This is a genomic window from Mesorhizobium sp. M0862 (assembly GCF_040319795.1).
GTDB lineage: Bacteria > Pseudomonadota > Alphaproteobacteria > Rhizobiales > Rhizobiaceae > Mesorhizobium.
Map to the genome: position 1 here is coordinate 1 of NZ_JAMYOJ010000008.1, position 110,627 is coordinate 110,627.

Sequence of the window (110,627 nt, forward strand, 5' to 3'; positions counted from 1 at the left end):
ATACATCAACATGGACGACCTGCGCGAGCACAAGAAGCTCGCTCTGCGCCAAGCCGCATGACCAGCATCATGGCCGCCCCATTTTGCAGAACTTGACGCACACAACCGTCTGGCGCGGCATGGGGTGGGTGCCCCGCCCCTGCGGCAATGCCTTTGTCACGAAACCAGGCGGCACACAAACTCCACCCGATTTAGTCGCCAAGTCGAGCATACGAGGGGCACCAGACGCAGGACAGTTGGTACCTATAAAGTCTTTCACAACGGCACGGCAGTAACGGGTCTATCGGGGTTCGTGTGTGAATCTCGCGGCCCAGGCGACAATTCCAAAGAAGACAATGGCAGGCGCATCGAGCCCGGCACCTATCCACTGGCGACGCAGGCCGGAGGCAAATATGTGACCATCGGCTACACTGGCGGCAAGACGCCACCCAAACCTGGACTCGAACTGCTGAAGACCAACAAGCGCACCGAAATCCTGATCCATCCGGGCGTCAATTTCCTGTCCAGCGTCGGGTGCATCAATCCGACGAAGAAGGTGAGCGGTCCGCTTTCCGACATGGATTTCACGGAGAGCCGGACACGCGTAATCGCCCTCATCGACGATCTGAAAACCTTTGCCGGCGGTGGCTTCCCGAAAAGCAACGGCAAGCGAATTCCCAATGCTTCGGTGGTCGTCGAAGGCGAACCGGTGCTCTCGACCGAGAGTGTCGAGAGCGTGCTCGAAGCCGTTGCGGGCGATCCGAACAAGGGTTTGCCAGCAGCGGTCTTCCAGAAATTCGCGCCGAGACCGGCAAGCGGTTCCAAGCGAACAATCTATGACGGTTACATCGGCGCCTTTACCTCCGACAAAGGCCTCAAGACACTTGGCGATCATGGCGTGTGCAACAACTATGATCGGCTGATGCATTTCTTCGCTCAAGCGGCGATGGAAACCGGTGGCTTCACCCTCATTCGCGAATCCCTGACCTACACGACCGTGGCGGTAATCCGGAACGCATGGAGGTCGCGAGCCGCGGGCAAGACCGATCAGTGGATCGAGGACAACCTGCTGCGCAAGCCGCAAGCCCTGGGCGACTGGGCCTATGGCAGCCGCATGGGCAATGTGAAAGGAACGTTGGACGGCTTCAATTTCCGCGGCGGCGGCACGTTCCAGACCACCGGGCGCGACGCGTACACGGCCAAGGGCAAGCTCGCCAACGTTGACCTCGCCAATCATCCTGAACTGATCGAGGATCCGCAGACTTCGCTGCTCGCAGCTTGCGCCGAATGGAAAGGGTCAGGCTGCAATGCCTTTGCCGATGCCGGCCTGATCAAAAAGATCTCGCGCGCGATCAACGTCGGCAACGCCAATTCAACCACGCCGGCCAATGGCGAAGCGGATCGGATCGCCTGGCACGAAAAGATTTTCAAGGCGGTGAAGAATGCCGGACTCCTCGGCTGAGCATGCCTCGGATCACGTTCGACAACACCACGTCATCATAATTCAGAGATAACAATCTCTGTGTCGACTAGGATGGTGATGCGCGGGGCGAAACAGGAGGAGTTTCGCCATGTCCGAGTTGAGCGGTATCGTGAGTTTGTTCCTGATCGCGGCGGCGTTCCTGACGTCCTGCGATACGCAGCAGCCGCCAAGGGCGGCGACGCAGCTGTCCACGCTTCATGCAGCAGAATAATTTAGAAACTGTCGGGTTGCACTGAAAAGGCCCCCGTTTCGGAATTCGGGGCCTTTTCACGTCAGGCGTCAGCGCAGCTGATCAATGCCAATACGGCGTGACCTTGTAGTAATCATAGGAAGCATCACGCGCGGCCTCGCCATCGGCGCCGGCCAGTTCATTGATCGAATAGGCGGGTGCTGCCTTCAGCTGCTCCTTCGAGAACGGCACGACATAGCCGCCCTTGTCCTCGTCATAGTCGAGGCTCGCCCACGGAATGGCGTGATACTTCTCGCCAATGCCGAGAAATCCACCGAACCCGATCACCGCGAACATGATGCCGTTCGACGTCTTGTCGAGCATGATGTCCTCGATGCTGCCGATGCTCGTGCCCTCGGTGTTGTAGACCGACGTGCCGATGACGCGCGAAGCGGCGATGGCTTCGGTGTGGCCTGTTTGGGTGGTCATGGCTGATGCTCCTCATGTCGTTGATCTATACTTTGACAATGAGGTGCGCGGGCGAAAGTTCCCGTTTTTTCGAGCGGCGGGCGGTTACTCCGCGAGGATGAACGTCACCTTCATGTTGACGCGATAGGCCGCGATCCTGCCGTCCTCGACGACGATCTTCTGGTCCTGGATCCAGGCGCCTTCGACGTTCTTCAGGGTCTTTGAGGCGCGCTCAATCCCCTTCTCGATGGCGTCCTGAAAGCTCTTTTTCGACGACGACGTGATTTCGGTGACCCGGGCGACGGACATGGCTTCCTCCTGCCAAGACGCTCATTTGCAGCAGCGAGCCTACAGCCGGCTTATGCCTTCCACAAGCAGGGCACCGCGCGCGAGCGCCGTAGCCGAAACCATCAGCCTCGGTTCAGGTCAACAGCATTCTTGGCGATGCGGTCGAATGCCATCAGTCTTTCGAGCAGCGCCGGCATGTCCTTCAGCGGCAGCATGTTCGGCCCGTCGGAGGAGGTCGAATTGTCGGGATCCTGGTGGGTCTCTATGAACACGCCGGCGACGCCGACGGCAACGGCAGCCCGCGCCAGCGTCTCGACAAAGCGGCGCTCGCCACCGGAGGAACCGCCCTGCCCGCCCGGCTGCTGCACCGAATGGGTGGCGTCGAAAATCACCGGCGCGCCGATCTCGGCCATCACAGGCAAAGCCCGCATGTCCGACACCAGCGTGTTGTAGCCGAAAGACGCGCCGCGCTCGGTGGTCAGCACATTGAGGTTGCCCGAACCGGTGATCTTGGCCACCACGTTCTTCATATCCCAAGGCGCCAGGAACTGCCCCTTCTTGACGTTGATCACCTTGCCGGTCTTGGCGGCGGCGACCAGCATGTCGGTCTGGCGCGACAAGAAGGCCGGAATCTGCAGCACATCGACATGGGGTGCGACGATCGCGCACTGCTCCTCGGTGTGGACATCGGTCAGAATGGGAACCGAAAATTCCTTGCGCAACTCGTCGAACACCGGAAGCGCCGCGTCCATGCCGGCGCCGCGCGTTGCCGACAGCGAGGTGCGGTTGGCCTTGTCGTAGCTGGTCTTGTAGACGAGGCCGATGCCGAGCTTGCCGGTCAGTTCCTTCAGCGCGCCGGCCATGTCGAAAGCGTGCTGGCGCGATTCGAACTGGCACGGGCCGGCGATCAACGCCAAGGGCCCGCTATTGTCTAAGACGACGTTGCCGACGGTTACCGATGAATTCGGCGCCAGCGAATTGGGTCCTTGCGGCTTGCTCATGGGGTCTCCCGGAAGATAAAAGCCGCGCCCTGCCCGGATGCCGGCTGCACGACGATTTCGTTGCCCGCTATATCGTGCCCGACGGCGTTTTCTGCAAGCAGCCTAGCCGTGACACCGACGCTACCGACTGAAAAGACGATCGCGGCGAAGCGAAGGTCCGTCGGCGCACCGGCCGGAATGTCGAAGCGCGCGGTGAAAGCCGCAGGATCCAGAACGGTCAGACGCGCATTCGGCAGATCGAAGACCGCACCGCTCTGCTGCTCCGGGCCAACCACTGTCGAGATCAGGCTGATCTGTGTGGAAGGCGCGTCGCTGACCGCGACGATTTCGGCAATGCCGGTCACGCCGTTGGCATGGGCCTGCAGTGCCGTACGGTCGATTTGAGGGGCGTTGATCCGCTCGCAAGCGAACAGAAAGGCGTCCGTCGTCTCGGCGCCGGCGGCGAAAGCCAGTTTGAACGACACCATGTCGCTCTTTCCGGCCGTGTCGGTGAAGTCGCGGGAAAAGCTCAGCACGTCCCCCGCCGACAGACCGGCCGAGACATAGCGCGCATGATCCGCATCGGCATCATCTGTGGCCAGCACCACGGCGGAAAAGCCCTCATCGCCCAGGCTGGCGCGATAGAGCCGGTCGCGCGCGACAAAGACATTGCCGCCGGCGATCGCACTCGCTGCCACCTGTTCATTCCCAACCGCTAGCGGTTCGAGATAGGTGCCGTCGGCAAGGAAGACGCAGCAATTTTCGGTGCCAAAGGGATGAACGCCGGTTGGCGCGACGATGAAGCCAAGCGATGTCAGCCGCGCCCGCGCCACGGCGAGGCTCGCCGTCGGCAGCACCAGATGGTCAAGCGGATGGGTCGTGCTGGTCATGCCGGCGCGGTGTGCATCATTCCCGAAATCGGTTCAAGGCCTCTTGCCGGCCCGATCAGGCCGTCGCCACGACATCGGCCGAATAGCGCAATTCGCGCAATGGTTTGACCCGACTGGTCGTCTCGGCATAGAGCGGGTGCGCCTTGTAGGCGGCAAGCGCGGCATCATCCTCGAACTCGGCATAGACGACCACGTCGATCGCATCCGACAGCGGATCGACCTTGGTGTTGAGCGTCACCTCGAAGAGGCTTGAATGCGGGATCTTGCCCAGCGCGAGCAAGCCCGTGCGCACGGCCTCGACATCGTCCTTGCGCCGCGCGCTGAAGAAAACGATATGCCGGATCACGCCTGCCTCCACGTTCGATTTGCGGCATGTTTTGTGTGAGCGGGACCGTCGCGTCAACCGCCACGATGTCGCGCCCGGCAATGCCGGCAGGCGACTTTGCAGAGGCGCAAAAAGCTAGGCTTTGCCGGTGACGTAGCGCACGACGCGCGACATTTCCCTGACCGTCGTGTCGAGATAGCGGCCCTGATTGTAGAGGCCGTCCCAGATCAGGAAAAAGGCGATGGCGACGATGACGATGACATAACGCATGGCTGAAACTAACGTATGTGGCTGTTCGTAACCATAGCGATTTCGCCGAGGGCCGCGCTCTCCCGCAGATTCTGGCCTCAGGCCGGCAAGCTGGGCCAGCGCCGCGCGAAGCTTGCCTCTTGAAGTTTCGGCCAATGCCATGGAAGATTGTGGCGAAAATTCACGCAGGCAGCGGCATTCGCGCCTGGCGAATGAAAAGTGGAGGATGTGGGGGCCGGCAGATCTTGCGCCGCCCCGCGGAAGTCCAGGGGGGTGTGAGATGGCTGTCAGGGAATACAAAGGCATCGGCGACGCCATCAGGCTGGACGAACTCAATTTCGCCGAGATGGTCAAGGGCCTGCCGGCCAAGGCGCGCATGGTGCTGTCGGCGGCGATGAAATTGCCGCGCGGTTCGCTGAAGGTGAGGATGCCGGATGGCCGGGCGGTGCTTGTCGGCGGCAATGGACCCGGGCCGGATGCCGAACTGGTGTTGAAGAACTGGCGCCTGCCCGGCCGTGCCTTTTCCGGCGGCACCATCGGCGTTGCCGAATCCTACATGGACGGCGACTGGGAAAGCCCTGATGTAACCAGCTTCCTCGAATTGTTCGTCGTCAACTCGGCCGTTGGCGAACGCATTGCCGGCGGCGCCAGCTGGCTCATCAACACGGTCCAGCGCATCCGCCACTGGTTCAACGAAAACACCCGCACAGGCTCGAAGCGCAACATCTCGGCGCATTACGATCTCGGCAACGCCTTCTACAAGCAATGGCTCGATCCCAGCATGACCTATTCGTCGGCGCTCTATGCGACCGGCGCCAACGACCTGGAAAGCGCTCAGGCCGCCAAATACCGCGCGCTGGCCAAGGATACGGGTATCGGCAAGAAGGACCATGTGCTCGAGATCGGCTGCGGCTGGGGCGGTTTTGCCGAATTTGCCGCGCGCGAGATCGGCTGCCGCGTCACCGGCCTGACCATCAGCCGCGAACAGCACGATTTCGCCAAGGCGCGCATCCAGAAGGCGGGACTGTCTGACAAGGTCGACATCAAGCTGCAGGATTACCGAGACGAAACGGGCACTTACGACCGCATCGCCTCGATCGAGATGTTCGAGGCGGTCGGCGAAAAATATTGGCCGGTATTTTTCGGCAAGATGAAGGCATGCCTGAGGCCCGGCGGCACCGCCGGCTTGCAGATCATCACCATCAACGAGGCCGCCTACGACACCTATCGGGCGCGGCCGGATTTCATCCAGCGCTATGTCTTCCCAGGCGGCATGCTGCCGACGCCGTCGATCCTGAAGACGCTGGGCAGCGACCATGGCCTTGCCCATCTGCGCGAGCGCGTCTTTCCGGACGACTATGCCCGCACGCTTGCCGAATGGCGCAACCGCTTCTGGGCGTCGTGGGAAAAGATCGTCCCGCTCGGCTTCGACGACCGCTTCAAGAAGCTTTGGGAATTTTATCTCCACTATTGCGAAGCCGGCTTTAGAGCCAGCTACATCGACGTGCGCCAGGTGGTCTACAAAGCCTGATCCGAAGCGTGATTGAGCGGGCGTATGCCCGCTTGTTTTCCCTGTTAGCTGCACGTTGCCTCAAAGCAGGATGCGATACTTCGCAAACCCGGATTCGCCCTCGCCGGCCGGCTCGATCTTGAGCGATTTCACCCCAGATATGAAATCCTTCGCTTTGGGGCCGGTCTCGAACACGACGCTGGTGCCGGGCAGCGGCGTGAACGACCAATTGTCGTCGGCCGAGGGGTTGATCGTGCCTTCGCTGACGACGTAGCGCACGATCACGTCGCGGTTGGTGTCCGGCGCCTCGTAGATGATCTTCGAGGCATTGATGTCGGGGAAATTGCCGCCACCGCCGGCGCGGTAATTGTTGGTGGCGACGACGAATTTCGCTGCCGGATCAATAGGCTTGCCGTCGAAGCTGAGGCCGACGATGCGGTTCGAGCCGGCATTGGCGACGCCACCCTTGGCATCGTATTTTGGCGGCTGCGACAGGTCTATTCCGTAGCTGACGCCATCGATCACATCGAAATTGTAGGACGGGAATTCGGTGTCGATGAGCGCCTGGTCGGCCTTGCCCGGCTCGATCTTCCTGAAAATGCCGGCCGACATTTCCAGCCATTCCTTCACTTGCGCGCCGGTGATTTCGACGGCGCGCACCGTGTTCGGATAGAGATAGAGGTCGGCGACGTTCTTGATGGCGATGTCGCCCACCGGCACGTCGGTATAGTAGTCGGCGCCGTTGCGCCCGCCGGCCTTGAAGGGTGCTGCCGCCGACAGCAGCGGCACATCCTTCCACTGCGTGCTTTTTAATATGTCCTTGAGGTACCAGCTCTGCGCCTGGTTGACGATCTGCACCGACGGATCGTCGGCGACCAGCGCGAAATAGGAATAGAGCGGCGCCGAGGTCTTGCCGACCGGTCGGCGGACATAGGCAAGTGTCGCCTCATGGTCCGCCTTCAGCGCATCGACGACGCGCTGGTCGTCCGCCACCGTCGGCTTGTTTGCCTTGTCGACGCGCTCGTAGATCGGCCTTGCCTCAGATGTGGCCGAGGCTACGCGCCATTTCGATCCGTCCCGTTCCAGAAGCAGATCGATCAGTCCCATATGCGAGCCCCAGAAACCGCCCATCACGGCGGGCTTGCCCTGCAGCGTGCCTTTCTCGGTGTCGACGCCTTCGAGCGCCTGAAAATCCTTCTTGCCGGGGAAGACCAAATGCTGATGGCCGGTGAACACCGCATCGATGCCTTCGACGCCGGCGACGAAGAAGGAGGCGTTCTCCATGCCGTCGCCCTGCTTGATATCGATGCCGGAATGCGAGAGCGCGATGACGATGTCGGCGCCCTCCTCCTTGATCTGCGGCACCCATGCCCTGGCCGCCTCGACGATGTCGCGCGTCCTGACATTGCCTTCCAGGTTCTTCAGGTCCCAGACCATGATCTGCGGCGGCACGAAGCCGATGATGCCGATCTTGATCGGCTGCTCGACGCCCGACCCGTCCTTGATCTTCTTGTCGAGGATGACATAGGGCTTGAGGTAGAGCTTGTCGTCGCGCGGGTTGGCGGCAAGCTCGGTGCCGCGGATCAGATTGGCGCAGACGAAGGGGAAATTGGCTCCGCCCAGCACCTTGTCGAGGAACGACAGGCCGTAATTGAACTCGTGATTGCCGAGCGTCGAGCATTCATAGCCCAGCAGGTTCATGCCCTTCATGATCGGATGCAGATCGCCTTCCTTGAGGCCCTTCTCATAGGCGATGTAATCGCCCATCGGATTGCCCTGCAAAAGATCGCCATTGTCGATCAGCATCGCATTGGTGGCTTCCTTGCGCACCGCCGCGATCAGTGAGGCCGTCCGCGACAGGCCCATCGTGTCGTTGGCTTTGTCTGCGTAGTAGTCGTAAGGCAGCACATTCACATGGATGTCGGTGGTCTCCATGATCCTCAGATGCGCCTGATTGGCCTGCGCGCGGGCGGAAAACGGATGGAGCATGATCAGCGCCCCGCTGGCGGCCGTACCGGCAAGAAAACTACGGCGGGAGACGGGGTAATTGAGATGCGGCATTGGTTTTCCTTCCCAGCGACGTGACAAGATCCCAGCCCCGAGCGGAAGCTTCGCGCCGAAAACCGGCCATGTCCATCGGGAAGTCAGTCGATCAGCTAAAGGTGACGGCTGGATGAATATCCTTGGCCGCGGTTGAGAACCTCAGCCCTTGTTATCATCGCCCTGGGTGATCAGCCGCGCGCTGCGCTGGCCGGTGAAATAGATCCATAGCCAGCTAAGCGACACCGAGAGCCGGTTGCGAAAACCGATCAGGAAGTAGATATGCGCCACGCCCCACAGCCACCAGGCAAGCCATCCCGTGAGCTTGATCGAGCCGAAATCGATCGCGGCTGCCCACTTGCCGATCGTCGCCAGGTCGCCGGCATGTTTGTAGCGGAAAGGGCGCGGCGCGCTATCGCCGGCCAGCCGCGCCCTGATCGTCGCGGCAACATGCTTGCCCTCCTGCTTGGCCGAGGGCGCCACGCCGGGCACCGGTTTGCCGTCCGGCCGCAAGACATGCGCGGTGTCTCCGATGACGAAGATTTCAGGACTGTTCGGCACGGTCAGATCGGGCTCGACCATTGCCCTGCCCGCCCGGTCCACCGGCGCGCCCAGCCACTCTCCCGCGGGTGAAGCCGCCACGCCGGCGGCCCACAGGATGGTTCGCGCCGGCAGATGCGTATCGCCAAAGACGACGCCTTCGGCATCGAGGCGCGTGACGGCGCGGCCAAGCTCGACCGTGACGCCCCGCCGCTCCAGCGCCTTGCGCGCATAGTCGGACAGCTTTGGCGCGAAATTGGCTAGGATCCTGTCTCCGGCCTCGACCAGCACCACACGCGCCTCACGCGTGTCGATGTTGCGGAATTCGCCGCGCAGCGTTTCATGCGCGAGTTCGACAATGGTGCCGGCAAGCTCCACGCCGGTCGGGCCGCCGCCGACGATGACCAGTGTCAGCAGTGCCTGGCGCTTGGCCGGATCGGTCTCGCGCTCGGCCTGCTCGAAGGCGAGCAGGATGCGCCGCCGAATGGTGGTTGCGTCTTCAAGCGTCTTCAGCCCGGGCGCGAAAGGCTCCCATTCGTCGTGGCCGAAATAAGCATGACGCGCGCCGGTGGCGAGCACCAGCGTGTCGTAGGGAACAGAACTGCCGTCCTCAAGCAGCACGCGTTTGCCTGGACGGTCGACGCCGGTGACGTTGCCGAGCAGGGTCGTCACGTCCTCGCGCTTGCGCAGCAGATGACGGATCGGCCAGGCAACTTCCGAGGTCGCCAGCGAGGTGGTCGCCACCTGGTAAAGCAGCGGCTGGAAAAGGTGATGGTTGCGCTTGTCGATCATGGTGATGCGCACGGGTGCGCCGGCCAGCGCCCGGGTGAGTTCGAGACCGCCGAACCCTGCGCCGACGACAACGACATGATGGCTGGTTTCACTCATCGCATTCACCCCTGTTTGTCTCTCTTTATCTAGTGATTTTTGTGCACCGCAACAATGTCGCGGCGCGCTAGACTGCCGCGCGTAAGGCTGCCCAGGACTCGTCGCCGGATGTCGCGAATGCCTATGTCGGCAAGCCTGGACGGGTATAGCCTTGCAGGGGCTGGAACCACGGGAGTGAAGCATGGCCAACGACGATGACAAAGATCGCAAAGGGCGGGCGCAATATTCTTCGCCGCCTTGCTTCATGCACGAACTCGATCCGGAATTTCGCGCGCCATTGACCGACTGGACCGATGTGCGCCGTTGGCGCAAGGCCGAGCGCGAGCGTCTGATCGCGGCACGGTTGGCGGTTTCCGCCGATGCGCGGGTGGCGATGTCGCGGGCTATCGCCGAAGGGCTCGACGCGACCATCGGCGACATTGCCGGCCGCATGGTCAGCCTCTATTGGCCGTTTCGCGGCGAGCCGGACCTGCGGCCGTGGATGGCGTCGATCAACGAACGCGGCGGCCGCACGGCGCTGCCCATCGTGATCGAGAAGGGCCAGCCGCTGATCTTCCGCGCTTATGTGCCTGGCGACCGGCTGGAAAAAGGCGTCTGGAACATCCCTATCCCCGCCGAAGGCGACCCGGTGCTGCCCGACATCGTCATCTCGCCGATCGTCGGCATCGACCCGCGAAACTACCGCCTGGGCTATGGCGGTGGCTTCTTCGACCGCACGCTGGCTGCCATGCCGTTCAAGCCATTGGTCATCGGAGTCGGCTACGAACTGCAGCGCATAGCCACCATCTACCCGCAGCCGCACGACATCCCAATGGATAGGCTGGTGACCGAGACTGCTCAGGGCTAGGCCAGTTCCGGCTTCATGCCCATCGCCGTGCGATCGACGATCTCGCGCAGGGCAAACGACGAATTGATCTTGGTCACGTGCGGCATCGCCGACAGCCATTCCTTGTGGATGCGCTCATAGTCGACCAGGTCCTTGGCGGCGATGCGCAGGATATAGTCATATTCGCCCGACATCAGGTGGCAGGACAGCACATTGGGGCAGCGCTTGATCGCCGCCTCGAAATCCGACAGCGTCTTTTCGAATTGTCCCGACAGCGATATGTGCACGATCGCCGTCATCTGGTGGCCGAGCGCTGCATTCGAAAGCCGGGCGTGATAGCCGCGGATGGTGCCGGATTTCTCCAGATTGTCGAGCCGGCGCGAACAGGCCGACTGCGACAGGCCGACCCTTTCGGCGAGCGCCGCATTGGGTATGCGGCCATCCTTCTGCAGTGCCTCGAGAATGGCGATATCGATCCTGTCGAGCGGCATTTCTCGTGATTCCTGCGAAATTTCCTTGATTTCGCGCAACGATTATCGAAACGCGTGACCCCGCGCAAGCGCATTCGCAAACACCTGCGCAACGATTCGTGGTTCACTCGGTTGATACAGGGAACGAGCCCGAAGGGCCGGATCAGGAGAAGACTATGCGCGTCGGTTGCCCCAAGGAAATCAAGAACCACGAATACCGCGTCGGCCTGACGCCGGGCTCCGTCCGCGAATATGTCGCGCATGGCCATGAAGTGCTGGTCGAAAGCGGCGCTGGCGCCGGCATCGGCGCCGATGACAATGCCTACCGCGCCGCCGGCGCCACCATCGCCAGGACCGCCGCCGACGTGTTCGCCAAGTCGGACATGATCGTCAAGGTCAAGGAGCCGCAGCCCAACGAATGGGCGCAGCTGCGCGACGGCCAGATCCTCTACACCTATCTGCACCTGGCCCCGGATCCGGAGCAGACCAAGGGCCTGCTCGCGTCCGGCGTCACCGCAATCGCCTATGAGACCGTAACCGACGACCGCGGCGGCCTGCCGCTCTTGGCGCCGATGTCGGAAGTTGCCGGCCGCCTGTCGATCCAAGCCGGCGCGACCGCGCTGCAGAAGGCCAATGGTGGCCGCGGCGTGCTGCTCGGCGGCGTGCCCGGCGTACTGCCCGGCAAGGTCACCGTGCTCGGCGGCGGCGTCGTCGGCCTGCATGCAGCCCGCATGGCGGTCGGCCTCGGCGCCGACGTCACCATCATCGACCGCTCGATCCCGCGCCTGCGCCAGCTGGACGACCTCTTTACCGGCCGCGTCCACACCCGCTACTCCACAGTCGAGGCGCTTGAGGAAGAATGCTTCTCGGCCGACATCGTCGTCGGCGCCGTGCTCATCCCGGGTGCTGCTGCACCCAAGCTGGTGACTCGCGAAATGCTGTCGGGCATGAAGAAGGGCTCGGTGCTGGTCGACGTCGCCATCGACCAGGGCGGCTGTTTCGAGACCTCGCACGCCACCACCCACGCCGAGCCGACCTATGAGGTCGATGGCGTGATCCACTACTGCGTCGCCAACATGCCGGGCGCCGTGCCGGTGACCTCGGCCCACGCGCTCAACAACGCGACGCTGCATTATGGTCTGCAGCTGGCCGATAAGGGCCTGAAGGCGCTGGTCGACGACCACCATTTGCGCAACGGCGTCAATGTCCACAGGGGCAAGATCACCAATCGCGCCGTCGCCGAAGCACTCGGCTATGAGCTGGTCGAACCGAAAGTGGTTCTGGCTGCCTGACCCCACCTAAATCCTGATCTCACCTAAATTGGGAAGACTTGCTCCCGTCAGCCCGCCGGCTCATCCCGGTGGGTTTTTTCTTGCGGGCAAAACGCCGGCAACAAAAAAGCGGAGCCAAAGCCCCGCTTCCTCGATATCGAGATCCCCGCCGGTTCATCCGCGGTCGGCAATCCATCGACACTCACCTTTTAACGTATGAATGCGACGGCAGTACGACAGTTCGCCGCCAGTCGGCGCGCCACCGTGTGCCGGCGATAGTCGCGGGCGCTGTGTGAAGCGTTTCACATCAGCCATCCGAAAAACCTGCACAGACAGGGGTGCCAACTTGACGGATCGAGCCGTCACACGGTTCCCAACTGCCCGCCAGACCAACGGCGGGCATTTTTTTGTCAGGCACGTTCGATTCGGCACTGATATCAATTGTTGCGTGCCGAGCGGACATGGACGTAGGCGATATCGTCGCGTTCGAGCAGGGTTTCGGCCCGCGCCGTGATTGCTGAGGTCAGGATGACGCCGCCACTGCCGTAGACGATGCGATTATCCCCGTCATAGCCACGCACGATGTAGTCGGGGCTTTCGAGCACCTCTGGCAGCTGCTCGGTCTCGGGGGCGCGTTCGCATTCTTCCGCATGCAGGAAGATCGGACCAGTTTCAGCGTAAGGCTGCAGATCCGGGAATGGGCGATAGGCCAGAACGAGATAGACGTCGCCCGCGGCGATGTTCTTCAGACAGTGCCGGCAAGGGATGCCGTCGCCGTCGGAAATCTTTCGCTCGGGCGTGTGGCCGTAGGCATCCGGGCCTCCAAACTGCAAGGCTCTGACCTCCTGGGTTGGCAGGGCTTTGAACTGAATGGTCATGGCAGAAATCTCCGGTGTCGTTGACCAGAAATCATGCATCCAAGCCGATGCTTCCCACCCGATTCCTGCCAAGTATCGAAGCGTCAATTGGGTATCATCAGCCGGTGCTATCGAAATCTCGATGAATCTGCGATGGCGGTCGGTCTCGCAAACAAGCCGGCTAATTAGGATGTCATGGCCTCATGACGCTGGCCGAGCGCTCGGAGAACGACAGCGGATGCACGATCTCCTTCTTTTGCGCCACCGGCGCAAAACCGAGCTTCTGGTAGAGCGGCAAGGCCGCCGGATGGTCGAGCGTGCAGGTCTGCACCGTCACCCGCTTCGGCTGATACGACCAGGCGGCGGCGATCGCCGCGCCCAGGAACCAGCGGCCGATGCCTAGCCCGGTCGCATGCTCCATCATGCCGAAATAAGCGAGCTCGACCTCTTCCGGCAGATGCGGCTTGAGGTCGAAGAACCCGGCCGGCGCGCCGTCAAGATAAAGCACCCGGATGTCGCGGTCCTCGCGGTGAATGCCGGCCGCAAGCTCTTCATCGTGCAACCGCAGCACATTGACCCAATGCCATTTGCGCCCCACCCGATCCATCAGATAGCGGTAGAAATGCAGCGGAATGTCCTTGGTCTTCAACAGCGCGATCTGCCTGTTGTAGGGCAGCGGCGGTGAATAGGCCGGCGGCACATGCATTTCCAGAAACGTCACCGTGACTTCGATGTCTTCCAGCACACCGTTTTCCATCGCCGTCATTCCTTGCCCGTTGCAACGGGCGTATCTGATAGCCCGCCCCATTCCGTCCATGAGCCGTCATAGAGCCGGTTGTCGGTGTGACCGAGCGTCTCCAGCGCCAGCGTGATGACCGCCGCCGTCACGCCGGAACCGCACGAGGTCACGATCGGTTTCGACAGATCGATGCCGGCATCTTCAATGGCCTTGCGCAACTGGTCCTTCGACAGCAGCGCGCCGTCCTGCGACAGCGCCGAATAAGGCAGGTTGCGCGCACCAGGCATGTGACCGGAGCGAACGCCGGCGCGAGGCTCAGGCTCGGTGCCGGCGAAACGGCCGGCGCCACGGGCGTCGGCAATCTGGCTTTCTTTCGTTTCGACGATGCGACGCATGTCGGCTAGGCTGGCGAGGCGGGCGGCGTCGAAATCTGCGTGGAACACGTTTGGCGCGATCTTGGTCGGCTCCGCCGTCACCGGCCGGCCGGCCGCCTTCCAGCGGTCGAAGCCGCCATCCAGCACATAGGCCTGGAACACGCCCATGACACGGAACATCCACCAGGCGCGCGGCGCCGAGAAGAAGCCCGGACCGTCATAGACGACGATGGTGTCGTCGGCCGAAATACCCATGGCGCCGACATATTGCGCGAAATGCTGCGGCGAAGGCAGCGTGTGCGGCAGCTTGGCATCTGGGTCCGAGGCCGCATCCTGGTCGAAGAAGCGCGCACCCGGAATATGCGCTGCCTCATATTCGGCGCGTGCATCGCGCTTCTGCGCCGGCAGGTACCAGGACGCATCGACGATCGTCAGGCCGGGCTCGCCAAGACGGCTCTGCAACCAGTCCGCATCGACTGTGAAAGGGCTGTCATCGGCCATCGTTGTTCTCCTGCCTTGTTGGCCGACTACTATATTTTGGCGGCCATTCGGTTCCGGATCCTGTTTGGCCCGACAATCTGAATGCGCAGCGAGCGCACGACGTAGTCAGCCGCAGCAGGTGTGTTGATTCTGATTGTTTTCGTGTTTCGTGGCGAGTACGGAGTGATGGTTATGATCTGGGATGGGCGGGGTCAATAAAATCTCGACATGAGCAATCTCTTGTTTTCCCGAACTCCGAGCAATCCGGCTTCGCTCGGGCTTGTTTGCAATTTTCTTGCACACTATCCGCCTTTCGATGGTTACGAGTTCGGCTTGATGGTGAAGACGCTACGCTATCAAATGGATCAGCAGACACATATGATCGGCTCGATCGACGACGTTATCGTGGCCTACGTTGGATGGATCCAGACCAGTCGCGAGATAGCGGAGGCATGGGCGAAGAATGGCGGTCCGCTCAATCCTTTTCCCGGCGGCGACGCTACCGCCGTCACGGTGCTGGCGACGCGGTCTTCGTCCCATATCCTGCCACTTATCAAGAACGCCAAGCTCATAAACCTTGACAAGTCGGTGTTCTGGAAACGCGACTTCATTGACAACCGCGGCTCGGTCAAGCGTGCCGTCCGCAAGCGCGACATCTGATGAGTTCGGCCAAGCCTGCCGAGGCACTGACGCAAGAAATACTTATCCGGCTGGATGACCGGTATGCCGCAATGTTCGTGCGCATCTGGCGGCCAGCCGGCACGCCTCACGCCACAGTTTTCTGCCTTCACGGCTTCACCGGCAATGGTGCCGATTTTAACTACCTCGCCACATTCTTGTGCCGCAATGGTTTCCTGGTTGTCTGCCCAGACCTGTTGGGGCGCGGGCGTAGCGCCTATCTGGGCTCCGGCTACGACATCAACGTCTATTCCAAGTGCCTGCGCGCGCTTGGCGAGTTCGCCGGCACGGAGAACCACTTCATCGGCACTTCGTGGGGCGGCACGATCTTGCTGTTGTTTCTGCACATGACTCGCTCCAAGGCCACGAAAATCGTTCTCAACGACGTTCCAATGCTCGGCGGGCCTAAGGTCGACGCTATGAGAGACGTCGTCATGAAGGAAAGTGCGCTTAAATTTGAGAGCCGTGCGGCTGCCAAGGACTATCTGGCCACCACCAGATCCCTCATGGGGCCGGTCGAGGACGCAGTGTTCAATCGCTATGTGGAGAACCGGATCGCAGCCGGTCCCGAGGGCTTCCGGCTCGCCTATGACCCCGCAACGACGGGAAATTTTGGCGCACTGACCGGCCGCCAATACGATCTTTTCCCAATCGCTGCCAAGATCGACGCCCGCGTTCTGTTGATGTACGGCCGCGACAGCCAATTCGTCGACCGGCAGGCCATCGAGCGCACACGGCTCGCACGGCCTGATCTGTGGCTTGTCGACAACATCGATGCTGGCGATCCGCCATCGCTGATGACGCTGGACCAGGCTCTGCTCATCCTGGGGTTCCTGTCTGCGGCCTAAATCTGGCGTGTGATTGTGGGTTGGTTCCGGATATGCATTTCGACGATTTGTACAGTGAATACATCTCGGCGACCTATGATCGCCAAAGCTCAACCGAAAATCCCGCCAAGATCCTGATTTGCACCACTCCGCGAACGGCCGGGCATTCCTATTGCCAAACCTTGCAACAGTTCGGCTTGGGAATCCCAACCGAGTATTTTCAGTGGCAGTATGCCTTGCCGCTGATGATACGCTGGTCGGCCGACAACACAATTGATCTTGAAAAACTCAACGAGCGGGCAATGGCCTATGGTCGCCAGCTCCTGGCGAAAAGGACTGAGAACGGTGTGTTCGCCGCCAAGATTTTTTTTGAAAACCTGCCATTCGCACGCAATTCAATCGGCAACGACGACGGCAACTCGTTCTATGTCTTCCTCTCAAGAAGAAACAAGGTGGATCAAACCATAAGCCTGCTTTCGATGCTCCATACTGGCCAGCCGTTCGACAGTCGGGAGACGCTGCCTGGAATCCCCAAGGTGACAATTTTGACCGAGAGGGTTGCCAGGGATACCGCCCAACATATTTTCGACAGCGAAATCAGGTGGAAAAATTACCTGAACACCCTTGATCAGAGCAGAGTGGCTGAGGTCTGCTACGAGGACTTCATCGCCAACCAGCAGGAAAACGTTTCCGCCACGATGAGCAACTGGTTCCCAGGTTTCGAGTTGAAATCAAAAGCCGTATCGACGGGTGCGCGCTATGCGCATGATGCCGAACTCAAGGCGATGATCAAAAGGCAATTTGGGGACTATGTCGCTCGGTTTTGGCAGGACCATGCCTGACCCTGCGTTTCATCGACGCGAAACACTGACGGAGGCACCCTGCGCCGGGCGCAGTGCCAGCGCATAGTCGAACCGGATGACATCGTCGGCCCGGCTAAAAGCAAACTGGCGCACAATGGCAAGGACTGCCTCCCGAACTTCCAGCCGGCCGAGACGTGCGCCACCGCACATGCGCGGTCCGGTGAGGAAAGGAATGAAGGCCCTCCGATCAAAGCTGTTGTCGAGGAACTCCTTCCGGCTGGCATTGAAGACACGCGGGTTTGACCAGAAAGCCGGGTTCTGGTGCACGCCGACGATCGACACCATGATCAATTGTCCGGCGTAGAGACGCCGACCTTCGAGAACCGTATCGGCACCGACTTCCCGGGTCAGGAACGGAATCGGAGGGAAAAAGCGCATCGTCTCGTTGATCATGCAATCGGTATACGGCGTCTGCGCATCGCCCGAGAGAACCTCGGCATGGATACGGTCTTGCACCTGCTGGTTTGCCCCCAGTCGATCGATCACCCAAAGTGCGGTCGTCACCGATGTCTCGACGCCTGCGAAGAAGTTCATGACAAACTCCTCCACCGGCGAGAAGCCTTCGATATCTGTGGCTTCGCTTCTAAAGCGGTCCATCTCCGCAGCGGCGCGGGGATCCGCCATCAGCAGCGATGCGAAATCGGCGACCACCGCGCGAGCGTCCTGGATAGCGTTCCCACGTTCGGCGGTCGTCGGCGTCACCCAGGAATAATATTGGAGACGCCTCAGAACGTCGCGGACCCTGTCGAGCAGCAACAGCGTCGCCGCCATATCGGGAACAAGGCCGAAAGCCCTGTAAAATATGGTCATCGACGCGGCGAACAACGATTGCTGGATGGCTGGTAGCGTGGCGTCGCTACTGGACAGACAGGTGGCGAAGATTTCCGCAACGGGGTGCTGCTGCGCCGGCTTGGCGGCCGCCAAATAGACGTCCTGGGTGATGGTACGCCGGACCGACCAATCCTGATCGTTCGTGTTGAAACGGCTGAAACCGAGCGCCGAGATCAGGGAGAAGTTCTTCCGAAAGAGCTCCGGCGCCTTGACGATTGTGTCGACGGCTTCCGGATTGTCAAAGACAACCATGTTGCCGAAGTCGCTGGGCCGACCACTCGTTTCCGCCTGCCCGCCATGAGCAAAAAGCGCATAGACGAGGTTGTTGAGAACGCTTTCGATTTGTATCCGGTCGTCCATCGATGCCCCCCCGCGCAGCCGTAGACACCAGGCGGCCAGCGCCGACATCTCGACCAGAAACTCCTACGCTATCACATTCGATTCGCAGAGATAAAACGGGTTCTGTGGCAAACGCGTAACACTGCCCGATAAATGATTATGGCAGCTATGACGAAAGGTGCCGCTGCGGTAGTGTGCGAGTGGGCTAATATCAATTCAGATCGATTCCAGGCGGGGAAAAATGCGAAATCAGGTTTCAAGTAAGCTTCTTGCTACGGTTGCAGCGTCTGCCGCTTCGGTGACATCAGTTGGTGTGGTCGCGGCTCATGCCGCCGATGCACAGGTAACCGATCCTGCAGTGGTCGATTCCCGCATCAAGATTGCCTTCGAAGGCGCGGTCTATCAATCCAACGTCGACAAGCTTGGCGATACCAGCGACAAGCTCGGCAGTGGCAATGATTTCGGCGATCTCTACGGATCAGTGGCGCTCACCAAAGCGATTTCTTCGGATGTGGACTGGAGGCTCGCTGGTACTTTTCACGCCGGCCAGGACAACGACTTTAGTCTGAATGTCCCGCAAAGTGGCGGCGTCATCGGCCTGTCGTTCGGCAACAGCTACAATTTCCAGACGCTCGACTTCGATATCGGCAAGCATGTCGAGGCGCAGGGCGCCGACATCCGGTTCTTCGGCGGTCTGCGCTTGCTGCACTCCAAGGAGAAGCTGAATTTCAATGTGAGCGCCACTCCCAATGATCCGGCCGACAAGGGCGGCAACGCTGACAAGCTTGGCTCATCCGAGTTCTACGGCATCGGTCCGCGCCTCGGCGCCGAAGTCTACTATCCGCTGGGTGAGACGTGGGGTCTTACCGGTGCGGTTTCGGGCTCGGCTATGTGGGGCCGACGGACGGACAAGTTTAGCCTCCACGAACATGAGAGCGATCCAAGCGATCCTACTCCTGATCCAGATATCAACGTCAGCGAAAGCCAGCATTCCAACAAGGTTGTTACCAGCATAGACCTTTCCGGTGGCGTGACTTTCAAACCGTGGGAAGATACCACGTTCACCGCAGGCTATCGGGTCGAACAGTGGCACAATCTGCTTGAGATGGCGGACAAGAGCACCCAGACATTCAACGGCCCGTTCCTGCGCCTCGAAGTCAAGATGTAGGCCGGCGGTTCGAGCCTCCCAACTCGGTCTACTGCTTCGAATGGATTGCAATTGACGGAACAGGAAGTGGCGTTTGAATCTAGGGTTGCCGTCAATGGCAACGTCAAACTGCACTACACAGCGGCGGGCTCAGGCCCGCCGATTGTGTTTCTGCATGGCATTCCGGATCACGGAATGGGCTGGCGCCGGCAGATGCAAGCGCTCTGCGACCGATATCGGGTGATCGCGCCGGACCTGAGGGGCTTCGGACAAAGCGATGGACCACAAGGCCATGGCAACTATGCGCTGACCCACCTGGTCAACGACGTGCTGGCTGTTCTTGCAGCGGAAAAGCTGACCCAGGCCGCTATTGTCGGCCATGACTGGGGTGGCATCATCGCATGGTGGCTGGCCGTACGCGTGCCGCAGGTCGTGCGCCATCTCATCCTGCTGTCGGCACCGCACCCCCGCAACTATCTGCGTGCGGTCGCCGATCCGGCCAATGCCGAGATCATCGGATATGTACGTGGCTTCCAGGTCCCGGGCGCCACCCAGATGCTGGACATCGACAAACTCGCCACCTGGGTCGCCGATCCGCAGGACAGGCAGGCCCTGACAGATTCGCTCAGGCGATCCGATCCGGAAGCGATGCTGGGCTACTACAGGGCCAACATACCGCTTGGCAGGGTGCCGGATCTGGGCCAGCTGCCTTTGGTCAAGGCGCCGACCCTTGTGCTGTTTGGCTCCGACGATCCCTATGTGCCGTCAAGCGCTTTTGACGGGACCTTCCGAGAAGTCGACAACGTTACCGCCGTGATTGCTTTGCCCGGGGCTGGCCACTTCATCCACCATCAAGCAGCCAAGTTTGTCACCGAGCAGATCGAAGCATGGGTTGAGCGATCACCGTCCAGTTTCCGACACCTTGGTTAAGCCAAGGTGTCTCAGACCGGCTGAGCAACATAGAGGCCACGTGCTATTTGACCCTAATTCGCCGGCATTGGTCCGAAGCGAATGCGAAAACGCCGGTTTTCGCGGCCCTTCTTCTCGATCTTGCCGATATGGATTTCACCGACTTCGCCGGTGCTTTTGACATGGGTGCCGCCGCAGGGCTGGCTGTCGATCGAAGCGTTGTCGCCGATGCAGACCAGGCGGATCTTGCCGGTGCCGGCGGGCGGCCGGACAGTCTTGGATTTCACCAGGCCAGGATTGGCTGCCAGTTCCTCGTCGGTGATCAGCCTGACGAAGATCGGATGATCGGCCCGCACCAGCTCCATCAGCCCGGCGGTGACGTCTTCCCTGGTGAAGCCGGCATCGGGAGCGTCGAAGTCGACGCGGCTGTCATCTTCGGAAACCGCAGCACCGGTAATCGGAAACGGACAGACGACGGTGAGCAAATGGCAAGCTGCGTGCATGCGCATCAGGAGATGCCGCCGCTCCCAGTCGATGGCGAGTTTCACCCGCTCGCCCACCTCGGGTGCCGGCTGCTCCGGCGCCGGCACATGGATGATCTCGTCCTTGGTCTCGCCGGTGATGGTGGCGGCAATGGCGATGCGGCTGCCGTCCGCGCGCTCTAATGTGCCGGTATCGCCAGGCTGGCCGCCCGATGTGGCATAGAAGATGGTCCGGTCGAGAATGATGCCGCCGCGCTCGTTGATGGCGACAACGGTGGCGTCAGCCTCTCTGAGATAGGCGTCGTCGCGAAACAGCGCTTCTGTTCTGTGCGCCATCAGGCGACCTTCTCATACGGCACCGAAATTGTGCTGCGCTCATCCATCCAGCCCGGCACCGGCAGGTTCTTCTCACGCAGGAATTCCGGGTTGAACAGCTTCGACTGGTAGCGCGTGCCATAGTCGGCAAGGATGGTCACGATGGTGTGGCCGGGGCCAAGCTCGCGCGCCAGCCGGATCGCGCCGGCAATGTTGATGCCGGTCGAACCGCCGACGCACAGGCCTTCTTCCTGGATCAGGTCGAAGACGATCGGCAGCGCCTCTTCGTCCGGCACCTGGAACGAGAAGTCCGGCGTGAACCCATCGAGATTTGCCGTGATGCGCCCCTGCCCTATCCCTTCGGTGATCGAGCTGCCGTCGGACTTCAATTCGCCACTGGTGTAGAAGGAATAGAGCGCCGCACCCAGCGGATCGGCGAGCGCGATCTTGACGTTGCTGCTCTTGGCCTTCAGCCCGAAGGCGACGCCGGCCAGCGTTCCGCCCGAACCCACCGCCGAGACGAAACCGTCGACCTTGCCGCCGGTCTGCATCCAGATTTCTTCCGCCGTGGTGCGGATATGGCCGTCGCGATTGGCAACGTTGTCGAACTGGTTGGCCCAGATCGCGCCGTTCGGCTCCGACCTCGCCATCTGCTCGGCCAACCGCCCCGACAGTTTCACGTAATTGTTGGGGTTCTTGTAAGGCACCGCCGGCACTTCGATCAGCTCGGCACCAAGCAGCTTGATCGTGTCCTTCTTTTCCTGGCTCTGGGTGTCGGGAATAACGATCACTGTGCGATAGCCCAGCGCCTTGGCAACCAGCGTCAGGCCAATGCCGGTATTGCCTGCCGTGCCTTCGACGATGACCCCGCCCGGCTTCAACAGCCCGCGCTGTTCGGCGTCGCGGATGATGAACAGGCCGGCGCGATCCTTGACCGACTGGCCGGGGTTCATGAACTCGGCCTTGCCCAGGATCTCGCAGCCGGTCTGCTCCGAGGCCTTGTTGAGGCGGATCAGGGGCGTGTTGCCGATCGCTTCGATCACAGAACGGGGCATCCGGGATTCCTTATGTAGCTGCGGCGAGACCCTAGAAACCCGAAGCTTGCGTTTCAAGGCAAGAATTCGCCTGGTCCAGTCGCATTTCGGGCACTGCAATCTCCCGCGGCCGGACAACGCGCGATGACGATCATTTCAACCAGTACGGAAAAGCGCTCTTTTCATTCGATTTTTTCACCGCTAGAGCACTAATGACAGATCGGCAGGGCGCAGAATGACACTTTACCGGGCCAACCCGAAGCACGGCGTCGCCTGGATAACCGGCGGCAGCAGCGGCATCGGCCGTGCGCTGGCCAAGGACCTCGCGGCAAAGGGCTTTGTCGTCGCGGTCACCGCACTCGACGGCGACCCACTCGACGCGCTCATCGTCGAGACGGCGCAGATGCCGGGACGTGTCGTCGCCTACCCTTGCGACGTCACCGATGAGCCGCGCATGGCAAGCACGGTGGCGGCGATTGAAAAGGAGCTCGGGCCGATCGTGCTCGCCGTCTTCAACGCCGGCAACTACATCGCCACGCCCGGCGAAGACCTCAGGGTCCGCGACTTTCGCCAGACCTTCGAGGTCAACTATTTCGGTATCATCAATGGCCTCGTCCCGCTCATGGAGCGCATGCGCATCCGTGCGCGCGGCCATATTGTGCTTGTCGGATCGGTTACCGCCTATTTCGGCTGGCCGACCACGGCGGCCTATGGCGGCTCGAAGGCGGCGATCAACATCTTGGCCGAGTCGCTGAAATACGATTTCGACAAGATGAATGTCCGGATCCAGGTGATGAATCCGGGCTTCATCGACACGCCGCTGACCGAAAAGAACATGCTGCCGATGCCGGGACTGATGCCGGTCAACCGCGCCTCGCGCCGCATGCTGCGCGGCATCGAGCATGGCGGCTTCGAGGTTACCTTCCCTCACCGGCTGAGCTGGGGGCTGAAGGTGCTGGCACTGCTGCCAAGGCCAGTCTGCCGGTGGTTCATCAGCACGGCGACCCGCTGGACAGGGCGGCCGCTGAATTTCGACCGCAAGCCGCCGAACCAATAGCTGTCCACAGTCCGGCTGTTGCCTGACTGCACCGGCCGCCATAGGCTTTAGAATTGTTGTGGAGTCTGAGATGGGGCGACGGATCGTGCTTGCGGTGCTGGGCGTCGTCATCATCCTTGTCTTGGCCCTCCTGCTTGGTCCGCGCGTTCCCGTCGACACAACAATCAGCTTCGACCCCAAAGTGATCGGCGACGATCCGCAAGCGTATATTGCGCGCGAAGAGGCTGCCGTGCCCAACGTTCGCGACGGGCTCGAGAAAGAAATCATCTGGGCCGATCCGATGGTTCACGCCAGGACGCCATTGGCGATCGTCTATATCCATGGCTTTTCGGCATCGAAGGGCGAGGTTCGCCCGCTGGCCGACGAGGTCGCCGACCAACTCGACGCCAACCTTTTCTACACCCGCCTCACCGGTCATGGGCAGGACGGCGCTGCTATGGCGCAAGGCAGCGTCAATGCCTGGATCAACGACTATGAGGAGGCGCTCGCCATCGGCCGAGCCATCGGCGACAAGGTGATCGTCATCGGCACCTCGACCGGTGGATCGCTGGCGGCATGGGCGGCGACTGAGCCTGGCGCATCGGACGGCGTCGCTGCAATCGCATTCATCTCGCCGAATTTTGGCATCAGGGCTTCAGGCGCCGAGCTGCTGACCATGCCCTGGGGCAGGCAGATCGCCGATTTCGTCGGCGGCAAGGAGCGCAGCTTTCCGACCCGCAACGCGCTGCACGAGAAACTCTGGACGCACACATATCCAATGGCAGCTGTGCTACCGATGGCGGCGCTGACCAACCTTGCCTACGCAGCGCCTGTGGAGAAGGCAATCATACCGGCGCTGTTCATCTTCTCGGATTCCGACAAGGTGGTGCGCCAGGATCGCACCCGCGAAATCGCCGGCCGCTGGGGCGCACCGCATGAACTGGTGCCCGTCGACGACAATGGCGATCCCGACGACCACGTCATTGCCGGCGACGCGCTGTCGCCCTCGACCACGGCTTTCCTGGCGCAGCGGATCGTCGTGTGGGTGAAGGCAATTACCGGGCAGCCCTAAACGAAAAGGACGGCCGAAGCATTGCCCCGGCCGTCCTCATATTCAATCGTCAGCAATCAAGCCAGGCTCGACGAGCCTGACCGGTTCGTCTGATCAGGCAGCCCGCGCAGCGGGCCGCTTGCCGCCGAAGCGGCGCTTGTTGTTGCCCTTGAAGGCCTTGGCGCCTTCCGGCTTGCGCTCGCTTGCACCCGCAAAGGCCGGCTTGTCACCAAAACGCTTCTTGGCGAAGCCGTTGTTCTGGCCACCGGGCCGCCTGCCGTCGCGACGGCCATTGCGGTCGTTGCGATCATTGGCGGGCTCGAAGCGCTCGTTCTTTTCGGCCGGATTGCGCACCGGATCCGGGCTGCCGAGATGGTCGGCAACGATCGGCAGCTTGCTGCGGATGATGCGCTCGACCTGACGCAGCTTGCTGTTTTCGGAAGGATCGCAAAGCGTGATGGCGATGCCGTCCATGCCGTTACGGCCGGTACGGCCGATGCGGTGGACATAGCTTTCGGCCTCATCCGGCAGATCGAAATTCACCACATGGCTGATGCCGGGGACGTCGATGCCGCGCGCCGCGATGTCGGTAGCCACGAGAATGCGCACCGAGCCCTCGCGGAAATCGTTGAGCGCCTTCTGGCGGGCGTTCTGCGACTTGTTGCCGTGGATGACGGCGGCCTTGAAGCCGTCGCGTTCGAGGTCCTTGGTCACCCGGTCGGCGCCATGTTTGGTGCGCGAAAAGATGATGACGGACTTCATCGCTTCGTCGGCGAGCATCGTCGACAGCACCTGGCGCTTCTGCTTTGTGCGGGCAAAGACAACGCCCTGCACGATTTCGGCAGCAGCGGTGCTCTGCGGCGCGACTTCGACGCGGATCGGGTTCTTCAACAGGCCCTTCGCCAGCTCGGCGATTTCGTTGGGCATGGTGGCCGAGAACAGCACCGTCTGACGGTCGGGCGCGGTCGCCTTGGCGATCCGCTTGACGTCGTTGATGAAGCCCATATCGAGCATGCGGTCGCCCTCGTCCAGCACCAGCCATTTGGTGTCGGAGAGAATCAAGTCGCCCTCGCGCACCAGGTCGGTCAGGCGGCCGGGCGTGGCGATCAGGATGTCGACGCCGGGAGCGACCTTCTTCACCTGGCTGAAGCGCGAGACGCCGCCAAGCACGAGAGCGGTCGAGACATGCGCGCCCTTGGCGAGGATCTTGATGGTGTCCTCGATCTGGACGGCGAGTTCGCGCGTCGGCGCCAGGATCAGCGCACGAGTGGTCTTGGCTCGGCGCTTGGTGCCGAGCGCGATGATCTTCGACAGGATCGGCAGCGCGAAGGCAGCGGTCTTGCCGGAGCCGGTCTGGGCGATGCCGAAGATATCACGGCCTTCCATCTGCGGCGGGATCGCCTGCGTCTGGATCGGCTTCGGCTCGGTGAAGCCGGCGCCATGCGTCGCCTTGAGCAGCGCGCCCGTAATTCCAAGGGCTGCGAAACCGGTGAGCTCCGCAGTGTTGCCGGTCGAGATAGCGTTACCGGCTGAGGTGTTTTCGTTGGTCAAAATAGTCTTCTTTCACGCGGTCTTGGCCGCAAATATCGATGGCGGCAGGGCGCAACCTGCCGTCGAAAATTTGATATGAAACGACAAGGCGGGCGGACGGAAACGTCCACTCGGCTGCGCTGTCGTGCCCGCAGGCGTCATGCCACGGGACTCTTTCGCCACTTCGTGATGTATCGGAAAGAGGGGCCGATATACCGGAAAGAGGGAAAACAGACGCAACCAGTCTCATTTGTCGAGAAGGCCGGAATCTCCGGCCCAAGCGCCTATGGGCTGCATATGGCTGAGTTCGCTCCGGAATACAAGGGGCCACATGTTGCAGCGCAATAATCGAGGCCGAAAGCGGCGCTTGCACACGCCTGCAGGCATCATTACCACAAATGCAGCTTCCATTTCTGGAGACCGAGCGATGAAGGATGTGCTGAAGGAACTCGAGCGCCGCCGCGAGATCGCCCGCATGGGCGGCGGCCAGACCCGCATCGACGCCCAGCACAAGAAGGGCAAGCTGACGGCGCGCGAACGTATCGAGGTCTTTCTCGACGAAGGCTCGTTCGAGGAGTTCGACATGTATGTCGAGCATCGCTCGACCGATTTCGGCATGGAGAAGACCAAGATCGCAGGCGATGGCGTCGTCACCGGCTGGGGCACGGTCAATGGCCGTCCGGTCTATCTCTTCGCCAAGGACTTTACCGTCTTCGGCGGCTCGCTGTCGGAGGCGCATGCCGAAAAGGTCATCAAGGTGCAAGAGATGGCGTTGCGCAATCGCGCGCCGATCATCGGTCTCTACGATGCCGGAGGCGCCCGCATCCAGGAAGGCGTGGCGGCGCTTGGCGGCTATGCCGAGATCTTTCAGCGCAACGTGCTGGCCTCCGGCGTCATACCGCAGATTTCCGTGATCATGGGGCCGTGCGCCGGCGGCGACGTCTATTCGCCTGCGATGACCGACTTCATCTTCATGGTGCGCGACACCTCTTATATGTTCGTCACCGGGCCGGATGTGGTGAAGACCGTAACCAACGAGACGGTGACGGCCGAGAGCCTTGGCGGCGCGTCCGTCCACACGACCAAATCCTCGATCGCCGATGGCGCCTACGACAATGACGTCGAGGCGCTGTTGCAGATGCGCCGGCTGGTCGATCTGCTGCCGGCGTCCAACACGTCGGAGCTTCCGGAGGTCGAATGCTATCAGTCGGTCACCGACCATGATCTGTCGCTCGACCGGCTGATCCCGGACAACGCCAACAAGCCCTATGATATCAAGGAGTTGATCCTCAAAGTTGCCGACGAAGGCGACTTCTTCGAGATCCAGCAGAACTTCGCCAAGAACATCGTCACCGGGTTTGGCCGCGTCGAGGGCCGTACCGTCGGCTTCGTCGCCAACCAGCCGATGGTGCTGGCCGGCGTGCTCGATTCCGACGCAAGCCGCAAGGCGGCGCGCTTCGTGCGCTTCTGCGACTGTTTTTCCATTCCCATCGTCACCTTCGTCGACGTGCCGGGCTTCCTGCCCGGCACCGCGCAGGAATATGGCGGCCTGATCAAGCATGGCGCGAAACTCCTGTTTGCCTACGCCGAGGCGACCGTGCCGAAAATCACGGTCATCACCCGCAAAGCCTATGGCGGCGCCTATGACGTGATGGCCTCAAAGCACCTGCGTGGCGACATGAACTATGCCTGGCCGACGGCGCAGATCGCGGTGATGGGGGCGAGAGGCGCGGTCGAGATCATCTACCGTAAGGATATCGGCGACGCCGAAAAGATCGCAGCCCACACAAAGTCTTACGAAGACCGCTTCCTGTCGCCCTTCGTCGCCGCCGAACGCGGCTATGTCGACGAGGTGATCATGCCGCATTCGACCCGCCGCCGCATCGCGCGGGCGCTGCGCATGCTGCGCAACAAGGACATGCAGAATCCCTGGAAGAAGCACGACAACATCCCGTTGTAACATCCAATGTCGCGACTGATCATCAGCGCCGGTCGGCGGTTTGGCAGGTTCACGGTCCTGTTTTTCGTTGTTCCCGCTCTCATCATCTTCTGCGTCTGGATGTCCCTGCTCGACAACCATCCAATCTGGTTTATCGCCAGCGGCTTCGTCGTCATGCCGATCGCCACCACGGCCTTGGCATTTCTGTTCGGCACATTGTTTGCGGGCTTCCGACGCAGCAAGATCAAAGGCGTCAGTGAAGCAGAAGCGCCCGGCCTGTGGGCGCTGTGGCGGAGCGTCGCCGGACCGCGCCGTGCTGCGCGCACGGTTGTCATACTAGAGGGCAACCTGAACGCCAGCGTGCGCGAAGAGCGCACGCTTCTCGGCCTTCTCGGCAATCGGCTGTTTCTAACCATTGGCATCCCTCTCCTCGCAGTGACCGATGAAAGAGCGCTTGCCGCGATCCTTGCCCATGAGGACGCGCATGTGCGCAACAAGGATACCAATGGCAGCCTCAATCTCGCTGAGTTCGAAAACGGTTTCGGATTTGTCTTCGAGTATGCCCCGCCCGGAACCACGATCACAGGCAGCCTGCTCCACGCCGCTATCGGCTGGCTGTCGCAATCGTTCGAGCGGGAAGAAATCCGGCTTTCGCGCGAAGCGGAGATCAAGGCAGATCGACACACGGCATCCTCCGGCGACGCCGAGCACGCCGCACGCGCGCTGTTGCTTCTTGCCACGGCAGACGTGCATTTCACGGAGACGGTCTATGACCCTTTGCAGCATGAATTGCGAGGTGCTTTGCGTCCGCCGCGACCGCCGCTCGAGCGCATGCTGGAAGCTGCCGGCCAGCTGCGAGAACCCATTTGCCTCGATGTTTGCGCCCGCAAGGCGTGGGCAAGCCCGGATGATGCAAAGTCCACCCATCCATCATGGGCTCAACGGCTGGCGGCGCTTGGCTACACGGAGCCGCCCGACCTGGACCCGATCGCCGTGACCGCGCTCTCGACGCTGCTGAACTCGAGCGTAGCACAGCGCCACATTTCGGAATTCGACACCAAATGGACTGCGCGGATGGAAGACTATCTCCAGCGCTGAACTGGTGGTCGCCCAACTCGCAGGCTCACTCCTCTTCCGCCGCCCCGAACCCCGCATCCCTGGGGGCGCTGGTCGCGCTCGCCCAGGGCGTCGCGTGATTATCGATGCGCATCTGGAAGATGAAATAAGTCGGCGAGCAGTAGCCGATGCCTTTCACCTTGGCGGCGCCCGGCGTGTCCGGCGGCAGCGACTGGCACATATAATCCTCGCGGCAGAAATGATCGGCCGAACATGCGGGACGGTTGCCGCGGTTGACCGCGCCGCCGAGGCACTGGTCGAAATTGTTGGTGGCGACGCAGGTGTCGAATTTCTTGCCGCCGACCATGCCGCAAATTTCCGATGGCATCGGCTTGCCCGTCTTGAAGGCGGCGAAGCTGCGGTCCTTGTCGTCGCAACCGCGATAAGCGATGCCTGCCGGTACGCCGATTTTCGGTGGCCGGCAGGTGTAGGCGGTCCGCGAAAAGGTCGGCGCAAAAGCAGCGAACTGGCCGGTGATCTTGTAGCGGTCGTTGAACGGCTGAGACGGGTTGCTGGAGATCGACCCGGTCAGGCAGGGATGGCCCGAAAACATCTTTGGACTGTCCTTGGGCAACAGACATTGCGCCAGCGTGGTGCGCACGCCTGAGGCCGTCGCCAGCGGCGTGCAGACGGTGCCGCCACCGCATTGCCAAGTCGCGCCGAAGCGTTTTGCATCATCCGGCATCAGGCACGGCATCGCGATCTCGGCCGGGGCGTAGTCGACATCGCCGGCATCGGTCCATGTCGCCGGCGGCGCGAAGGACAGCGGCCGGTAGCGGTTCGGCTCCTTGCCTTCTTCCGTCGCGCGCAGCCAGGCCTCACGTCGCGGAATCTCGGCATGGAGATGCGGCGAGATGCCGACCTCGATCCGGTTGAGAGGCGACGTCGTTTTGTCGTCGAGGCCGATGAAGTGAAAGCCGGCCGTCGAGCCTGCCTGGTGGCAGCCCTGGCAGGCGCCATTGTCCAGCCGCTCGACCAGCGCCTCCGGTGTCCGCACCAGTTTCAGCGCCGCATAGTCCAGGCCGGCGAAATCCGCTGGCTGGAACAGCGGCGTGAACGGATGGTTGGCCTGTCTCGCGCTGCCGAAGGTCGACCACGAAATGATTTTCTTCGCCAGGAATTCGTTGGGGATTTCGTAGACGCCGAGATCGACCGCCGCGACATTGGCGCTAACATAGTCGGCAAGCCTTTTCTTCAGCGCCGCATCGTCCGAGAGCCGTGCTGTGTCAGGCGTGTTTTCCAGCGGATTCTCGCTGACGGTAGCGCCATCGATGCCGAAGATCCGCATCAGATAGGCCGCCTGCCCGCCGAACTCGGTCTCCTGGCCCGAGGGAAAGCGCACCACTTGCGCGTTGAGTTCGAGCTGTTTGAAAGTCAGTTCCTCCGGTTCCAGCGGCCCGCCGGCCAGCCAGCCGGCATCGACGTTCTCGTCGATCTGCGGTGTCCAGCGCCCGGCAACGCCGACGCAGCCGCCATCGGCATCCGGCGCCACGCTGTAGACGGCGTTGAAGTTGAACGGCAGGCGCGAAGCGAGAAGTTTGCCGTTCTTGCGGAAACTGTAGGCCAGGCGATAGATGAAGCGCACCTCGCCGCAGCTCTTGTCACCTTGGAGCGCGGTGAAGTCGCGCCGGTCCAGCCGGTTGACGACGCCGACCAGGCGGAAGCGCGCGGCCTCGGTCTTCAGCCAGCGCATATCGATGACGCGGCCGACATTGCCGTCGGTCACCTCGTAGAGCGTGCGCCCGCCAGCCTTTATCTCGGCCCGCAGCGCGGCAATGTCGGCCGCCACCATGTCGACGATTGCACGATAGGCCGGCGCCTCGCTGTAGAGCGACTTCAAATCGTCCTCGCCATCGACGGCGAAAACCCCGGCGAAACCAAAGCCCTTGGCATCAAGGGCGGCGAGCACCGCCGGATCGTCGACAATGGTGACCGGTTGCTCGGCGCGCACGGCATGCGATGCGAACAGCGCCATGATGGCCGCAACGACGAACGCGAAATGCTTCATCTGATCGCCACCTTCTGCCGTGCATCGACCAGTTCACGCAGCACCGGCACCAGGGCCAGCGGCAGATCCTCCGCGATCAATCCAGCACCGAAGCGGCTGCCGGCCTCGGCATGGATCCAGACAGCGGCGCAAGCTGCTTCGAAGGGCAACATGCCTTGCGCCAGCAGCGCGGCAATTATGCCGGCAAGCACGTCCCCTGACCCGGCGGTGGCCAGCCATGGCGCGCCATTGGCGTTGATCGCGGCGCGGCCGTCGGAAGCCGCGATGACGGTGTCGGCGCCCTTGTAGATGACAGTGGCGTTGGCGCGCGCCGCAGCCACGCGAGCCTTGGCGAGCTTGGACAGACTTTTGTCGTCGGCGATGTCGGGAAACAGTCGGCCGAACTCGCCCTCATGCGGCGTCATGACCAATGCTGGCGCATCCGGCCTGCCGGCCGCCTCGAACAGCGTTGAGACCGCGTTGCGGAAGGACGTGATGCCGTCTGCATCGAGCACCAACCCTTCGGCACCGCCCTCCCTCTGTTTCCTGCCGAGCACGGCGAGGGCGAAATCGCGCGCCTTGTCACCAACACCAAAGCCCGGGCCGAGGACAAAGCTCGACGACCGGCGATCGCCGAGAAAGTCTTGCACGTCCTCGATAGCGTCGGCCTTGCGCAGCATGATCGCGGTCAGATGCGTGGCGTTCACCTGCATGGCATTGGCAGGAGACAGCACGGTCACTGCCCCTGCCCCGCTTCTTGCAGCGGCAAGTGCGGCCAACCGCGCCGCACCCGTCGCCGACGGTCCGCCGGAGAAGACGCCGACATGACCGCGTTTGTATTTGTGTGCATCGACCGCCGGCACCGGCAGTGCCTCAAGCCAGAACGCCGGCTTGTTTTGAAACGTGCGCGACGCGACCTGCGCGATGATGTCGTCGCCAATGCCGATATCGGCGACGACGATCTCGCCGCATCGGTCCCGGCCGGGCAACAGCAGATGCCCCGGTTTCTTGCGCGCGAAGGTGACGCTGATGTCGGCACGAAATGCCGTGCCGAGAATGTTGCCGCTGTCACCTGAGACCCCTGAAGGCAAATCGACGGCGACAACAGACTGGCGGGCGGCACTGTCCACCGCGCGTGCGGCATCGCCCGAAAGGTCCTTGGACAGCCCCGCGCCATAGAGAGCATCGACAATCAACGAGCCTGGCTCGGCGGCAAAAGCCGCTAGCGGCTTGCGTTCCAGCAGGCATTGGGTCGCGGCGATCGCGGCATCGCTGCCTGCCCTCGGTTCGCCTGACGTCCACAGCGCGACATCGACACCCGTCTCCGCCAGCAACCGCGCCACGACATAGCCGTCGCCGCCATTATTGCCGGGGCCGCACAGCACATGCACGCGGCTCGCGGCGGGGTAGCGCGCCAACACCACAGCAGCGACCGCTTCGCCGGCGCGCTTCATCAGGCCATAGCCGTCCAGTGGACCGGCCGCGATTGCCAACCGGTCGGTCTCCGCCATCTCGATCGGCGACAGCAGTTCCAATTTGGCGCCGGCTGGCAAACCCATCGCTGGTACGTCCTTCGGTTCATCCGCCTTGCGTGGCAGCGTCGGGAGCTCGGCCGGACACGAGGCCGGGATCGAGCTTTGAGGCATAGATCGCCGATTCCATGACGATGGTGAGACCCAGCTTCGGGTCGAGCAAATCCTTGGCCTGGCCGAGAATCAATGCCGCCACATTGGCGGTGATGGCCGGCCAATTGGTCACATCGGCCTCGCCATAGACAATTGTCGCATTCGGCAGACGGCCGGTCAGACACGTCACCGGCACCGGCCATGCAAATCCAAGCAGCTTCCTGACCGGGAAATGCGGATGATGATTTTTGCCGACCGACGGCAGCCCCTCCAGTGGGCCGCCCAGCGTCTGCGAGACATGGGCGAACATGGCCTCGAGCGAAGGCATACCATTCGGCGGCAGGCCGTTGTTGATCGCCGTTCCGGCAGCGAGGTTCCAGAGCCGCTCCGGAGGTTTCTTGTCGTCGCGGGCAAAGAGCATCTCGTTCAGCGGCTCGCCGAACAGGAAACGCGACCCGTCCTTGGTCGTCACGATGTCTAGCTCGGGTGTGCGGCCGCTGAGCAGAGCGCACTGCGCGGCAAAGCCGGCAATCGCTCCCGCAGCCGAAACGATGGTCTCGGCATGGATGCGTCCATTCACCGCCAAAAGCTGCGGAAGATTGTCGCGCAAATGTCCGAATGCAAAGTTGCAGGCGGCGCTGTCAGATTTGTCGCGCCATGGAAAATCCACGGCCCGCGGTGGTCCGCCACCAGTCGAACCGCCACCGGAGCCGGCAGAGCCACGTGAAGACTGCCCGCGCCCAAATACACCCTTCATTCGTCCACCTTTCACTGCGTCGTTGACGCGGATATGCCCACACCGGGAATGATGGGTCAAATCTGCCAGGCCGCCCAAACTGCACGGATCCGCGCGGGCCTGCAAAATGCGCAATCTGCCTAATTATCGTGCAGACGCCCGAAGCGGCAATGTGTAGGCTTCGGGCAGCTTTGCCGCAGCCGAAGCAGAGGATGACGCGAATGTGCATCCCGGCGCGGCGCGGCATTGGAATTGCGCGAAACCGCTTCGCGTGGGCTGAAATTGGCACAGTTCGTGCTTGATGGAGGCGCAAGCGGGGCGCACAACCCGTTTTTTTGGCAGTGGAGGCCACTTTTTACATGAAAAAGATCGAAGCGATCATCAAGCCGTTCAAGCTAGACGAAGTGAAGGAAGCGCTTCAGGAGGCCGGTCTGCAAGGCATTACCGTGACCGAGGCTAAGGGCTTTGGCCGCCAGAAAGGCCATACCGAACTCTATCGCGGCGCCGAATATGTCGTCGACTTCCTGCCCAAGGTGAAGATCGAAGTCGTGCTGGGCGACGACGCCGTCGAAGGCGCCATCGAAGCCATCCGCAAAGCGGCGCAGACCGGCCGCATCGGCGACGGCAAGATCTTCGTCTCCAACATCGAGGAGGTCGTTCGCATCCGTACCGGCGAAACGGGGATGGACGCCGTCTGAGCTTTCTGATTTCAGATTAACGTCTCCTCGAAACGTCATCACACAGGGAAGAAACGACATGACGACAGCCAAAGACATCATGAAGCAGATCAAGGACAACGACGTGAAATTCGTCGACCTGCGCTTCACCGATCCGAAGGGCAAGCTGCAACACGTGACGATGGATGTCATCGAGGTCGAGGAAGACATGTTCGCCGACGGCGTCATGTTCGACGGCTCCTCGATCGCCGGCTGGAAGGCGATCAACGAGTCCGACATGGTGCTGATGCCCGATGCGGACACCGTCCATATGGATCCGTTCTTCGCCCAGTCGACCATGGTCATCCTGTGCGACATTCTCGATCCGGTCTCCGGCGAATCCTACAACCGCGACCCGCGCGGCACCGCCAAGAAGGCCGAGGCCTACATGAAGGCCGAAGGCATCGGCGACACCATCTATGTCGGCCCCGAAGCCGAGTTCTTCGTCTTCGACGACGTCAAGTACAAGGCCGATCCCTACAACACCGGGTTCAAGCTGGACTCGACCGAACTGCCGTCCAACGACGACACCGACTACGAGACCGGCAATCTCGGCCACCGCCCGCGCGTCAAGGGCGGCTACTTCCCTGTGCCGCCGATCGACAGCGCGCAGGACATGCGCTCCGAAATGCTGACCGTGCTCGCCGAAATGGGCGTGCGCGTCGAAAAGCACCATCACGAGGTTGCCGCTGCCCAGCACGAGCTCGGCATCAAGTTCGACACGCTGGTCCGCAACGCCGACAAGATGCTGATCTACAAATATGTCGTGCACCAGGTCGCCAACGCCTATGGCAAGACGGCCACCTTCATGCCGAAGCCGATTTTCGGCGACAACGGCTCGGGCATGCACGTCCACCAGTCGATCTGGAAGAACGGCAAGCCGACCTTCGCCGGCAATGAATATGCCGGCCTGTCGGAGTCGTGCCTGTTCTACATCGGCGGCATCATCAAGCACGCCAAGGCCATCAACGCCTTCACCAACCCGCTGACCAACTCCTACAAGCGCCTTGTGCCTGGCTATGAAGCACCGGTTCTGCTCGCCTACTCCGCGCGCAACCGTTCGGCCTCCTGCCGCATTCCGTTCGGCTCGTCGCCGAAGGCCAAGCGCGTCGAGGTCCGCTTCCCCGATCCGGGCGCGAACCCCTACCTCGCTTTCGCCGCCATGCTCATGGCCGGCCTCGACGGCATCAAGAACAAGATCCACCCGGGACAGCCGATGGACAAGGATCTTTACGACCTGCCGCCGAAGGAACTGAAGAAGATTCCGACCGTCTGCGGTTCGCTGCGCGAAGCGCTGCAAAGCTTGGACAAGGACCGCGGCTTCCTGAAGGCCGGCGGCGTCTTCGACGACGACCAGATCGACTCTTACATCGAGCTCAAGATGGCCGAAGTGATGCGCTTCGAAATGACCCCGCATCCGGTCGAATACGACATGTACTATTCGGTCTGAACGATAAGCCTCAGCGACAAGGAAAAATCCCGGCGTCAGTTCAGACGCCGGGGTTTTTGTTTGACCAATAGCAGACCGTAGACGTGATAGCAGCAGGCTACGGCGCAGGCTTATGAAGCCTGCGCCGCTATAGATGCTTAGGCGGCCGCCGAAACCTGGGCGCTGGTCGAAACCTCCGCGATGGTCTTCAGGATCTGCGAAGCGATCTGGTAGGGGTCGCCCTGCGAGTTCGGGCGGCGGTCTTCCAGGTAGCCCTTGTAGTCATTGTTGACGAAGGAATGCGGCACGCGGATCGAGGCGCCACGGTCGGCGATGCCGTAGCTGAAGCGGTTCCACGGCGCGGTCTCATGCTTGCCGGTCAGGCGCTTGTCGTTGTCCGGGCCGTAGACGGCGATGTGGTCCATCAGGTTCTTGTCGAATTGAGCCATCAGCGCTTCGAAATAGGCCTTGCCGCCGACTTCGCGCATATAGGCGGTCGAGAAGTTGGCGTGCATGCCCGAGCCGTTCCAGTCGGTGTCGCCGAGCGGCTTGCAGTGATACTCGATGTCGATCTCGTATTTTTCGGTCAGGCGCTGCAAGAGATAGCGGGCCATCCACATCTGGTCGGCGGCCTTCTTGGAGCCCTTGCCGAAAATCTGGAATTCCCACTGGCCCTTGGCCACTTCGGCGTTGATGCCTTCATGGTTGATGCCTGCTGCGAGGCAGAGGTCGAGATGCTCCTCGACGATCTGGCGCGCGATCGGGCCGACATTCGAATAGCCGACGCCGGTGTAGTACGGGCCCTGCGGCGCCGGATAGCCGCTCTCGGGGAAGCCGAGCGGACGGCCGTCCTTGTAGAAGAAATACTCCTGCTCGAAGCCGAACCAGGCGCCCTCGTCGTCGAGGATGGTGGCGCGCTTGTTGGACACATGCGGCGTCACGCCATCGGGCATCATCACTTCGCACATCACCAGCACGCCATTGCTGCGGGCCGGGTCCGGGAATACGGCGACCGGCTTCAGCACGCAGTCGGAGCTGTGGCCTTCGGCCTGCTGCGTCGAAGAACCGTCGAAGCCCCACAGCGGCAGCTGCTCGAGCGTCGGGAACTCGGCGAACTCCTTGATCTGGGTCTTGCCGCGAAGATTGGGGACCGGCGTGTAACCATCGAGCCAGATATACTCGAGCTTGTATTTCGTCATTCTAGAGCCTCTCGTTGCTTGATCACCGAACCTGGATGACGCCGGCGCGCCGAGCCATCCAGCAGCCCAGCTGCCGGTCGATAAAATGCAAATCGTGTGCCACTTCAGTTGGTCAGGGTGCGGCAAAAATGCCCTTTCATCCCGCCGGTGATGGCAAGCCGCCTAAGCAATGCGCCCGGATCAATCAAAGGCGGAATTTGCTTAAATAACAGGCAAATGCCGATCTTTCTTTAGGCATCTTGCCTAAAAGGATTGCAGGACCTACCTTGATGGAAGATGAATCGAAGAGCCTCTCCAGAAGAAAGGAGACCGACCATGGAAATCACCTCAGCCCGTCCGTCGGCCAAAATCCTGATGTTCCCGGCGGCATCGCGTGTAACTGCCTCAAATTTAGGCGTAAAGGCCAAGTTTGCGGCAGAGCTTGCTTCGCTGCGCGATCAGCCGCTTGACCATGGCGAGGCTTGGTATCATGAGGCCGCCATTGCGGACGCCGAACAGCCTCGCAAGAGCTAGGCGTCTTCCGCGCTGATAGATCGAACAGGCCCACAAATGAAAAACCCGGCGCGATCGCTCGCGCCGGGTTTTTTGTATGACACAGAGCTGTCGGCTACTGCTTGGTATGCAGGTCGGTGCCGAGCGTATCCCTGACGAAGATCATGCCGATGATCAGCGACATTGCCGCGATCACCACCGGATACCAGAGCCCGTAGTAGATATCGCCCTTGTAGGCACTGAGCGCGAACACGATCGCCGGGAGGAAGCCGCCGAACCAGCCATTGCCGATGTGGTAGGGCAGCGACATGCCGGTGTAGCGGATGCGGGTCGGGAACATCTCAACCAGGATCGCCGCGATCGGCCCGTAGACCATGGTCACGTAGAGGACCAGGATGAACAGGATGCCGATGACCTTGGCCCAGTTGACCTGTGCCGGGTCGGCAAACATCGCAAACGCACCCGCTGCCGGAATGCTGTAGACGGTCACCTCGGTGGCGCCGGCTGCCTCATCCTTGGTCAGCACCTTGTCCTTGATCGCCTGCTCGGTCGGGACTGCGGTCTTTTCGCCTGCGCGGATGGCTGCCGCGTCGAGCTTCAGTTCGGGGTTGGCCGCGACAAAGGCGTCGAGCTTCTGGTCGGCAACCTTGGCGGCAGCGCGCTTCAGCGGATAACCACCATCCTGCAAGGCAATATTGATTGCCTTGCCGAAGGCTGCCTCTTTGGCCTTCAATTGATCGCCAGCCGCGACCGCGTCATAGGATTCAGCTGTCTCGTTGCCGATCTTGACTGTAGCAGGCGTTCCAGCCGCTGCCGTCGTCACGACGTCATAAGGCACCGAGTTCTTGCTGAGAAAGGCGGTCGCGATATCGCATGACGTCGTGTATTTGAAAGTGCCCGTGGGGTTGAACTGGAATTTGCAGTCGCCAGGCGCGGCGGTCACAGTCGCACGCGTTGTCTGTTGTGCCGTTGCCAGAGCTGGATTAGCCGCCCAGGTCAGCGCCTTAAACAGCGGGAAAGTGGTGACGATCGCCAGCGCAAGACCGGCCATGATAATCGGCTTGCGGCCGATCTTGTCGGAAAGCCAACCGAACACGACGAAGAAGATCGCGCCTACCGCCAGCGCGATGGCGACCATGATGTTGACCGACTGCGCGTCCACCTTGAGCACATTGGTGAGGAAGAACAGTGCGTAGAACTGGCCGTTGTACCAGACCACGGCCTGGCCGGCGGTGAGGCCGAAAAGCGCCAGCAGCGCAATTTTTGCATTCTTCCATTGGCCGAAGGCTTCCGACAAAGGCGCCTTGGAGCCCTTGCCCTCTTCCTTCATACGGACGAAGGCCGGCGATTCCGAAAGCGTCAGGCGAATCCAGACCGATATTGCGAGCAGGATGGCCGAGAGTAGGAATGGAATGCGCCAGCCCCAGGCCGCGAAATCCTCCTTGCTCAACGAATTCTGCACGGCCAGGATGATGATCAGCGACAGGAACAGGCCAAGCGTCGCTGTCGTCTGAATCCACGACGTATAGAAGCCACGGCGATCGTCGGGTGCATGTTCGGCGACATAGGTCGCGGCACCGCCATACTCACCGCCGAGCGCCAGGCCCTGCAGCATGCGCAGCCCAACCAGGATGATGGGCGCCGCGATGCCCCAGCTCGCCGAACCGGGAAGCAGGCCGACCAGGAAGGTCGACAGGCCCATGATCGTGATGGTGACGAGGAATGTGTATTTGCGGCCGACGAGATCGCCGATACGGCCGAACACCAGCGCGCCGAACGGCCGCACGAGGAAGCCGGCAGCGAAAACCAGCAGCGTGAAGATGTTGCGCGTCCCCTCCGGATAAGAGGCGAAGAATGTGGTGCCGATTGCGGCCGCCAATGCGCCGTAGAGATAGAAATCATACCATTCGAAAACCGTGCCGAGCGAGGAAGCGAAGATGACTTTCTTCTCCTCCCGCGTCATGCCGCGGCTGCTTCCGCCGGCGGTCGATGCCAATGCCATTGAACTGTCCTCCCGTGAAATCCGTCTGCTTTCGATTCTGGCCGTCATCGTCGACGTTCCCTCCGAACGCGACCCGAACCAGCCATCGGCATAAAAAATGACAGAAAGCGACCGCCGGAGGCAGACAGACCTTGGATTTATGACTTTGGTATTAGGTGCAGTGCGGCAAAGGCCGAGGATCAGGTCTTCAGCGCATCGAGCAGGCCGACGGCCGCCATCATGTCGCGTTTGCGAGCCGAGCGGCGTGCGACAGCCTCGGCATCCTGGCCCCAATGCTCGATCTGCCAGTCCTCGTCGACATGGCCGGCGGCCCAAGCCGCATCGCCATCGAGCGCACCGTAATCGACCGCCAGCGCCAGCAGCGCCGACCCGGTCAGCGAAGTCATGACATGGATTGCAGCCAGCCGCAGCGGCTCGGCACGCTGGGCAAGATGGGCGCCGAGGACGGCGAGGCTTTCGCGCGGCTGCTCGACATGGATGATGCCCTCGGCGAGGTTGAACCGAGCCCCTAATGTCGCCCTCGCCCAGTCGATCACCGGATCCCAATGCTGGTTCTGCCGCTCGACCAGCCCCTGCGGCGCGTCGGCGCGGTAGCAGGTCAGATCGGACGAGGCGAAGCGCAAGACGTCCTCCAGCACCGCCTGCGGGTCGCTGGCGACGCCGTCGATGGCGGTGTTGACCAGACGCAGCACCGGCATCGTGACCGGGTCGATGGTCTCGCCCTGTGCAGCGAACTCATTGGCGACCAGGGCGGCGGCGTTTTCGGTCGGCAGCGCCAGCTGCGCCTTGCCCGGCGTGCGCACCGGCTTGCCATCGAGGTGGACGGCAAAACCGTCCTCCACAGCTACGACCGACACGTCCTTGTAGAAGCGCTTCGGCAGGTGCGTCTTCATCTGGATCTGCGCGCGGCGAACCGGATCCGGATCGGACAGATGCTTTCCCGCTTCGAGGTCGTTGAGGATGTCACGCATGGTCGAACTTTCTATCCAGGTACCTGCTTGCGCGCCGGCCGGTTGACGATGATCAGGCCGACAGCGATCAGCCCAAGCGCCACAAAGATCCTGGTCGTCGGCGCCTCGCCCAGAATGATAGCGCCGCAGAGGACGCCGAACACCGGCGACAGGAAAGCGAAGCTCGACAGGGCCGATGCCGGATAGCGCCTGAGCAGCCAGAACCACAGCACATAGGTGAAGGCAACTATATAGAGCGACTGGAACAGCAGCGCCAATGCCGGCAAGGCACTGACCGCGCGGATCGGCGGGCCGGCGAAAGGCATCACCAGGACACCGACAATGGCCGCACCGGCCAACTGATAAAGCAGCAATTTCTCGGCACTGGTCTCGACCAGTTTCGAACGCTTGATGACGATGCTGGTCGCCGCCCACAGGATACCGGAGCCGAGGCTGAGCAGATCGCCCATCAAGGTCATCTCGGTGCCGCCGGCAATCCCGTCGGAAAACACCGCCACCAGGCCGCAGAAGGCGAGAACGAGCCCGCCAAGCTTGCGCGCGTTGATACGCTCACCGAGCAGGAAATGGCCGCCGATCAGGACCCAGAACGGCATGGTGTTGACCAGCAGTGTGTTGCGAGCAACGGTCGTGTATTCCAGCCCGATATAGAGGCACAGGAACTCGACGCCGAACAGCACGCCGACAATGATGCCGGCGACAAGCGACCCGTCGGCCTTAAACAACCTGATGCCGCGCAGCCAGCACCAGCCGAGCACACAGAGCCCGCCAATGATCGAACGTGCGATCGAGACGAAAACCGGATCGAAGCCGGCATAGGAGATCTTGGCGGCGACGTAGTTCAGCCCCCAGGAAAAGGTCAGCCCGACCATGATGGAAGCAGCCGCCAGATCGACCGCATCGCGGCGATCCAATGCCGAGGCAACGGCCAATGTCAGTCCTCCGCGCTGGCGTCGTCGAAGCCGATCAGGTTCCAGCTCTGGCGCATATGCGGCGGCATCGGCGCGGTGACGTCGATGACGCCCTTGTCCGGGTGCGGAATGACGATGCGGCGCGCATGCAGATGCAGGCGGTTCTGAATGCCGCCCGGAAAGTCCCAGTTGGTGTCGGCCTCGAAATATTTGGGGTCGCCGAGGATCGGGCAGCCGATATAGGCGGCATGAACGCGCAGCTGGTGGGTGCGGCCGGTATAAGGCTCCATTTCCAGCCAAGTCATCGTCTGAGCCGCCTGCTCGATGATGCGATAGTAGGACACGGCGTGGTCGGCGCCCTTTTCGCCATGGGCTGCCACGCGCACGCGGTCGCCGTCCTCGGTCGGCTCCTTGATCAGCCAGGTCGAGATCTTGTCCTCACGCTTGGGCGGGACGCCCTTGACCAGCGCCCAATAGGTCTTCTTGGTCTCGCGCGCCCGGAATGACTCGGAAAGCTTCATCGCCGCAAGCCTGGTGCGGGCAACCACCAGCACGCCCGACGTGTCGCGGTCGAGCCGGTGCACCAGGCGCGGCTTCTCGCCCTTCTGGCTGCGCCAAGCCTCCAGCATGTCGTCGACATTGCGGGTGACGCCCGAGCCGCCTTGCACCGCCAGGCCGGCCGGCTTGTTGAAGACGAAGACTTTTGGATCTTCGTGGATCAGCATCTTGGCCAGGACATCCGCGTCGCCCTGGTTGCGGATCGAGTAACCCGTAAGCGCACTCTCGCCCTTCTTGTCGACCTCGAGCGGCGGCACACGCACCACCTGCCCGGGCTCGACACGGCTGTCGGCCTTGACCCGGCCGCCATCGACGCGGATCTGGCCCGAGCGCAGCAACTTCTGCAGATGGCCAAAGCCGAGGCCGGGGAAATGGGTCTTGAACCAGCGATCGAGCCGCATGCCCGCCTCGCCGGCCTCCACCGTGATCTGTTCTACGCCTGCCATGATTTTCGCTTTATCCGTTTCTAACGCGTGACCCCGAAAATCTACTCCGGCTTTCGGAAAGGATCATGCGCAAGATCAAAGTTTCTGCAGCGCGTCCAGAGGATGCGGCGTGCTCCAGGTCGGGGCAATAACACTATGAAACGGTTCTTGCGAGCCAAAGTCCCAGAAACAGGGCGATAATGGCGCCAACGACGCTGGCCAGCGCATATCCCAACGCCGGCAGCGTCGCTCCGCGCTCCCATAGGGTCGCGAAATCGAGCGAAAAGGCGGAGAAGGTGGTGAAGCCGCCAAGGATGCCGGTGGCGACGAACAGCCGGAGCTCATTGGAACCGCCGCGCCGCATCAGCGCGGCGACGAACAGCCCCATGGCAAAGGAGCCGACGATGTTGATCGCCATCGTCCCCCAGGGATAGTTGGGGCCGACGAGGCGCAAGGCGCCGATGTTGGTCAGGTGGCGGATGCCGGCGCCGATGCCGCCGCCGACCACAACAAGAAGCAGATTGAACATGCCCGTTTACTGCCCGGCCAAGGCAGTGCGGTCAATCCCTTCAGGCCAACGCCTCAGGTCGTCTCGACCTTCTTTGCCTTGCTCGAGCCGATCATCTTCCAGTTCTTGTAGAACATGGAATTGATGCGCTCGACGGTGACCGAAACGATGGCCAGAAGTCCGGCGATGAAGCCGGGAAACGGCGACGGGCGGATTATGTCCATGAACACGCAGTAGCGGCGTCCGTCATACTCGTTGACCGAGCGGTGCAGCAGCGTGTCGTCGAAAATATAGAGCGGGTTGTCGTGCCAGTAATTCCTGGCGCCGTTGCATTCGACGAAAACCTCTGCCTTCACCGGCAAGAGATTGTAGAGGATGCGCAGGCTGAGCCGCAGCGGTCCGAAATGCCAGGAAGTCGATTCCTTGCCTCTGAAGACAGACACGGCAATGGTCTTGATGTATTTGAAATCCTTGTTGAATTCCGCGACATTGTCGATCCGGTGCTTGCCGTACCACTGATAGACATACATGCCGCGACGACCGGTGCCGAAATTGGCGTCGATATCGGCGATGATCTCGTCCTTGCGCGCCTTGAAGACGTCAAGAACCTCGTTGACCTCGCGCTGATAATCGGCGGGAAACTGCTCCAGCTTCCACACGCCCGGGTTCCTGTAGCAAACGAGGTCCACCAGCAGATTGAAGGGCGACAGCAGCCAGGTGAAGATGCCATTGCCGAGGAAATAGCCGCGCAACAGCGACAGATCCTTGTTGGCGTTGCGCAGCACATCGATCAGGCCGCAGACGATCCAAATCGTGGTCAGGATCGGAATGAAATAGAAGCCGAGCACGAGCAGCGGGACAGCAATCACAGCCTGGCGAAGCGTTTTGCGAAGGGATTTTGTCATTTCTGTTCGCGCCGCGCGCTGTCCCCGTTCCGAATTATCGCCCGTCCTGGCAGCCTCCCGGCCGAGTCATCCGACGTGATAGGGCTTTTTGTCATGCGGTACAATCACACTGCTGTGACTGGCGGGGACAGAATTTCAGTTCATCGCGGGCAGGCCGAGTTCGTCCCGTTTGTCCCGCGCACCTATTTTTCCCGCTCGCTGCGCAGCTTTGCCCAATAGTCCAGCCGTTTCTTGATATCGCGCTCGAAGCCGCGTTCGGGCGGATCATAAAAGGTCTGCCGGCCCATCTTTTCGGGGAAATAGTCCTGGCCGGAAAAAGCATCGGGCTGGTCGTGATCGTAGCGGTAGCCGGCGCCGTAATCCTCCTCTTTCATCAGCTTGGTCGGCGCGTTGAGGATGTGCTTGGGCGGCAGCAGCGAACCGAACTCCTTCGCCGCCCGCGTGGCTGCCTTGAAGGCGGTATAGACGGCGTTGGATTTGGGCGCGGTGGCGAGATAGACGGTGGCCTCGGCGAAGGCCAGTTCGCCTTCGGGCGAGCCGAGATAGTCGTAGGCGTCCTTGGCGGCGTTGGCGATAACCAGCGCCTGCGGGTCGGCCAGCCCGATATCCTCCATCGCCATGCGCACCAGCCGGCGGCCGAGATAGAGCGGATCCTCGCCGGCGTCGAACATGCGGGCAAGATAATAAAGCGCCGCGTCCGGGTCGGACCCACGCACCGATTTGTGCAGCGCCGAGATCAGATTGTAGTGACCGTCCTGGCCCTTGTCATAGATCGGCGCGCGGCGCTGGACGATGCGCTGCAGCCCTTCGGGATCGAAAACCTCGCCGGGTTTGGCGGCGCGCCAGACTTCCTCGGCCAGCGTCAGCGAGGCCCGGCCGTCGCCATCGCTCATGCGGATGAGCATCGCCCGCGCCTCGTCGTCGAGCGGCAGCGCCCTGCCCTCCGTCTCCTCCGCGCGCGTCATCAGCTTGGCAATGCTGTCCTCGCCCAGCGAGTGAAACACCAGCACCCGCGCGCGCGACAGAAGCGCGGCGTTCAGCTCGAAGGACGGATTTTCGGTCGTGGCGCCAACCAGCACGACGGTGCCGTCCTCCATGACCGGGAGAAACGAATCCTGCTGGGCGCGGTTGAAGCGATGGATCTCGTCGACGAACAGCAGCGTCTGGCGGCCATTGGTGCGACGCAGCTTCGCCGCCTCGAACACTTTCTTCAAATCGGCAACGCCGGAAAACACCGCTGAGATCTGCTCGAAGGCAAGGCTGGTCTCGCCGGCCAGCAGCCGCGCCACCGTGGTCTTGCCGGTGCCGGGTGGCCCCCAGAAAATCATCGAGCCGAGCGAACCGGAGTTGATCAACCTCGTCAGCGCGCCGTCCGGCCCGGTCAAATGCTCCTGGCCGACAACCTCGCCGAGGTTTTTCGGACGCAGCCGATCGGCCAAAGGCCGGCCGGGCGGCGCTCTTTCCGGTTCATCGACGCTGAACAGATCGGCCATCTAGGTCTTCTGGTTGGAGCACGATCCTCAGAAATGGGAAGATCGCCTCAGTAACGCAACACCTGGCGCAGTATCTGCCCGCCGCGCTCGACGGTAAAGCGCCACCAGCGTGTATCCTGCTGGGCAAGCTGCGCCAGTGTCGCCGCCGTATCGACCGTCGTGCCGTTCACCTCGCGCACGATGTCGCCCGGCTGGAAGCCGAAATCGGCGGCCGGCGAATCGCGGTTGATGTCGACCACGGTGACCCCCTTGAGGTCGGTGCGCAGGCCGAGCCGCTGGGCGAGCCTGGGCGACAGTTCCGCGACCTTGGCCCCGGAGAACGGGCTGCGGCCATGCAGGGTCACTTCCGACGCCTTGCCGCCTTCCGGCGCGCGCTCCAGTGCAATCTCCATCGTCGCCTGCTGGCCCTTGCTCAGGATGGCGAAGCTCGCCTTGGTGCCGATCGACAGGGTCGCCATGCGGTAGTCCAGCGCCTCGATGCCTTCGACGGTCGTGCCATTGAGCTGCAGCACGACGTCGCCGGGCTTCAGCCCTGCCTTGGCCGCCGGTCCGGCTTCCTCGACCGACGACACCAGCGCGCCGGTCGGCTTCTCCATGCCAAGCGATTCGGCGATCTGAGGTGTGACCGCTTCGAACTCGGCGCCTATATAGGGCCGCTCGAAGAAATCGAGCCCGGCCTTGGCCGCATCGGCGAAGGCGCGCACCATGTTGGCCGGGATGGCAAAGCCGATGCCGATCGAGCCGCCGCTGCGGCTGTAGATAGCAGTGTTGATGCCGACCAGCTGGCCGCCCATGTTGATCAGCGCGCCGCCGGAATTGCCGGGATTGATGGCGGCGTCGGTCTGGATGAAATAGCCCGAATCCGAAACGCCGATATGGCTGCGGGCAAGCGCCGAAACGATGCCGCTGGTGGTGGTCTGGCCGACGCCGAACGGATTGCCGATGGCCAGCACCAGGTCGCCGACCTCGAGGGCGTCGGAATCGCCGATGGCGATCACCGGAAACGGCTTGTCGGAGGTGATCTTGAGCACGGCGAGGTCGAGCGTCTCGTCCTTGAGCATGACCTTCGAGGTGAATTCGCGCCCGTCCGCGGTCGCGACCTTGACCTCGTCGGCATCCTTGATCACGTGGAAATTGGTGACGACGACGCCGCTCGGGTCGACCAACACGCCCGAGCCGAGCGAGGATTGCGCGCGCGGCTGTGCGCGGCCGAAGAATTCCTCGAAGAAAGGATCGCCGTCAAAGGGCGACGTGACCTTCGCCGTCTGCGAGGCATAGACATTGACCACGGCCGGCGCCGTCTGCTTGACCAGGGGGGCAAACGACAGCTGCACCTCTTCACGGCCGAACGGCACGCGCTTGTCGGGACCGGAGGTGCCGTTCTCGCCCTCGACGCCATGCAAGAGATCGGTCAGCACATCGGAGAGCCCCGGATCGGCTGGCTTGGCGGCGTCCTCGGCCAGCGCCTGCCTGACTGTCGGCGCGGCTGCGAACGCCATCATAGCGAAGAGCAGAACAAGAGACAGTCGGTTGGCGCGCATTCGCGAATCCTCCAAGGCAAGTTCGGGGGCATTGTCCCGACGATTGTGCAAAATGAAAGGCTAATGCACTGAAATGCGGCGATTGTCGTGCAAAAGCACTTGGCCGGCAGGCAAAAAAAGCCCGGCGAAGCATGCCCTTGCGACAATGCAAAAAGGGGCCCGAAGGCCCCTTGAAAGTCATTTGCGAAAACCGAGCCTTATGCGGCAGTGGCTTCCTCGTTGGCGCCTTCGGCTTCGAGGCGGGCGCGGTCGCCGGCGCCCTTGGCGTCGGTGTCGCGGTCGACGAACTCGATGACCGCCATGGCGGCATTGTCGCCGTGGCGGAAGCCCGCCTTCATGATGCGCAGATAGCCGCCGTTGCGGTCGGCGTAGCGCGGCGCAATCGTGTCGAACAAACGCTTGACGACGCCTTCATTGCCGATCTGGGCAATGACCTGGCGGCGCGCATGCAAGTCGCCGCGCTTGCCGAGCGTCACCAGCTTCTCGACGATTGGACGCAAATCCTTCGCCTTCGGCAGGGTGGTGACGATCTGCTCATGTTCGAGCAGCGACACGGCGAGGTTGGCGAACATCGACTTGCGATGGCTAATGCTTCGGGCGAAGCGGCGGCCTTTAAAACCGTGGCGCATGGCTCTTTTCCTTCAGTTGTTCAAGAGGCCACGGCCTCTGATGGTTTTCCGCATGACCGTCGGATCGAGCGGCCCACGCCGCCGATCCTTGGAAATTCATGCTCAATATTGGTCTTCGTAACGCTTGGCGAGGTCTTCGATGTTTTCCGGCGGCCAGTCCGGCACTTCCATGCCGAGGTGCAGGCCCATCGCCGCGAGCACTTCCTTGATCTCGTTCAGCGACTTGCGGCCGAAGTTCGGGGTGCGCAGCATCTCGGCTTCGGTTTTCTGGATAAGATCGCCGATATAGACGATGTTGTCGTTCTTCAGGCAGTTGGCCGAACGCACCGAAAGCTCGAGTTCGTCCACCTTCTTGAGCAGCGCCGGGTTGAAGGCGAGCTCGGTGACGGCCTCGGTGGCGACTTCCTTCTGCGGCTCGTCGAAATTGACGAACAGGCCAAGCTGGTCCTGCAGGATGCGGGCAGCGAAAGCCACCGCGTCCTCCCCCGAGATCGAACCGTCGGTCTCGATAGTCATGGTCAGCTTGTCATAGTCGAGAACCTGGCCCTCGCGGGTGTTCTCGACCTTGTAGGAGACCTTCTTGACCGGCGAATACAGGCTGTCGACCGGGATCAGGCCGATCGGCGCGTCTTCGGCGCGGTTGCGGTCGGCCGGCACGTAACCCTTGCCGGTGTCGACGGTGAATTCCATGCGGATTTCAGCGCCCTCGTCCAGCGTGCAGATGACGTGGTCGGGGTTGAGGATCTCGACGTCGCCAACCGTCTGGATGTCGCCAGCCAGAACCGCACCCGGGCCCTGCTTGCGAACGACCATGCGCTTGGGACCATCGCCTTCCATGCGGATGGCGATTTCCTTGATGTTGAGGACGATGTCGGTCACGTCCTCACGCACCCCGGCAATCGACGAGAATTCATGCAGAACGCCGTCGATCTGCACGGCGGTGACAGCCGCACCGCGCAGCGAAGACAAAAGCACGCGGCGCAGCGCGTTGCCGAGCGTCAGGCCGAAGCCACGCTCGAGCGGCTCGGCGACCAGCGTGGTCAGCGTCTTCTTCTTCGACGAGAACTCGATCTTGTTCGGCTTGATCAGTTCCTGCCAATTTTTCTGGATCATGATGCTTTCCTTCCGTTGACCCGCCACCATCCAATCGTGGCGGGCGACCTGGAGTGCCGTGGAGGAGCGCCTTGAGGCGCTCACGCGGCGTTCGGTAATGTCTTAGACGCGGCGCTTCTTGCGCGGGCGGCAGCCATTGTGCGGGATCGGCGTCACATCACGGATCGAGGTGATGGTGAAGCCGGCCGCCTGCAGGGCGCGAAGCGCCGATTCACGACCGGAGCCGGGTCCGCAGACCTCGACTTCGAGCATGCGCATGCCGTGTTCCTGGGCCTTCTTGGCGACGTCTTCGGCAGCCATCTGGGCGGCGAACGGGGTCGACTTGCGCGAACCCTTGAAGCCCTGGGCACCGGCCGACGACCAGGCAATGGAATTGCCCTGCGCGTCGGTGATGGTGATCATCGTGTTGTTGAAGGTCGAATTGACGTGGGCAACGCCCGACGAGATGTTCTTGCGTTCGCGACGGCGAACACGAGCGGCTTCCTTGGCCATGATAGTCCTTTCAGTTGATCTCTACACCGCCGTAATGCCAGCGGCTCCACCTTTGAAAGCGAGTAGTGAGCAGGGACCAGCGAATAGGGAACCCCTACTCGCTAATGGCTACTCGCTATTCGCTCACTTACTTCTTCTTGCCTGCAATCGACTTGGCCGGGCCCTTGCGGGTGCGTGCATTGGTGTGCGTGCGCTGGCCGCGAACCGGCAGCGAACGGCGGTGACGCAGACCGCGGTAGCAGCCGAGGTCCATGAGACGCTTGATGTTCATCGACACTTCGCGGCGCAGGTCGCCTTCGACCTGGTAGTCGCGGTCGATGGTCTCGCGGATCTGCAGCACTTCCGCGTCGGTCAGCTGGTTGACGCGGCGCTCGGCCGGGATGCCGACCTTGTCGACGATCTCCTGGGCGAACTTCTTGCCAATGCCGTGAATGTACTGAAGCGCAATGACGACGCGCTTGTTGGTCGGAATGTTGACGCCGGCTATACGAGCCATATTCTTCTCTTCTCCATGTGGGACCGGCCGGCCTTCAAAAAAAGGGGCATGCGCGGCGCTGTTCAAATTACCCGCGTCCGGTGGAGGCCGGCCCTTGCGGGAGTTCCCTAGTTTCAATGCGGCTGCCTTGCCCTTGCGGACAAGCAAGCCTCATGCCTGATAGGAAGACGGGCCGCCATAACCCAGCGAACCGTTCCAGTCAAGCGCAATCTTTACTTTACCGTAACGGTCTCCCGCGTCACCGCCGCGAGCAGCGCTTCAATCTCCGCCGTCACGGTGTCGACAGGGGCCATGCCGTCGACACTCCTAAGCGAGCGTTTGGCATAATAATAGCCGATCAGAGGCGCGGTCTTCTTGTAATATTCCCGCAGGCGCTCTTCGAACACCACCGGATTGTCGTCCTTGCGCACCGGCTGTCCGGCGGCCTTGGCGTCGTCGGCGCGCTTGACGATGCGGCCGACCAGCGCTTTGTCGTCGACGACGAACTCGATCACGGCATCGAGGCCAATGCCGCGCTCGGCGAGCATCGATTCAACCGCATCAGCCTGCACCAGCGTGCGCGGATAGCCGTCGAGAATGAAACCGTTGGTGCAATCGGGCTGATCGATGCGCTCGGCCACGATGGCGTTGACGATGGCGTCGGAAACCAGCTCGCCGGCATCCATCACCGCCTTGGCGCGCTTGCCGACTTCGGTGCCGGCCTGCACGGCCGCCCGCAGCATGTCACCCGTCGACAGCTGCGGTATGCCGTATTTTTCTACCAGTCTTTGTGCTTGCGTCCCCTTGCCCGCTCCTGGCGGCCCAAGCAATATCAATCTCATCTGGCCTTCTTCCCCCCGCGCAGCTTCGACTTCTTGATCAGGCCCTCATACTGGTGCGCGATCAGGTGACCCTGGATCTGCGCCACCGTATCGAGGGTTACACTGACCACGATCAGAAGCGATGTGCCACCGAGGTAGAATGGTACGCCAGTCGCCGAAATCAGGAACTCGGGCAGCAGGCACACCAGCACCAGATAGATGGCGCCGACGACGGTGATGCGCGTCAGGACATAGTCGATGTAATCGGCGGTGCGCTCACCCGGACGGTAGCCCGGAATGAAGCCGGAATGCTTCTTGAGCTGGTCGGCGGTGTCCTTCGGATTGAACACGATGGCCGTGTAGAAGAAGGCGAAGAACACGATCATTGCCGCATAGAACAGCATGTAGAGCGGCTGGCCGTGGCCGAGCGAGGCGAGCACGGTGCTTGCCCAGGCCGGCAGGTTTGTCGTCTGCGAGAAGCCGGCGACCGTTGCCGGCAGCAAAAGCAGCGACGACGCGAAGATCGGCGGAATGACGCCCGACGTGTTGAGCTTCAGCGGCAGATGCGAGGTATCGCCCTGGAACATGCGGTTGCCGACCTGGCGCTTCGGATACTGGATCAGCAGGCGGCGCTGCGCGCGCTCGAAGAACACGATCAGCGCGATGACGATGATAGCCAGCACGATGATCGCGAGTATCAGCCCGGTCGATAGGGCGCCGGTGCGGCCGAGCTCCAGCGTGCCGGAGATGGCGCGCGGCAGGCCGGCGACGATGCCGGAAAAGATGATCAGCGAAATGCCGTTGCCGATGCCGCGGGCGGTGATCTGCTCGCCCAGCCACATCAGGAACATGGTTCCGCCAACCAGCGTGACGACGGTCGAGATGCGGAAGAACATGCCGGGATCATTGACGATGCCGTTGCCGCCTTCCAGGCCCACCGAAATGCCGTAGGCCTGCACCAGCGCCAGGAGTACCGTGCCGTAGCGCGTGTACTGGTTGATGACCTTGCGGCCCTGCTCGCCTTCCTTTTTCAGCGCTTCCAGCGACGGAATGACCGAGGTCATCAGCTGCATGATGATGGAGGCTGAGATGTAAGGCATGATGCCGAGCGCGAAGATCGCCATGCGCTGCACGGCGCCGCCGGCGAACATGTTGAACATGCCGAGCACGCCCTTGGCCTGCGAAGAGAAGGCCTGCGCGAATGCATCCGGATTGATGCCGGGCAGCGGGATATAGGTGCCGAGGCGATAGACGAGCAGCGCGCCGACGGTGAACCAGATTCGCTTCTTCAGGTCCTCCGCCTTGGCGAAAGCCGCAAAATTCAGATTCGAGGCTAGTTGTTCAGCAGCCGAAGCCATGCCTGATTCTCCGCTAGAGCATGATGCCGAAAAGTGTGAAGCGGTTTTCGGACAACGTCATGCGCTACTTCTTTGATTTGTATGTCACGCTCGATGCCCGCAGCTCAGGCGGCGCGTGGCACCGAAGCTCACGAGATAAGCTCCGGGCTCTAAACATGCAAGCGGCCGCGTTGACGCGGCCGCCTAATTGATTGGATCAAAGCGCAATCGTGAACAAAAACGGATACCGTTCCTGCCGGCCGCGCTTCAAATTGCCGTTACTCCGCTGCCGCTTCCGGCAGCTTGACCGAACCGCCGGCCTTTTCGATCTTCTCGATCGCGGCCTTGGAGGCGCCCGCGACGTCGAAGGCAAGCTTTGCCTTGAGCTCGCCGTCCGAGAGGATGCGCACGCCGTCCTTGACGCGGCGGATGACGCCGGCGGCAACGAGCGCCTCGGCCGTCACGGTCGCCTTGGCGTCAAGCTTCTTGGCATCGAGCGCCGTCTGGATACGAGCCAGCGACACGACGACAAAGCTCTTGGCGAAGATGTTATTGAAGCCACGCTTCGGCAGGCGCCGATAGAGCGGCATCTGGCCGCCCTCGAAGCCGTTGATGGCAACGCCGGAGCGCGCCTTCTGGCCCTTGACGCCGCGACCGCCGGTCTTGCCCGAGCCGGAGCCGATGCCACGGCCGAGACGCTTCTTGGAGTGCGTCGCGCCGTCCTTGTCACGCAGATCGTTGAGTTTCATCTGGGTTCTCCTGCGCTTTTGCTCAGCCCTCGTCCACGACGCGGACGAGATGCTGGACGGCAGCGATCATGCCGCGCACCGAGGGAGTGTCCTCCAGAGTGCGCTGCTTGTGCATCTTGTTGAGGCCGAGGCCGACCAGCGTCGCGCGCTGTTCCTTCGGGCGGCGGATCGGCGAACCGATCTGCTCAACGGTGATGGTCTTGGTTGCTTTCTTGGCCATGGTCAAAATCCCTGGTCAGATCGACTATTCTTCAGCCGCAACGGCGGTGCCGCGGCGGGCCTGAAGGGTCGAATACTTGATGCCGCGTGCAGCAGCCACATCCTTGGGATGCATCTGGCTCTTCAGCGCGTCGAATGTGGCACGAACCATGTTGTAGGGGTTCGACGAACCCATCGACTTGGCGACCACGTCATGCATGCCGAGCGTCTCGAAGACAGCGCGCATCGGGCCGCCGGCGATGATGCCGGTACCCTGCTTGGCAGCGCGCAGCAGCACGCGTCCGGCGCCCCAGCGTCCTTCGACGTCGTGGTGCAGCGTGCGGCCCGAGCGCAGCGGCACGAAAATCATGTCGCGCTTGGCCGACTCAGTTGCCTTGCGGATCGCTTCCGGCACTTCGCGCGCCTTGCCGTGACCGAAGCCGACGCGGCCCTTCTGGTCGCCGACGACGACGAGTGCTGCAAAACCGAAGCGACGGCCGCCCTTGACGACCTTGGCGACACGGTTGATGTGGACGAGCTTGTCCACCATGCCGTCATCGCGTTCTTCACGATCGCGGCCGCGGCCGCCATCCCTACGTTCCTGTGCCATATCCTGTTCCTTGTTTTTTTCCGGAAGCACGGTTGCTGATAAGATCCGGTGCGCCTCTTTGGGTCACCGGGGGCGAATTATTTTTCCTTGCATGATCTTGTCCGAAAAGTCTGCAACTTTTTGCTGCGCTGACCTTCGGTTCGGGATCAGGCAATTAGAAGCTCAGACCGCCTTCACGGGCAGCCTCGGCCAGCGCCTTGACGCGGCCGTGATAGATATAGGCGCCGCGGTCAAAGACGACTTCCTTGACGCCGGCCTTCGAAGCACGCTCGGCGATCAGCTTGCCAACAGCGGCTGCTGCCTCGGTGTCGGCGCCGGTCTTGAGCGAACCCTTGAGGTCCTTCTCGAGTGTCGATGCAGCCGCGATGGTATGGCCCTTGGCATCGTCGATGACCTGCACGTAGATGTTCTTCGACGTGCGGTGAACCGAGAGACGCGGACGTTCGCCGGCGACCTTCTTGATCTGGCGGCGGACGCGCTGCGCGCGGCGCTGGATGGATTCCTTGGTAGCCATGATAGTCTTCCTTGCCTTCAAAAAACGGGGGCCGCCATGTGCGGTAGGCGAAAGCGCCTCCCGCGACCGCTCCCCGCGGCGTTGCACTTCTTTGGCTTGGCCTTTTCCGAAAAGTCTGCAACTTTTCGGGGCCAGGCCTACTACTTCTTCTTGCCTTCCTTGCGGACGATCTTCTCGCCGGCATAGCGGACACCCTTGCCCTTGTAGGGCTCGGGACCGCGATACTCGCGGATCTCGGCTGCAACCTGGCCGACCTGCTGCTTGTCGATGCCGGTCACGGTGATTTCCGTCGGCTTCGGCACGGTGATCGTGATGCCGGCCGGCGTCTCGTAAACGACGTCGTGGCTGAAGCCAAGCGCCAGCTGCAGGTTCTTGCCCTGGAGTGCCGCGCGATAGCCGACGCCGGTGATCTCGAGCTTCTTCTCGAAACCGTCCTTGACGCCCTGCAGGATGTTGACGATCTGCGTGCGCGACATGCCCCACTTGGAGCGGGCGGTCTTGGTCTGGTCACGCGGCTGGACAGCGATTTCGCTGCCTTCCATCTTGACCAGCACTTCGTCGTTCACCACGAACTTCAGCTCGCCCTTGGGGCCCTTCGCCGTCACGGTCTGGCCGTTGACGGTCGCGGTCACGCCCTGCGGCAGCGAAACGGGTTTCTTTCCAATACGAGACATTTGGTTGTCCTCGTCACTTCTCTTGTTTCAGGTCTGCCGAATTAGAAAATCTGGCAGAGGATTTCGCCGCCGACATTCTGTTCGCGTGCTTCGTGATCGGCCATCACGCCCTTCGGCGTCGAAAGGATGGCGATGCCGAGGCCGTTGGCGACGTGCGGGATCGACTTGGCCGAAACGTAAACGCGGCGGCCAGGCTTCGAGACGCGGGCGATTTCGCGCACGACCGGAGCACCGTCGAAATACTTCAGCTCGATTTCGATTTCGGACTTGCCGTTGTCGAAGTCGGTCTGGCTGTAGTCGCGGATATAGCCTTCAGCCTTCAGCACGTCGAGGACGCGGGTACGCAGGCGCGACGCCGGCGTCGAAACGCTCGACTTCTTACGGCCATACGCGTTGCGGATGCGGGTCAGCATATCGCCGAGAGGATCGCTCAATGACATGTTATGTCCTCCTTACCAGCTCGACTTGACCAGGCCCGGGATCTGGCCGTTATTGCCGAGATCACGAAGCGCGATGCGCGATACTTTGAGCTTGCGATAATAGGCGCGCGGACGGCCGGTAACTTCGCAGCGGTTGCGGATGCGGATCTTGGCCGAGTTGCGCGGCAGGGCAGCAAGCTTCAGCTGAGCGCGGAAACGCTCTTCCATCGGCTTGGACTGGTCCATGATGATCGCCTTGAGCGCTGCGCGCTTGGGACCGTACTGGTCGGCAAGCTTGCGGCGCCTGTTGTTCTTCTCGACTGAGCTGGTCTTTGCCATTTCAGATTTTTCCTTTTCTCGCTGCCGTTACTGGCGGAAGGGGAAGTTGAAGGCCTTGAGCAATGCCCTGGCTTCGTCGTCCGTCTTCGCAGTCGTACAAACGATGACGTCCATGCCCCAGATCTGATCAACCTTGTCGTAGTTGATCTCCGGGAACACGATGTGTTCCTTGATGCCCATGGCGTAGTTGCCACGGCCATCGAAGCTCTTCGGATTCAGTCCGCGAAAGTCGCGGACGCGCGGCAGTGCGATGTTCACGAGACGGTCGAGGAACTCGTACATGCGTTCCTTGCGCAGCGTGACCTTGGCGCCGATCGGCATCTTCTCGCGGACCTTGAAGCCGGCGATCGAATTACGGGCGCGGGTGACGACGGCCTTCTGGCCGGCGATCATCGCCAGGTCTTCGGCCGCGATCGAAGGCTTCTTCGAATCCGCGGTCGCTTCGCCGACGCCCATGTTCAGCACGATCTTGTCGATGCGCGGAACCTGCATCTCGTTCTCGTAGCCGAACTGCTCCTGCAGCGCCTTGCGGATGGTCTCGTTGTAGACCTGCTTGAGGCGCGGCGTGTTCTGGGCCTTGGACTGTTTGCTTTCAGCCTTGGGCTTCGTGGTTTGAGCCTTAGCCATTGATGACTTCTCCCGAGCGCTTGGCGACGCGCACCTTCTTGCCGTCCTTCTGGAAGATGAAGCCGACGCGGGTCGGCCTGCCATCCTTGGGGTCGGCGAGCGCGATGTTCGACAGCTGGATCGGCGCTTCCTTGGTGATGATCCCGCCCTCTTGGGACTGGGACTGCTTCTGGTGACGACGGATCATGTTGACGCCGCGCACCAGCGCGGTGTCTTCCTTCGGCTGAACCGAGAGGACTTCGCCCGAACGGCCCTTGTCCTTGCCGGCCAGCACGACGACCTTGTCGCCTTTTCTAATCTTTTGCATTGGTCCGGCTCCTTACAGCACTTCAGGCGCGAGCGAGATGATCTTCATGTGGTTCTTGGCGCGGAGTTCGCGCGGAACCGGTCCGAAGATACGCGTGCCGATCGGCTCTTTCTTGTTGTCGACGAGAACGGCCGCGTTCTTGTCGAAACGGATCACGCTGCCGTCCGGGCGGCGGATGTCCTTGGCCGTGCGAACCACGACCGCCTTCATCACATCGCCCTTCTTAACGCGGCCGCGCGGAATGGCTTCCTTGATCGACACCACGATGATGTCGCCTACGGAAGCGTATTTCCGCTTCGAGCCGCCCAGCACCTTGATGCACATGACACGACGGGCGCCGGAATTATCCGCGACGTCGAGGTTTGTTTGCATCTGAATCATGACTGGCCGCCTTCTTCTCTTCTAACGGGACGGGCTCAAAGCCCCTCCCCGGTCTGTCCAAAATTCGGTTTGTTACGCCTGGTCCGAAGACACGACGATCCAGCGCTTGTCCTTGGAAATCGGCTTCGATTCCTGGATGAACACCTGATCGCCGACCTTGTGGGCGTTGTTCTCGTCGTGCGCCTTGTACTTCTTGGTCATGCGCACGGTCTTCTTCATCACGGGATGCGTGAAGCGCCGTTCGACCTTGACGACTACCGTCTTCTCGTTCTTGTCGCTGACGACAGTGCCCTGCAGAATGCGCTTTGGCATGATTTTCGTCCTTAAGCCTTCTTGGCCGCGGACTTTTCCGCAGCGATGGTCTTGATACGCGCAATGTCCTTGCGAACCTGCCGCACGCGCGCGGTCTTCTCGAGCTGGCCGGTGGCCTTCTGGAAGCGCAGGTTGAACTGCTCCTTCTTCAGGCTGGCCAGATCGTCGGTCAGCTGGTCCTGGGTCTTGGTCCGGATGTCTTCGGCTTTCATGATCAGCCCGTCCTTATTCTGCGATGCGCTGTACGAAGCGCGTCCTGACCGAGAGCTTGGCCGCGCCGAGACGCAGCGCCTCACGGGCGGTTTCTTCGTTGACGCCGTCGATCTCGAACATGATGCGGCCCGGCTTTACGCGCGCCGCCCAGTAATCGACAGCGCCCTTGCCCTTGCCCATGCGCACTTCAGTCGGCTTCGACGTCACCGGCACATCAGGGAAAATACGGATCCACACGCGGCCGGCACGCTTCATCTCACGAGTGATCGCGCGGCGGGCCGCCTCGATCTCACGCGCGGTGACGCGGTTCGGCTCAAGCGCCTTCAGCCCGAAACCACCGAAATCCAGGTTGGTGCCGCCCTTTGCGGTACCATGGATACGGCCCTTGAACTGCTTGCGGAACTTTGTGCGCTTTGGCTGCAGCATCGTTCTAACTCCAAATTCCTAAATAATCAGGCGTTTTCGCGACGACGACCGCGTTCGCGATCACCACCACCGCCATGCGCAGCATCACCCTCGGTCGCGCGACGCTCCGAAGCCATCGGATCGTGCTCGAGGATTTCGCCCTTGAACACCCAGACCTTGACGCCGCAGATGCCGTAAGCCGTATGCGCTTCGGCCGTGCCATAGTCGACATCGGCGCGCAGCGTATGCAGCGGCACGCGGCCTTCGCGGTACCATTCCATGCGTGCAATCTCTGCGCCGCCGAGACGGCCGGCGCAGTTGATGCGGATGCCTTCGGCGCCCAGGCGCATCGCCGACTGAACGGCGCGCTTCATGGCGCGGCGGAACGCGATACGACGCTCGAGCTGCTGGGCGATCGACTGGGCGACCAGGGTTGCGTCGATTTCCGGCTTGCGCACTTCAACGATGTTCAAGTGCGTCTCGGACTTCGTCATCTCCATCAGCTTCTTGCGAAGCTTTTCGATGTCGGCGCCCTTCTTGCCGATGATCAGGCCCGGGCGCGCCGCATGGATGGTGACGCGGCACTTCTTGTGCGGGCGCTCGATCACGACCTTGGAAATCGCAGCCTGCTTGAGTTCCTTTTCAAGATATTTGCGGATCTTGATGTCCTCATGCAGCAGCTTGCCGTACTCGCCGGTGTTCGCGAACCAGCGCGAATCCCAGGTGCGGTTGATGCCGAGGCGCAGACCGATCGGATTGACTTTCTGACCCATTATGCGGCCTCCCCTTTTTCTTCGACTTCACGAACGACGATCGTGAGGTGCGAGAACGGCTTTTCTATACGGCTGGCGCGACCGCGGCCACGAGCATGGAACCGCTTCATGACGATCGACTTGCCGACATAGGCTTCCGCCACGATCAGTGCATCGACGTCGAGGTCGTGGTTGTTTTCCGCGTTGGCGATCGCCGATTCCAGCGTCTTCTTGACCGTGCCGGAAATCCGCTTGGCCGAGAATTCGAGATCGGAAAGCGCTGTCGCGACCTTCTTGCCGCGGATCAGCGCGGCAACCAGGTTCAGCTTCTGCGGGCTGATACGGATCGTGCGCAGAACGGCGCGCGCTTCGTTGTCAGCAAGCCTGCGCGGAGCTTTGGCCTTGCCCATGATTATTTCCTCTTCGCCTTCTTATCCGCGCCGTGACCGTAATAGGTCCGGGTCGGAGCGAATTCACCGAACTTGTGACCGACCATGTCCTCGTTCACCGAGACGGGAACATGCTTCTGGCCGTTGTAGACACCGAAGGTGAAGCCGACGAACTGCGGCAGGATGGTGGAGCGACGGCTCCACATCTTGATCACCTCATTGCGACCACCTTCACGAACCTTGTCCACCTTCTTGAGAAGGTAGCCGTCGATGAAGGGGCCTTTCCAAATAGAACGAGTCACTTGGCGTTACCTCTTCTTAGCTCTTGCGCTGATGGCGCGAGCGCAGGATGAACTTGTCGGTCGCCTTGTTGGACCGCGTCTTCTTGCCCTTGGTCGGCTTTCCCCACGGGCTGACCGGATGACGGCCACCGGAGGTGCGGCCTTCACCACCGCCATGCGGATGGTCGACCGGGTTCATGGTCACGCCGCGATTGTGCGGGCGCTTGCCGCGCCAGACCGTGCGGCCGGCCTTGCCGTCGTTGATGTTGCCGTGGTCGGGGTTCGACACGGCGCCGACGGTGGCCATGCAGGAGCCGTGAACGACCCGCTGCTCGCCCGAGTTGAGGCGCAGGATCGCCATGCCCTGGTCGCGACCGACCAGCTGTCCGTAGCCACCTGCCGAGCGGGCAACCTGGGCGCCCTTGCCCGGCTTCAGCTCGATGTTATGGACGATCGTGCCGACCGGCATCGAGGCCAGCGGCATCGCATTGCCTGGCTTCACGTCGACCGATTCACCGGCCACGATCTTGTCGCCGGCGGCAAGGCGCTGCGGAGCGATGATGTAGGACAGCTCGCCATCGTCATACTTGATCAGCGCGATGAAGGCGGTGCGGTTCGGATCGTATTCAATGCGCTCGACCGTGCCGACGACGTCGAACTTGCGGCGCTTGAAGTCGATGATGCGGTACGAACGCTTATGACCGCCGCCGATGAAGCGGGCCGTGATGCGGCCGTGATTGTTGCGGCCGCCCGACTTGGTCAGGCCTTCGGTCAGTCCCTTGACGGGCTTGCCCTTGTAGAGGCCCGAGCGGTCGACGATGACCAACTGGCGGGTGCTCGGCGTTACCGGGTTGAATTTTTTAAGTGCCATGTTTGTTGTCCTCGCGGCCTAGCTCAGAGACCCGTCGCGACGTCGATCGACTGGCCGTCGGCCAGTGTCACAATCGCCTTCTTGACGTCGCTCTGGCGGCCGATCGTGCCGCGGAAGCGCTTGATCTTGCCCTTGCGGACAAGCGTGTTCACGGCCGTAACCTTGACGCCAAACAGCGCTTCGACAGCGGCCTTGATTTCCGGCTTCGACGCCTTCTTGGCGACGTTGAAAACAACCTGGTTGTTCTCGGAAGCCATGGTCGACTTTTCCGTGATCGCCGGCGAGACGATCACGTCGTAATGACGGAGGTCGGTCATTTAAAGCGCTCCTCGAGAGCCTCGACGGCGGCCTTCGAAAGGACCAGCGTGCCGCGGCGCAGAATGTCGTAGACGTTGATGCCCTGGATGGGCAGCACGTCGATGTTCGGGATGTTGGTCGCCGCCAGCTTGAAGTTCTGGTCAAGCTCGGCACCGCCGATCACCAAGGCGTTGGTCAGGCCCAGTGTCGCGAAATTCGCGATCAGCGCCTTCGTCTTGGCCTCGGTCAGCTTCAGCTCGTCGATGATGATGATCGACGCGCTCTTGGCCTTGGCCGAGAGAGCATGCCGCAAGCCCAGAGCGCGCACCTTCTTCGGCAGATCGTGCTCGTGGCTGCGAACGACCGGGCCGTGGGCCTTGCCGCCGCCGCGGAACTGCGGAGCGCGTGCCGAATGGTGACGGGCGCGGCCCGTACCCTTCTGCTTGTACATCTTGGCGCCGGTGCGCGCGATTTCGGCGCGGCCCTTGGCCTTGTGCGTGCCCTGCTGCCGTTTGGCCAGCTGCCAGCGCACGACGCGCTGCAGGATGTCCTCGCGCGGATCAAGGCCGAAAATCTCCTCGGAGAGTTTCACCTTGCCGGCGTCCTTGCCGCCAAGCGTTGTGATCTTGAGATCCATTATTCTGCTCCCTCTGCGGCCGGAGCCTCGTTCTTGGCGCCACTCTCGGCGGCAACGGCGCGGATCGCGGCAGGCTTCGGCGCGTTGGCCGGCAGTGCCACCTTGGCCGCATCGCGGACCAGGATCCAGGCGCCCTTCGATCCGGGAACCGCACCGCGGATCAGGATCAGGCCGCGGTCGGCGTCGGTCGAAACGATCTCGACATTCTGTGTGGTGACGCGGGTGTCGCCCATGTGGCCAGCCATATGCTTGCCCTTGAACACTTTGCCCGGGTCCTGACGCTGGCCGGTCGAACCGTGCGTACGGTGCGAAACCGAGTTACCGTGCGTCGCGCGGCCACCACCCATGTGATGGCGCTTGATGACGCCCTGGAAACCCTTGCCGATCGTCGTGCCCGTCACATCGACCTTCTGGCCGGCGACGAAGTGCTCGACGGTGATCTCGGCGCCGACATCGATCATGTTGTCGGCGGAGACGCGGAACTCGGCGACCTTCGCCTTCGGCTCGACGGAAGCGGTCGCGAAATGGCCGCGCATCGCCTTCGACGTGTTCTTCACCTTGGCAAGGCCAACGCCGAGCTGGACGGCGGTATAGCCGTTCTTCTCCTGCGTGCGCTGAGCCACGACCTGGCAGTTCTCCATCTGGAGAACGGTGACGGGAACATGTTCCCCGGCATCATTATAGATGCGGGTCATTCCCACCTTCTTTGCAATCACACCTGAACGCATCGGTTCAATTCCTTTAGAGTTCCGGGCCAGGGGCACCGCCCCTTACCGCGCTCTCATTCCCTTAGAGCTTGATCTCGACGTCGACACCGGCGGCCAGATCGAGCTTCATCAAAGCATCGACCGTCTGCGGGGTCGGATCGACGATGTCGAGCAGACGCTTGTGCGTGCGCATCTCGAACTGCTCGCGGCTCTTCTTGTCGACGTGAGGCGACCGGTTGACCGTGAACTTTTCGATCCGCGTCGGCAGCGGAATGGGGCCGCGGACGTTTGCTCCGGTGCGCTTGGCCGTCGACACGATTTCTTTCGTCGAGGCGTCAAGCACGCGGTGATCAAACGCCTTCAGGCGGATGCGGATATTCTGTCCGTTCATGCGTCACTTCCTTGTTCTGGCGCGGCGCGGGCAAATCCTGCGCCCGCGACAGATCGGTTTAAGTCCAAATTACTCTTTGATGGTGACGACGATGCCGGCACCGACGGTACGGCCGCCTTCACGGATGGCGAAGCGCAGCTTCTCTTCCATGGCGATCGGCACGATCAGCTCGACATCGACCGTGATGTTGTCGCCGGGCATAACCATTTCCGTGCCTTCCGGCAGCGACACGATGCCGGTCACGTCGGTCGTGCGGAAGTAGAACTGCGGACGGTAGTTGGTGAAGAACGGCGTGTGACGGCCACCTTCGTCCTTGGTCAGGATGTAGGCTTCGGCCACGAACTTCTTGTGCGGCTTCACCGTACCGGGCTTGGCCAGAACCTGGCCGCGCTCGACGCCTTCACGATCAACGCCGCGCAGCAGCGCGCCGATGTTGTCGCCGGCCTGGCCCTGATCGAGCAGCTTGCGGAACATCTCGACGCCCGTGCAGGTCGTCTTGGTCGTCGGACGGATGCCGATGATTTCCAGTTCCTCGCCGACCTTGACGATGCCGCGCTCGACGCGGCCGGTCACGACCGTGCCACGGCCCGAGATCGAGAACACGTCTTCGATCGGCATCAGGAACGGCTTGTCCAGCGGACGAACAGGCGTCGGGATATAGGCATCGACCGCAGCCATCAACTCGCGGATCGCATCTTCGCCGATGGTCTTGTTGGAATCTTCCAGAGCAGCCAGCGCCGAACCCTTGACGATCGGAATGTCGTCGCCGGGGAACTCGTTCTTCGACAGAAGCTCGCGAACCTCGAGCTCGACCAGTTCGAGCAGCTCGGCATCGTCGACCTGGTCGACCTTGTTCAGGAACACCACGATCGACGGCACGCCGACCTGACGGGCAAGCAGGATGTGCTCGCGGGTCTGCGGCATCGGGCCGTCGGCGGCCGACACCACCAGGATCGCGCCGTCCATCTGCGCAGCGCCCGTGATCATGTTCTTCACATAGTCGGCGTGGCCGGGGCAGTCGACATGGGCGTAGTGGCGCGCTGCCGTCTCGTATTCGACGTGCGCCGTCGAAATCGTGATGCCGCGGGCCTTCTCTTCGGGCGCCGCATCGATCTGGTCGTAGCGCTTGTACTCGCCAAAATACTTCGTGATCGCCGCCGTCAGCGACGTCTTGCCATGATCGACGTGGCCAATCGTGCCAATGTTCACATGAGGCTTGTTACGCTCGAATTTACCTTTTGCCATGTGATGTCTCCAATCTGCTCGCCCGTACGGGCCTTGAATTAAGTTACCGATGCAACCCGTTCAGGTTACGCGTATTTCTTCTGGACTTCCTGGGCGACCGCGGTCGGCACAGGCTCATAGTGATCGAACTGCATCGTGTAGGCCGCGCGGCCCTGGCTCATCGAGCGCAGGTTGTCGACGTACTTGAACATGTTGGCCAGCGGCACCATCGCGTTGATGACGACAGCCACGCCACGCGCTTCCTGGCCCTGGATCTGGCCGCGACGGCCGTTCAGGTCGCCGATGACGCTGCCGACATAGTCTTCCGGGGTCACGACTTCGACCTTCATGATCGGCTCGAGCAGCTGCACGCCAAGCTTGGGTGCGGCTTCACGGAAGCAGGCGCGGCCGGCGATTTCGAAGGCCAGAACGCTGGAGTCCACATCGTGGTAAGCGCCGTCGATAAGCGTCGCCTTGACGCCGATCATCGGGAAGCCCGCGAACGGACCCGACGACATGACGCTGTTGATGCCCTTTTCGACACCCGGGATGTATTCCTTGGGAACCGCACCGCCGACGATCTTGGTCTCGAACTCGAACTCCGAGCTTTCCGGGTTCGGTTCGAACACGATCTTGACGCGGGCGAACTGACCGGTACCGCCGGTCTGCTTCTTGTGGGTGTAGTCCTGCTCGTGCCTGCGGGTGATGGTCTCGCGGTAAGCCACCTGCGGCGCGCCGACATTGGCCTCGACCTTGAACTCGCGACGCATGCGGTCGACGATGATGTCGAGGTGAAGTTCGCCCATGCCCGAAATGATGGTCTGGCCGCTTTCCTCGTCCGTCTTGACACGGAAGGACGGATCCTCGGCAGCCAGGCGGTGAAGGGCGAGGCCCATCTTTTCCTGGTCGTTCTTGGTCTTCGGCTCGATGGCGATCTGGATGACCGGATCGGGGAATTCCATGCGCTCGAGGATGACCGGGTGCACCGGATCGCTGAGCGTGTCGCCGGTGGTCGTGTCCTTGAGGCCAGCCAGAGCAACGATGTCGCCGGCAAAGGCTTCTTCGACGTCGGCGCGCGAATTCGCATGCATCTGCAGCATGCGGCCGATGCGCTCTTTCTTGCCCTTGACGGTGTTATCGACCGAGATGCCCTTGGTCAGCTTGCCCGAATAGATGCGGGCAAAGGTCAGCGAACCGACGAACGGGTCGTTCATGATCTTGAAGGCCAGCATCGACAGCGGCTCGTTGTCGTCGGCATGACGCTCGATCTCGGCGTCGGTCTTGGCGTCGACGCCCTTGATGGCGGGAACATCGGCCGGCGACGGCAGGTATTCGACGACGGCGTCGAGCAGCGGCTGCACGCCCTTGTTCTTGAAGGCCGAGCCACAGAACATCGGGTAGAACTTGACGGCGATGGTGCCCTTGCGGATCAGCGCGCGGATCTCGTCATTCGACGGCATCTTGCCTTCGAGGTAATTCTCGAGTGCCGTCTCGTCCATTTCGACAGCGGCTTCGATCATCTTCTCGCGGTATTCTTCGGCACGGGCCTGGAGATCGGTCGGGATCTCGACGACGTCCCAGGCTGCGCCCAGCGTCTCGTCGCGCCAGACCAGCGCGTTCATCTCGACGAGATCGACAACGCCCTTGAATTCAGTCTCAGCGCCGATCGGCAGCTGCATGACGACGGCATGCGCACCAAGACGCGAGCCGATCATCTCGACCGAGCGGTAGAAGTCGGCGCCGATCTTGTCCATCTTGTTGCAGAAGATCATGCGCGGAACTTTGTACTTGTCGGCCTGGCGCCAGACAGTCTCGGTCTGCGGCTCGACACCGGCATTGGCATCGAGCAGCGCAATGGCGCCGTCGAGCACGCGCAGCGAACGCTCGACTTCGATGGTGAAGTCGACGTGTCCGGGAGTGTCGATGATGTTGAAGCGGTACATCTTGCCGCTGCGACCCTTCCAGAAGGTCGTGGTGGCGGCGGACGTGATGGTGATGCCGCGCTCCTGCTCCTGCTCCATCCAATCCATGGTGGCAGCGCCGTCGTGGACTTCGCCGATCTTGTGCGACTTGCCCGTGTAATAGAGGACGCGCTCGGTGGTCGTCGTCTTGCCGGCGTCAATATGCGCCATGATACCGAAATTGCGGTAGTCTTCGATTTTGTATTCGCGGGCCATCTTGGATGCCTTCTCAGTCTCGTTCGCGCTTTACCAGCGGTAGTGTGCGAAAGCGCGGTTGGCTTCAGCCATCTTGTGGGTGTCTTCACGCTTCTTCACGGCGGTGCCGCGGTTGTTGGCTGCGTCCATCAGCTCGCCGGAGAGGCGGTCGACCATGGTGGTCTCGTTGCGGTTGCGGGCCGCGGCGATCAGCCAGCGGATCGCCAGGGCCTGGCGGCGCTCGGGGCGCACATCGACCGGAACCTGGTAGGTAGCGCCGCCGACGCGGCGCGACCGGACTTCCACATGCGGCGCGACATTGTCGAGCGCCTGATGGAAGACGGTGACCGGCTCCTGCTTGGTCTTCGACTGAACCTGGTCGAGCGCACCGTAGACGATGGTCTCGGCAACCGACTTCTTGCCGTCATACATGACGGCGTTCATGAACTTGGTGACGATCAGATCGCCGAACTTCGGGTCCGGATTGATCTCACGCTTTTCTGCACTGTGACGACGCGACATGGCTTTTGTCTCTCAATCTCGTAGCCCGACGCATTCAAGCAGCGCCAGGGCCGGAAAATCTTACTTCGGACGCTTGGCGCCGTACTTCGAACGGCGCTGCTTGCGGTTCTTCACGCCCTGCGTGTCGAGCACGCCGCGGATGATGTGGTAGCGCACGCCCGGAAGATCCTTTACGCGGCCGCCGCGGATCATGACCACGGAGTGTTCCTGAAGGTTGTGGCCTTCGCCGGGGATGTAGCCGATCACTTCAAAGCCGTTGGTCAGGCGGATCTTGGCCACCTTGCGCAGTGCCGAGTTCGGCTTCTTCGGCGTCGTTGTATAGACGCGCGTGCAGACGCCCCGCTTCTGCGGGTTCTGCTGCATGGCCGGGACCTTGTTGCGCTTCACCGGCGCAATGCGCGGCTTGCGGATCAGCTGGTTGACGGTAGGCATTAAACCCTCTTGTCTCTCAATTCCGTGTCTCGCCCGGTCAGGGCCGCTCAAAGCGCCAATTCCATACGCAAATTCGGGCCATAAACCGCGCCTCGCGGTCCTGCCCGAACAAAATGCAGAGGAAGCGGGAACCGCTTCATGCGCGCCGGAAATGTCTTTTCGCTCGTAAAACGAACCCTGTTTGAGGCAAACTCCAAAGCGTGTCGCTTCGGAAGGGAGAGCCTCACATCGGTTCTGACTGGGCGGCTTCTACTCGCAAGACCGTGAACCGTCAACCCCGGCACGCCAAATATTGCGCGCTGACGACGGCTTGGCAGCCATGCGAAAAACGCATGTAATTTTCTTTCTTCGTTTTGCAAGGCAGAGGAAGAAAGTGACCGGGGCAGACAAGAAAGTGACCGGCTTTTGGCTGTCATGCGCGGGTTCTTCATGGCAAAAGGCGCCATGGACAGCCCAAAACCCCTCGCCCGCCCCCGTCTCAAGAGGAATCAGCCCGTGAACGACAATGAGGAACGCCCGGTCACCATCGTCACCGGCCGGGTCTGGAAAAAGAAGGGCGGCAAGCCGGAAGGCGTCCATGTGATGCTGGTTGCGCCCGACGACGATTCGGCCGTGCGCCGGGTGCTCGAATCGCTTGCGGCCGAAGGCTATGCCGAGGTCGAGCTCGACCAGATCGGCGATATGGACGGCGAACCCGACGAGGAGCCGCATCTGTCAGCCTTTCAGGGTGCGCTCGAAGGCGAAGTGTCGATCGTTACGTTCGAGGTTCCGCTCTGAGCGTGGCCGGCTGCTTGCGCCTGTCACCGCGCCGGCTTGCCCGGCACCGGTTCTCTGCTAAGAACCGAGCGACTTAACCAGCCAAATTCGAATCCGCGGAGTTCCCATGCCCTCGAACAATGGTCCCATCAAGCTCGGCATCGTCGGCGTCGGCAAGATCGTGCGCGACCAGCATCTGCCGGCAGTGGCCAAGGATGCGGACTACCGCCTCATCGCCGCCGCCAGCCGGCACGGCAAGGTGGACGGCATCCCGAATTTTCCGACCATTGAGGCGATGCTCGACGCGGTGCCGGAACTCGAGGCGGTGTCGCTGTGCATGCCGCCGCAGTTCCGCTACGACGCGGCACGCACGGCGCTGATTGCGAAGAAGCATGTTTTCCTGGAGAAGCCGCCGGGCGCCACTGTCAGTGAGGTCGAGGACCTGAAGCGGCTGGCGGCAGCCAATGGCGTCTCACTGTTCGCCAGCTGGCATTCGCGCTACGCGCCGGCGGTGGAAGCCGCGCGTGCCTTCCTGGCGTCGGCCAAGGTCAACTCGGCCGCCATCCTCTGGAAGGAAGATGTCCGCCGCTGGCATCCGAACCAGGATTGGATCTGGGCGCCGGGCGGCTTCGGTGTCTTCGATCCCGGCATCAACGCACTGTCGATCGCAACCCACATCCTGCCGGCGATGTTCATCACCTCGGCCGTCCTCGACTTCCCGGAAAACCGCGCCTCGCCTGTGGCGGCCCACGTGACCTTCCGTACCTCGGATGGGTTGCCGGTGACCATGGAGCTCGACTGGCTGCAGACGGGACCACAGAGCTGGGACATCCTGGCCGACACCGACAAGGGCAAGATGGTGCTGTCCGGCGGCGGCACCAAGCTCGCCATCGACGGCAAGGTGGTTCACGACGAGCCGGAAGCCGAATATCCCCAGCTTTACCGGCGCTTCGCTGAAATCGTACCCGCCGGCGTCTCCGATGTCGATTTGGCACCCCTGCAGCACGTGGCCGACGCCTTCATGCTCGGCAAGCGCAATGTGGTGGAAGCGTTCTTCGATTGAGCGATGAGTTCTGCCGGACCGCAGTCCGGACACTCATCATGCAGCCTTACTCGACGATCGCAATCGCAAACCCGTCATAGCCTTTGGCGCCGACGGTCTGGATGGCGGTGCCGTCCAGGCGCTTGTCGCCGCCGATGAAGGAAAACGCACCGCGTGCGCCTTCGACATACGCGTCACGGCCATCGTCGTTGAGCACGGTGCCGTCGCGGATGACGTTGTCGCAGATGATGACCGTCCCCGGCCGCGACAGGCGCATGGCCCATGACAGATAATTCGGGTTGTTCGGCTTGTCCGCGTCGATGAAGATCAGATCGAACGGACCGGCATTTTCGGCAGCCAGCGTCTCAAGCGACTGAAGCGCGGGGCCGATCCTGAGCTCGACCTTGTCCGGCACCCCTGCCCGCTCGAGATTCGAGTGCGCGACTTTTGCATGATGCGGCTCGAGTTCGAGCGTCACGATCTTGCCGCCGACGGGCAATCCCCTTGCCATCCAGATGGTCGAGTAGCCGCCAAGCGTGCCGATCTCCAGCACCTTCCTGGCGCCGCTGATGCGGACCAGCAGCGACAGCAGCTTGCCCTGCGCCGGCGATACGTCGATGGCCGGCAGGCCCTGGTCGCGGTTGGCCGCAAGCACCGCTTCGAGGATGGGATCTGCTTCGAAGAGAGAGGAAACGATGTAGTCGTCGACGTCAGTCCAAACCTTCTTGCTCATGTTTTCCTCGATTCGATTGGGGGTCAAAACGCGAAAAGGGGCCACTGGGGCCCCCTTCCTTCTTCTCGTCCTACCGCGCTTACTGCGCGGCGTTGACCATGTCGGTCAGCATCGGCTCGGCGACCTCGACACCGGAGGCCTTGCGGCGCTCGTCGATGATCAGTTCGTCGCGCGAGGTGGCGATGCGCCGGATCTGGCTCATCGTGCCGCCGGTACCGGCCGGGATCAGCCGGCCGACGATGACGTTTTCCTTCAGGCCCTGCAGCATGTCGGTCTTGCCGGCAACCGCAGCTTCGGTCAGCACCCTGGTCGTCTCCTGGAAGGAGGCGGCCGAGATGAAGGAAGGCGTCTGCAGCGAGGCCTTGGTTATGCCCAGCAGCACTGGCTGGCCTTCGGCCGGCTTCTTGCCGTCCTCGACCAGGCGCTCGTTGACCTCTTCCAGTTCGATCACGTCGACGTGGTCGCCCGGAATGTAGGTCGAGTCGCCCTGCACCGTGATCTCGACCTTCTGCAGCATCTGGCGAACGATCACCTCGATGTGCTTGTCGTTGATCGACACGCCCTGCAGACGGTAGACTTCCTGGATTTCGTTCACGAGGTAGGAAGCAAGTGCTTCCACGCCCTTGATCGCCAGGATGTCGTGTGGCGCCGGATTGCCGTCGAGGATGTAGTCGCCCTTCTCGATGACGTCGCCGTCCTGGAGATGGAACGGCTTGCCCTTCGGGATCAGGTATTCGACCGGCTCAAGCGTCGAGTCATGCGGCTCGATGATGATGCGGCGCTTGTTCTTGTAGTCGCGGCCGAAGCGGATCGTGCCATCGATCTCGGCGATGATGGCGTGATCCTTCGGACGACGTGCCTCGAACAGCTCGGCAACACGCGGCAGACCGCCGGTGATGTCCTTGGTCTTGGCGCTTTCCATCGGGATACGCGCCAAAACGTCGCCGGGGCGAACCTGCGAACCCGGCTCGACCGAAAGAATGGCCTCGACCGAGAGCAGGAAGCGGGCGTCGCCGCCCTTCGACAGCTTGCCGACCTTGCCCTTCGGGTCAAGGATGGCGATCGCCGGCTTGAGGTCGTTGCCGCGTGGCGTCGAGCGCCAGTCGATGACCTCGCGCTTGGTGATGCCGGTCGATTCGTCGGCCGTTTCCTGAACGGAAATGCCGTCGACCAGATCCTCGTACGACACCTTGCCCTCGATTTCGGTAAGGACCGGGCGGGTATAGGGATCCCATTCGGCGATACGCTGGCCGCGCTTCACCTTGTCGCCATCGTCCACGAAGATGCGCGAACCATAGGTAAGGCGATGCGAGGCACGCTCCTTGCCGGCTTCGTCGAGGATCAGCACCGCCATGTTGCGGCCCATGACCATCTGCTGGCCGTCCGAGTTGCGCACCACGTTGCGGTTGCGGATCTCGACCTTGCCCTCATACGAGGCTTCAAGGAACGAGCTGTCCACCACCTGCGCCGTACCGCCCATGTGGAAGGTACGCATGGTGAGCTGGGTGCCCGGCTCGCCGATCGACTGCGCCGCGATGACGCCGACGGCTTCGCCCTGGTTGACCGGGGTGCCGCGGGCAAGATCGCGTCCGTAGCAGACCGCACAGACGCCGATCCTGACCTCGCAGGTCAGTGCCGAGCGAATGCGGACCGACTGCACGCCGGCCTTTTCGATCTTTTCCACGTCACGCTCGTCCATCAGCGTTCCGGCCTTGACCAGAACCTCGCCCGAAACCGGGTGCGTGATGTCATCGAGCGAGGTGCGGCCCAGCACGCGCTGACCGACCGAAGCAACGACCTGACCGGCATCGACGATCGGCTGCATGGTGAGGCCCTTGTCGGTGCCGCAATCCACGGAGTTGACGATGCAGTCCTGCGCCACGTCGACCAGACGACGGGTGAGGTAACCCGAGTTCGCCGTCTTCAAGGCGGTGTCGGCCAGACCCTTGCGGGCGCCGTGGGTCGAGTTGAAGTACTCGAGCACGGTCAGGCCTTCCTTGAAGTTCGAGATGATCGGCGTCTCGATGATTTCACCCGAGGGCTTTGCCATCAGGCCGCGCATGCCAGCGAGCTGACGCATCTGGGTGGGCGAACCACGCGCACCCGAATGCGACATCATGTAGATCGAGTTCATCGGCTTTTGACGGCCACTGTCCTCGAACTCGACGGCCTTGATGCGGGCCATCATCTCGTCGGCGACCTTCTCCGAGCACTTGGCCCAGGCGTCGACGACCTTGTTGTACTTCTCGCCCTGAGTGATCAGGCCGTCATTGTACTGCTGCTCGTATTCCTTGGCCAAAGCCTCGGTGTCGGAAACCAGCTTGATCTTGGCGTCCGGGATCAGCATGTCGTCCTTGCCGAACGAAATGCCGGCGCGGCAGGCGTGGCTGAAGCCGAGGGCCATGATGCGGTCGCAGAAAATGACCGTCTCCTTCTGACCGCAGTGGCGGTAGACGGTGTCGATCATCTTGGAGATGTTCTTCTTGGTCATCTCCTGGTTGGCGGTCTCGTAAGGCACGTTGACGTTCTTCGGCAGCAGCTCGCCGATGATCATGCGGCCAGGCGTGGTGTCGTAGATTTTCGACACGACCTTGCCTTCGGCGTCGACCGTGCGGAAACGACCCTTGATCTTGGAGTGCAGCGTCACCGCCTTGGTCTCGAGCGCATGCTGGAGTTCGCCCATGTCGGCAAACACCATGCCTTCGCCCGGCTCGTTCTGATTGACGATCGAGAGATAGTAGAGACCCAGGACCATGTCCTGCGAAGGCACGATGATCGGCGCGCCGGAAGCCGGGTGCAGGATGTTGTTGGTCGACATCATCAGCACGCGGGCTTCAAGCTGCGCTTCCAACGACAGCGGCACGTGAACGGCCATCTGGTCGCCGTCGAAGTCGGCGTTGAAGGCCGTGCAGACCAACGGATGCAGCTGGATCGCCTTGCCTTCGATCAGGATCGGCTCGAACGCCTGGATGCCGAGGCGGTGCAGCGTCGGTGCACGGTTCAAGAGCACCGGATGCTCGCGGATGACCTCGTCGAGGATATCCCAGACTTCCGGACGCTCCTTCTCGACCAGCTTCTTGGCCTGCTTGACGGTCGAGGAGAACCCCTTGGCGTCGAGGCGGGCGTAGATGAACGGCTTGAACAGTTCGAGCGCCATCTTCTTCGGCAGGCCGCACTGGTGCAGCTTGAGCTCCGGACCGGTGACGATGACCGAACGGCCCGAATAGTCGACGCGCTTGCCGAGCAGATTCTGGCGGAACCGGCCCTGCTTGCCCTTCAACATGTCGGACAGCGACTTCAGCGGACGCTTGTTGGCGCCGGTGATGACGCGGCCGCGACGGCCGTTGTCGAACAGCGCATCGACGGCTTCCTGCAGCATGCGCTTTTCATTGCGCACGATGATGCCGGGGGCGCGCAGCTCGATCAGCCGCTTCAGACGGTTGTTGCGGTTGATGACGCGGCGATAGAGATCGTTCAGGTCGGACGTCGCGAAACGTCCACCATCCAGAGGAACCAGCGGGCGCAGGTCCGGTGGGATCACCGGAACCACCTTCATGATCATCCATTCCGGACGGTTGCCGGACTCCATGAAGTTCTCGACGACCTTGAGCCGCTTCAGATACTTCTTCTGCTTCAGCTCGGACGTGGTCGAAGCCAGTTCCGAACGCAGATCGCCGGCGATCTTCTCCAGGTCCATGCCGGCCAGAAGGTCATGAATGGCCTCGGCGCCGATCATGGCGGTGAACGAATCCTCGCCATACTCGTCGACGGCGATCATGTACTCTTCCTCGCTGAGCAGCTGGTGCTCCTTCAGCGCGGTTAGGCCAGGCTCGGTGACGATGTAGTTCTCGAAGTAGAGGACGCGCTCGATGTCCTTCAGGGTCATGTCGAGCAGCGTGCCGATGCGCGACGGCAGCGACTTCAGGAACCAGATGTGAGCGACAGGTGCCGCCAGCTCGATGTGGCCCATGCGCTCGCGGCGAACGCGCGACAGCGTGACTTCGACGCCGCACTTTTCGCAGATGACGCCCTTGTACTTCATGCGCTTGTACTTGCCGCACAGGCATTCATAGTCCTTGATCGGGCCAAAAATGCGCGCGCAGAACAGACCGTCACGCTCCGGCTTGAAGGTGCGGTAGTTGATGGTCTCCGGCTTCTTGATCTCGCCGAACGACCAGGACAGAATCTTCTCAGGGCTGGCGAGCGATATCCGGATGGAATCGAACACCTGCGCCGGCGCCTGCGGATTGAAGAGATTCATGACCTCTTGGTTCATGCCGTTCTCCTTTTCGGGGTCCTCGAAAACCCCTTGCATCTAACGCGGGCCAAATGCCCGCTGAGTGGTCGGCCCACTGGCCGTAGAATTTGTTGCATCCGGTCGCGGCGTTCCGCGACCGGATGTCTTGCTTACTCGGCCGCGCCCCTATTCGGCAGCATCTGGCAGCCGGACAGGGTTGTCGTCGAGCTTGGTGTTCTCCAGCTCGACATTGAGGCCGAGAGACCGCATTTCCTTGACGAGCACGTTGAAGCTCTCGGGAATGCCGGCCTCGAACGTGTCGTCGCCGCGCACGATCGCCTCGTAGACCTTGGTGCGGCCGGCGACATCGTCCGACTTCACCGTCAGCATTTCCTGCAGCGTGTAGGCGGCGCCATAGGCTTCCAGCGCCCAGACCTCCATTTCGCCGAAGCGCTGGCCACCGAACTGCGCCTTGCCGCCCAGCGGCTGCTGGGTAACGAGCGAGTACGGACCGATCGAACGCGCGTGGATCTTGTCGTCCACCAGGTGGTGAAGCTTGAGCATATAGATATAGCCCATCGTCACCTTGCGATCGAACGGCTCGCCTGTGCGTCCGTCATAGAGCTGCGACTGACCGCTGGTGTGCAGGCCCGCCTGCTCCAGCATGATGTTGATGTCGACTTCATGCGCGCCGTCGAACACCGGTGTCGCGATAGAGACGCCGCGGCGCATCTGCTCGCTGAGGCGAACGATGCTCTCGTCGTCATATTCGCGGACCGGCTCGTTGCGGTCGTTGGCTGGGATGAAGCTCTCGAGCGTCTTGCGCAACGGCTTGATGTCTCCAGCCGTCTTGTACGCGTCGATCAGCTCGCCGATCTTCTTGCCCATGCCCGCGCATGCCCAGCCCAGATGCGTTTCCAGGATCTGGCCGACATTCATGCGGCTCGGCACACCCAGCGGGTTGAGCACGATATCGGCATGCGTGCCGTCCTCGAGGAAAGGCATGTCCTCGACCGGAACGATCCGCGACACGACACCCTTGTTGCCGTGACGTCCGGCCATCTTGTCGCCCGGCTGCATCTTGCGCTTCACGGCCACGAAGACCTTGACCATCTTCATGACGCCCGGAGGCATTTCGTCGCCGCGCTGGACCTTCTCGACCTTGTCCATGAAGCGCTGCTCGAGCGCCTTCTTGGAATCGTCGTACTGGCCACGCAGGGCTTCCAGTTCGCTCTGGAGCTTTTCGTTCTCCACCGCAAACTGCCACCACTGCGAACGCGGATACTCGTCCAGCGTGTCCTTCGACAGCTTCGAGCCCTTCTTGAAGCCCTTCGGCCCGGCAATGGCTTCCTTGCCGACGAGAACGTCGGAAAGGCGCGAATAGACGTTGCGGTCGAGGATCGCCTGCTCGTCGTCGCGGTCCTTGGCGAGGCGTTCGATCTCCTCGCGTTCGATCGCCATGGCGCGCTCGTCCTTCTCGACGCCGTGGCGGTTGAAGACGCGCACTTCGACGACTGTGCCGAAGGTGCCCGGAGGCATGCGCATCGAGGTGTCGCGAACGTCGGACGCCTTTTCACCGAAGATGGCGCGCAGGAGCTTTTCTTCCGGCGTCATCGGGCTTTCGCCCTTCGGCGTGATCTTGCCGACCAGGATGTCGCCCGGCTGCACTTCCGCGCCGATATAGACGATGCCGGCTTCGTCGAGGTTCTTCAGCGCTTCTTCCGAAACGTTCGGAATGTCGCGCGTGATTTCCTCCGGTCCAAGCTTGGTGTCGCGGGCCATGACCTCGAATTCCTCGATGTGGATCGAGGTGAAGACGTCGTCGGCCACGATGCGCTCGGAGAGCAGGATCGAGTCCTCGTAGTTGTAGCCGTTCCACGGCATGAACGCGACCAGCACGTTGCGGCCGAGCGCCAGATCGCCGAGCTCGGTCGACGGACCGTCGGCGATGATGTCGCCCTTGTTGACGCGGTCGCCCATGCGCACCAGCGGACGCTGGTTGATGCAGGTGTTCTGGTTCGAACGCTGGAACTTCATCAGCCGGTAGATGTCGACGCCCGACTTGCCGGGATCGAGATCTTCCGTGGCGCGGATGACGATACGCGTCGCGTCCACCTGGTCGACGATGCCGCCGCGGCGGGCGCCGATGGCGGCACCCGAGTCACGGGCAACGATCGGCTCCATGCCGGTGCCTACGAACGGCGCTTCGGCGCGCACCAGCGGCACGGCCTGACGCTGCATGTTGGAGCCCATTAGCGCGCGGTTGGCGTCGTCGTTCTCGAGGAACGGGATCAGCGCCGCGGCCACGGACACCATCTGCTTGGGCGACACGTCCATGAGATCGACGTTTTCGCGCGGCGCCATCATCACTTCGCCGGCGCTGCGGCAAATGACGAATTCGTCGACGAAACCACCATTCTTGTCGAGCTCGGCATTGGCCTGCGCAACGTGGTGCTTGGACTCTTCCATAGCGGAGAGATAGACGACCTCATTGGTCAGCTTGCCGTTGACGATCTTGCGGTACGGGCTTTCGATGAAGCCGTACTTGTTGACGCGCGCGAAGGTCGCCAGCGAGTTGATCAGACCGATGTTCGGGCCTTCCGGCGTCTCGATCGGGCAGATGCGGCCGTAATGCGTCGGGTGCACGTCGCGCACTTCGAAGCCGGCGCGCTCGCGGGTCAGACCGCCCGGGCCAAGTGCCGACAGGCGGCGCTTGTGGGTGATCTCCGACAGCGGGTTGGTCTGATCCATGAACTGCGACAGCTGCGAGGAACCGAAGAACTCGCGCACGGCGGCAGCCGCCGGCTTGGCGTTGATCAGGTCCTGCGGCATCACCGTATCGATCTCGATCGAGGACATACGTTCCTTGATCGCGCGCTCCATGCGCAGCAGGCCAACGCGGTATTGGTTCTCCATCAGCTCGCCGACAGAACGCACGCGGCGGTTGCCGAGATTGTCGATGTCGTCGATCTCGCCCTTGCCGTCGCGCAGCTCGACCAGCGTCTTGACCACGGCCAGGATGTCGTCCTTGCGCAGCACGCGCACGGTATCCTCAGCCTTGAGCTCGAGGCGCATGTTCATCTTGACGCGGCCGACGGCCGACAGGTCGTAGCGCTCCGAGTCGAAGAACAGCGAGTTGAACATGGCTTCGGCGGTTTCAAGCGTCGGCGGCTCGCCCGGGCGCATGACACGGTAGATGTCGAACAGTGCGTCCTGGCGGCTCTCGTTCTTGTCGACGTTGAGCGTATTGCGGATGTAGGCGCCGACATTGACGTGGTCGATGTCGAGAACCTTGATCTCGCTTTCGCCCGTGCCGAGCAGCACCTTCAGCGTCTTTTCGTCGATCTCGTCGCCGGCTTCGAGGAAAATCTCCCCGGTGCCGTAGTTGACGATGTCCTCGGCCAGGTAATTGCCGAGCAGATCCTCGTCGGTCGCCTTGATCGCCTTCAGACCCTTTTCGCCAAGCCCTCTTGCCTGGCGGGCGGTGATCTTCTTGCCGGCCTCGACGACAACTTCGCCGGTGTCGGCATCGACGAGGTCGCCAACGGCCTTCAGGCCGCGGAAACGCTCGACGTTGAACGGGATGCGCCAGTGGTCGCCGGCGCGCTTGTAGGTGATCTTGTTGTAGAAGGTCGACAGGATTTCTTCGCCGTCCATGCCGAGCGCCATCAAGAGCGACGTCACCGGAATCTTGCGGCGGCGGTCGATGCGGGCGTGCACGACGTCCTTGGAATCGAACTCGATGTCGAGCCACGAACCGCGATAGGGAATGACGCGCGCCGCAAACAAAAGCTTGCCCGAGGAGTGCGACTTGCCCTTGTCATGGTCGAAGAAGACGCCCGGCGAACGGTGCATCTGCGAGACGATGACGCGCTCCGTGCCATTGACGATGAAGGTGCCGTTGAGCGTCATGAGCGGCATGTCGCCCATATAGACGTCCTGCTCCTTGATGTCCTTGATCGACTTTGCGCCGGTATCCTCGTCGATATCGAACACGATGAGGCGCAGCGTCACCTTGAGTGGCGCGGCATAGGTCAGGTCGCGCTGACGGCATTCGTCAACGTCGAATTTCGGTCCTTCAAACTCGTACTTCACGAACTCCAGCATCGAGGAGCCGGAGAAATCGGAGATCGGGAAAACCGACTTGAAAACGGCCTGCAGTCCCTCGTCCGGACGCCCACCCTTGGGCTCCGCCACCATCAGGAACTGGTCATAGGATGCTTTTTGAACCTCGATCAGGTTCGGCATCTCCGCAACTTCCGGAATCTTTCCGAAGAACTTGCGTACGCGTCTGCGGCCATTGAAAGTCTGGGTCTGGGCCATCGTCGCTCCTTAGCTATAAACTCGGGGCGAGCCTCGCCGCGGCTCACCTTGCATGCGCGGCCACCTCGGCGGCGGCCCCTGATCTGTTTCCCGCCGCCTGGCGGCGACGGCTAAAACGGGTGAAAACCCGTTTCCTGAAGGCCGGTTTCGGCCCTCAGGAAAGAGGTTCTCGTACATCTCGCGCTACGCATCCTCCCCTCTGATGAAGGGAGTGGCGGACGGCGCGAGGCCGCCCGCCGCTTTTACGCTTACTTCAGGTCGACCTTGGCGCCGGCTGCTTCCAGCTGGGCCTTGAACTTCTCAGCGTCAGCCTTGGAAACGGCTTCCTTGACCGGCTTCGGAGCTGCTTCGACCAGATCCTTGGCTTCCTTGAGGCCCAGGCCGGTGATGGCGCGGACTTCCTTGATGACGTTGATCTTCTGAGCGCCTGCCTCGGTGAGGACGACGTCGAATTCCGTCTTTTCCTCAGCCGGAGCAGCAGCAGCGGCAGCGCCGCCGGCAGCGGCAACCGCCACCGGAGCAGCAGCCGAAACGCCCCACTTTTCTTCCAGAAGCTTCGACAACTCGGCCGCCTCGAGGACGGTCAGCTTCGAAAGGTCGTCTACGATCTTTGCCAGATCAGCCATTGTTGTATTCCTTCATCAGGTTCGAACGTGTGTTTGTGATAGCGAGGAACGGCCTCATGCCGCCTCGTCCTTCCGGGCGTAAGCGCCGATGACGCGCGCGACCGAAGCCGCTGGCGCATTGACGATCTGGGCGATCCGGGTTGCCGGCGTGGCGATCATGCCAACCAGCCTGGCGCGCAGCTCATCGAGCGACGGAAGTGTGGCGAGTGCCTTCACACCGTCGGCGTTGAGCGAGGTGGTGCCCATTGCGCCGCCGAGAATGACCAACTTGTCATTTCCCTTGGCGAAATCGGACGCGACCTTCGGCGCCGCAATCGGATCCTCCGAATAAGCGATCAGCGTCTGTCCCTTGAACAGGTCGATGATCGATGCGGAGTCCGTGCCCTGAAGAGCGATTTTGGCGAGACGGTTCTTCGCGACTTTGACGGTGCCACCGGCAGCGCGCATTTTCGACCGAAGGTCGTTCATTTGCGCGACGGTGATACCGGCGTAGTGGGCCACGACGACTGAACCAGCGCCTGCAAAAGCACCATTCAGGCCCGTGACGAGTTCGCGTTTTTCCGCTCTGTCCACTGCCTATCTCCAGTTGACCCCTGCCCCGCTAGTGGGACAGGCGTCGGGTTGCCTTTTTGCCGGCCGGGCCATCCATTACAGATCTCCCGAACGACGCTCGAGGATCCTGCCCCCTTTCGCCACATCGACGGCAAGCCGGAGATGCGCAGACAAAAGGCAAACACGGTTCGAACCTTTCATTGGAGCTTGTCGCTCCGTTGTCCGGTTTTCACCCGTCTCATGCAGGCCCAATTCAATTAAGGCTTCTGGGCCGCCTGCAATCTCGGACAGGATGTCCGGAAGCCTCTCGACTTCCGGTACCGGGCCGCCGACAAGTCAGAGGCCCGGAATTCACTTGCGGATCAGCGCCTTGGCAGCCGATCCAGATGTTCGTATCAAGACGCTGCGAGCGTCGAGACGTCGAGCTTGAGGCCCGGGCCCATCGTCGAGGTGACCGACACCTTCTTGACGTAGTTGCCCTTGGCGCCAGCCGGCTTTGCCTTGGTCACGGCATCGGCGAAGGCGCGGACGTTTTCTTCCAGCGCCTTGACGTCGAACGAGACCTTGCCGACGCCGGCATGAACGATGCCGGCCTTCTCGACGCGGAACTCGACAGCGCCGCCCTTCGATGCCTTGACGGCGGCGGCGACGTCGGTGGTGACGGTGCCGACCTTCGGGTTCGGCATCATGCCGCGCGGGCCCAGCACCTTGCCCAGACGGCCGACCAGCGGCATCATGTCCGGCGTGGCGATGCAGCGATCGAAGTCGATCGTGCCCTTCTGGACGATGTCGACCAGATCCTCGGCACCGACGATGTCGGCGCCGGCGGCGCGAGCCTCATCGGCCTTGCCGCCACGTGCGAACACGGCGACGCGGACAGAGCGGCCGGTGCCGTTCGGCAGGTTGACCACGCCGCGGACCATCTGGTCGGCATGGCGCGGGTCGACGCCGAGGTTCATCGCAACTTCGATGGTCTCGTCGAACTTCACCGTCGAACGGTCCTTGAGCAGCTTCAGCGCCTCACCAAGGGCATAGGCCTTGTTGGGGTCGATGCCGTCACGGGACTTCGATACACGCTTTGCAATCTTTGCCATGATCTCAGCCCACCACTTCCAGACCCATCGAGCGGGCGGAGCCCTCGACCATGCGCATGGCCGCCTCGACGTCGTTTGCGTTCAGATCCTTCATCTTCTGTTCGGCAATGGCGCGCACCTTGTCGCGACCGATCGTGCCGGCCTTGATCTTGCCCGGCTCTTTCGAACCCGAAGTCAAGTTCGCCGCCTTTTTCAGGAAGTAGCTCACCGGCGGCGTCTTCATGACGAAGGTGAAGGACTTGTCCTGGTAATAGGTGATGACGACCGGGATCGGCGATCCCTTTTCCATTTCCTGGGTCTGCGCGTTGAACGCCTTGCAGAATTCCATGATGTTGATGCCGCGCTGACCAAGTGCCGGGCCGATCGGCGGAGACGGCGTAGCCGATCCCGCTTTGACCTGGAGCTTGAGCTGGCCTGCAATTTTCTTAGCCATCTCTTTCCTGCCTTTATCTCATGCCGGCCCCAGTATCGGGAACACCGGCGGTTGCAGTCTGGTGGTGCGGTCCGCGCGGCCGGCTAAAGCCGCATTCGCCTCCCACCCGTTCATGGCCGCGCGCTTTCCGCGCCGCCTCCCCTTGCCGGCGAACCGGCGCAGGGTTTTCGGATCAGCCCTTTTCGACCTGTCCGAATTCCAGATCGACCGGCACGGCGCGCCCGAAGATCGAAACTTCCACCTTGAGCCGCGCCCGCTCCTCGTCCACTTCCTGGACGAAACCGTTGAACGAGGCGAACGGACCATCCGAAACGCGGATCGCCTCGCCGATCTCGAAAGTGACCGAGGGCTTCGGCCGCTCGACGCCTTCCTGAACCTGGTTCAGGATGCGCTGCGCCTCGGCTTCGGTGATCGGCACCGGCTTGGAGTCACCGAGGAAGCCGGTGACCTTCGGCGTGTTCTTGACCAGCGAGAACACCGCATCGGTCAGATTGGCCTTGAGCAGCACATAGCCCGGAAAGAACTTGCGCTCGGCATCGACCTTGCGGCCGCGGCGGATTTCGACGACCTTCTCGGTCGGCACCACGATCTGCTCGATATCGGCGGACAGGCCCTTCTGCTTGGCCTTGTTCTCAATGTCCTCGGCGACCTTCTTTTCGAAGTTCGAATAGGCGTGGACGATGTACCAGCGCGCGGTCATTTCAAGACTTCTCCGTAATCGCCGGACTTAATGGCCGAGGCTCAGTAACCGCTCGATCGCGTAGCCCATGGCCACGTCGGCGGTGAAGAAAAAGATCATCGCGATGACCGCGAATACGAGCACCATCACCGTCGAGATCATCGTCTCCCGGCGCGACGGCCAAGTCACCTTGGCGGTCTCCGCGCGGACCTGCTGGAGAAAGACGAAAGGATTTGTGGTTTTCGAAGCCATATGCCGCTCTGTCTTCAAGACCCGTTGGCCGGGTCTCCTGGATGATCCCGCTGGCCGGGACGTGCCGCCTGGGTTCAACTCGGCGCCGAATCAGCGCCATTTCGCCCATGCAAATCGGACGCGTAAAGCCGGCTTCCCAGCTCCACGCGTCGCGTGTCTGTTGTGTCTACATAAAACCGATTCTTGATCCACGCAAGTGGCAAGTGTCCGCTTTATGACCAAACGCCGCCTCGGAACCATCCAGTCGTCCCGTCCCGGCTATCGGCGCCTTATGCCTCAGTTTGCCCAATATGGCAAGCCACCTGCCGTTTTTCAATGCCGGACCCGAATTCCGGAGGTGCATCCGGAAATCAGGCACGTGACTACAAGTTCGAGGAAATGGCGTTGAGGACGAACCTGCGACCTGCTGTTTTGGAAAGCAAATGAAGCACCCAAGGTTGGAATCCAGCTGCCCCTGGCGAGGCAGCTGGATCAACCCAGGGTTAGTTCAGGCACAGGCGAGTTCGACCCCGGCCACTGCGCCGATTCCGCGTGGTGGGCGTGGGCGCGGCGCGATCACTGCCGGGCACGAGGGCGGGTCGTCGTCATCGTCGGGGCCGAAAGAACGGCCACGACGCCGCCAAGCCTTGAGAGCGCTGCGGCGCGAGGAGGGTCGCCAAGGCAGCACTCGGCCTGAAGTCTCTTTCCCCAGCGTGGGTTTCTCATCGAGAGCCTTCAACGCCCTCAGAATCTGGTCGACAGGGATTACCGTGCCGTTGTCCAGGCGGCGCAAGGCAGGCTGGTTTTCCACCGCGCAGGCATCGGACGCCCACGAGGAAAGCAGTGCCCGCTTTTCTCCACGGCTGAGGCGTGGATGGTTGATGACGTCGTCTGGATTGTCGAGCAGGCACAAAGAAGTTTCAATTTTGCCCGAGCGTGCCGCAGAAAGTGTTGGTGTCTCGTAGAAGTTGTCCATCTCCATTCTCCGCAATCTGGGCCTCCCGGCCGAAGCCGGGAGGCGGACCGCAGGGATAACTGAATCGATACGATCAGGCCGCTTTGCGGGTGCGTTCCGTATCCTGGGCGATCTGCTTGCCGCCCACCTGAGCGTCGCCGGCCCCGATGCTGATGCGGCGCGGCTTCAGCTCTTCGGGAATCTCACGGACGATGTCGATGGTCAGGAGACCCTTCTCAAGGTTTGCTGCCTTGATCTTCATGTGGTCGGCAAGCTTGAACGTCTGCCTGAAACTGCGGTAGGCGATGCCCTGGTGCAGCAGCTGGCGTCCGCTCTGATCATCAGCCTTCTGGCCTACCACGACCAGTTCGGGTCCATGCTGGGTCAGCTCAACCTCATCCTGGCTGAAGCCTGCGATGGCCATCGAGATACGGTAGCCGTTCTCGTCGACCTTCTCGATGTTATAGGGCGGCCAGTCCGGACGCGTGCCGCTGTCGAGCATGTCGAAAAGCCGGTCGAAACCGACGGTGGTCCGATAGAGAGTATCAAAGGTTCTCATAGCCACATCCTCCTTTGAAGCAACATGGGTACAAGGGCGCCGCCCAGCAGCGCCGTCTTTTGCCAAGCCAATCGGCCTCGGCGCGAAACGAATTAGGAAGGGCCGAAAACGGGTTCAAGAGCCCTGTTCAGAAAATTTCAGAAGCCAGGCCAGCATCCCGCTTCCAATAATTCGCAGCCGCTGAAAAGCAGCCGGCGGCAGCAAAATATGCCTATTCTGAATTGTGAACGCAAATGGCAATTGGCTCGCCAATGGCAGTTGGATCAAGGAAATCGGTTCGTGGAAATACGCCGACTTCGGCATTGCGCATCAGCGCTCTCGCTCTGCGATGCCTTCGGAACGTCGCTCGTCGAGTACGCCGCTTCAGCCCAACCAAACGAGGAGCCAAAACAAGGCGTTTCTAAAATGCCGGATTCCAACGAGGAAAATGGCACGGGCAGCAGGGCTCGAACCTACGACCTGCGGTTTTGGAGACCGCCGCTCTACCAACTGAGCTATGCCCGTACGCGCGTTTCAGCGCAGGCGCTTCCTAAAAGCTTCCGGGCGCGCTGTAAAGAGTTGTCTGACGCGCTTTCAGATCCTTTGCCGGAAATCCGGATAGGTGATGACCAGCCCGTCCCTGCCTATCTCGATTTTCGCCTGCCTGAAGCCGCATGCCGGCGCTCAGCCCCCGGCCGGCGGCTTGTACGGCCCGCCCGGCACGCCCCAGCCCCAGGCCGGCATCGGTTCGGTCTGCGGGTCGCAAGTCTCGCCGAGGGCAGAGTTCATCTTGGCCAGCCGCGATCCCCATTCGACATAGCCGATGAAGGCGGAGCGGAATTCGGGATCGTCCGGCAACCCGACCGCATCGGCGGCATCGGCAAGCAGGCTGATCCAGCGGCGGCGCTGTTCCTCCGTCAAATGCTTGCCGAGATGATGCATGACCATCTCGCGGTGACCGCCAAATTTCTCGCTGTAGGTCTTCGGCCCGCCAAAAACCTCGCCGATAAAGGCCGCGACATGCGCGGGATGATCCGGCGACATGTGTTTGAACATTGGGCCGACCACCGGGTCGCGGGACACCATGTCGTAAAAGGTTTCCGTCAGCCGATTGAGGGCTTCGATGCCGCCGGCCCATTCGTAGAGTGTCGGGATATCCTGGCTCATTCTCGATCCTCCCCCGGGCGACGCCTGCCACGACGATAGCGGAGAAATCGGGCATGGCTCAACCTGCCTCGATGGCCAGTTTCTGCGATGCCTACAGTTTGGCGGGCGACTCGGCCTTGGCTGTCGGCGGAAGCAAACAGTTGTCGGGCTTGGGTGAGGTTTTGCAAATAGCGGGGCCAGTTAGCGCCTCCACCGACTCCGGCCCGGTTGTCAGCCCGACTTTGAGCATCATGTCGGGCTCGAGCTGACGCTCGACCGAGCCTATCGCGGCGAACAGAGCTGGGTCCATCTCCATCTCCATCTCCTCCAGGTAGGCTTTAACCAACTGCGTCTGTCCCCTCGAGGACATGCTGAGCCTCGCCTTGGGATCGACCAGCCTTTTGGCGCCGGCGGCAAGCATGAGCGCGCAGGCCGAATCGCACTCCACTCCAAAATCGCTAATCAGCCCGACATAGGCACCGTTATCGGCCAAGCAGCCTGCCTCGGGCGGGTCGCAGCCGACGATAGTGGTGCGAGCGACGGCGACGTCGAGCTTCCGTTCATGGATAAGCCTTCCCGCGGCCAGAGCGCTGAACAGGCTGCCCCCCTGTGAGCTGATCACCACCGGCAGCCGCCGGTTGCCAAGGGTGTCGAGCAACTGGCGCAACTTTTGCGGGGTCTGAGGCGTCATCGCGCCTTCCGCCGAGATCCATTCCGGGCTATCGGGATTGCAGAGCGAGTCTCTGCCGCGAACGACAACGAAGCGCATATCTGGCGTCGAATTCCCTGGCGCTGCCTGCAACGGCTTGGGAGCTGGAGCCTTGGCCGCCTGAGAAAGTGGGGGGCCGGTCTTTGCCTTGATCGCAGCCACCACGGCCGGCTTGGCCACGGGCGTTTGTCCGCCGGCTGGCTTGTTTCCCGGTATTTCCCGGCAGTTCGGAGCCGGCGGGTCGAACATGCACAGACTTGCTCTGGTAAACAGGTCCAGAGTGTCCGTGCTGGTCGCCAGTTTCATCGTCAGCATATCGTGGAGGCCGATCTGCCTGATGTCGCTCGCCGGCGTCGCCTTCATCAAGTCCAGCACGCCCTGCCCGATACCCATCTCTCGGAGATAGGCCGAGATCTTTCTCGCGTACCCCTTGCTCATCTCATAGGTCTTGTAGCTTTCACCTTGAGTGACCGTTTGCGTGGTGACCCGATATTTTTTGCCCCGTTTGACGCGATATGTGGTCCGGTAGTGCGTGGTGGAGGGGAACCAGGTGGTCGTGATCTGGTGAACACCCAGATAGTTCCAGCCGCCGGCCACGCGGCGGACGCCACCGGCAAACATCAGCGGACAGGCGGAGTTGCAGCTGGCGCCATCAGACGCCCGGCCGAGATAGGCGGAACCTTTGCCGTAACTAAAACCACAACCATCCGTCCCGGGCCAACAGTCGGAAAACTCGGTCTTGCCTACGGCGATATCGAGCTTGTTCTTGCGGATTATCCGGCCAAGTTCGAGCGCTGCATTGACGTTGCCGCCAAAGGAATTGACGATAATCGGCAGTTTGCGACCGCCTAGCTTCTTCAAGGTGCGCTTGAGCAGGGCTGGCGTGCCGGCTGCGATGTCGCCTTCGGCGGAGATCCACTCCGGACAATTGGGCTCGCAGCCCGGTGCGTTGCTGCGCGCGACGACAAACTTCATCTCCGAGCGATCCTCGGACCATATCGTCGGATCATTCGTCGGATAGGGCACTCCCTGCAGAGGGAGCAATGTCTGCCATGTCCGGGGGGCGGCATCCTCGGCCTTCGCGGCGAAGGCAGCCATCGCCATCGCGGCCACCGTCGCCAGCCGAACCAGCCCGCGCCGCCACCTTGCAGCATTGTCTGAACGGTGTCCCCAAACCACGCCCGGCAAACCCCTCAATGCAATCCATAATAGTTGCGGCGACGGTGCTTGCAATAGCTTTGACCAACCGTGCAATACTTGTGCCGCGCAACGCCGGAAACAAAAAGGCAGCCCCAAAGACCGCCCTCTCCTGGTCGATCCGGCTGATATCAGTTCGACTATTTCTCGATGGTGACGACGATGCCGGCAGCGACGGTGCGGGGCCCTTCACGGAACGCGAAGCAAGGCGTCTCTTTCATGCGATAGGCACGATCAGCCATTGGACGACGGCACCACGCGGCAATTCTCAGGTTTCGGCGCCGATCTGCAGATGCTGGACCCCGTCAGCGCATCCACCGACTGGCGCCCGGTCGTCAGGCCGACCTCCAGCATCATGTCGGGTTCGAGCTGACGCTCGACCGAACTGCCCTGGAGCGCCCGGAACAAAGCGGGGCTGATCGCCATCTCGTCGAGGTAGGATTTGACCGCCTGCTTCTGCCCCATCAGATAGAGGCTGAGCCGCGCCTGGGAACCGACAAGCCGCCTGGCGCCACCGGCCAGCATGAGCGCGCAGGCCGAATCGCAGTCGCCGTCGCCATCGACGCTCAGCCCGGCATAGGCGCCTTCCCTGGCCAGGCAATTCCACTCTGCCGGGTCGCAGCCGACGAAATCGGTGCGGGCAACGGCAACGTCGAGCTTCTTTTCATGGATGATCCGGCCCGCCGCCAGGGCGCCGGAGAGGTCGCCGCCTCGCGAGCTGATCACCACCGGCAGCCGCCGGTTGCCAAGCGTGGCGAGCAATTGGCTGAGTTTCTGCGGCGTCTGGGGCGTAATCGCGCCTTGCGCTGCAATCCATTCCGGGCAGTCGGGATTGCAGAGCGGGTTGCTGCCACGAACCACGACAAAGCGCATGCCGTCATCGTGCGGCGCGCTCTCCGGCTTCAGCGGCAGCGGCGCAGCCTTTGCCACGTCCGGCAGGCCGCCGGCTGGCTTGTTCGCCGGTATTTCCCGGCAATTCGGAGCCGGAAGGTTCAGCCTGCACAGGCTTGCGCTGGTCAGCAAATCTGCAGCGTCGTCGCTGGTGACCAGCTTCATTGTCAGCATGTCGCTGAGGTCGATCTGCTGGATGTCGCTGGCCGGCGTGCTCTTCATCGTCTCGATGATGCTGAGGTCGACACCCATCTCCTTGAAATAGGCGGACAGCTTGCGCTCCACCCCCTTGCTCATCTCGTAGGTCTTGTAGCTGCCGGTGTTCTTGCGGCTGACGACCTTCTTGCTGATGACCCGCTTCTTGCCTTTCACGATCCGGTAGCGGACCTGATATTGCACGTTCATCTGCACGATCGTCGTGGTGATCTGGTGGACGCCGAGATAGGCCAGCGGCCCGACCAGGCGCCTGGTGCCGCCGGCCAGCATCATTGGACAAGCGGATGCGCAATAGCTGCCGAGCACATAGGGGCTGCCGATATAGTGCGCGCCTCTGGCGTCGTTCTCCTTGCAGTTTTTCACCCCTGGCTCGCAGCCGACGAACCAGGTCCTGCCGACCGCGATGTCGAGCTTGTTCTTGCGTATCATCCGGCCCATGGCGATGGCTGCATCGACATCGCCGCCGGGAGAGTTGATGACGATCGGCAATTTGCGGCCGCCGAGCGTTTTCAGGGCAGCCTTGAGCAGCGCCGGCGACTTGGCCGATATCGCACCCTCGGCCGATATCCATTCCGGACAGCTCGGCTCACAGCCCGCCGCGTCGCTGCGCACGACGACGAACCGCATCGGCGGATCCGGATCCGGCTCTGAATTTTTTGTCTCGGCCGCCAAGGCGGCAGTGCCCATGGCAAACATCGACACCAGGCAGATCAGCCCCAGTGCCCACCATGACCGACTATGCAAACGGTGCTGTGGAACCATCCGACCAAGCCCTCAATCAATCTATACTGTAGAGGCTCACAGACTTGCAACAGAGATTGGGACCCCAAAACAGGCACATCTGGCCAACGAAAAAGGGCGGCCCGAGGGCCGCCCCTATCCGTTTCGATCCGGCGATGCCGGGCTCGATTACTCTTTGATGGTGACGACGATGCCGGCACCGACGGTGCGGCCGCCTTCACGGATGGCGAAGCGCAGCTTCTCTTCCATGGCGATCGGCACGATCAGCTCGACATCGACGGTGATGTTGTCGCCGGGCATAACCATTTCCGTGCCTTCCGGCAGCGACACGATGCCGGTCACGTCGGTCGTGCGGAAGTAGAACTGCGGACGGTAGTTGGTGAAGAACGGCGTGTGACGGCCACCTTCGTCCTTGGTCAGGATGTAGGCTTCGGCCACGAACTTCTTGTGCGGCTTCACCGTACCGGGCTTGGCCAGAACCTGGCCGCGCTCGACACCTTCACGATCAACGCCGCGCAGCAGCGCGCCGATGTTGTCGCCGGCCTGGCCCTGATCGAGCAGCTTGCGGAACATCTCGACGCCCGTGCAGGTCGTCTTGGTCGTCGGACGGATGCCGATGATTTCCAGTTCCTCGCCGACCTTGACGATGCCGCGCTCGACGCGGCCGGTCACGACCGTGCCACGGCCCGAGATCGAGAACACGTCTTCGATCGGCATCAGGAACGGCTTGTCCAGCGGACGAACCGGCGTCGGGATGTAAGCATCGACCGCAGCCATCAACTCGCGGATCGCATCTTCGCCGATGGTCTTGTTGGAATCTTCCAGAGCAGCCAGCGCCGAACCCTTGACGATCGGAATGTCGTCGCCGGGGAACTCGTTCTTCGACAGAAGCTCGCGAACCTCGAGCTCGACCAGTTCGAGCAGCTCGGCATCGTCGACCTGGTCGACCTTGTTCAGGAACACCACGATCGACGGCACGCCGACCTGACGGGCAAGCAGGATGTGCTCGCGGGTCTGCGGCATCGGGCCGTCGGCGGCCGACACGACCAGGATCGCGCCGTCCATCTGCGCAGCGCCCGTGATCATGTTCTTCACATAGTCGGCGTGGCCGGGGCAGTCGACATGGGCGTAGTGGCGCGCTGCCGTCTCGTATTCGACGTGCGCCGTCGAAATCGTGATGCCGCGGGCCTTCTCTTCGGGCGCCGCATCGATCTGGTCGTAGCGCTTGTACTCGCCAAAATACTTCGTGATCGCCGCCGTCAGCGACGTCTTGCCATGATCGACATGGCCAATCGTGCCAATGTTCACATGAGGCTTGTTACGCTCGAATTTACCTTTTGCCATAGTCTCTTTCCTTGGACGGCCTTGACCTTCAGTTCAGTCGAATGCGGGGCGATTAGCGACTACGGCCGAAAAACACAAGTGCCTTGTGGCCGGGTGCGCTGTCCACTCGGTCTCAACCGATGATCCGATTGCGGGATGTGGCGCTGATATAGGAACGCGCGAGCGGAAATGAAATGGGGGCTGCGGGCTCCAGCACCTGTTTGCTATTCCCGCCCATGTCCTGTCCCGCCCATGTCCTGGCCTTTGCCTGCCGGATGTGCAGCCGGCGCCTGGCCCATTGCCGCTACGGCGGCGGTCTGATTTGGTTGCCCCATGCAATTCATACCGACCTCCATACGCGGCCCGCTGTTCATGATCGTTTCGACGGGGTCGTACCTCGTCAACGACACGATGATGAAACTCGCGACCGCGGGCTTGCCGTCCTATGAAGTGCTGTTCCTGCGCGGGGTCGCGGCCACGCTATGGGGCATGCCGCTGCTGTTCCTGCTGGGCTATGGCAGGCAGATTCCATTGATCTTCGACAAACGCGTGCTGCGCCGCAACCTGCTCGAGCTGGCGGCCATCCTTTGCTACGTCGTGGCGCTGGCCAACATGCAGATCGCCGATTCGACCGCGCTCGGGCAGATCACCCCGCTTTTGATGCTGGTCGGCTCCTCCATCCTGTTCGGCGAACGGATCGGCGGCGTGCGCATGGCGCTGATCGGGCTCGGCTTCATCGGTGCGCTTATGGTGGCCCAGCCGACCATGCAGGGCATCTCGGTCTATGCGTTGCTGGCGCTCGGCAACGCGGCATTGGCGGCGGCGCGCGATCTTGCCGGCAGGCGGGTCGCGGCCGAGGTGCCGGGCATGATCGTCGCCATTTCCGCCGTTGTGGTGGTGCTGATCGGCGCGGGCGCCGCGCATCTCGTTTCCGAGCGCTGGGTCATGCCGGAAGCCCGGCACCTGCTGCTCATGGCCGGCGCCGGATTCTTCCTGATCTTCGGCCATTTCTTCATCTTCATGGCCTATCGCGTCGGTCCGACCGGCGTGGTGGCGCCGTTCTACTACTGCTTCACCGTCTGGGCGGTCATCTCAGGCGTTCTGGTGTTCGGCCAGTTCCCGAATGCCCTGGCGGTCTGCGGCATCCTGCTGGTGGTCGCGAGCGGGCTGACCATCGTCTCGCTTGATGAACGCAAGCGCAGGCTGACCGTCGTCGCCTGACCTTCAAGTCAACGCGTCGAAGCAGGTTTGGCCGACCTGCGGTCGGCCAGTCGGCAGACTGGCGCCTAAAGCGTTCGCTTGCCGGAGAACTGGTGATAGGCCCACAGCACGACCACCGCGCCGATGATGGCGACGATCAGGCTCCAGATGTTGAGGCCGGTCACACCCGTGGCGCCAAAGGCGCTGAAGATCAGCCCTCCGACGATGGCGCCGACAATGCCGAGCACGATATCCATGATCAGGCCCTGGCCGGTCTTGTTGACGATCTTGCTGCCGATAAAGCCGGCGATGACGCCGAGGATGATCCAGCTGATAATGCCCATTTTTCCTCTCCATTCCCCGCCCGCCGATCATGGTCACATGATTGTCAAAAGCTCAAGCCAACTTGAAATTCCGCCCGCATGGTCCATTGTAGCCGGCGGGACGGGCTTGGTCGTTATGGAGGATTGACCTATGGGACTTTTTGACAACGCCGTGCCCGGCGGCAACATCACCAAACCGCTGATGATCGCGCTCGGCGCGCTGCTGGTGGGAAAGATGCTGAGCGGCAGAAGCGCCGAACAGACGAGTGCCGAAGAGACGGGCGAGCCCGCCCAGCCTCAAACGCCAGCCCCCACCGGAACCACGGCCTCAGGCGACGGCGGCCTGCTTGGCGGACTGGGCGGACTGCTCGACAAGCTCAAGAATGCCGGCCAAGGCAATGTTGCTGACTCATGGGTCGGCACCGGGCAGAACCAGCCGATCAACGCCAATGATCTGGGCAAGGCGATCGGCCCGCAGGTCATTCGAGAGATCGCGCAAAGGACCGGACTGGACGAGCAGGAGTTGCTCAAGCAATTGTCCACAGCCCTGCCCGGCATTGTCGACAGACTGACGCCGAACGGACAGGTGCCGCAGCAACACCAGGTCGCGTCCGCTTTCAACAGCTAGACTTCTGCGCCTGCATCACGCGCAAACACGCCCGGCACCGCCTTGCGGCTGTCGGGCGTTGCTCCGACCAGCGCGGCGAACCGCCTGGCAGTCGACGCATCGACCGGCGTGTAGACGGAAACCGAGAAATCACTGTCGCGGCCGCCCGGCTGCAGCGTGGCGAAATCGAAGGACATCGCGCCGGCGACAGGGTGCCGGATGGATTTCCGCCAGATCGGTGGCTCGGCGATGTCGCGGCTGTTCCAGCACGTGGCGAACGCTTCGCTTGCCGCTTCCAGTGACGAAACCAGCGCAGCCAGCACCGGATCGCGAGTCATGGCGACAGTGGCAAGCCGGAACTGCGCCGCCGCCGAGCGCGAAACCTCCGGCCAGTCGACAAAGCGCTGCCGCCATTCCAGGTCGAGAAACAGCCGGGCGAGCAGGCTGCCGGACCACTCATCATCCGTCTCGAAATCCCCAAGCAGCACCGCCGCCGGATGGTTACAGGCGACGACCTGCCAGTAGCGATTGACGACATATGCCGGGTGCGGCGCCAGCCCGTCGAGCAGGCTGAGCAACGGCGCGCTGGGCAGGCCTTGCGCGCCGAGCCGGTTTCGCCAATCGAGATCGGGCCGCGCCAATTGGAAAAGATAGGCCTGCTCCGACCGGCTCAGTCTCAGCACCCGCGCCAGCGAGCGAAGCACCTGCGGCGACGCGTTCACCTCCCGTCCCTGCTCGAGCCAGGTGTACCAGGTGGTGCTGATCCCCGCCTCGGCGGCGACCTCTTCGCGCCTGAGGCCCGGCGCCCGGCGGCGGCCATTGGCGCCATCGATCCGCGGCAAGCGGTCCCGCCGCTCGCGCAGGAAGCGGGCAAGCTCATCGTGCCGTGGGCCGTCGTATGGCATGCAGTCACCTCCGATACCAGTATAAGCTATAGTCTTGTACTACTTTAAAGGAAAGCTAGGTTGCGGGCGATCGAACATCAGCCCACGGGACTTCGACAATGAATGCGCTCAATGAAATCCGTCAGATCGACTACACCGTCATCTTCGCCCGCGACATGGCCGCCATGCGGCACTTCTACGGGGATGTGATGGAATTTGATCTGCAGCGCGAACTCGGCGACAGGTGGATCGAATATCGGGTCGGCCCGAACACGCTGGCCTTGACCAGCCTCGGCATGATGTTCAACGACACGCCGCAGCAGCGGGATGCGCTGTCGCTTCAGCTGGCATTCCGGGTGGCGCCGGAGATGGTCGCTGCTTGCGCCGAGGCGCTCCAGGCCAAGGGCGTGCAGCCGGTCCTGCCGCTCACCGACCAGGAATGGGGCCACAGGACAGTGTTCTTCCGCGATCCGGACGGCAACGTTGTTGAGATATTCGCTGAGATCTGATGCGGAGTGGGGAGTTTGGAGCGGGTAGCGGGAATCGAACCCGCATATTCAGCTTGGAAGGCTGCTGCTCTACCACTGAGCTATACCCGCATCGTCCTCAAGGTTCGCGGGCTGGCAGTGGTGGAGAGGGTTGGATTCGAACCAACGTAAGCTAAGCTAACGGATTTACAGTCCGTCCCCTTTAACCACTCGGGCACCTCTCCAGCCTGCCGTCGAAGCCTTGCAACGAGGCATTCTCGCCGATCAGGTCGAAACCAGGGTTTTGTCCGAAATCAGCGAAGCGCCTTATGGCGGCAAGGCCAGTGGGTGTCAACCGCACCCCAAGGCAAAATGCGCTGATTTTGACAGCTCACCCGGCAAGCCGGCTTTCTGCCTGTATCCATGGCCCGGCGACGCGGCTATAGAAGCCGGCCATGAGCAATGACAACACGCCCAAGACCGCCAAAGACACCCACTACGCCAAGCTGCGCCGCGCCCATCGCGACGAGAAGGCCGGCGGCGCGCCTGCCTTCCGGCCGCGCCAGCCGGTGCCGCCGGGCGAGAACGCCGCCGACGGGCTGGTGCGGCTTTATGGCCTGCACACGGTGCGCGCGGCGCTCGACAATCCGCGGCGGAAGATCCGTAACATGCTGGTGACGCGCAATGCCGCCGAGCGGCTGGCGATCGCCGACCTCGCCGCTTTGCCGTTCAAGGCCGAACTCGTCGAGCCCAAGGAGATCGACAAGATCACCGGTTCGGATGCCGTGCATCAGGGCGTGCTGATCGAAGCCGAACCGTTGAAGCCGAAACGCCTCGACACGCTCGGCGACACGAAACTGGTGCTGGTACTCGACCAGGTCACCGACCCGCACAATGTCGGCGCCATATTGCGCTCGGCGGTCGCCTTCGGCGCCGGCGCACTGATCACCACGGCCCGCCACAGCCCGCAGGAATCCGGCGTGCTGGCCAAATCCGCCTCCGGCGCACTGGAGCATATCGACCAGATCGAGGTGAAGAACCTGGCCGACGCGCTGGGACAGCTGCACGATGCCGGCTTCCAGACCATCGGCCTCGATTCGGACGGGCCGGCCGAACTCGAAACGGGTTTTTCAGGCGAGAAGATCGCGCTGGTGCTTGGCGCCGAAGGCAAGGGCCTGCGCCAGAAGACGCGCGAGACGGTGACCACGCTCGCCCGCCTCGACATGCCCGGCGCCATCCGCTCGCTCAACGTGTCGAATGCGGCGGCGGTGAGCCTTTATGCGGCACGGAAATTCCTTGGAGGGTGAATGGTGAAATAGTGAATGGAAAAGCGTTCTTACCGCAACTATTCACCATTCACTATTCACCCACTTCATGCCCCGCCATCCGCTCCAGCGCACGAACCAGCGCTGAGTGATCCTCTTTTGCCCCGCCATTCGCCGAGCATGAGTTGAACAGCTGCTGCGTCGTCGACGTATTGGGCAGCGAGACACCGAGTGCCTTGGCGCCTTCCAGCGCCAGATTGAGATCCTTCTGGTGCAGTTCGATGCGGAAGCCCGGCGCGAAGGTGCGCTTTATCATGCGCTCGCCATGCACCTCGAGGATGCGCGATGCCGCCAGCCCGCCCATCAGCGCCTGCCGGACCTTGGCGGGGTCGGCGCCGGCTTTTGCGGCAAAGACCAGCGCCTCGGCGACCGCCTCGATGGTCAGGGCTACGACGATCTGGTTGGCAACCTTGGTGGTCTGGCCGACGCCGTTCGGGCCGACAAGCGTGACGTTCTTGCCCATCTTTTCGAACACGGGCTTGGCGCGCTCGAACGCCTTGTCCTCGCCGCCGACCATGATGGTCAGGGACGCCGCCTTTGCGCCGACCTCGCCGCCCGACACCGGCGCGTCAAGATAGTCGCAGCCGAGATCGTTGATCTTTTTGGCAAAGGTCTTGGTCTCGATCGGCGAGATCGAGCTCATGTCGATGACGAGCTTGCCCTTGCTCAGGCCGGATGCAACACCATTGTCGCCGAACAGCACCTCGGCAACCTGCGGGGTGTCAGGAACCATGGTGATGACGATATCGGCGGCTTTCGCCACTGCCGCGTGGCCGGTGATGCTTCTCAAGCCCTTGGCGACGAGATCGGCCGGCGGCTTCGAGCGGTGGTCGCTGGCAATGACGGTGTAGCCGGCATCCAGGAGATGCCCGGCCATCGGCGCGCCCATAATGCCAAGGCCGATGAAGCCGATGGTTTCCATTGTTTTCTCCTTTGTTGAGGCTGAGTTCCTTCGCGCCCCCTCTGGCCTGCCGGCCATCTCCCCCACTTGTGGGGAGATTGGCAGTTTCGGCGCCTCGCTCACCCTGCAATGTTGGGGATTGGCGAAAAGCCGGGATGACGTCCGATCTCCCCACCTGTGGGGGAGATGGCCGGCAGGCCAGAGGGGGGCGCGAAGGAACGCGACTTCAATCGTAACAGCTAAGCCGCGGCACTCCCCTGCCCGTTAAGCTCCCGAAACCACCCCAGCCCAGCCTCCGTCCCCGCCTTCGGTTTGTATTCCGCTCCGACCCAGCCGGAATAGCCGATCCTGTCGATATGCTCGTAGAGGAAGGGATAATTGATCTCGCCCGTCCCCGGCTCGTGACGGCCGGGATTGTCCGCAAGCTGGATATGCGCGATGCGGCCGAGGTTGGCCTCGATGGTACGGGCGAGATCCCCCTCCATGATCTGCATGTGATAGATGTCGTATTGCAGGAACAGGTTCTTCGAACCGACGCGCTCGATCAGCGCCAGCGCCTGCTCCGAATAGTTCAGGAAAAAACCCGGTATGTCGCGCGTGTTGATCGGCTCGATCAAAAGCCGGATGCCGGCCTGCTCCAGTTTCTCGGCTGCAAACGCGAGGTTCTCGGCTAAAGTATTTTCCAGCACCGAACGATCCACGCCCTGCGGCGCGATGCCGGCGAGGCAATTGACCTGCTCGCAGCCGAGCGCATGGGCATAGCTGATCGCCTTGGCGATGCCTTGCCGGAATTCCGGCGCGCGGTCGGGCAAAACCGCGATGCCGCGCTCGCCGTTGCCCCAGTCGCCGGCCGGGAGGTTGAACAGCACCTGTGTCAGGCCGTTCTTCTTCAGCCGGGCCGCGACCACGTCAGGCGTATGATCATAGGGGCCGATATATTCGACGCCCTTGAAGCCGGCGCGGGCTGCGGCATCGAAGCGATCGAGGAACTCATGCTCGCCAAAGAGCATCGACAGATTGGCTGAAAAACGCGGCATTCTTTTTCTCCTTCTTCTGCTTGGCCCTAGGCGTGTTGAGATTCAGGTCGGGCAGAGTCGAAAACGGTGACTTTCGAAAACCGGAGCGGAACGTACTTTCTGTACGTGAGCACCGGAAGCGCAGGAAGGCGCCGTTTGCAGGCCTGTCTCACCTGAATATCGGCGCGCCTAATCGAGCAACACAATCGCCGTTGGCGCATCCTCATGGCTTTCGGCAAGGTCCTCGAATTCGGTGATCTTGTCGATTTCCGTGCCCATGGAAATGTTGGTGACGCGCTCGAGGATGAATTCGAGCACCACCGGCACCTGGTATTCCTTCATCAGCCGCTGCGCTTCCTTGAACGCGCCGGCGAACTCTTCCGGTTTGCGCACCCGGACCGCCTTGCAGCCCATCGCTTCTGCGACCGCGACATGATCGACGCCGTAGCCGGCCTCCGGATCGTTGGCGCGGTTGACGTTCTCGAAGGCCAGGCTCACCTCGAAATCCATCGCAAAACCGCGCTGCGCCTGGCGGATCAGGCCGAGATAGGCATTGTTCACGACGACATGGATATACGGCAGTTTGTGCTGTGCGCCGGCCGCCAGTTCCTCGATCATGAACTGGAAGTCGTAGTCGCCCGACAGCGCCACGATGGTGCGATCCGGATCGGCGGCGCGCACGCCAAGCGCTGCCGGCAGCGTCCAGCCGAGCGGGCCGGCCTGGCCGCAATTGATCCAGTTGCGCGGCTTGTAGACATGCAGGAACTGCGCCCCGGCGATCTGCGAGAGGCCGATCGTGGTGACGTAGGTGGTGTCACGGCCGAACGACTTGTTCATCTCCTCATAGACGCGCTGCGGCTTCAGCGGCACCTGCTCGAAATGCGTCTTGCGCTTCATCGTCTTCTTGCGGGTCTGGCATTCCTTCGCCCAGCCCGACCAGTCGCGCAGCTTTCCTGCCGTCTTCCATTCGGTGGCGACGTCGAGCAGCATCTTTAGTGCCGCACCGGCGTCCGAGACGACGCCGAGATCCGGCGCGAACACCCGGCCGATCTGGGTCGGTTCGATGTCGACATGGATGAATTTCTTGCCCTTGGTGTAGACATCGACCGAACCGGTGTGGCGGTTGGCCCAGCGATTGCCGATGCCAAAGACGAAATCGGCTTCCAACATCGTCGCATTGCCGTAGCGATGCGAGGTCTGCAGCCCGCACATGCCGGCCATCAGCCGGTGGTCGTCGGGGATCGCGCCCCAGCCCATTAGCGTCGGGATGACCGGCACGCCCGTTATCTCGGCAAATTCGATCAACAGATCCGACGCATCGGCGTTGACGATGCCGCCGCCGGCGACGATCAGCGGCTTTTCCGCGGCATTGAGCATCGCCAAGGCCTTTTCGGCCTGGGCGCGCGACATTGCCGGCTTGAACGGGACCAGCGGTTCATAGGCATCGATATCGAATTCGATCTCGGCCAATTGCACGTCGACCGGCAGGTCGATGAGCACCGGGCCCGGTCGCGACGAGCGCATCAGGTGAAATGCCTTCTGCAGCGCCATCGGCACGAGATAGGGCTCCATGACCGTGACCGCCCATTTGGCGACGGGTGCGGCTATGGCGGCGATATCGACCGCCTGGAAATCCTCCTTGTTGAGCCGTGCCCGCGGCGCCTGACCAGTGATGCACAGGATCGGGATGGAGTCCGCCGCCGCCGAATAGAGCCCGGTGACCATGTCGGTGCCGGCCGGGCCCGACGTGCCGATGCACAGCCCGATATTGCCTGATTTAGCTCTCGTGTAGCCCTCGGCCATATGCGAGGCCGCCTCGACATGGCGCGCCAGGATGTGGCGGATCGAGCCCCTCGCCTTCAGCGCCGAATAGAACGGATTGATCGCCGCGCCCGGCACGCCGAAGCCGCAGGAAACGCCTTCCTTTTCGAGAACGAGAACCGCTGCATCTACAGCGCGCATCCTGGCCATGTCCAGCCTCCGCAAATTGTTGGTCGACCAACAATGCCAGTATGGTTTTCATTTTTCAATTTTTTCAGAATAATTTTTCATTTCTAGAAAACGGCTCCTGTCCACTGATTTCGCTGGCTTTTCCGTTTTTCATGAATCCGGGCACCAGAATCTGTGAAAAAGTTTTTCATTGCGATTTCGGCGAAACCGGCGACAATGCCGCCATGGAAACCAGCGAAAAACGCCAGCGCAGCCGGCCGCACGCTTTCAACTGTCCGTCCGAGCCCGGTTCTTTACAGTCGCTGGACCGGGCCTTGCGCATCCTGGCCATCGTCGCTGAAGGCAGTGGCCTGTCGCTGAGCGAGATTTCGGCGCGTAGCGAGCTCGCGGCGTCCACCGCCTACCGCATGCTGACGACGCTGCAGAACCACGGCATGGTCGAGTTCGATACATCGGACCAGCTGTGGTCGATCGGCGTCGAGACCTACCGCATGGGTGCCGCCTTCCTGCGCCGCCGCAAGCTTGTCGACCGGGCCCGCGTGGTCATGCAGGAATTGATGGAGAAGACCGGTGAAACCGCCAATCTCGGCGTCGCCGAGGACGATTGCGTCGTTTTCGTCAGCCAGGTCGAGACCCATCAGGCGATCCGCGCCTTCTTCCGCCCGGGCACGCGCAGCTCTTTCCATGCCTCGGGCATCGGCAAGGCGGTGCTGGCGCAGCTCGAGCCGGAACGCGTCGCCGCCATCCTGCGCAAGTCGGGCCTGCAGCGCTTCACCGACAAGACGCTGTCCGACATTTCGGCGCTGGCCCATGACCTGGCTGTCATCAAGCACCGTGGCTGGTCGGTCGACGACGAGGAGCGGCATCCCGGCATGCGCTGCGTGGCCGCCGCCATTTTCAACGAGTTCGGCGAGCCGATCGGCGGTGTCTCGGTCTCCGGACCGACGGTGCGGGTGACGATGGAGCGGCTGGACGAGATCGGGCCGCTGGTGCGCGACGCCGCCGCTGAGGTGACGAGGATGATCGGCGGGTTCCGATTATAATGCGGAGAACGCTTCAGCTTTTGCTCGCCGCTTCACTGTGCGGATGCGTGGCGACGGCGCCCGAACCCGCCCCTGTCTCCCAGCAAGTCAGCGAGATTCCGATCTCGCTCGCTTTGGAGGAGACAATCACGATCGGCATTCGCCAGCATTTGCAGGATCCTGTATCCGCCAAATTCGGGACGATGCGCGCCGGCGAGCGGACGCTCAACGGCCGCCGGGAAATCGTGGTCTGCGGCCATGTCGCCGCGAAGTCATCGTCCGGTGGTCATACAACAGACCAACCGTTCGCCGCCAAGATCTATCCGGATGAAGGAAGCAGCTTCGAACTCATCGCCATGGGCGATCAATCGCTGAATGCGAGCGGTGGTGTTGTCGGCACCTGCCATGCAGCCGGATTACCGATCTCCAAACCGTAGCTGACACTGCCACGCGCTCAAATGTAGGAAAGAGGGGCTGTGTACAGCCCCTCCTTCTTGTGGGGAGCCTCCTCTTAGAGGCGGCAATAGTGGCGGTAGCCGTCATAGCCGACATAGGTGTCGGAGTACGGATCGTAGCTGGCGTAGCGGTTGGCGCAGCGGCGGACGTGCCAGGAACCACCCTCGTCGTCGACATAGACGGTGCGGGGCTGCTGGTTGAGCAGGCTGCCGAGCACGAAGCCGCCGACGCCGGCGGCGATGCCGATGCCGATTTCGCGGTTGTGGTGATGGCTGTGGGCGGCCGAGGGCTGGACGGTGCCGACCAGCGAGGTGGCGGCGACGGTGCTGGCGATGAGGGCAGAAGCGATTTTGCGCGTGAACATGACGATCTCCTTGTTTCGTTGCGAGAGGCGATCCATCCGCCTCTTGATCATCTGTCGTTTCGGCGCGGAAAAAGGTTCGAAAGAATTTGGGATTTTCTTGAAGGCCGGAAATCAGCCGATGGAAACCAAGATCTGATCGATCGAGCGCTCAACGCAAAAAAGGGCGGCCGAAGCCGCCCTTCCGCGAGGCAGGTCGTCTCGCTCAAAGGAAGATGATCACCTTGCCGTGGTGATGATGATGCTTGTGGTGATGGTGCTTGTGTTGATGGTTCCACCACCAAGAGGGCTTGTCGTGGTGCTTGTGATGGTGGTGATGATGGCTGTGAGCGGAGGACGACTGCACGGTACCGGCGAGCGCGCCGGTGGCGACGAAGATGGCGACCAGGCCCGAAGTAAGACTGCGCTTCAACATGATGATCTCCTTGATCGAGGCGACCATTCGCCTCTGGAGATCAGTCGCGGTGACGTGGTGAAAGGTTCGAGGTTTTGAGCGAGTAGTGAGTAGTCAATGGTCCGAAAGGCGTTCGCCCATTCACCATTCACCATTCATCCCCATCCCAGTCACATGCCGCAGCCAAAACGCCATCGCGATAAAACCGACGATGGCGGCGATGCCGGTCCAGTCGACATTGGCGCTCTTCACGTCCCTGATGAGCTTTACCGCAAGCAGCCAGGCAATGACGACAAGCGGCAGGATGATGACAAGTCTGATCATGCGACACCCCGTTCGATGCGTTTGCACCTGAGAGATATGTAGGGATCGCATTGGCGGTTTTCAGCATGGCGGCCCGCCCACCTCGGCGGGGTCCATTAGCGATCGAAAACGGAGTTTTGTCTTTACTGGCGCACGAAATATGCTAACCGGAGCGCCGTGCCCTTGTAGCTCAGCTGGTAGAGCAGCGGTTTTGTAAACCGAAGGTCGGCGGTTCGATTCCGTCCGGGGGCACCACCCTTCGCTCTTCGAGCTTCGGGTGGCAGGCCACTCGAAGCTCGTTAGTCGAAGGAGGACTGCCGACGGTTCTATTCGGCGGAGCTGGCAGCACGACATCAGGCCAACTCGCAGCCGTCGGACCTTCTAGGAAAATGTGGCAGCCTGTATGGCTGCCGTATCGCCGAACGTGTTCCTCACCCTAACCGACCTGTAGACGTAGGCGGCCCAGATCCCTGTGACTATGAAGGATGCCAAAGGTGTAACCAGAGCTCCTCCGGCAAGCAAACGGTTTACCGGGACACCCAGAACAGTCGATATCCAAACTGTGTCCAGTACGAATAAGAGAGGGATCGCGAACCACAGACATATGAACAGCTGCGGAAAGCGGTGGCTTCGCCGCAGCATCGAAACAAGCACGACCAGCTGAAGCACCAGAAATGCCAGATTGAGGGCTGCCTCGCCATAGATGGCCAAGGCCCCGTTGGGCACTGTAACAAGCTGTTGGTAGGTTTTGACCAGACTGGCCATATCGACAAGTGTGCGCAACGGCGAAAGGGACAGGCTGATCGCCAGCAGGATCAGCCAGCCGCCGAACCCCACGAGGTCATCTGGGCTCTGTGAGGATTTGCGCGACGACCGGACGGCGAAGAAAACCGGCACGCCAATCAGCAACAGAAGTATCGCCCAATGCCACATTTACCCACCCTCGAATGCATCCCTGGGTTGTTTAGCTCGCACCTCTGGATTGTGCAAGCGTTTTTACAGAGATCAAGGCATCGTAGAGATTTTCGGGTTTAGGTTTGCAGAGGACGCTTTCGTCGCTCGCAATGGCCGCATCTCACCCCAAGTCAAAATGCCGCGGAAAGGCCTGGTGCAGCAGGAGCAGCATGGTCTTGCGCAGCACGTCGGTGTCGCGGCTGGACGGGTTGAGATGGTCCCAATACCAGGCGCCGTGAACCAGATAATTCAGGCTCTCCGACAGCGTGTCTATGTCGACGCCGGTGTAACCGCCGCTGCGCGAAATCTCGATCAGCAGTTCGCGCGCTTCGGCCGTGTAGGCGAGATCGCTGGGCAGGCCTATCTCGTTGTAGAGCTGCATGCTCTTGCGGTCGCTGGAGAACACGACGAAGACCGACACCCAATTCGGATGCTGGCGGGCAAAGCGTTGCGCGCAATCGACCGCGCCCAAGACCCGCTCGACCGGCGACAGGCCGGGCGCCCGCACCAGCGTCAGCCACAGCGCGTCATATTGGTCGCTGAGATATTGCAGGACGGCTCGGAACAGGTTCTCCTTGCTGCGAAAATGAAAGACCACCAGTGCGTTGGACGAGCCGACATGCTCGGCGATGCGCTGCATGGTGACGCTGGCCAGCCCCTCCTCCGCGATGAGCTCGATTGTGGCGTCGATGATGCGCTGGATGCTCGCTTCGCCGCGCTCGCGCCGGCGGTCCTTGGGCGCAGCGTCGTTCGCCGCACCCTTGGCCGCCTTGCTTTTTCCCGCATCCGGAGTGGCTATGCGTTGCGCCATTGTCGTCAGGCCTTTCCCCGGCGGCCGAAACATCCCGCCGCTGCCTTGGGATGCCGGCGCCCTGCGGACTCACAGCGCCGGGCGTGTCCCGGCATTCGTGTACCACTGACCACGAGCCGTCTCATAGGCCATACCCGCCCGGAACACGTCGGCGTCGCTATAGGTGCGGCCGACAATCTGGATGCCGGTGGGCACGCCGTTGGCGGCGCGGCCCGACGGCACGGACAGAACCGGGCAGCGGCTCAGCATGTTGAACGGCGTCGTCATCACCCAGCCCAGCGACGGGTTCACCTCTCGTCCATTGATCTCGACCTTGCCTTTGGTCTGATCGAATTCCGCCGGCACTGCGGGAAGCGCATTGGTCGGGCAGATCAGCACATCGTGTTTTTCCAGCAACGGCCCCAGCGTCAGATACATCCTGGCCGCCACGTCCAAGGTCGCGACGAAGTCCGTGGCCTTCGACTTCTGCCCGTCGTTGGCAAACTGCCTGGCATAGCTGGTCATGTCCTTGCCGTGCTTGGCGAGCAGCGGCGACAGCGAGGCGCCGAAGAGATGTTCGAGATAGGCCATGCCGGCCTTGAGCACCTCGTCGCCCCAGCCGAGGTCCACCTCCTCGACGGTGGCGCCGAGCGAGCGGAACACATCGCAGGCAGCGAGCGTGTTCTTGCGCACGTCCGCATCCACCTCGAAGGACCCGAGATCCATGGAGAATGCGATCTTCCAACCCTTGATCGGCTTGTAGTCGAGCGGCAGGCGCAGTTTCGGGCGCAGCGTGGCGATGTCGAGCGGGCTCGGCCCGGCCATGACGTTCTGCAGCAGGATCGCATCCCCGACGTTTCGGGCCAAGGGCCCGGTGTGGCAGTAGAAATCGAGATAGAACGGCGCCTCATCGGGATTGCGGCCGTAAGGCGGCTTGAAACCGACCAGGCCGCAGGCCGAGGCAGGGATGCGGATTGAGCCCGCTATGTCCGAGCCGGTTGCGATCGACGACGTGCCGGAGGCCAGCGTTGCCGCCGAACCGCCCGACGAACCGCCCGGCGTGAAATCCGGGTTCCAGGGGTTGCGCGTGACGCCCCAGCGCTTCGACCAGGTATAACCGGCGCAGCTGAATTCGGGCGTCGCGGTGCGGGCGTGGACGATGCCGCCGGCCTTCATGACACGCTCGTTCATGGTCGAGGTATGGCCGCCAATGGCGTCCCCGGACAGCAGCGAGCCATGCGAGGTCGGCTTGCCCTTGATGTAGCTCTCATCCTTGATGCCGATCGGCAGGCCCTCGAGCGCGCCGGTCCTTGCGCCTCTGGCGTATTTCGCCTCGGCTTTTCTGGCGAGATCCATCGCCTCGTCGAAATGCGTGAAGGTGAGGCAGTTGATCGTCGCCTTGGTTGCCTCGGCGCGGCGGATGGTGGCCTGCATCAGTTCCACAGGCGACAGTTTCTTCGCCTTGAACAGCCGCAACGCCTCGCTGGCCGGCATGTAGCAAAGGTCGAGATCGGACATAAAAAATCTCCCGCGGCGGCTTTACGGCATCTGGCATTGGGGATGGCCGAGCCGCGATGCGCGGCCCGATGTTGGTCAGCTTCGGCCGGCGGCGCTGCTATTTCTGCAGATCGGTCCAGATCCTGGTGTAGAGCGCCTGGACGTCGGCGGGACAGGCCGACATGAATTGGCCCTTGTCGGCAAATTCGGCCGGAACATCCACTTCGGGCGCGCCCTTCATATCGGCCGGCAGGAAGGGCTCGGAGCCCTTGATGCCATTGGCGTAGTGCGCGAAGGCCGAGATCATCGCTGCATTCCTGGGGTCCATGATGAAATTCTGGAAGAGCTTGGCGTTCTCGACGTTCTTGGCATCCTTGAGCACCGCGACACTGTCCATCCAGATTGGAAAGCCCTCCTTGGGATAGCCGTAGACGATCTTGTCGTTCTCCAGCCGCTCGCGCAGCGATATGCCGTTCCAGTTGACGCCGGCGGCAATGTCACCCCTGCCGAGACCGTCGACGGCCGCATAGTCGAGCGACAGCCATTTCGCTTTCGCCTCGATGAGCTTGTCATGCACCTTTTTCAAAAGCACCTTGTCGTCGGTGCAGTACTTACCGCCCTCATAGGCAATGGCGAGGAACATGATGTCTCCCATTTCGGGCACGACATTGATCTTGCCCACGAGTTCCGGCGGCGGATCGAGGAAAATCGCCGAGGTGTTCGGATCGCCCGCATAGACCGATTTGTTGACCGAGATGCCGGTCGTGCCCCATTGCCACGGCACCGAATAATTGCGGCCGGGGTCGAACGGCACGTCGACCCATCTCGGATCGACGTTTCTAAAGTTCTCCATCGTGTTGGGATCGGTTTCCAAGAGCAGGCCTTCGCTGATCCAGATCGGCATCACGCTGGCCGATGGAACGACGATGTCATAGCCGGAAGCGCCCTGGCGGACCTTGGCCAGAGCCGTATCGTTGGAGTCGTAGTCGGTGACGGTAACCTTGACCTTGTAGGTTTCCTCGAACTTCTTGATCAGGTCCGGGCTGGTGTAGTTGCCCCAATTGTAGATTTGGAGTTCGCCCTCGGCGCGGGCAATGCCGGTCATCGCCAGCAGCGACAGGCCGAGCGCCGTGGCGGTCGATTTCAACTGCATGCTTGTGTCTCCCATTGTTCGGACCGGCGGGATTGCGCCTCGAGTCCCTAAGTTCCCTTCGTCCTGGTGATCATTCACCGGCGAATGCCGGCTGACCAACTCGGTATCTCGGCAACGGTATTAATTACTAAACATACAGTCAATATCTTTTGCGACACAACTGCATGATCGGCACCGGCAGTGCGCCGGCGAAGCCGACATGATATGGTCAAGGTTGGGCCATTGATGAATTGGGGCAAGCCGTGGCGTGAGCGCCGCAGCCCGCAGGGCTTGGATCACGGTCATGCGCCTTTTTCTGGCGGTCGTGCTGCTGATGACCATGGCGCTCTTCTCCGCTGCGCGCGGCGAAGCGCGGATAGCGCTGGTTGTCGCCAATCCGGCCTCTGAGGGCTCACCGGCAATCGCCAACGCCGACCTCAGTGCCGAACTCGTTGCAGCGACACTACGATCGCTTAGCTTCACCGTCCGGCAGGTGTCGGATGGCGACCGCGCCGATGTCGCGCGCGCCATGCATGATTTCGCCCAATCCCTGGCCAATCCGGACTCCGTCGGCATCTTCTACTATGTCGGCCACACCGCGCAGGCCAACGGCAGGAACTATTTACTGACGCGCGGCACCCGGATCGATTCAAAGGAAACGGTCGACCAGACGGCATTGCCCCTCGATCTGTTCATGCAGGCGCTCGAGGCAACCCCGACATTGAAGGTGGTTCTGCTCGACAATCCCGGCGATGGCCACAACCCTACTTCCGGCGTGATGCAGGGTCTGGCGGCGGCTCGATCCCCTCACCCACGCCATCGTCGCTCTGTCGGCCAAACCCGGAACCGTTGCACTGGACGAAGCCCGCCCCGTCACCGTATTTGCCGATGCGCTCACCGCTGCGCCGGTCAAGCGCGGCGCGGACATAGCCATCATCCTCGCCTCGGTCAGGCAAACCACTATCGACAAAACGTCAGGCGCCCAGTGGCCATGGATGGCATATGGCCGCTCGGCAGACGCTGCCTTTGTGCTGACGCCGGACCAGGTGGCCGGCGCGGCACCGGCGCTGCCGCTTGTGCCGGAACCGGCACCGCCGGCGATGGCGAGCGGCGGCTACATCTCCGGGAGTGGCGGTTGGGAGCCTGATGGCAGCGACTACGCCGATGGCAGCGGTCAGGAGCCCTACCCCATGGACGTTGCACCGGGCTCCGGCAGTCCCGATGCCGCGATGGGCGACAGCGCCAAGGAGGCGGCGCTCTACGAGGAATACAAACGCCAGGAACAGCAGCGCCAATTGCAGGAAGAGCAGGCTCGGCAACGATACGAAGAGGAAAAGCAACGTCTTGAAGACGCAGCTGCGGCCGCTGCCCAGAACAATCTCGGCGGGACCTATCCGCAGGATGGCGGAGCCACCGGCGCCGAACCGCCCCCCGATAAGGCAGGGATCCCCCCTGAGGACGGCATGACATCGGCCCCGCCACCCGCGACCGGCGCCGAAAGTCCGCCGGAGGCGCAGGCGCCACCGAAACCAGCGCCGCCGCCCATCGACCAGGCGCAAAGCCCTCCTTCCGGCGGCGCCCTTCCACAACCCGAGACGGGCGCTGTCGAGGTGGTGCGCCATCCAATCATCGATGCGCCGGATGAGATTGTCGCCGGCGAGACGGTGACCGTTTCGATCGCCCTTACCGAAGAGCAATTCACGCCCGAAGTGAAGGTGAAGGCAGCGCCGGGCTCGTCGGTGACGGAAGATGGCGCCCTGGCCATGGCGATGCCGGCGGGAACCGAGCAATGGCCGATCGATATCGATCTGTTCGCCTCCGGCTTCGATCTCGCTGACGGCGGCAAATGGAGCCGACGGACGACGCTCTACCGCCAGGGCGACAGCGACTTCGTCCGCTTCGACGTCAAGGCGCGGCCGATCGCCAAGGACAGCAAGCCGGCCCAGTTCATCGCGCGCATCTACAGCGCCGGGAGGTTCCTGGGATCGGCATCGCGGTCGGTTATCATTCGCCGCACCGCGCCTGTCGAGGCAGCCGCTCTGAGCGCCACAGCCGAACGCTCCGCAGCACCTGCCATGCTGATGCTGGCCGCAGCGGCGCCGCAGCCGGCGGTAACTGGCAATGTGACGCTCGGCGGCGCAGCCGGCGATGACGTCCCCGATCTCGACGTGACCATCCTCTATGACGATCCGAGCGGGCTGGGTTCGGGGCAGATCATCATCCATTCGCCGCATCTGGCCGGTCCGGTGACAGATACGTTCTCGACGCCACCTGAGATGGCGGCATGGCTGGACTCCGAATACCGCCGCCTGCTGCAGCTCGGATTGAGCCTGCGCGGCGCCGTTTCGCTGCAGCAGCCTGCCGCAAGCAGCGATACGGGGGCGCAAAAGCGCTTTGTCACGCTCGCCGCCGAAGGTTTTGGCGATGCGCTCTACCGCGACTATGTGCCGAAACCGTTCAAGGACGTGTTCTGGGCGCTGCGCGGCAAAGGCGAACTCCATTCGATCCAGATCACCTCGAACAGCCCGACGCTGCCCTGGGAATTGATCCGCCCGCGCAGCGCCGACGGCGCCATCGCCGACGGTTTTCTCGGCATGGGCTACCGGCTGGCGCGCTGGGCTCCGCGCAGCAGTGCCTCACAGGTCGACAACCCGCTCGACCGCATGACCTTCACCGGCGTCGCGGCTGTCGCGCCCTCCTATGTCGACAAACGCTCGCTGCGCTTCCAACAGGACGAGATCGCGGCGCTGAGCAAGCTTTACGGCTACCGCCGCTTCGATGGCGATTTCACCTCTTTCGAGAAACTGGTCGGTGAAGTCTCGACCGGTTTCATTCATTTCTCCGGTCATGGCGAGGTCAACCAGCCGAGCAGTGGCCGGCCGGTCTTTGCCCTCGATCTCGTCGACCAGTCGCTCGACCCGGATACATGGGCTGCGCTGGTCGCCACCGCGCATGGCAAGGGCAATCCGTTCTACTTCTTCAACGCCTGCGACACAGGCCGTTCCCAGATGCTCGGCGGCTTCGTGCAGGGCTGGGGTCCGGCGGTGCTGGCGGGCGGCGCTTCCGGCTTCATCGGCGGCATGTGGCCACTGACCGACCGCGCGGCAGCGGCCTTCTCTACCGATTTCTATGGCGGCATCAGTACGCGGATCAAGGACGGGCCGGTCTATCTGGCCGAGATCCTGCAGGATGTCCGCAGAGAACTCTACCGGACCGGCGATCCGACCTATCTCGCCTACACATTCTACGGCAACGCCAATCTGAGGATTGTCGGGCAGTAGGCGACGGATCGTCGTTGGCGGATTGGCTTCGCCTACAATGCGTTTTGCGGGCATGGCACGCCGGCGCCGCCGCAGCGTGAGGCCATCGGCCTGGAGCTCATGTCTTCGGACTGCCGCACAAGCTCCGCAAAGAGAAGGGCGAAACTTCCCATCACAAGGAAGACGATAATCAGGCGTGTCACCGGCAATAGACAGGTCTCGACTGGCTAGCCCCCCAGCCACCCATCCTCTGTCGGCTAACATGATCGATCAGGCTTTACGAGTGCTTAAGCTCGCACTTAACCATCACATTCGCCGTTCCGGCGACATGAAGCGCGAGCCGCCGATTTCGTTTCGCCGCGGCCGCAACTGGCCCGGACGATGCCTCCCTTTGCAGATGCGCTTGCCCATGCTACCCCACGCAACCGCCGCCGACCGCCATCGGCCGACCGCCATCGGAATGTCATGAGCAAAGCCAATCTCGCCTTCGTCTCCTCCGACACTGCCGATGCCAAGGCGGCGATGGAGAGCCTGTCGGCCCGCTATGGCCAGGCATCCTTCGACGACGCCCAGGTGGTGGTGGCACTGGGTGGCGACGGCTTCCTGCTGCAGACCTTGCGCGACACGATGAGCACGGGAAAGAAGGTCTACGGCATGAACCGTGGCACCATCGGCTTCCTGATGAACGAGTACCGCGTCGGGGGCCTCACCGAGCGCATCGCGGCCGCCGTCGCCGAAACGATCCGCCCGCTGGAAATGCTGGCGTTGACGCATGAGGGCGAGACGGTTTCGGCACTCGCCATCAACGAGGTGGCGCTGTGGCGTCAGTCCTACCAGACGGCAAAGATCCGCATCACCGTCGACGAGCAGGTCCGCATCGAGGAACTGAACTGCGACGGCGTGATGATCGCGACGCCGGCCGGCTCCACCGCGTACAATCTTTCGGCGCACGGGCCGATCCTGCCGCTGGATGCGCCGTTGCTCGCGCTGACCCCGGTCAGCCCGTTCCGGCCGCGCCGTTGGCGGGGTGCCTTGTTGTCAAACAAGGCGACCGTACGCTTCGATATTCTGGAGTCGGAAAAGCGCCCGGTGAACACCGCCGCCGATCACACCGAGGTCAAGGCGGTGGCTTCCGTAACGGTCCGCGAATCGCCGACTGCGACGGCAACGCTGCTGTTTGATCCCAACCATTCGTGGAACGAACGCATTCTCGCCGAGCAGTTTCGCTATTGAGCCGGCGCAAAGAGTGACTACCTAATTAAGCATCGCGATTAAGCTTACGTTTTCACAATCGTGCCAATCCCGCCCGTTTCTGTTGACAAATCGCGGGCTTGCGCCTAATCGCAATACCAATCTTGCAGGCACGCTGTGCTTGCCGCGACGGATGCCGTTGCGCTTCCCCGAACCAGCCAAAGACAGCAACTCTTGTCCTCAGACACCACGACCGCTCTAGAAGCGTTGACCTTTTCAGACCTCGGCCTGTCGCCCAAGGTCCTTTCCGCAGTCACCGATGCGGGCTACACCGTGCCGACGCCGATCCAGGCTGGCGCGATCCCGCATGCCTTGCTCGGCAAGGATATTCTGGGCATAGCACAGACCGGCACCGGCAAGACGGCTTCCTTCGTGCTGCCGATGCTGACCCGCCTCGAAAAAGGCAGGGCCCGTGCCCGCATGCCGCGCACGCTGATCCTCGAGCCGACGCGCGAGCTCGCCGCGCAGGTCGAAGAGAATTTCATCAGATACGGCAAGAACCACAAGCTCAACATCGCGCTGCTGATCGGCGGCGTCTCCTTCGACGAGCAGGACAAGAAGCTGGAGCGCGGCGCCGACGTGCTGATCGCCACGCCCGGCCGTCTGCTCGATCACCGCGAGCGCGGCAAGCTGTTGCTCAACGGCGTCGAGATCCTCGTCATCGACGAGGCCGACCGCATGCTGGACATGGGCTTCATCCCCGACATCGAGCGCATCTGCGAGATGATCCCGTTCACCAGGCAGACGCTGTTCTTCTCAGCGACCATGCCGCCGGAGATCACCAAGCTCACCGAGAAATTCCTGCATGCGCCGGTGCGCGTCGAGGTGTCCAAGGCGGCATCCGCTGCCACCAACATCATCCAGCGCCTGGTCAAGTCCGGCTCCAAGCCGTGGGACAAGCGCGAGACGCTACGCAATCTGATAAAGGCCGAAGACGCCGAGCTGAAGAACGCTATCATTTTCTGCAACCGCAAGGTCGAAGTCGCGGAGCTGTTCCGCTCGCTGCTGAAGTATGATTTCGACGCCGGCGCCCTGCATGGCGACATGGACCAGCGCGCCCGCATGCAGATGCTGGCCAATTTCCGCGATGGCAAATTGCGCTATCTCGTGGCGTCCGACGTCGCCGCGCGCGGCCTCGACATTCCCGACGTCAGCCACGTCTTCAACTACGACGTGCCGATCCACGCCGAAGACTATGTGCACCGCATCGGCCGCACCGGCCGCGCCGGACGCTCGGGCAAATCCTTCACCATCGCCACCAAGTCCGACACCAAATACATCGACGCCATCGAGCGGCTGATCGGCAACAAGATCGAGTGGCATGACGGCGACCTGTCGACCGTGGTCGCCAGCGAAGGCGGCGAGGACGAAGCGCCCCGCCGTGGCCGTGGCGCTCCGCGCCGCGCCGGCCGCAAGGACGAGGACCGCAAGCCCCATGATCGCAAGGACGGTGGCGAGCGCAAGCCGCGCGAACGCCATGCCAAGCGCAGCGACGACGCGCCGGCGGCAGATGCCGCGCGCGAGGAACAGCCGGTGGTAGCCGAGGCCGCGGTCGCCGACATCGGCGAACGGCATCAGCGCAAGGAAGCGATCCGCTCCGAAAACAGCGACCGCAAGGTCTCCGATCGCAACAACGAGAACCGCGCCCCGGAACGCGGCGACACAAGGCCGCAGCGCGCCAGCAACAGCCGCCCTGCCCGCGGCAACAACCGCGGTGAAGACAATGACGGCACCGTCGGCTTCGGCGACGACATGCCGGCCTTCATGAAGATCGTCGCCAAGGTCTGATCCCATGAGCCGCGGCGTCCCGAGGACGCGCGGCTTGCCTGGACGCGACGGGGATGTGAGATCTGGAGCCCGCTCCAGGATCAGTCGGCGCCATGCGCGGTAATCGCAAGACAGGCTCGATCTACCCGATCGCTTCCGGCCTGGAGGGCTTAAATAGCCCGTCGATGCTACAGGCTTTTCAGTTCCAGGCGGGATGCCAATAAATCCAAAAATGCCCGAACCTTGGCCGAAGATGACCGGCCTTCCTGCCACAAGGCATGGATCGGCACCGGTGCCGGCTCGAATTCCGTCAAAACCAGTTCGACGAGACCGTCGTCGACCAAATGTCTTATCTGCCACAGAGGCGAGAAGCCCAAACCCAGTCCGTGGATTGCGGCGGCATAGACCGAGGTCATCAGATTGGAGCGAAAAGCGCCTGCGACCTTCACGGTCCGGGGTTTCCCGTCGATCTGAAACGTCCATTCACCTGGACGCTCGTTAGCTGTTCTGATGATGCAACTGTGCTCACTCAGCTGGAAGGGATGGGCCGGCCGGGTGCACCGCGCGAAATAGGAAGGCGCGCCGAACACAACGCGCCGCAACGCTCCCAGGCGTTTGGCTTTCAAGTTGGAATCCGGCAAATCGCCGATGCG

At 62.1% G+C, this 110,627-nt stretch carries 116 protein-coding genes and 4 tRNA genes (1 of these 120 running past the window's edge); 30 read left to right on the forward strand and 90 right to left on the reverse strand.

Going from position 1 to position 110,627, the window contains the following annotated elements; genetic code table 11:
- Window positions 1-292 precede the first annotated feature (292 nt).
- Both NKI15_RS13970 and NKI15_RS13975 read left to right on the forward strand, forming a co-directional pair.
- Window positions 293-1,441 carry a glycoside hydrolase family 19 protein gene (locus NKI15_RS13970; protein WP_352515184.1) on the forward strand — a complete coding sequence of 383 codons (1,149 nt, stop codon included), beginning with the start codon at window positions 293-295 and terminating at the stop codon, window positions 1,439-1,441.
- A gap of 109 nt (window positions 1,442-1,550) precedes the next feature.
- Entirely contained in the window at window positions 1,551-1,673 is a 123-nt protein-coding gene (locus tag NKI15_RS13975) for a hypothetical protein (RefSeq protein WP_023682563.1), read from the forward strand.
- 81 nt (window positions 1,674-1,754) lie between these two features.
- Here NKI15_RS13975 and NKI15_RS13980 read toward each other — a convergent pair whose 3' ends face one another.
- The 6 genes from NKI15_RS13980 to NKI15_RS14005 form a co-directional block, all read right to left on the reverse strand.
- Window positions 1,755-2,120 carry a PRC-barrel domain-containing protein gene (locus NKI15_RS13980; protein ID WP_023668909.1) on the reverse strand — a complete coding sequence of 122 codons (366 nt, stop codon included), beginning with the start codon at window positions 2,118-2,120 and terminating at the stop codon, window positions 1,755-1,757.
- A gap of 84 nt (window positions 2,121-2,204) precedes the next feature.
- On the reverse strand, window positions 2,205-2,408 hold the full coding sequence (locus NKI15_RS13985) for a dodecin family protein (RefSeq protein WP_023668908.1): 204 nt from the start codon (window positions 2,406-2,408) through the stop codon (window positions 2,205-2,207).
- A gap of 101 nt (window positions 2,409-2,509) precedes the next feature.
- The gene (gene kdsA / locus NKI15_RS13990) at window positions 2,510-3,388 is read right to left on the reverse strand and encodes a 3-deoxy-8-phosphooctulonate synthase (protein WP_352515186.1); all 879 of its coding nucleotides are present in this window, start codon (window positions 3,386-3,388) and stop codon (window positions 2,510-2,512) included.
- Complete coding sequence (locus tag NKI15_RS13995) at window positions 3,385-4,257, reverse strand: VOC family protein (protein ID WP_352515187.1); 873 nt, start codon at window positions 4,255-4,257, stop codon at window positions 3,385-3,387. Before NKI15_RS13995 ends, kdsA begins: the two co-directional genes overlap by 4 nt.
- A gap of 55 nt (window positions 4,258-4,312) precedes the next feature.
- A complete protein-coding gene (locus tag NKI15_RS14000) occupies window positions 4,313-4,603 on the reverse strand; it encodes a Dabb family protein (protein WP_352515188.1) in 291 nt (96 codons plus the stop codon).
- 114 nt (window positions 4,604-4,717) lie between these two features.
- Complete coding sequence (locus tag NKI15_RS14005; protein WP_023688440.1) at window positions 4,718-4,852, reverse strand: hypothetical protein; 135 nt, start codon at window positions 4,850-4,852, stop codon at window positions 4,718-4,720.
- A 259-nt stretch (window positions 4,853-5,111) separates the two neighbouring features.
- Between NKI15_RS14005 and NKI15_RS14010 the strand changes: the two genes are divergently transcribed.
- Window positions 5,112-6,362 carry an SAM-dependent methyltransferase gene (locus tag NKI15_RS14010; protein WP_023743028.1) on the forward strand — a complete coding sequence of 417 codons (1,251 nt, stop codon included), beginning with the start codon at window positions 5,112-5,114 and terminating at the stop codon, window positions 6,360-6,362.
- A gap of 60 nt (window positions 6,363-6,422) precedes the next feature.
- On the opposite strand, the gene NKI15_RS14015 is transcribed toward NKI15_RS14010, so the two are convergent.
- Both NKI15_RS14015 and NKI15_RS14020 read right to left on the reverse strand, forming a co-directional pair.
- Window positions 6,423-8,402: a bifunctional 2',3'-cyclic-nucleotide 2'-phosphodiesterase/3'-nucleotidase gene (locus NKI15_RS14015; RefSeq protein ID WP_023743029.1), complete on the reverse strand. Its 1,980-nt coding sequence runs from the start codon at window positions 8,400-8,402 to the stop codon at window positions 6,423-6,425.
- Window positions 8,403-8,543: 141 nt separating this feature from the next.
- Complete coding sequence (locus tag NKI15_RS14020) at window positions 8,544-9,809, reverse strand: NAD(P)/FAD-dependent oxidoreductase (RefSeq protein WP_352515189.1); 1,266 nt, start codon at window positions 9,807-9,809, stop codon at window positions 8,544-8,546.
- A gap of 181 nt (window positions 9,810-9,990) precedes the next feature.
- Between NKI15_RS14020 and NKI15_RS14025 the strand changes: the two genes are divergently transcribed.
- Window positions 9,991-10,656 carry a 5-formyltetrahydrofolate cyclo-ligase gene (locus NKI15_RS14025; protein WP_023706536.1) on the forward strand — a complete coding sequence of 222 codons (666 nt, stop codon included), beginning with the start codon at window positions 9,991-9,993 and terminating at the stop codon, window positions 10,654-10,656.
- Here the strand turns inward: NKI15_RS14025 and NKI15_RS14030 are convergent.
- Window positions 10,653-11,126, reverse strand: a complete 474-nt coding sequence (locus NKI15_RS14030) for an Lrp/AsnC family transcriptional regulator (protein WP_023668897.1) — start codon at window positions 11,124-11,126, stop codon at window positions 10,653-10,655. The two genes, NKI15_RS14025 and NKI15_RS14030, sit on opposite strands and share 4 nt — an antisense overlap.
- Window positions 11,127-11,281: 155 nt before the next feature.
- On the opposite strand from NKI15_RS14030, the gene ald reads away from it, so the two are divergent.
- The gene (ald, locus tag NKI15_RS14035; protein WP_023709343.1) at window positions 11,282-12,397 is read left to right on the forward strand and encodes an alanine dehydrogenase; all 1,116 of its coding nucleotides are present in this window, start codon (window positions 11,282-11,284) and stop codon (window positions 12,395-12,397) included.
- A gap of 416 nt (window positions 12,398-12,813) precedes the next feature.
- Here ald and NKI15_RS14040 read toward each other — a convergent pair whose 3' ends face one another.
- The 3 genes from NKI15_RS14040 to sseA all read right to left on the reverse strand — a co-directional run bounded on the left by NKI15_RS14040 (window position 12,814) and on the right by sseA (window position 14,847).
- Window positions 12,814-13,254, reverse strand: coding sequence for a DUF1203 domain-containing protein (locus NKI15_RS14040; RefSeq protein ID WP_352515191.1), 441 nt, complete (start codon window positions 13,252-13,254; stop codon window positions 12,814-12,816).
- A gap of 172 nt (window positions 13,255-13,426) precedes the next feature.
- Window positions 13,427-13,990: a GNAT family N-acetyltransferase gene (locus tag NKI15_RS14045; protein ID WP_023708492.1), complete on the reverse strand. Its 564-nt coding sequence runs from the start codon at window positions 13,988-13,990 to the stop codon at window positions 13,427-13,429.
- Between the two features lie 5 nt (window positions 13,991-13,995).
- The gene (gene sseA, locus NKI15_RS14050) at window positions 13,996-14,847 is read right to left on the reverse strand and encodes a 3-mercaptopyruvate sulfurtransferase (RefSeq protein ID WP_023706531.1); all 852 of its coding nucleotides are present in this window, start codon (window positions 14,845-14,847) and stop codon (window positions 13,996-13,998) included.
- A gap of 207 nt (window positions 14,848-15,054) precedes the next feature.
- Here sseA and NKI15_RS14055 point away from each other — a divergent pair, with 207 nt between their 5' ends.
- From NKI15_RS14055 to NKI15_RS14065, 3 genes are read left to right on the forward strand one after another with little or no spacing between them, the layout of a single operon-like run.
- The gene (locus NKI15_RS14055) at window positions 15,055-15,486 is read left to right on the forward strand and encodes a hypothetical protein (protein ID WP_023672793.1); all 432 of its coding nucleotides are present in this window, start codon (window positions 15,055-15,057) and stop codon (window positions 15,484-15,486) included.
- Window positions 15,486-16,352 carry an alpha/beta hydrolase gene (locus NKI15_RS14060; RefSeq protein WP_352515192.1) on the forward strand — a complete coding sequence of 289 codons (867 nt, stop codon included), beginning with the start codon at window positions 15,486-15,488 and terminating at the stop codon, window positions 16,350-16,352. The genes NKI15_RS14055 and NKI15_RS14060 overlap by 1 nt, the downstream gene beginning before the upstream one ends.
- A 32-nt stretch (window positions 16,353-16,384) precedes the next feature.
- Window positions 16,385-17,173, forward strand: coding sequence for a Stf0 family sulfotransferase (locus tag NKI15_RS14065; RefSeq protein ID WP_023706529.1), 789 nt, complete (start codon window positions 16,385-16,387; stop codon window positions 17,171-17,173).
- 9 nt (window positions 17,174-17,182) lie between these two features.
- On the opposite strand, the gene NKI15_RS14070 is transcribed toward NKI15_RS14065, so the two are convergent.
- Window positions 17,183-18,433, reverse strand: a complete 1,251-nt coding sequence (locus NKI15_RS14070) for a cytochrome P450 (protein ID WP_352515193.1) — start codon at window positions 18,431-18,433, stop codon at window positions 17,183-17,185.
- Window positions 18,434-18,605: 172 nt separating this feature from the next.
- On the opposite strand from NKI15_RS14070, the gene NKI15_RS14075 reads away from it, so the two are divergent.
- Window positions 18,606-19,532, forward strand: a complete 927-nt coding sequence (locus tag NKI15_RS14075; protein WP_156932460.1) for an Lpg1974 family pore-forming outer membrane protein — start codon at window positions 18,606-18,608, stop codon at window positions 19,530-19,532.
- A 51-nt stretch (window positions 19,533-19,583) separates the two neighbouring features.
- A complete protein-coding gene (locus NKI15_RS14080) occupies window positions 19,584-20,441 on the forward strand; it encodes an alpha/beta fold hydrolase (protein WP_023708490.1) in 858 nt (285 codons plus the stop codon).
- A gap of 53 nt (window positions 20,442-20,494) precedes the next feature.
- Here NKI15_RS14080 and NKI15_RS14085 read toward each other — a convergent pair whose 3' ends face one another.
- Together NKI15_RS14085 and NKI15_RS14090 are read right to left on the reverse strand one after the other, a co-directional pair.
- Window positions 20,495-21,238 (reverse strand): alanyl-tRNA editing protein, encoded by a 744-nt coding sequence (locus NKI15_RS14085; protein ID WP_352515194.1) that lies wholly within the window; start codon window positions 21,236-21,238, stop codon window positions 20,495-20,497.
- Window positions 21,238-22,272, reverse strand: a complete 1,035-nt coding sequence (locus tag NKI15_RS14090; RefSeq protein ID WP_023816020.1) for a cysteine synthase A — start codon at window positions 22,270-22,272, stop codon at window positions 21,238-21,240. The genes NKI15_RS14085 and NKI15_RS14090 overlap by 1 nt, the downstream gene beginning before the upstream one ends.
- A gap of 214 nt (window positions 22,273-22,486) precedes the next feature.
- Here NKI15_RS14090 and NKI15_RS14095 point away from each other — a divergent pair, with 214 nt between their 5' ends.
- Both NKI15_RS14095 and NKI15_RS14100 read left to right on the forward strand, forming a co-directional pair.
- On the forward strand, window positions 22,487-23,308 hold the full coding sequence (locus tag NKI15_RS14095) for an SDR family oxidoreductase (protein ID WP_023698793.1): 822 nt from the start codon (window positions 22,487-22,489) through the stop codon (window positions 23,306-23,308).
- A gap of 70 nt (window positions 23,309-23,378) precedes the next feature.
- Complete coding sequence (locus NKI15_RS14100; RefSeq protein ID WP_352886241.1) at window positions 23,379-24,359, forward strand: alpha/beta hydrolase; 981 nt, start codon at window positions 23,379-23,381, stop codon at window positions 24,357-24,359.
- A 93-nt stretch (window positions 24,360-24,452) separates the two neighbouring features.
- Here NKI15_RS14100 and NKI15_RS14105 read toward each other — a convergent pair whose 3' ends face one another.
- Window positions 24,453-25,889: a DEAD/DEAH box helicase gene (locus NKI15_RS14105; RefSeq protein ID WP_031246530.1), complete on the reverse strand. Its 1,437-nt coding sequence runs from the start codon at window positions 25,887-25,889 to the stop codon at window positions 24,453-24,455.
- Window positions 25,890-26,295: 406 nt separating this feature from the next.
- On the opposite strand from NKI15_RS14105, the gene NKI15_RS14110 reads away from it, so the two are divergent.
- The gene (locus tag NKI15_RS14110) at window positions 26,296-27,828 is read left to right on the forward strand and encodes an acyl-CoA carboxylase subunit beta (RefSeq protein WP_023743038.1); all 1,533 of its coding nucleotides are present in this window, start codon (window positions 26,296-26,298) and stop codon (window positions 27,826-27,828) included.
- Window positions 27,829-27,981: 153 nt separating this feature from the next.
- The gene (locus tag NKI15_RS14115; RefSeq protein WP_198021014.1) at window positions 27,982-28,905 is read left to right on the forward strand and encodes a M48 family metallopeptidase; all 924 of its coding nucleotides are present in this window, start codon (window positions 27,982-27,984) and stop codon (window positions 28,903-28,905) included.
- A gap of 25 nt (window positions 28,906-28,930) precedes the next feature.
- Here NKI15_RS14115 and NKI15_RS14120 read toward each other — a convergent pair whose 3' ends face one another.
- The 3 genes from NKI15_RS14120 to NKI15_RS14130 are packed head-to-tail and all read right to left on the reverse strand — an operon-like array spanning window position 28,931 to window position 33,145.
- Complete coding sequence (locus tag NKI15_RS14120; protein WP_352515195.1) at window positions 28,931-30,931, reverse strand: hypothetical protein; 2,001 nt, start codon at window positions 30,929-30,931, stop codon at window positions 28,931-28,933.
- Window positions 30,928-32,469, reverse strand: coding sequence for an NAD(P)H-hydrate dehydratase (locus tag NKI15_RS14125; RefSeq protein ID WP_352515196.1), 1,542 nt, complete (start codon window positions 32,467-32,469; stop codon window positions 30,928-30,930). Before NKI15_RS14125 ends, NKI15_RS14120 begins: the two co-directional genes overlap by 4 nt.
- A 19-nt stretch (window positions 32,470-32,488) precedes the next feature.
- Window positions 32,489-33,145: a hypothetical protein gene (locus NKI15_RS14130; RefSeq protein ID WP_352886244.1), complete on the reverse strand. Its 657-nt coding sequence runs from the start codon at window positions 33,143-33,145 to the stop codon at window positions 32,489-32,491.
- 485 nt (window positions 33,146-33,630) lie between these two features.
- Here NKI15_RS14130 and NKI15_RS14135 point away from each other — a divergent pair, with 485 nt between their 5' ends.
- Window positions 33,631-33,969 carry a P-II family nitrogen regulator gene (locus NKI15_RS14135; protein ID WP_006205430.1) on the forward strand — a complete coding sequence of 113 codons (339 nt, stop codon included), beginning with the start codon at window positions 33,631-33,633 and terminating at the stop codon, window positions 33,967-33,969.
- 58 nt (window positions 33,970-34,027) lie between these two features.
- On the forward strand, window positions 34,028-35,437 hold the full coding sequence (gene glnA, locus NKI15_RS14140) for a type I glutamate--ammonia ligase (protein ID WP_023672775.1): 1,410 nt from the start codon (window positions 34,028-34,030) through the stop codon (window positions 35,435-35,437).
- A 137-nt stretch (window positions 35,438-35,574) separates the two neighbouring features.
- Here the strand turns inward: glnA and NKI15_RS14145 are convergent, their stop codons facing one another.
- Complete coding sequence (locus tag NKI15_RS14145) at window positions 35,575-36,615, reverse strand: glutamine synthetase beta-grasp domain-containing protein (protein WP_023691256.1); 1,041 nt, start codon at window positions 36,613-36,615, stop codon at window positions 35,575-35,577.
- Between the two features lie 315 nt (window positions 36,616-36,930).
- On the opposite strand from NKI15_RS14145, the gene NKI15_RS14150 reads away from it, so the two are divergent.
- A complete protein-coding gene (locus NKI15_RS14150) occupies window positions 36,931-37,128 on the forward strand; it encodes a DUF2735 domain-containing protein (protein ID WP_352459017.1) in 198 nt (65 codons plus the stop codon).
- Window positions 37,129-37,222: 94 nt separating this feature from the next.
- Here the strand turns inward: NKI15_RS14150 and NKI15_RS14155 are convergent, their stop codons facing one another.
- The 39 genes from NKI15_RS14155 to rpsL form a co-directional block, all read right to left on the reverse strand.
- Window positions 37,223-39,109 carry an MFS transporter gene (locus NKI15_RS14155; RefSeq protein ID WP_023743043.1) on the reverse strand — a complete coding sequence of 629 codons (1,887 nt, stop codon included), beginning with the start codon at window positions 39,107-39,109 and terminating at the stop codon, window positions 37,223-37,225.
- A gap of 179 nt (window positions 39,110-39,288) precedes the next feature.
- Window positions 39,289-40,080, reverse strand: coding sequence for an ATP12 family chaperone protein (locus NKI15_RS14160; RefSeq protein WP_352515198.1), 792 nt, complete (start codon window positions 40,078-40,080; stop codon window positions 39,289-39,291).
- An 11-nt stretch (window positions 40,081-40,091) separates the two neighbouring features.
- Window positions 40,092-40,949 carry a DMT family transporter gene (locus tag NKI15_RS14165; protein WP_081726945.1) on the reverse strand — a complete coding sequence of 286 codons (858 nt, stop codon included), beginning with the start codon at window positions 40,947-40,949 and terminating at the stop codon, window positions 40,092-40,094.
- Window positions 40,950-41,011: 62 nt separating this feature from the next.
- A complete protein-coding gene (locus NKI15_RS14170; protein ID WP_023672769.1) occupies window positions 41,012-41,992 on the reverse strand; it encodes an RluA family pseudouridine synthase in 981 nt (326 codons plus the stop codon).
- 133 nt (window positions 41,993-42,125) lie between these two features.
- Entirely contained in the window at window positions 42,126-42,500 is a 375-nt protein-coding gene (gene crcB / locus NKI15_RS14175; protein ID WP_352515200.1) for a fluoride efflux transporter CrcB, read from the reverse strand.
- A gap of 53 nt (window positions 42,501-42,553) precedes the next feature.
- Window positions 42,554-43,384 carry an aspartyl/asparaginyl beta-hydroxylase domain-containing protein gene (locus NKI15_RS14180; RefSeq protein ID WP_352515201.1) on the reverse strand — a complete coding sequence of 277 codons (831 nt, stop codon included), beginning with the start codon at window positions 43,382-43,384 and terminating at the stop codon, window positions 42,554-42,556.
- 182 nt (window positions 43,385-43,566) lie between these two features.
- Window positions 43,567-44,877: a replication-associated recombination protein A gene (locus NKI15_RS14185; protein ID WP_023682595.1), complete on the reverse strand. Its 1,311-nt coding sequence runs from the start codon at window positions 44,875-44,877 to the stop codon at window positions 43,567-43,569.
- Window positions 44,878-44,924: 47 nt separating this feature from the next.
- Window positions 44,925-46,418, reverse strand: a complete 1,494-nt coding sequence (locus tag NKI15_RS14190; RefSeq protein WP_352886248.1) for a DegQ family serine endoprotease — start codon at window positions 46,416-46,418, stop codon at window positions 44,925-44,927.
- 197 nt (window positions 46,419-46,615) lie between these two features.
- Complete coding sequence (gene rplQ / locus NKI15_RS14195; RefSeq protein WP_023691248.1) at window positions 46,616-47,047, reverse strand: 50S ribosomal protein L17; 432 nt, start codon at window positions 47,045-47,047, stop codon at window positions 46,616-46,618.
- A gap of 102 nt (window positions 47,048-47,149) precedes the next feature.
- Entirely contained in the window at window positions 47,150-48,160 is a 1,011-nt protein-coding gene (locus NKI15_RS14200; RefSeq protein WP_023682599.1) for a DNA-directed RNA polymerase subunit alpha, read from the reverse strand.
- A gap of 102 nt (window positions 48,161-48,262) precedes the next feature.
- The gene (gene rpsK / locus NKI15_RS14205) at window positions 48,263-48,652 is read right to left on the reverse strand and encodes a 30S ribosomal protein S11 (protein WP_006205444.1); all 390 of its coding nucleotides are present in this window, start codon (window positions 48,650-48,652) and stop codon (window positions 48,263-48,265) included.
- A 127-nt stretch (window positions 48,653-48,779) separates the two neighbouring features.
- Window positions 48,780-49,148: a 30S ribosomal protein S13 gene (gene rpsM / locus NKI15_RS14210; protein WP_006205445.1), complete on the reverse strand. Its 369-nt coding sequence runs from the start codon at window positions 49,146-49,148 to the stop codon at window positions 48,780-48,782.
- A 212-nt stretch (window positions 49,149-49,360) separates the two neighbouring features.
- Window positions 49,361-49,969, reverse strand: coding sequence for an adenylate kinase (locus NKI15_RS14215; protein WP_023701778.1), 609 nt, complete (start codon window positions 49,967-49,969; stop codon window positions 49,361-49,363).
- On the reverse strand, window positions 49,966-51,306 hold the full coding sequence (gene secY, locus NKI15_RS14220) for a preprotein translocase subunit SecY (protein WP_023672761.1): 1,341 nt from the start codon (window positions 51,304-51,306) through the stop codon (window positions 49,966-49,968). The genes NKI15_RS14215 and secY overlap by 4 nt, the downstream gene beginning before the upstream one ends.
- A gap of 257 nt (window positions 51,307-51,563) precedes the next feature.
- A complete protein-coding gene (gene rplO / locus NKI15_RS14225; RefSeq protein ID WP_023672760.1) occupies window positions 51,564-52,034 on the reverse strand; it encodes a 50S ribosomal protein L15 in 471 nt (156 codons plus the stop codon).
- Window positions 52,035-52,056: 22 nt separating this feature from the next.
- Complete coding sequence (gene rpmD, locus NKI15_RS14230; RefSeq protein ID WP_006205449.1) at window positions 52,057-52,254, reverse strand: 50S ribosomal protein L30; 198 nt, start codon at window positions 52,252-52,254, stop codon at window positions 52,057-52,059.
- A 24-nt stretch (window positions 52,255-52,278) separates the two neighbouring features.
- Window positions 52,279-52,842, reverse strand: a complete 564-nt coding sequence (gene rpsE, locus NKI15_RS14235; RefSeq protein WP_006333394.1) for a 30S ribosomal protein S5 — start codon at window positions 52,840-52,842, stop codon at window positions 52,279-52,281.
- Window positions 52,843-52,996: 154 nt separating this feature from the next.
- Entirely contained in the window at window positions 52,997-53,356 is a 360-nt protein-coding gene (gene rplR / locus NKI15_RS14240) for a 50S ribosomal protein L18 (RefSeq protein ID WP_023682602.1), read from the reverse strand.
- A 140-nt stretch (window positions 53,357-53,496) separates the two neighbouring features.
- On the reverse strand, window positions 53,497-54,030 hold the full coding sequence (rplF, locus tag NKI15_RS14245) for a 50S ribosomal protein L6 (protein WP_023682603.1): 534 nt from the start codon (window positions 54,028-54,030) through the stop codon (window positions 53,497-53,499).
- Between the two features lie 41 nt (window positions 54,031-54,071).
- Entirely contained in the window at window positions 54,072-54,470 is a 399-nt protein-coding gene (gene rpsH, locus NKI15_RS14250; protein WP_006205453.1) for a 30S ribosomal protein S8, read from the reverse strand.
- A gap of 12 nt (window positions 54,471-54,482) precedes the next feature.
- Window positions 54,483-54,788, reverse strand: coding sequence for a 30S ribosomal protein S14 (gene rpsN, locus NKI15_RS14255; RefSeq protein ID WP_010909282.1), 306 nt, complete (start codon window positions 54,786-54,788; stop codon window positions 54,483-54,485).
- A gap of 27 nt (window positions 54,789-54,815) precedes the next feature.
- Window positions 54,816-55,415, reverse strand: a complete 600-nt coding sequence (gene rplE, locus NKI15_RS14260) for a 50S ribosomal protein L5 (protein WP_023672755.1) — start codon at window positions 55,413-55,415, stop codon at window positions 54,816-54,818.
- Window positions 55,408-55,722, reverse strand: a complete 315-nt coding sequence (gene rplX / locus NKI15_RS14265) for a 50S ribosomal protein L24 (RefSeq protein WP_023691245.1) — start codon at window positions 55,720-55,722, stop codon at window positions 55,408-55,410. Before rplX ends, rplE begins: the two co-directional genes overlap by 8 nt.
- Window positions 55,723-55,734: 12 nt before the next feature.
- A complete protein-coding gene (gene rplN / locus NKI15_RS14270) occupies window positions 55,735-56,103 on the reverse strand; it encodes a 50S ribosomal protein L14 (RefSeq protein ID WP_006205457.1) in 369 nt (122 codons plus the stop codon).
- 72 nt (window positions 56,104-56,175) lie between these two features.
- Window positions 56,176-56,415 carry a 30S ribosomal protein S17 gene (gene rpsQ / locus NKI15_RS14275; protein WP_010909280.1) on the reverse strand — a complete coding sequence of 80 codons (240 nt, stop codon included), beginning with the start codon at window positions 56,413-56,415 and terminating at the stop codon, window positions 56,176-56,178.
- Between the two features lie 11 nt (window positions 56,416-56,426).
- Window positions 56,427-56,627 (reverse strand): 50S ribosomal protein L29, encoded by a 201-nt coding sequence (gene rpmC, locus NKI15_RS14280; protein ID WP_006205459.1) that lies wholly within the window; start codon window positions 56,625-56,627, stop codon window positions 56,427-56,429.
- A 13-nt stretch (window positions 56,628-56,640) separates the two neighbouring features.
- Entirely contained in the window at window positions 56,641-57,054 is a 414-nt protein-coding gene (rplP, locus tag NKI15_RS14285; protein WP_006205460.1) for a 50S ribosomal protein L16, read from the reverse strand.
- A gap of 26 nt (window positions 57,055-57,080) precedes the next feature.
- Window positions 57,081-57,806, reverse strand: coding sequence for a 30S ribosomal protein S3 (gene rpsC / locus NKI15_RS14290; RefSeq protein WP_023672753.1), 726 nt, complete (start codon window positions 57,804-57,806; stop codon window positions 57,081-57,083).
- Complete coding sequence (gene rplV / locus NKI15_RS14295; RefSeq protein WP_006205462.1) at window positions 57,806-58,195, reverse strand: 50S ribosomal protein L22; 390 nt, start codon at window positions 58,193-58,195, stop codon at window positions 57,806-57,808. The genes rpsC and rplV overlap by 1 nt, the downstream gene beginning before the upstream one ends.
- Before the next feature lie 2 nt (window positions 58,196-58,197).
- Complete coding sequence (rpsS, locus tag NKI15_RS14300) at window positions 58,198-58,476, reverse strand: 30S ribosomal protein S19 (protein WP_006205463.1); 279 nt, start codon at window positions 58,474-58,476, stop codon at window positions 58,198-58,200.
- 16 nt (window positions 58,477-58,492) lie between these two features.
- Entirely contained in the window at window positions 58,493-59,326 is an 834-nt protein-coding gene (rplB, locus tag NKI15_RS14305) for a 50S ribosomal protein L2 (RefSeq protein WP_023706515.1), read from the reverse strand.
- A gap of 23 nt (window positions 59,327-59,349) precedes the next feature.
- Window positions 59,350-59,643: a 50S ribosomal protein L23 gene (locus NKI15_RS14310; RefSeq protein WP_023672751.1), complete on the reverse strand. Its 294-nt coding sequence runs from the start codon at window positions 59,641-59,643 to the stop codon at window positions 59,350-59,352.
- Complete coding sequence (gene rplD / locus NKI15_RS14315) at window positions 59,640-60,260, reverse strand: 50S ribosomal protein L4 (protein WP_023672750.1); 621 nt, start codon at window positions 60,258-60,260, stop codon at window positions 59,640-59,642. Before rplD ends, NKI15_RS14310 begins: the two co-directional genes overlap by 4 nt.
- Window positions 60,260-60,988, reverse strand: a complete 729-nt coding sequence (gene rplC / locus NKI15_RS14320; RefSeq protein WP_023682606.1) for a 50S ribosomal protein L3 — start codon at window positions 60,986-60,988, stop codon at window positions 60,260-60,262. The genes rplD and rplC overlap by 1 nt, the downstream gene beginning before the upstream one ends.
- Window positions 60,989-61,049: 61 nt before the next feature.
- On the reverse strand, window positions 61,050-61,358 hold the full coding sequence (rpsJ, locus tag NKI15_RS14325) for a 30S ribosomal protein S10 (protein ID WP_010909272.1): 309 nt from the start codon (window positions 61,356-61,358) through the stop codon (window positions 61,050-61,052).
- Between the two features lie 69 nt (window positions 61,359-61,427).
- Complete coding sequence (gene tuf, locus NKI15_RS14330) at window positions 61,428-62,603, reverse strand: elongation factor Tu (protein WP_023723394.1); 1,176 nt, start codon at window positions 62,601-62,603, stop codon at window positions 61,428-61,430.
- Window positions 62,604-62,668: 65 nt separating this feature from the next.
- Window positions 62,669-64,759 carry an elongation factor G gene (fusA, locus tag NKI15_RS14335; RefSeq protein WP_352515203.1) on the reverse strand — a complete coding sequence of 697 codons (2,091 nt, stop codon included), beginning with the start codon at window positions 64,757-64,759 and terminating at the stop codon, window positions 62,669-62,671.
- Window positions 64,760-64,789: 30 nt separating this feature from the next.
- Complete coding sequence (gene rpsG, locus NKI15_RS14340; protein WP_008875664.1) at window positions 64,790-65,260, reverse strand: 30S ribosomal protein S7; 471 nt, start codon at window positions 65,258-65,260, stop codon at window positions 64,790-64,792.
- 60 nt (window positions 65,261-65,320) lie between these two features.
- A complete protein-coding gene (gene rpsL, locus NKI15_RS14345) occupies window positions 65,321-65,692 on the reverse strand; it encodes a 30S ribosomal protein S12 (RefSeq protein WP_006333356.1) in 372 nt (123 codons plus the stop codon).
- A gap of 495 nt (window positions 65,693-66,187) precedes the next feature.
- Between rpsL and NKI15_RS14350 the strand changes: the two genes are divergently transcribed.
- Window positions 66,188-66,469, forward strand: coding sequence for a hypothetical protein (locus tag NKI15_RS14350; protein ID WP_023686022.1), 282 nt, complete (start codon window positions 66,188-66,190; stop codon window positions 66,467-66,469).
- Window positions 66,470-66,575: 106 nt separating this feature from the next.
- On the forward strand, window positions 66,576-67,511 hold the full coding sequence (locus NKI15_RS14355; RefSeq protein WP_023686023.1) for a Gfo/Idh/MocA family protein: 936 nt from the start codon (window positions 66,576-66,578) through the stop codon (window positions 67,509-67,511).
- Window positions 67,512-67,557: 46 nt separating this feature from the next.
- Here the strand turns inward: NKI15_RS14355 and NKI15_RS14360 are convergent, their stop codons facing one another.
- From NKI15_RS14360 to tuf (NKI15_RS14435), 16 genes are all read right to left on the reverse strand, one after another.
- Window positions 67,558-68,223 carry an O-methyltransferase gene (locus tag NKI15_RS14360; protein WP_023667433.1) on the reverse strand — a complete coding sequence of 222 codons (666 nt, stop codon included), beginning with the start codon at window positions 68,221-68,223 and terminating at the stop codon, window positions 67,558-67,560.
- Between the two features lie 79 nt (window positions 68,224-68,302).
- The gene (gene rpoC / locus NKI15_RS14365) at window positions 68,303-72,499 is read right to left on the reverse strand and encodes a DNA-directed RNA polymerase subunit beta' (RefSeq protein WP_023667434.1); all 4,197 of its coding nucleotides are present in this window, start codon (window positions 72,497-72,499) and stop codon (window positions 68,303-68,305) included.
- Window positions 72,500-72,646: 147 nt separating this feature from the next.
- Window positions 72,647-76,783: a DNA-directed RNA polymerase subunit beta gene (gene rpoB, locus NKI15_RS14370; protein WP_023748781.1), complete on the reverse strand. Its 4,137-nt coding sequence runs from the start codon at window positions 76,781-76,783 to the stop codon at window positions 72,647-72,649.
- Window positions 76,784-77,031: 248 nt separating this feature from the next.
- A complete protein-coding gene (gene rplL / locus NKI15_RS14375) occupies window positions 77,032-77,409 on the reverse strand; it encodes a 50S ribosomal protein L7/L12 (protein ID WP_023667436.1) in 378 nt (125 codons plus the stop codon).
- A 54-nt stretch (window positions 77,410-77,463) separates the two neighbouring features.
- Window positions 77,464-77,982 (reverse strand): 50S ribosomal protein L10, encoded by a 519-nt coding sequence (gene rplJ / locus NKI15_RS14380; RefSeq protein WP_023667437.1) that lies wholly within the window; start codon window positions 77,980-77,982, stop codon window positions 77,464-77,466.
- A gap of 374 nt (window positions 77,983-78,356) precedes the next feature.
- Window positions 78,357-79,055 carry a 50S ribosomal protein L1 gene (gene rplA / locus NKI15_RS14385; RefSeq protein ID WP_023667438.1) on the reverse strand — a complete coding sequence of 233 codons (699 nt, stop codon included), beginning with the start codon at window positions 79,053-79,055 and terminating at the stop codon, window positions 78,357-78,359.
- A gap of 4 nt (window positions 79,056-79,059) precedes the next feature.
- Window positions 79,060-79,488: a 50S ribosomal protein L11 gene (rplK, locus tag NKI15_RS14390; protein WP_006333334.1), complete on the reverse strand. Its 429-nt coding sequence runs from the start codon at window positions 79,486-79,488 to the stop codon at window positions 79,060-79,062.
- Between the two features lie 172 nt (window positions 79,489-79,660).
- The gene (gene nusG, locus NKI15_RS14395) at window positions 79,661-80,188 is read right to left on the reverse strand and encodes a transcription termination/antitermination protein NusG (RefSeq protein WP_006333333.1); all 528 of its coding nucleotides are present in this window, start codon (window positions 80,186-80,188) and stop codon (window positions 79,661-79,663) included.
- 27 nt (window positions 80,189-80,215) lie between these two features.
- Window positions 80,216-80,419, reverse strand: coding sequence for a preprotein translocase subunit SecE (secE, locus tag NKI15_RS14400; protein ID WP_023667439.1), 204 nt, complete (start codon window positions 80,417-80,419; stop codon window positions 80,216-80,218).
- Between the two features lie 487 nt (window positions 80,420-80,906).
- Window positions 80,907-81,374 carry a hypothetical protein gene (locus tag NKI15_RS14405; RefSeq protein ID WP_023707179.1) on the reverse strand — a complete coding sequence of 156 codons (468 nt, stop codon included), beginning with the start codon at window positions 81,372-81,374 and terminating at the stop codon, window positions 80,907-80,909.
- A gap of 73 nt (window positions 81,375-81,447) precedes the next feature.
- Complete coding sequence (locus NKI15_RS14410) at window positions 81,448-81,912, reverse strand: Hsp20 family protein (RefSeq protein WP_023708950.1); 465 nt, start codon at window positions 81,910-81,912, stop codon at window positions 81,448-81,450.
- A 428-nt stretch (window positions 81,913-82,340) separates the two neighbouring features.
- Window positions 82,341-82,416 (reverse strand) — tRNA-Trp (locus tag NKI15_RS14415).
- Between the two features lie 159 nt (window positions 82,417-82,575).
- On the reverse strand, window positions 82,576-83,058 hold the full coding sequence (locus NKI15_RS14420; RefSeq protein WP_023707182.1) for a group II truncated hemoglobin: 483 nt from the start codon (window positions 83,056-83,058) through the stop codon (window positions 82,576-82,578).
- A 91-nt stretch (window positions 83,059-83,149) separates the two neighbouring features.
- Window positions 83,150-84,850 (reverse strand): COG3904 family protein, encoded by a 1,701-nt coding sequence (locus NKI15_RS14425; protein WP_352515204.1) that lies wholly within the window; start codon window positions 84,848-84,850, stop codon window positions 83,150-83,152.
- Between the two features lie 327 nt (window positions 84,851-85,177).
- Entirely contained in the window at window positions 85,178-86,812 is a 1,635-nt protein-coding gene (locus NKI15_RS14430) for a COG3904 family protein (RefSeq protein WP_023707184.1), read from the reverse strand.
- Between the two features lie 147 nt (window positions 86,813-86,959).
- The gene (gene tuf, locus NKI15_RS14435) at window positions 86,960-88,135 is read right to left on the reverse strand and encodes an elongation factor Tu (protein ID WP_023723394.1); all 1,176 of its coding nucleotides are present in this window, start codon (window positions 88,133-88,135) and stop codon (window positions 86,960-86,962) included.
- Window positions 88,136-88,447: 312 nt separating this feature from the next.
- Between tuf (NKI15_RS14435) and NKI15_RS14440 the strand changes: the two genes are divergently transcribed.
- The gene (locus NKI15_RS14440) at window positions 88,448-89,335 is read left to right on the forward strand and encodes a DMT family transporter (RefSeq protein WP_023681464.1); all 888 of its coding nucleotides are present in this window, start codon (window positions 88,448-88,450) and stop codon (window positions 89,333-89,335) included.
- 65 nt (window positions 89,336-89,400) lie between these two features.
- Here NKI15_RS14440 and NKI15_RS14445 read toward each other — a convergent pair whose 3' ends face one another.
- Entirely contained in the window at window positions 89,401-89,658 is a 258-nt protein-coding gene (locus NKI15_RS14445; RefSeq protein WP_023688411.1) for a GlsB/YeaQ/YmgE family stress response membrane protein, read from the reverse strand.
- A 130-nt stretch (window positions 89,659-89,788) separates the two neighbouring features.
- On the opposite strand from NKI15_RS14445, the gene NKI15_RS14450 reads away from it, so the two are divergent.
- Window positions 89,789-90,265, forward strand: coding sequence for a YidB family protein (locus NKI15_RS14450; RefSeq protein WP_023667447.1), 477 nt, complete (start codon window positions 89,789-89,791; stop codon window positions 90,263-90,265).
- Here NKI15_RS14450 and NKI15_RS14455 read toward each other — a convergent pair.
- Window positions 90,262-91,149: a helix-turn-helix transcriptional regulator gene (locus tag NKI15_RS14455; protein WP_023688410.1), complete on the reverse strand. Its 888-nt coding sequence runs from the start codon at window positions 91,147-91,149 to the stop codon at window positions 90,262-90,264. The two genes, NKI15_RS14450 and NKI15_RS14455, sit on opposite strands and share 4 nt — an antisense overlap.
- 98 nt (window positions 91,150-91,247) lie before the next feature.
- Between NKI15_RS14455 and NKI15_RS14460 the strand changes: the two genes are divergently transcribed.
- Complete coding sequence (locus tag NKI15_RS14460) at window positions 91,248-91,637, forward strand: VOC family protein (protein ID WP_023688409.1); 390 nt, start codon at window positions 91,248-91,250, stop codon at window positions 91,635-91,637.
- 16 nt (window positions 91,638-91,653) lie between these two features.
- On the opposite strand, the gene NKI15_RS14465 is transcribed toward NKI15_RS14460, so the two are convergent.
- Window positions 91,654-91,727, reverse strand: a tRNA-Gly gene (locus NKI15_RS14465).
- 28 nt (window positions 91,728-91,755) lie between these two features.
- Window positions 91,756-91,840, reverse strand: a tRNA-Tyr gene (locus NKI15_RS14470).
- A gap of 210 nt (window positions 91,841-92,050) precedes the next feature.
- On the opposite strand from NKI15_RS14470, the gene NKI15_RS14475 reads away from it, so the two are divergent.
- Entirely contained in the window at window positions 92,051-92,902 is an 852-nt protein-coding gene (locus NKI15_RS14475) for a TrmH family RNA methyltransferase (protein WP_023691240.1), read from the forward strand.
- Between the two features lie 52 nt (window positions 92,903-92,954).
- On the opposite strand, the gene NKI15_RS14480 is transcribed toward NKI15_RS14475, so the two are convergent.
- From NKI15_RS14480 to gcl, 3 genes are all read right to left on the reverse strand, one after another.
- Window positions 92,955-93,899: a 2-hydroxy-3-oxopropionate reductase gene (locus tag NKI15_RS14480; protein WP_502898698.1), complete on the reverse strand. Its 945-nt coding sequence runs from the start codon at window positions 93,897-93,899 to the stop codon at window positions 92,955-92,957.
- 161 nt (window positions 93,900-94,060) lie between these two features.
- The gene (hyi, locus tag NKI15_RS14485; protein WP_023715773.1) at window positions 94,061-94,858 is read right to left on the reverse strand and encodes a hydroxypyruvate isomerase; all 798 of its coding nucleotides are present in this window, start codon (window positions 94,856-94,858) and stop codon (window positions 94,061-94,063) included.
- A 168-nt stretch (window positions 94,859-95,026) separates the two neighbouring features.
- On the reverse strand, window positions 95,027-96,808 hold the full coding sequence (gene gcl, locus NKI15_RS14490) for a glyoxylate carboligase (RefSeq protein WP_352514874.1): 1,782 nt from the start codon (window positions 96,806-96,808) through the stop codon (window positions 95,027-95,029).
- 203 nt (window positions 96,809-97,011) lie between these two features.
- Between gcl and bhcR the strand changes: the two genes are divergently transcribed.
- Window positions 97,012-97,830, forward strand: a complete 819-nt coding sequence (gene bhcR / locus NKI15_RS14495) for an HTH-type transcriptional regulator BhcR (protein WP_352886249.1) — start codon at window positions 97,012-97,014, stop codon at window positions 97,828-97,830.
- 47 nt (window positions 97,831-97,877) lie between these two features.
- Window positions 97,878-98,246 (forward strand): hypothetical protein, encoded by a 369-nt coding sequence (locus NKI15_RS14500; RefSeq protein ID WP_245261846.1) that lies wholly within the window; start codon window positions 97,878-97,880, stop codon window positions 98,244-98,246.
- Between the two features lie 74 nt (window positions 98,247-98,320).
- Here the strand turns inward: NKI15_RS14500 and NKI15_RS14505 are convergent, their stop codons facing one another.
- The 3 genes from NKI15_RS14505 to NKI15_RS14515 all read right to left on the reverse strand — a co-directional run bounded on the left by NKI15_RS14505 (window position 98,321) and on the right by NKI15_RS14515 (window position 99,344).
- Window positions 98,321-98,629, reverse strand: a complete 309-nt coding sequence (locus tag NKI15_RS14505; protein ID WP_023667455.1) for a BA14K family protein — start codon at window positions 98,627-98,629, stop codon at window positions 98,321-98,323.
- Window positions 98,630-98,831: 202 nt separating this feature from the next.
- Entirely contained in the window at window positions 98,832-99,041 is a 210-nt protein-coding gene (locus NKI15_RS14510; RefSeq protein ID WP_023688402.1) for a hypothetical protein, read from the reverse strand.
- Between the two features lie 120 nt (window positions 99,042-99,161).
- On the reverse strand, window positions 99,162-99,344 hold the full coding sequence (locus NKI15_RS14515; protein ID WP_023667458.1) for a hypothetical protein: 183 nt from the start codon (window positions 99,342-99,344) through the stop codon (window positions 99,162-99,164).
- 158 nt (window positions 99,345-99,502) lie between these two features.
- Between NKI15_RS14515 and NKI15_RS14520 the strand changes: the two genes are divergently transcribed.
- Window positions 99,503-99,578, forward strand: a tRNA-Thr gene (locus NKI15_RS14520).
- 126 nt (window positions 99,579-99,704) lie between these two features.
- On the opposite strand, the gene NKI15_RS14525 is transcribed toward NKI15_RS14520, so the two are convergent.
- The 4 genes from NKI15_RS14525 to NKI15_RS14540 all read right to left on the reverse strand — a co-directional run bounded on the left by NKI15_RS14525 (window position 99,705) and on the right by NKI15_RS14540 (window position 103,717).
- Window positions 99,705-100,232: a DUF2569 family protein gene (locus NKI15_RS14525; protein ID WP_245260196.1), complete on the reverse strand. Its 528-nt coding sequence runs from the start codon at window positions 100,230-100,232 to the stop codon at window positions 99,705-99,707.
- 166 nt (window positions 100,233-100,398) lie between these two features.
- Window positions 100,399-101,088: a TetR/AcrR family transcriptional regulator gene (locus NKI15_RS14530; protein ID WP_023725772.1), complete on the reverse strand. Its 690-nt coding sequence runs from the start codon at window positions 101,086-101,088 to the stop codon at window positions 100,399-100,401.
- Between the two features lie 69 nt (window positions 101,089-101,157).
- Window positions 101,158-102,585, reverse strand: a complete 1,428-nt coding sequence (locus NKI15_RS14535) for an amidase (RefSeq protein WP_352886250.1) — start codon at window positions 102,583-102,585, stop codon at window positions 101,158-101,160.
- Window positions 102,586-102,682: 97 nt separating this feature from the next.
- Window positions 102,683-103,717: an extracellular solute-binding protein gene (locus tag NKI15_RS14540; RefSeq protein ID WP_352514873.1), complete on the reverse strand. Its 1,035-nt coding sequence runs from the start codon at window positions 103,715-103,717 to the stop codon at window positions 102,683-102,685.
- Between the two features lie 283 nt (window positions 103,718-104,000).
- Here NKI15_RS14540 and NKI15_RS14545 point away from each other — a divergent pair, with 283 nt between their 5' ends.
- From NKI15_RS14545 to NKI15_RS14560, 4 genes are all read left to right on the forward strand, one after another.
- Window positions 104,001-104,843, forward strand: a complete 843-nt coding sequence (locus tag NKI15_RS14545) for a caspase family protein (RefSeq protein WP_352514872.1) — start codon at window positions 104,001-104,003, stop codon at window positions 104,841-104,843.
- Window positions 104,844-104,886: 43 nt separating this feature from the next.
- The gene (locus NKI15_RS14550; RefSeq protein WP_352886251.1) at window positions 104,887-106,977 is read left to right on the forward strand and encodes a CHAT domain-containing protein; all 2,091 of its coding nucleotides are present in this window, start codon (window positions 104,887-104,889) and stop codon (window positions 106,975-106,977) included.
- A 444-nt stretch (window positions 106,978-107,421) separates the two neighbouring features.
- Window positions 107,422-108,189 carry an NAD kinase gene (locus NKI15_RS14555; protein ID WP_023681482.1) on the forward strand — a complete coding sequence of 256 codons (768 nt, stop codon included), beginning with the start codon at window positions 107,422-107,424 and terminating at the stop codon, window positions 108,187-108,189.
- Window positions 108,190-108,381: 192 nt separating this feature from the next.
- Window positions 108,382-109,995 (forward strand): DEAD/DEAH box helicase, encoded by a 1,614-nt coding sequence (locus tag NKI15_RS14560; RefSeq protein WP_031203971.1) that lies wholly within the window; start codon window positions 108,382-108,384, stop codon window positions 109,993-109,995.
- A 167-nt stretch (window positions 109,996-110,162) separates the two neighbouring features.
- On the opposite strand, the gene NKI15_RS14565 is transcribed toward NKI15_RS14560, so the two are convergent.
- Window positions 110,163-110,627 carry the 3' portion of a LysR family transcriptional regulator gene (locus tag NKI15_RS14565; RefSeq protein WP_352514871.1) on the reverse strand. It continues 429 nt past the right edge of the window, so only the last 465 of its 894 coding nucleotides appear in the window; its start codon lies off the right edge, out of view; the stop codon is at window positions 110,163-110,165.

What these genes read in the sequence shown, in the direction of transcription:
- NKI15_RS13975 (WP_023682563.1), top strand. Translation starts at nt 1,551, where the DNA reads ATGTCCGAGTTGAGCGGTATCGTGAGTTTGTTCCTGATCGCGGCGGCG.
- NKI15_RS13980 (WP_023668909.1), bottom strand. Translation starts at nt 2,120, where the DNA reads ATGACCACCCAAACAGGCCACACCGAAGCCATCGCCGCTTCGCGCGTC.
- NKI15_RS13985 (WP_023668908.1), bottom strand. Translation starts at nt 2,408, where the DNA reads ATGTCCGTCGCCCGGGTCACCGAAATCACGTCGTCGTCGAAAAAGAGC.
- kdsA (WP_352515186.1), bottom strand. Translation starts at nt 3,388, where the DNA reads ATGAGCAAGCCGCAAGGACCCAATTCGCTGGCGCCGAATTCATCGGTA.
- NKI15_RS13995 (WP_352515187.1), bottom strand. Translation starts at nt 4,257, where the DNA reads ATGACCAGCACGACCCATCCGCTTGACCATCTGGTGCTGCCGACGGCG.
- NKI15_RS14005 (WP_023688440.1), bottom strand. Translation starts at nt 4,852, where the DNA reads ATGCGTTATGTCATCGTCATCGTCGCCATCGCCTTTTTCCTGATCTGG.
- NKI15_RS14010 (WP_023743028.1), top strand. Translation starts at nt 5,112, where the DNA reads ATGGCTGTCAGGGAATACAAAGGCATCGGCGACGCCATCAGGCTGGAC.
- NKI15_RS14015 (WP_023743029.1), bottom strand. Translation starts at nt 8,402, where the DNA reads ATGCCGCATCTCAATTACCCCGTCTCCCGCCGTAGTTTTCTTGCCGGT.
- NKI15_RS14020 (WP_352515189.1), bottom strand. Translation starts at nt 9,809, where the DNA reads ATGAGTGAAACCAGCCATCATGTCGTTGTCGTCGGCGCAGGGTTCGGC.
- NKI15_RS14025 (WP_023706536.1), top strand. Translation starts at nt 9,991, where the DNA reads ATGGCCAACGACGATGACAAAGATCGCAAAGGGCGGGCGCAATATTCT.
- NKI15_RS14030 (WP_023668897.1), bottom strand. Translation starts at nt 11,126, where the DNA reads ATGCCGCTCGACAGGATCGATATCGCCATTCTCGAGGCACTGCAGAAG.
- ald (WP_023709343.1), top strand. Translation starts at nt 11,282, where the DNA reads ATGCGCGTCGGTTGCCCCAAGGAAATCAAGAACCACGAATACCGCGTC.
- NKI15_RS14040 (WP_352515191.1), bottom strand. Translation starts at nt 13,254, where the DNA reads ATGACCATTCAGTTCAAAGCCCTGCCAACCCAGGAGGTCAGAGCCTTG.
- NKI15_RS14045 (WP_023708492.1), bottom strand. Translation starts at nt 13,990, where the DNA reads ATGGAAAACGGTGTGCTGGAAGACATCGAAGTCACGGTGACGTTTCTG.
- sseA (WP_023706531.1), bottom strand. Translation starts at nt 14,847, where the DNA reads ATGGCCGATGACAGCCCTTTCACAGTCGATGCGGACTGGTTGCAGAGC.
- NKI15_RS14055 (WP_023672793.1), top strand. Translation starts at nt 15,055, where the DNA reads ATGAGCAATCTCTTGTTTTCCCGAACTCCGAGCAATCCGGCTTCGCTC.
- NKI15_RS14060 (WP_352515192.1), top strand. Translation starts at nt 15,486, where the DNA reads ATGAGTTCGGCCAAGCCTGCCGAGGCACTGACGCAAGAAATACTTATC.
- NKI15_RS14065 (WP_023706529.1), top strand. Translation starts at nt 16,385, where the DNA reads ATGCATTTCGACGATTTGTACAGTGAATACATCTCGGCGACCTATGAT.
- NKI15_RS14070 (WP_352515193.1), bottom strand. Translation starts at nt 18,433, where the DNA reads ATGTCGGCGCTGGCCGCCTGGTGTCTACGGCTGCGCGGGGGGGCATCG.
- NKI15_RS14075 (WP_156932460.1), top strand. Translation starts at nt 18,606, where the DNA reads ATGCGAAATCAGGTTTCAAGTAAGCTTCTTGCTACGGTTGCAGCGTCT.
- NKI15_RS14085 (WP_352515194.1), bottom strand. Translation starts at nt 21,238, where the DNA reads ATGGCGCACAGAACAGAAGCGCTGTTTCGCGACGACGCCTATCTCAGA.
- NKI15_RS14090 (WP_023816020.1), bottom strand. Translation starts at nt 22,272, where the DNA reads ATGCCCCGTTCTGTGATCGAAGCGATCGGCAACACGCCCCTGATCCGC.
- NKI15_RS14095 (WP_023698793.1), top strand. Translation starts at nt 22,487, where the DNA reads ATGACACTTTACCGGGCCAACCCGAAGCACGGCGTCGCCTGGATAACC.
- NKI15_RS14100 (WP_352886241.1), top strand. Translation starts at nt 23,379, where the DNA reads ATGGGGCGACGGATCGTGCTTGCGGTGCTGGGCGTCGTCATCATCCTT.
- NKI15_RS14110 (WP_023743038.1), top strand. Translation starts at nt 26,296, where the DNA reads ATGAAGGATGTGCTGAAGGAACTCGAGCGCCGCCGCGAGATCGCCCGC.
- NKI15_RS14115 (WP_198021014.1), top strand. Translation starts at nt 27,982, where the DNA reads ATGCCGATCGCCACCACGGCCTTGGCATTTCTGTTCGGCACATTGTTT.
- NKI15_RS14120 (WP_352515195.1), bottom strand. Translation starts at nt 30,931, where the DNA reads ATGAAGCATTTCGCGTTCGTCGTTGCGGCCATCATGGCGCTGTTCGCA.
- NKI15_RS14125 (WP_352515196.1), bottom strand. Translation starts at nt 32,469, where the DNA reads ATGGGTTTGCCAGCCGGCGCCAAATTGGAACTGCTGTCGCCGATCGAG.
- NKI15_RS14135 (WP_006205430.1), top strand. Translation starts at nt 33,631, where the DNA reads ATGAAAAAGATCGAAGCGATCATCAAGCCGTTCAAGCTAGACGAAGTG.
- glnA (WP_023672775.1), top strand. Translation starts at nt 34,028, where the DNA reads ATGACGACAGCCAAAGACATCATGAAGCAGATCAAGGACAACGACGTG.
- NKI15_RS14145 (WP_023691256.1), bottom strand. Translation starts at nt 36,615, where the DNA reads ATGACGAAATACAAGCTCGAGTATATCTGGCTCGATGGTTACACGCCG.
- NKI15_RS14150 (WP_352459017.1), top strand. Translation starts at nt 36,931, where the DNA reads ATGGAAATCACCTCAGCCCGTCCGTCGGCCAAAATCCTGATGTTCCCG.
- NKI15_RS14155 (WP_023743043.1), bottom strand. Translation starts at nt 39,109, where the DNA reads ATGGCATTGGCATCGACCGCCGGCGGAAGCAGCCGCGGCATGACGCGG.
- NKI15_RS14160 (WP_352515198.1), bottom strand. Translation starts at nt 40,080, where the DNA reads ATGCGTGACATCCTCAACGACCTCGAAGCGGGAAAGCATCTGTCCGAT.
- NKI15_RS14165 (WP_081726945.1), bottom strand. Translation starts at nt 40,949, where the DNA reads ATGGTCGGGCTGACCTTTTCCTGGGGGCTGAACTACGTCGCCGCCAAG.
- NKI15_RS14170 (WP_023672769.1), bottom strand. Translation starts at nt 41,992, where the DNA reads ATGGCAGGCGTAGAACAGATCACGGTGGAGGCCGGCGAGGCGGGCATG.
- crcB (WP_352515200.1), bottom strand. Translation starts at nt 42,500, where the DNA reads ATGTTCAATCTGCTTCTTGTTGTGGTCGGCGGCGGCATCGGCGCCGGC.
- NKI15_RS14180 (WP_352515201.1), bottom strand. Translation starts at nt 43,384, where the DNA reads ATGACAAAATCCCTTCGCAAAACGCTTCGCCAGGCTGTGATTGCTGTC.
- NKI15_RS14185 (WP_023682595.1), bottom strand. Translation starts at nt 44,877, where the DNA reads ATGGCCGATCTGTTCAGCGTCGATGAACCGGAAAGAGCGCCGCCCGGC.
- NKI15_RS14190 (WP_352886248.1), bottom strand. Translation starts at nt 46,418, where the DNA reads ATGCGCGCCAACCGACTGTCTCTTGTTCTGCTCTTCGCTATGATGGCG.
- rplQ (WP_023691248.1), bottom strand. Translation starts at nt 47,047, where the DNA reads ATGCGCCACGGTTTTAAAGGCCGCCGCTTCGCCCGAAGCATTAGCCAT.
- NKI15_RS14200 (WP_023682599.1), bottom strand. Translation starts at nt 48,160, where the DNA reads ATGATCCAGAAAAATTGGCAGGAACTGATCAAGCCGAACAAGATCGAG.
- rpsK (WP_006205444.1), bottom strand. Translation starts at nt 48,652, where the DNA reads ATGGCCAAGGAAGCCGCTCGTGTTCGCCGTCGCGAACGCAAGAACATC.
- rpsM (WP_006205445.1), bottom strand. Translation starts at nt 49,148, where the DNA reads ATGGCTCGTATAGCCGGCGTCAACATTCCGACCAACAAGCGCGTCGTC.
- NKI15_RS14215 (WP_023701778.1), bottom strand. Translation starts at nt 49,969, where the DNA reads ATGAGATTGATATTGCTTGGGCCGCCAGGAGCGGGCAAGGGGACGCAA.
- secY (WP_023672761.1), bottom strand. Translation starts at nt 51,306, where the DNA reads ATGGCTTCGGCTGCTGAACAACTAGCCTCGAATCTGAATTTTGCGGCT.
- rplO (WP_023672760.1), bottom strand. Translation starts at nt 52,034, where the DNA reads ATGAAACTCAACGATCTGCGTGACAAGGACGGCGCGACGCACTCCAAG.
- rpmD (WP_006205449.1), bottom strand. Translation starts at nt 52,254, where the DNA reads ATGGCCAAGAAAGCAACCAAGACCATCACCGTTGAGCAGATCGGTTCG.
- rpsE (WP_006333394.1), bottom strand. Translation starts at nt 52,842, where the DNA reads ATGGCACAGGAACGTAGGGATGGCGGCCGCGGCCGCGATCGTGAAGAA.
- rplR (WP_023682602.1), bottom strand. Translation starts at nt 53,356, where the DNA reads ATGGCTACCAAGGAATCCATCCAGCGCCGCGCGCAGCGCGTCCGCCGC.
- rplF (WP_023682603.1), bottom strand. Translation starts at nt 54,030, where the DNA reads ATGTCTCGTATTGGAAAGAAACCCGTTTCGCTGCCGCAGGGCGTGACC.
- rpsH (WP_006205453.1), bottom strand. Translation starts at nt 54,470, where the DNA reads ATGTCATTGAGCGATCCTCTCGGCGATATGCTGACCCGCATCCGCAAC.
- rpsN (WP_010909282.1), bottom strand. Translation starts at nt 54,788, where the DNA reads ATGGCAAAGACCAGCTCAGTCGAGAAGAACAACAGGCGCCGCAAGCTT.
- rplE (WP_023672755.1), bottom strand. Translation starts at nt 55,415, where the DNA reads ATGGCTAAGGCTCAAACCACGAAGCCCAAGGCTGAAAGCAAACAGTCC.
- rplX (WP_023691245.1), bottom strand. Translation starts at nt 55,722, where the DNA reads ATGCAAAAGATTAGAAAAGGCGACAAGGTCGTCGTGCTGGCCGGCAAG.
- rplN (WP_006205457.1), bottom strand. Translation starts at nt 56,103, where the DNA reads ATGATTCAGATGCAAACAAACCTCGACGTCGCGGATAATTCCGGCGCC.
- rpsQ (WP_010909280.1), bottom strand. Translation starts at nt 56,415, where the DNA reads ATGCCAAAGCGCATTCTGCAGGGCACTGTCGTCAGCGACAAGAACGAG.
- rpmC (WP_006205459.1), bottom strand. Translation starts at nt 56,627, where the DNA reads ATGAAAGCCGAAGACATCCGGACCAAGACCCAGGACCAGCTGACCGAC.
- rplP (WP_006205460.1), bottom strand. Translation starts at nt 57,054, where the DNA reads ATGCTGCAGCCAAAGCGCACAAAGTTCCGCAAGCAGTTCAAGGGCCGT.
- rpsC (WP_023672753.1), bottom strand. Translation starts at nt 57,806, where the DNA reads ATGGGTCAGAAAGTCAATCCGATCGGTCTGCGCCTCGGCATCAACCGC.
- rplV (WP_006205462.1), bottom strand. Translation starts at nt 58,195, where the DNA reads ATGGGCAAGGCCAAAGCTCCGCGCAGGCTTGCTGACAACGAAGCGCGC.
- rplB (WP_023706515.1), bottom strand. Translation starts at nt 59,326, where the DNA reads ATGGCACTTAAAAAATTCAACCCGGTAACGCCGAGCACCCGCCAGTTG.
- NKI15_RS14310 (WP_023672751.1), bottom strand. Translation starts at nt 59,643, where the DNA reads ATGACCGACCTCCGTCATTACGACGTGATCGTCTCGCCGGCGATCACG.
- rplD (WP_023672750.1), bottom strand. Translation starts at nt 60,260, where the DNA reads ATGGATCTCAAGATCACAACGCTTGGCGGCAAGGACGCCGGCAAGGTG.
- rplC (WP_023682606.1), bottom strand. Translation starts at nt 60,988, where the DNA reads ATGCGTTCAGGTGTGATTGCAAAGAAGGTGGGAATGACCCGCATCTAT.
- rpsJ (WP_010909272.1), bottom strand. Translation starts at nt 61,358, where the DNA reads ATGAACGGACAGAATATCCGCATCCGCCTGAAGGCGTTTGATCACCGC.
- tuf (WP_023723394.1), bottom strand. Translation starts at nt 62,603, where the DNA reads ATGGCAAAAGGTAAATTCGAGCGTAACAAGCCTCATGTGAACATTGGC.
- fusA (WP_352515203.1), bottom strand. Translation starts at nt 64,759, where the DNA reads ATGGCCCGCGAATACAAAATCGAAGACTACCGCAATTTCGGTATCATG.
- rpsG (WP_008875664.1), bottom strand. Translation starts at nt 65,260, where the DNA reads ATGTCGCGTCGTCACAGTGCAGAAAAGCGTGAGATCAATCCGGACCCG.
- rpsL (WP_006333356.1), bottom strand. Translation starts at nt 65,692, where the DNA reads ATGCCTACCGTCAACCAGCTGATCCGCAAGCCGCGCATTGCGCCGGTG.
- NKI15_RS14355 (WP_023686023.1), top strand. Translation starts at nt 66,576, where the DNA reads ATGCCCTCGAACAATGGTCCCATCAAGCTCGGCATCGTCGGCGTCGGC.
- NKI15_RS14360 (WP_023667433.1), bottom strand. Translation starts at nt 68,223, where the DNA reads ATGAGCAAGAAGGTTTGGACTGACGTCGACGACTACATCGTTTCCTCT.
- rpoC (WP_023667434.1), bottom strand. Translation starts at nt 72,499, where the DNA reads ATGAACCAAGAGGTCATGAATCTCTTCAATCCGCAGGCGCCGGCGCAG.
- rpoB (WP_023748781.1), bottom strand. Translation starts at nt 76,783, where the DNA reads ATGGCCCAGACCCAGACTTTCAATGGCCGCAGACGCGTACGCAAGTTC.
- rplL (WP_023667436.1), bottom strand. Translation starts at nt 77,409, where the DNA reads ATGGCTGATCTGGCAAAGATCGTAGACGACCTTTCGAAGCTGACCGTC.
- rplA (WP_023667438.1), bottom strand. Translation starts at nt 79,055, where the DNA reads ATGGCAAAGATTGCAAAGCGTGTATCGAAGTCCCGTGACGGCATCGAC.
- rplK (WP_006333334.1), bottom strand. Translation starts at nt 79,488, where the DNA reads ATGGCTAAGAAAATTGCAGGCCAGCTCAAGCTCCAGGTCAAAGCGGGA.
- nusG (WP_006333333.1), bottom strand. Translation starts at nt 80,188, where the DNA reads ATGACCGCGCGCTGGTACATCGTCCACGCCTATTCGAACTTCGAAAAG.
- secE (WP_023667439.1), bottom strand. Translation starts at nt 80,419, where the DNA reads ATGGCTTCGAAAACCACAAATCCTTTCGTCTTTCTCCAGCAGGTCCGC.
- NKI15_RS14405 (WP_023707179.1), bottom strand. Translation starts at nt 81,374, where the DNA reads ATGGACAACTTCTACGAGACACCAACACTTTCTGCGGCACGCTCGGGC.
- NKI15_RS14410 (WP_023708950.1), bottom strand. Translation starts at nt 81,912, where the DNA reads ATGAGAACCTTTGATACTCTCTATCGGACCACCGTCGGTTTCGACCGG.
- NKI15_RS14420 (WP_023707182.1), bottom strand. Translation starts at nt 83,058, where the DNA reads ATGAGCCAGGATATCCCGACACTCTACGAATGGGCCGGCGGCATCGAA.
- NKI15_RS14425 (WP_352515204.1), bottom strand. Translation starts at nt 84,850, where the DNA reads ATGGCGATGGCTGCCTTCGCCGCGAAGGCCGAGGATGCCGCCCCCCGG.
- NKI15_RS14430 (WP_023707184.1), bottom strand. Translation starts at nt 86,812, where the DNA reads ATGGTTCCACAGCACCGTTTGCATAGTCGGTCATGGTGGGCACTGGGG.
- tuf (WP_023723394.1), bottom strand. Translation starts at nt 88,135, where the DNA reads ATGGCAAAAGGTAAATTCGAGCGTAACAAGCCTCATGTGAACATTGGC.
- NKI15_RS14440 (WP_023681464.1), top strand. Translation starts at nt 88,448, where the DNA reads ATGCAATTCATACCGACCTCCATACGCGGCCCGCTGTTCATGATCGTT.
- NKI15_RS14445 (WP_023688411.1), bottom strand. Translation starts at nt 89,658, where the DNA reads ATGGGCATTATCAGCTGGATCATCCTCGGCGTCATCGCCGGCTTTATC.
- NKI15_RS14450 (WP_023667447.1), top strand. Translation starts at nt 89,789, where the DNA reads ATGGGACTTTTTGACAACGCCGTGCCCGGCGGCAACATCACCAAACCG.
- NKI15_RS14455 (WP_023688410.1), bottom strand. Translation starts at nt 91,149, where the DNA reads ATGCCATACGACGGCCCACGGCACGATGAGCTTGCCCGCTTCCTGCGC.
- NKI15_RS14460 (WP_023688409.1), top strand. Translation starts at nt 91,248, where the DNA reads ATGAATGCGCTCAATGAAATCCGTCAGATCGACTACACCGTCATCTTC.
- NKI15_RS14475 (WP_023691240.1), top strand. Translation starts at nt 92,051, where the DNA reads ATGAGCAATGACAACACGCCCAAGACCGCCAAAGACACCCACTACGCC.
- NKI15_RS14480 (WP_502898698.1), bottom strand. Translation starts at nt 93,899, where the DNA reads ATGGCCGGCAGGCCAGAGGGGGCGCGAAGGAACTCAGCCTCAACAAAG.
- hyi (WP_023715773.1), bottom strand. Translation starts at nt 94,858, where the DNA reads ATGCCGCGTTTTTCAGCCAATCTGTCGATGCTCTTTGGCGAGCATGAG.
- gcl (WP_352514874.1), bottom strand. Translation starts at nt 96,808, where the DNA reads ATGGCCAGGATGCGCGCTGTAGATGCAGCGGTTCTCGTTCTCGAAAAG.
- bhcR (WP_352886249.1), top strand. Translation starts at nt 97,012, where the DNA reads ATGGAAACCAGCGAAAAACGCCAGCGCAGCCGGCCGCACGCTTTCAAC.
- NKI15_RS14505 (WP_023667455.1), bottom strand. Translation starts at nt 98,629, where the DNA reads ATGTTCACGCGCAAAATCGCTTCTGCCCTCATCGCCAGCACCGTCGCC.
- NKI15_RS14510 (WP_023688402.1), bottom strand. Translation starts at nt 99,041, where the DNA reads ATGTTGAAGCGCAGTCTTACTTCGGGCCTGGTCGCCATCTTCGTCGCC.
- NKI15_RS14515 (WP_023667458.1), bottom strand. Translation starts at nt 99,344, where the DNA reads ATGATCAGACTTGTCATCATCCTGCCGCTTGTCGTCATTGCCTGGCTG.
- NKI15_RS14530 (WP_023725772.1), bottom strand. Translation starts at nt 101,088, where the DNA reads ATGGCGCAACGCATAGCCACTCCGGATGCGGGAAAAAGCAAGGCGGCC.
- NKI15_RS14535 (WP_352886250.1), bottom strand. Translation starts at nt 102,585, where the DNA reads ATGTCCGATCTCGACCTTTGCTACATGCCGGCCAGCGAGGCGTTGCGG.
- NKI15_RS14540 (WP_352514873.1), bottom strand. Translation starts at nt 103,717, where the DNA reads ATGCAGTTGAAATCGACCGCCACGGCGCTCGGCCTGTCGCTGCTGGCG.
- NKI15_RS14545 (WP_352514872.1), top strand. Translation starts at nt 104,001, where the DNA reads ATGCGCCTTTTTCTGGCGGTCGTGCTGCTGATGACCATGGCGCTCTTC.
- NKI15_RS14550 (WP_352886251.1), top strand. Translation starts at nt 104,887, where the DNA reads ATGGACGTTGCACCGGGCTCCGGCAGTCCCGATGCCGCGATGGGCGAC.
- NKI15_RS14555 (WP_023681482.1), top strand. Translation starts at nt 107,422, where the DNA reads ATGAGCAAAGCCAATCTCGCCTTCGTCTCCTCCGACACTGCCGATGCC.